The 110,444-nt window shown below is 66.9% G+C and carries 111 protein-coding genes, 5 tRNA genes and 1 rRNA gene (1 of these 117 running past the window's edge); 61 read left to right on the top strand and 56 right to left on the bottom strand.

Annotation, left to right across the window (positions count from 1 at the left end; translation table 11 throughout):
* The 4 genes in view from DVK03_RS09125 to DVK03_RS09110 are tightly spaced (each overlapping or abutting the next) and all read right to left on the bottom strand, a layout consistent with a single transcriptional unit that may run on beyond the window.
* Positions 1–695, bottom strand: partial view of an ABC transporter ATP-binding protein gene (locus tag DVK03_RS09125; RefSeq protein ID WP_006601538.1) — the 5' portion only. The gene continues 67 nt to the left of window position 1, outside the view; the window shows 695 of its 762 coding nt (coding positions 1–695); it begins with the start codon at positions 693–695; its stop codon lies beyond the left edge, outside the window.
* Positions 692–1,555 (bottom strand): ABC transporter ATP-binding protein, encoded by an 864-nt coding sequence (locus DVK03_RS09120; protein WP_004061310.1) that lies wholly within the window; start codon positions 1,553–1,555, stop codon positions 692–694. Before DVK03_RS09120 ends, DVK03_RS09125 begins: the two co-directional genes overlap by 4 nt.
* A complete protein-coding gene (locus DVK03_RS09115; protein WP_004061309.1) occupies positions 1,548–2,915 on the bottom strand; it encodes a branched-chain amino acid ABC transporter permease in 1,368 nt (455 codons plus the stop codon). The genes DVK03_RS09120 and DVK03_RS09115 overlap by 8 nt, the downstream gene beginning before the upstream one ends.
* Positions 2,912–3,850 carry a branched-chain amino acid ABC transporter permease gene (locus DVK03_RS09110; RefSeq protein WP_004061308.1) on the bottom strand — a complete coding sequence of 313 codons (939 nt, stop codon included), beginning with the start codon at positions 3,848–3,850 and terminating at the stop codon, positions 2,912–2,914. Before DVK03_RS09110 ends, DVK03_RS09115 begins: the two co-directional genes overlap by 4 nt.
* 328 nt (positions 3,851–4,178) lie before the next feature.
* Here DVK03_RS09110 and DVK03_RS09105 point away from each other — a divergent pair, with 328 nt between their 5' ends.
* Both DVK03_RS09105 and DVK03_RS09100 read left to right on the top strand, forming a co-directional pair.
* Positions 4,179–4,715, top strand: coding sequence for an N-acetyltransferase (locus tag DVK03_RS09105; RefSeq protein WP_115802781.1), 537 nt, complete (start codon positions 4,179–4,181; stop codon positions 4,713–4,715).
* 11 nt (positions 4,716–4,726) lie between these two features.
* Positions 4,727–4,800, top strand: a tRNA-Thr gene (locus DVK03_RS09100).
* 32 nt (positions 4,801–4,832) lie between these two features.
* Here the strand turns inward: DVK03_RS09100 and DVK03_RS09095 are convergent.
* From DVK03_RS09095 to DVK03_RS09065, 8 genes are all read right to left on the bottom strand, one after another.
* Complete coding sequence (locus DVK03_RS09095) at positions 4,833–5,252, bottom strand: hypothetical protein (RefSeq protein ID WP_004061307.1); 420 nt, start codon at positions 5,250–5,252, stop codon at positions 4,833–4,835.
* 446 nt (positions 5,253–5,698) lie between these two features.
* The gene (locus tag DVK03_RS09090; RefSeq protein WP_004043049.1) at positions 5,699–5,917 is read right to left on the bottom strand and encodes a helix-turn-helix domain-containing protein; all 219 of its coding nucleotides are present in this window, start codon (positions 5,915–5,917) and stop codon (positions 5,699–5,701) included.
* 222 nt (positions 5,918–6,139) lie between these two features.
* Positions 6,140–6,237 (bottom strand) — tRNA-OTHER (locus DVK03_RS19790).
* A 146-nt stretch (positions 6,238–6,383) separates the two neighbouring features.
* Positions 6,384–8,231: an FAD-binding protein gene (locus DVK03_RS09085; RefSeq protein WP_115802780.1), complete on the bottom strand. Its 1,848-nt coding sequence runs from the start codon at positions 8,229–8,231 to the stop codon at positions 6,384–6,386.
* 55 nt (positions 8,232–8,286) lie between these two features.
* A complete protein-coding gene (locus tag DVK03_RS09080; RefSeq protein WP_004061303.1) occupies positions 8,287–9,168 on the bottom strand; it encodes a succinate dehydrogenase/fumarate reductase iron-sulfur subunit in 882 nt (293 codons plus the stop codon).
* Entirely contained in the window at positions 9,168–9,539 is a 372-nt protein-coding gene (locus DVK03_RS09075) for a succinate dehydrogenase hydrophobic membrane anchor subunit (protein ID WP_004043052.1), read from the bottom strand. Before DVK03_RS09075 ends, DVK03_RS09080 begins: the two co-directional genes overlap by 1 nt.
* Positions 9,539–9,934, bottom strand: a complete 396-nt coding sequence (gene sdhC, locus DVK03_RS09070) for a succinate dehydrogenase, cytochrome b556 subunit (RefSeq protein WP_004043053.1) — start codon at positions 9,932–9,934, stop codon at positions 9,539–9,541. The genes DVK03_RS09075 and sdhC overlap by 1 nt, the downstream gene beginning before the upstream one ends.
* Before the next feature lie 109 nt (positions 9,935–10,043).
* On the bottom strand, positions 10,044–11,069 hold the full coding sequence (locus DVK03_RS09065; RefSeq protein WP_004061300.1) for a succinylglutamate desuccinylase/aspartoacylase family protein: 1,026 nt from the start codon (positions 11,067–11,069) through the stop codon (positions 10,044–10,046).
* A 131-nt stretch (positions 11,070–11,200) separates the two neighbouring features.
* Between DVK03_RS09065 and DVK03_RS09060 the strand changes: the two genes are divergently transcribed.
* The 8 genes from DVK03_RS09060 to DVK03_RS09025 all read left to right on the top strand — a co-directional run bounded on the left by DVK03_RS09060 (position 11,201) and on the right by DVK03_RS09025 (position 19,840).
* Positions 11,201–12,562, top strand: a complete 1,362-nt coding sequence (locus DVK03_RS09060) for a RimK/LysX family protein (protein WP_115802779.1) — start codon at positions 11,201–11,203, stop codon at positions 12,560–12,562.
* Between the two features lie 114 nt (positions 12,563–12,676).
* Positions 12,677–13,258, top strand: a complete 582-nt coding sequence (locus DVK03_RS09055) for a DNA-3-methyladenine glycosylase (protein WP_004061298.1) — start codon at positions 12,677–12,679, stop codon at positions 13,256–13,258.
* Between the two features lie 141 nt (positions 13,259–13,399).
* Positions 13,400–15,385: a 3-hydroxyacyl-CoA dehydrogenase/enoyl-CoA hydratase family protein gene (locus tag DVK03_RS09050; RefSeq protein WP_115802778.1), complete on the top strand. Its 1,986-nt coding sequence runs from the start codon at positions 13,400–13,402 to the stop codon at positions 15,383–15,385.
* Between the two features lie 86 nt (positions 15,386–15,471).
* Positions 15,472–15,546: transfer RNA gene (locus tag DVK03_RS09045), tRNA-Glu, on the top strand.
* Positions 15,547–15,968: 422 nt separating this feature from the next.
* Positions 15,969–16,454, top strand: coding sequence for a DUF3592 domain-containing protein (locus DVK03_RS09040; RefSeq protein ID WP_006601545.1), 486 nt, complete (start codon positions 15,969–15,971; stop codon positions 16,452–16,454).
* Positions 16,455–16,652: 198 nt separating this feature from the next.
* Positions 16,653–17,663: a HAMP domain-containing sensor histidine kinase gene (locus DVK03_RS09035; protein ID WP_115803311.1), complete on the top strand. Its 1,011-nt coding sequence runs from the start codon at positions 16,653–16,655 to the stop codon at positions 17,661–17,663.
* 64 nt (positions 17,664–17,727) lie between these two features.
* Positions 17,728–19,278 (top strand): bacterio-opsin activator domain-containing protein, encoded by a 1,551-nt coding sequence (locus tag DVK03_RS09030; RefSeq protein WP_115802777.1) that lies wholly within the window; start codon positions 17,728–17,730, stop codon positions 19,276–19,278.
* A gap of 100 nt (positions 19,279–19,378) precedes the next feature.
* Complete coding sequence (locus tag DVK03_RS09025) at positions 19,379–19,840, top strand: hypothetical protein (RefSeq protein WP_008605297.1); 462 nt, start codon at positions 19,379–19,381, stop codon at positions 19,838–19,840.
* An 81-nt stretch (positions 19,841–19,921) separates the two neighbouring features.
* On the opposite strand, the gene DVK03_RS09020 is transcribed toward DVK03_RS09025, so the two are convergent.
* On the bottom strand, positions 19,922–20,500 hold the full coding sequence (locus tag DVK03_RS09020; RefSeq protein WP_004044656.1) for a response regulator transcription factor: 579 nt from the start codon (positions 20,498–20,500) through the stop codon (positions 19,922–19,924).
* Positions 20,501–20,653: 153 nt separating this feature from the next.
* On the opposite strand from DVK03_RS09020, the gene DVK03_RS09015 reads away from it, so the two are divergent.
* The gene (locus DVK03_RS09015) at positions 20,654–21,007 is read left to right on the top strand and encodes a winged helix-turn-helix domain-containing protein (protein WP_004044657.1); all 354 of its coding nucleotides are present in this window, start codon (positions 20,654–20,656) and stop codon (positions 21,005–21,007) included.
* A gap of 322 nt (positions 21,008–21,329) precedes the next feature.
* Positions 21,330–22,982 (top strand): ATP-binding protein, encoded by a 1,653-nt coding sequence (locus DVK03_RS09010; protein ID WP_115802776.1) that lies wholly within the window; start codon positions 21,330–21,332, stop codon positions 22,980–22,982.
* Between the two features lie 4 nt (positions 22,983–22,986).
* On the opposite strand, the gene DVK03_RS09005 is transcribed toward DVK03_RS09010, so the two are convergent.
* Entirely contained in the window at positions 22,987–23,622 is a 636-nt protein-coding gene (locus tag DVK03_RS09005) for an RDD family protein (RefSeq protein ID WP_199505987.1), read from the bottom strand.
* 187 nt (positions 23,623–23,809) lie between these two features.
* Here DVK03_RS09005 and DVK03_RS09000 point away from each other — a divergent pair, with 187 nt between their 5' ends.
* A complete protein-coding gene (locus DVK03_RS09000) occupies positions 23,810–25,186 on the top strand; it encodes an MgtC/SapB family protein (protein WP_115802774.1) in 1,377 nt (458 codons plus the stop codon).
* 254 nt (positions 25,187–25,440) lie between these two features.
* Positions 25,441–25,872, top strand: a complete 432-nt coding sequence (locus DVK03_RS08995) for a disulfide bond formation protein B (RefSeq protein WP_115802773.1) — start codon at positions 25,441–25,443, stop codon at positions 25,870–25,872.
* Here DVK03_RS08995 and DVK03_RS08990 read toward each other — a convergent pair.
* The 6 genes from DVK03_RS08990 to DVK03_RS08965 form a co-directional block, all read right to left on the bottom strand.
* The gene (locus DVK03_RS08990; RefSeq protein ID WP_115803310.1) at positions 25,869–27,380 is read right to left on the bottom strand and encodes a DASH family cryptochrome; all 1,512 of its coding nucleotides are present in this window, start codon (positions 27,378–27,380) and stop codon (positions 25,869–25,871) included. The two genes, DVK03_RS08995 and DVK03_RS08990, sit on opposite strands and share 4 nt — an antisense overlap.
* Before the next feature lie 104 nt (positions 27,381–27,484).
* On the bottom strand, positions 27,485–28,033 hold the full coding sequence (locus DVK03_RS08985) for a hypothetical protein (RefSeq protein ID WP_008605649.1): 549 nt from the start codon (positions 28,031–28,033) through the stop codon (positions 27,485–27,487).
* Between the two features lie 8 nt (positions 28,034–28,041).
* Positions 28,042–30,051: a SpoVR family protein gene (locus tag DVK03_RS08980; protein WP_115802772.1), complete on the bottom strand. Its 2,010-nt coding sequence runs from the start codon at positions 30,049–30,051 to the stop codon at positions 28,042–28,044.
* The gene (locus DVK03_RS08975; RefSeq protein WP_004044665.1) at positions 30,048–31,367 is read right to left on the bottom strand and encodes a YeaH/YhbH family protein; all 1,320 of its coding nucleotides are present in this window, start codon (positions 31,365–31,367) and stop codon (positions 30,048–30,050) included. Before DVK03_RS08975 ends, DVK03_RS08980 begins: the two co-directional genes overlap by 4 nt.
* Positions 31,358–33,631, bottom strand: a complete 2,274-nt coding sequence (locus DVK03_RS08970) for a PrkA family serine protein kinase (protein WP_049896334.1) — start codon at positions 33,629–33,631, stop codon at positions 31,358–31,360. Before DVK03_RS08970 ends, DVK03_RS08975 begins: the two co-directional genes overlap by 10 nt.
* A 2-nt stretch (positions 33,632–33,633) precedes the next feature.
* Positions 33,634–35,706 carry a PrkA family serine protein kinase gene (locus DVK03_RS08965; protein ID WP_006601555.1) on the bottom strand — a complete coding sequence of 691 codons (2,073 nt, stop codon included), beginning with the start codon at positions 35,704–35,706 and terminating at the stop codon, positions 33,634–33,636.
* Positions 35,707–36,265: 559 nt separating this feature from the next.
* Here DVK03_RS08965 and DVK03_RS08960 point away from each other — a divergent pair.
* A complete protein-coding gene (locus tag DVK03_RS08960; RefSeq protein ID WP_115802771.1) occupies positions 36,266–36,646 on the top strand; it encodes a DUF5820 family protein in 381 nt (126 codons plus the stop codon).
* A gap of 24 nt (positions 36,647–36,670) precedes the next feature.
* On the top strand, positions 36,671–37,120 hold the full coding sequence (locus DVK03_RS08955) for a UPF0179 family protein (protein WP_004061267.1): 450 nt from the start codon (positions 36,671–36,673) through the stop codon (positions 37,118–37,120).
* 87 nt (positions 37,121–37,207) lie between these two features.
* On the opposite strand, the gene DVK03_RS08950 is transcribed toward DVK03_RS08955, so the two are convergent.
* A complete protein-coding gene (locus DVK03_RS08950; RefSeq protein ID WP_115802770.1) occupies positions 37,208–38,074 on the bottom strand; it encodes a succinylglutamate desuccinylase/aspartoacylase family protein in 867 nt (288 codons plus the stop codon).
* A gap of 119 nt (positions 38,075–38,193) precedes the next feature.
* Positions 38,194–38,679, bottom strand: a complete 486-nt coding sequence (locus tag DVK03_RS08945) for a DUF309 domain-containing protein (protein WP_115802769.1) — start codon at positions 38,677–38,679, stop codon at positions 38,194–38,196.
* A gap of 131 nt (positions 38,680–38,810) precedes the next feature.
* On the opposite strand from DVK03_RS08945, the gene DVK03_RS08940 reads away from it, so the two are divergent.
* Positions 38,811–38,894, top strand: a tRNA-Leu gene (locus DVK03_RS08940).
* Positions 38,895–39,738: 844 nt separating this feature from the next.
* On the opposite strand, the gene DVK03_RS08935 is transcribed toward DVK03_RS08940, so the two are convergent.
* Positions 39,739–40,008: a hypothetical protein gene (locus DVK03_RS08935; RefSeq protein ID WP_115802768.1), complete on the bottom strand. Its 270-nt coding sequence runs from the start codon at positions 40,006–40,008 to the stop codon at positions 39,739–39,741.
* 91 nt (positions 40,009–40,099) lie between these two features.
* Between DVK03_RS08935 and DVK03_RS08930 the strand changes: the two genes are divergently transcribed.
* From DVK03_RS08930 to DVK03_RS08920, 3 genes are all read left to right on the top strand, one after another.
* Positions 40,100–40,897, top strand: a complete 798-nt coding sequence (locus DVK03_RS08930; RefSeq protein ID WP_115802767.1) for an inositol monophosphatase — start codon at positions 40,100–40,102, stop codon at positions 40,895–40,897.
* A 115-nt stretch (positions 40,898–41,012) separates the two neighbouring features.
* Positions 41,013–41,483, top strand: a complete 471-nt coding sequence (locus DVK03_RS08925; protein ID WP_004044674.1) for an Lrp/AsnC family transcriptional regulator — start codon at positions 41,013–41,015, stop codon at positions 41,481–41,483.
* Between the two features lie 134 nt (positions 41,484–41,617).
* Complete coding sequence (locus DVK03_RS08920; protein ID WP_199505992.1) at positions 41,618–42,736, top strand: DUF63 family protein; 1,119 nt, start codon at positions 41,618–41,620, stop codon at positions 42,734–42,736.
* Between the two features lie 237 nt (positions 42,737–42,973).
* On the opposite strand, the gene DVK03_RS08915 is transcribed toward DVK03_RS08920, so the two are convergent.
* Positions 42,974–44,662, bottom strand: coding sequence for a YcaO-like family protein (locus tag DVK03_RS08915; RefSeq protein ID WP_115802765.1), 1,689 nt, complete (start codon positions 44,660–44,662; stop codon positions 42,974–42,976).
* 49 nt (positions 44,663–44,711) lie between these two features.
* Positions 44,712–45,539 (bottom strand): transcriptional regulator TbsP, encoded by an 828-nt coding sequence (gene tbsP / locus DVK03_RS08910; protein WP_004061260.1) that lies wholly within the window; start codon positions 45,537–45,539, stop codon positions 44,712–44,714.
* A gap of 366 nt (positions 45,540–45,905) precedes the next feature.
* Here tbsP and glyA point away from each other — a divergent pair, with 366 nt between their 5' ends.
* The 4 genes from glyA to folD all read left to right on the top strand — a co-directional run bounded on the left by glyA (position 45,906) and on the right by folD (position 49,109).
* Positions 45,906–47,150, top strand: a complete 1,245-nt coding sequence (gene glyA, locus DVK03_RS08905; protein WP_115802764.1) for a serine hydroxymethyltransferase — start codon at positions 45,906–45,908, stop codon at positions 47,148–47,150.
* 97 nt (positions 47,151–47,247) lie between these two features.
* Positions 47,248–47,547 carry a DUF211 domain-containing protein gene (locus DVK03_RS08900; protein WP_008605461.1) on the top strand — a complete coding sequence of 100 codons (300 nt, stop codon included), beginning with the start codon at positions 47,248–47,250 and terminating at the stop codon, positions 47,545–47,547.
* Entirely contained in the window at positions 47,547–48,116 is a 570-nt protein-coding gene (locus tag DVK03_RS08895) for a VIT1/CCC1 transporter family protein (protein ID WP_004044680.1), read from the top strand. The genes DVK03_RS08900 and DVK03_RS08895 overlap by 1 nt, the downstream gene beginning before the upstream one ends.
* 99 nt (positions 48,117–48,215) lie before the next feature.
* Positions 48,216–49,109 (top strand): bifunctional methylenetetrahydrofolate dehydrogenase/methenyltetrahydrofolate cyclohydrolase FolD, encoded by an 894-nt coding sequence (folD, locus tag DVK03_RS08890; RefSeq protein WP_115802763.1) that lies wholly within the window; start codon positions 48,216–48,218, stop codon positions 49,107–49,109.
* An 81-nt stretch (positions 49,110–49,190) separates the two neighbouring features.
* Here the strand turns inward: folD and DVK03_RS08885 are convergent, their stop codons facing one another.
* Positions 49,191–49,424 carry a hypothetical protein gene (locus tag DVK03_RS08885; RefSeq protein WP_004044682.1) on the bottom strand — a complete coding sequence of 78 codons (234 nt, stop codon included), beginning with the start codon at positions 49,422–49,424 and terminating at the stop codon, positions 49,191–49,193.
* 58 nt (positions 49,425–49,482) lie between these two features.
* The gene (locus DVK03_RS08880; RefSeq protein WP_115802762.1) at positions 49,483–50,193 is read right to left on the bottom strand and encodes a hypothetical protein; all 711 of its coding nucleotides are present in this window, start codon (positions 50,191–50,193) and stop codon (positions 49,483–49,485) included.
* Positions 50,194–50,336: 143 nt separating this feature from the next.
* On the opposite strand from DVK03_RS08880, the gene DVK03_RS20050 reads away from it, so the two are divergent.
* Positions 50,337–50,483, top strand: coding sequence for a hypothetical protein (locus DVK03_RS20050; RefSeq protein WP_004061251.1), 147 nt, complete (start codon positions 50,337–50,339; stop codon positions 50,481–50,483).
* 609 nt (positions 50,484–51,092) lie between these two features.
* The gene (locus DVK03_RS08875; RefSeq protein ID WP_004044685.1) at positions 51,093–51,380 is read left to right on the top strand and encodes a PadR family transcriptional regulator; all 288 of its coding nucleotides are present in this window, start codon (positions 51,093–51,095) and stop codon (positions 51,378–51,380) included.
* A gap of 14 nt (positions 51,381–51,394) precedes the next feature.
* Here DVK03_RS08875 and DVK03_RS08870 read toward each other — a convergent pair whose 3' ends face one another.
* Positions 51,395–52,663: an AI-2E family transporter gene (locus DVK03_RS08870; RefSeq protein WP_004061249.1), complete on the bottom strand. Its 1,269-nt coding sequence runs from the start codon at positions 52,661–52,663 to the stop codon at positions 51,395–51,397.
* 221 nt (positions 52,664–52,884) lie between these two features.
* Between DVK03_RS08870 and DVK03_RS08865 the strand changes: the two genes are divergently transcribed.
* Positions 52,885–54,237 (top strand): aspartate aminotransferase family protein, encoded by a 1,353-nt coding sequence (locus DVK03_RS08865; RefSeq protein ID WP_115802761.1) that lies wholly within the window; start codon positions 52,885–52,887, stop codon positions 54,235–54,237.
* A 9-nt stretch (positions 54,238–54,246) separates the two neighbouring features.
* On the opposite strand, the gene DVK03_RS08860 is transcribed toward DVK03_RS08865, so the two are convergent.
* From DVK03_RS08860 to DVK03_RS08850, 3 genes are all read right to left on the bottom strand, one after another.
* Complete coding sequence (locus DVK03_RS08860; protein ID WP_115802760.1) at positions 54,247–55,593, bottom strand: transcriptional initiation protein Tat; 1,347 nt, start codon at positions 55,591–55,593, stop codon at positions 54,247–54,249.
* 66 nt (positions 55,594–55,659) lie between these two features.
* Positions 55,660–56,640 (bottom strand): flap endonuclease-1, encoded by a 981-nt coding sequence (gene fen, locus DVK03_RS08855; RefSeq protein ID WP_115802759.1) that lies wholly within the window; start codon positions 56,638–56,640, stop codon positions 55,660–55,662.
* Positions 56,641–56,667: 27 nt separating this feature from the next.
* Positions 56,668–57,288, bottom strand: coding sequence for a GNAT family N-acetyltransferase (locus DVK03_RS08850; protein ID WP_115802758.1), 621 nt, complete (start codon positions 57,286–57,288; stop codon positions 56,668–56,670).
* A gap of 58 nt (positions 57,289–57,346) precedes the next feature.
* Here DVK03_RS08850 and DVK03_RS08845 point away from each other — a divergent pair, with 58 nt between their 5' ends.
* Entirely contained in the window at positions 57,347–57,928 is a 582-nt protein-coding gene (locus tag DVK03_RS08845) for a class I SAM-dependent methyltransferase (protein ID WP_006601566.1), read from the top strand.
* Between the two features lie 21 nt (positions 57,929–57,949).
* Positions 57,950–58,366 (top strand): DUF3054 domain-containing protein, encoded by a 417-nt coding sequence (locus DVK03_RS08840; protein WP_004061238.1) that lies wholly within the window; start codon positions 57,950–57,952, stop codon positions 58,364–58,366.
* Positions 58,367–58,482: 116 nt separating this feature from the next.
* Here the strand turns inward: DVK03_RS08840 and DVK03_RS08835 are convergent, their stop codons facing one another.
* The gene (locus DVK03_RS08835; protein ID WP_115802757.1) at positions 58,483–59,850 is read right to left on the bottom strand and encodes an MFS transporter; all 1,368 of its coding nucleotides are present in this window, start codon (positions 59,848–59,850) and stop codon (positions 58,483–58,485) included.
* 227 nt (positions 59,851–60,077) lie between these two features.
* On the opposite strand from DVK03_RS08835, the gene DVK03_RS08830 reads away from it, so the two are divergent.
* Positions 60,078–60,326, top strand: a complete 249-nt coding sequence (locus tag DVK03_RS08830; RefSeq protein WP_004044694.1) for a hypothetical protein — start codon at positions 60,078–60,080, stop codon at positions 60,324–60,326.
* A 72-nt stretch (positions 60,327–60,398) separates the two neighbouring features.
* Positions 60,399–61,397: an ornithine cyclodeaminase family protein gene (locus DVK03_RS08825; protein ID WP_115802756.1), complete on the top strand. Its 999-nt coding sequence runs from the start codon at positions 60,399–60,401 to the stop codon at positions 61,395–61,397.
* 35 nt (positions 61,398–61,432) lie between these two features.
* Here DVK03_RS08825 and DVK03_RS08820 read toward each other — a convergent pair whose 3' ends face one another.
* The 4 genes from DVK03_RS08820 to rqcH all read right to left on the bottom strand — a co-directional run bounded on the left by DVK03_RS08820 (position 61,433) and on the right by rqcH (position 66,334).
* Positions 61,433–62,503, bottom strand: a complete 1,071-nt coding sequence (locus DVK03_RS08820) for an mRNA surveillance protein pelota (protein WP_115802755.1) — start codon at positions 62,501–62,503, stop codon at positions 61,433–61,435.
* A gap of 71 nt (positions 62,504–62,574) precedes the next feature.
* Positions 62,575–63,270, bottom strand: coding sequence for a DUF4013 domain-containing protein (locus DVK03_RS08815; RefSeq protein ID WP_008605286.1), 696 nt, complete (start codon positions 63,268–63,270; stop codon positions 62,575–62,577).
* Between the two features lie 67 nt (positions 63,271–63,337).
* Positions 63,338–64,045, bottom strand: a complete 708-nt coding sequence (locus tag DVK03_RS08810) for a DUF4013 domain-containing protein (protein ID WP_006601571.1) — start codon at positions 64,043–64,045, stop codon at positions 63,338–63,340.
* Between the two features lie 180 nt (positions 64,046–64,225).
* Complete coding sequence (gene rqcH, locus DVK03_RS08805) at positions 64,226–66,334, bottom strand: ribosome rescue protein RqcH (protein WP_115802754.1); 2,109 nt, start codon at positions 66,332–66,334, stop codon at positions 64,226–64,228.
* Between the two features lie 108 nt (positions 66,335–66,442).
* Between rqcH and DVK03_RS08800 the strand changes: the two genes are divergently transcribed.
* From DVK03_RS08800 to DVK03_RS08790, 3 genes are all read left to right on the top strand, one after another.
* Positions 66,443–67,795, top strand: coding sequence for a hypothetical protein (locus tag DVK03_RS08800; protein ID WP_115802753.1), 1,353 nt, complete (start codon positions 66,443–66,445; stop codon positions 67,793–67,795).
* A gap of 289 nt (positions 67,796–68,084) precedes the next feature.
* Positions 68,085–69,389: a dicarboxylate/amino acid:cation symporter gene (locus DVK03_RS08795; protein WP_013035604.1), complete on the top strand. Its 1,305-nt coding sequence runs from the start codon at positions 68,085–68,087 to the stop codon at positions 69,387–69,389.
* Positions 69,390–69,476: 87 nt separating this feature from the next.
* Positions 69,477–69,920 carry a GNAT family N-acetyltransferase gene (locus DVK03_RS08790; protein WP_004061227.1) on the top strand — a complete coding sequence of 148 codons (444 nt, stop codon included), beginning with the start codon at positions 69,477–69,479 and terminating at the stop codon, positions 69,918–69,920.
* 6 nt (positions 69,921–69,926) lie between these two features.
* Here the strand turns inward: DVK03_RS08790 and DVK03_RS08785 are convergent, their stop codons facing one another.
* From DVK03_RS08785 to DVK03_RS08760, 6 genes are all read right to left on the bottom strand, one after another.
* Positions 69,927–71,150: a mechanosensitive ion channel family protein gene (locus DVK03_RS08785; protein WP_004061225.1), complete on the bottom strand. Its 1,224-nt coding sequence runs from the start codon at positions 71,148–71,150 to the stop codon at positions 69,927–69,929.
* 179 nt (positions 71,151–71,329) lie between these two features.
* Positions 71,330–72,988, bottom strand: a complete 1,659-nt coding sequence (locus DVK03_RS08780; protein ID WP_115802752.1) for a tRNA uridine(34) 5-carboxymethylaminomethyl modification radical SAM/GNAT enzyme Elp3 — start codon at positions 72,986–72,988, stop codon at positions 71,330–71,332.
* 128 nt (positions 72,989–73,116) lie between these two features.
* Positions 73,117–75,348: a DHH family phosphoesterase gene (locus DVK03_RS08775; RefSeq protein ID WP_115802751.1), complete on the bottom strand. Its 2,232-nt coding sequence runs from the start codon at positions 75,346–75,348 to the stop codon at positions 73,117–73,119.
* 125 nt (positions 75,349–75,473) lie between these two features.
* Positions 75,474–76,001: a YIP1 family protein gene (locus tag DVK03_RS08770; RefSeq protein ID WP_004061204.1), complete on the bottom strand. Its 528-nt coding sequence runs from the start codon at positions 75,999–76,001 to the stop codon at positions 75,474–75,476.
* An 83-nt stretch (positions 76,002–76,084) separates the two neighbouring features.
* Positions 76,085–76,672 carry a thymidine kinase gene (locus DVK03_RS08765; protein WP_004061202.1) on the bottom strand — a complete coding sequence of 196 codons (588 nt, stop codon included), beginning with the start codon at positions 76,670–76,672 and terminating at the stop codon, positions 76,085–76,087.
* A 130-nt stretch (positions 76,673–76,802) separates the two neighbouring features.
* Positions 76,803–77,381 carry an NADPH-dependent FMN reductase gene (locus DVK03_RS08760; RefSeq protein WP_004061201.1) on the bottom strand — a complete coding sequence of 193 codons (579 nt, stop codon included), beginning with the start codon at positions 77,379–77,381 and terminating at the stop codon, positions 76,803–76,805.
* A gap of 97 nt (positions 77,382–77,478) precedes the next feature.
* Here DVK03_RS08760 and DVK03_RS08755 point away from each other — a divergent pair, with 97 nt between their 5' ends.
* Positions 77,479–77,820, top strand: a complete 342-nt coding sequence (locus DVK03_RS08755) for a DsrE family protein (RefSeq protein ID WP_004044711.1) — start codon at positions 77,479–77,481, stop codon at positions 77,818–77,820.
* 22 nt (positions 77,821–77,842) lie between these two features.
* Here the strand turns inward: DVK03_RS08755 and DVK03_RS08750 are convergent, their stop codons facing one another.
* A complete protein-coding gene (locus DVK03_RS08750; protein WP_115802750.1) occupies positions 77,843–78,760 on the bottom strand; it encodes an A/G-specific adenine glycosylase in 918 nt (305 codons plus the stop codon).
* A gap of 104 nt (positions 78,761–78,864) precedes the next feature.
* On the opposite strand from DVK03_RS08750, the gene DVK03_RS08745 reads away from it, so the two are divergent.
* Positions 78,865–79,188 carry a hypothetical protein gene (locus DVK03_RS08745; RefSeq protein ID WP_004044715.1) on the top strand — a complete coding sequence of 108 codons (324 nt, stop codon included), beginning with the start codon at positions 78,865–78,867 and terminating at the stop codon, positions 79,186–79,188.
* A gap of 42 nt (positions 79,189–79,230) precedes the next feature.
* Here DVK03_RS08745 and DVK03_RS08740 read toward each other — a convergent pair whose 3' ends face one another.
* Positions 79,231–79,707: a hypothetical protein gene (locus DVK03_RS08740; protein WP_115802749.1), complete on the bottom strand. Its 477-nt coding sequence runs from the start codon at positions 79,705–79,707 to the stop codon at positions 79,231–79,233.
* A 93-nt stretch (positions 79,708–79,800) separates the two neighbouring features.
* Between DVK03_RS08740 and DVK03_RS08735 the strand changes: the two genes are divergently transcribed.
* The 4 genes from DVK03_RS08735 to gatE all read left to right on the top strand — a co-directional run bounded on the left by DVK03_RS08735 (position 79,801) and on the right by gatE (position 83,931).
* Positions 79,801–80,064: a BolA family protein gene (locus DVK03_RS08735; protein ID WP_004044717.1), complete on the top strand. Its 264-nt coding sequence runs from the start codon at positions 79,801–79,803 to the stop codon at positions 80,062–80,064.
* A gap of 135 nt (positions 80,065–80,199) precedes the next feature.
* On the top strand, positions 80,200–81,609 hold the full coding sequence (locus DVK03_RS08730; RefSeq protein ID WP_008611725.1) for a class II fumarate hydratase: 1,410 nt from the start codon (positions 80,200–80,202) through the stop codon (positions 81,607–81,609).
* Between the two features lie 235 nt (positions 81,610–81,844).
* Positions 81,845–82,009: an HVO_2901 family zinc finger protein gene (locus tag DVK03_RS20470; protein WP_013035362.1), complete on the top strand. Its 165-nt coding sequence runs from the start codon at positions 81,845–81,847 to the stop codon at positions 82,007–82,009.
* A gap of 47 nt (positions 82,010–82,056) precedes the next feature.
* Positions 82,057–83,931, top strand: coding sequence for a Glu-tRNA(Gln) amidotransferase subunit GatE (gatE, locus tag DVK03_RS08725; RefSeq protein ID WP_115802748.1), 1,875 nt, complete (start codon positions 82,057–82,059; stop codon positions 83,929–83,931).
* Between the two features lie 45 nt (positions 83,932–83,976).
* On the opposite strand, the gene DVK03_RS08720 is transcribed toward gatE, so the two are convergent.
* Positions 83,977–84,504 carry a hypothetical protein gene (locus DVK03_RS08720; protein ID WP_115802747.1) on the bottom strand — a complete coding sequence of 176 codons (528 nt, stop codon included), beginning with the start codon at positions 84,502–84,504 and terminating at the stop codon, positions 83,977–83,979.
* Between the two features lies 1 nt (position 84,505).
* Complete coding sequence (locus DVK03_RS08715; RefSeq protein WP_115803309.1) at positions 84,506–85,426, bottom strand: M48 family metallopeptidase; 921 nt, start codon at positions 85,424–85,426, stop codon at positions 84,506–84,508.
* 176 nt (positions 85,427–85,602) lie between these two features.
* On the opposite strand from DVK03_RS08715, the gene DVK03_RS08710 reads away from it, so the two are divergent.
* Positions 85,603–86,064 carry a MaoC family dehydratase gene (locus tag DVK03_RS08710; protein ID WP_115802746.1) on the top strand — a complete coding sequence of 154 codons (462 nt, stop codon included), beginning with the start codon at positions 85,603–85,605 and terminating at the stop codon, positions 86,062–86,064.
* Positions 86,065–86,074: 10 nt separating this feature from the next.
* On the opposite strand, the gene DVK03_RS08705 is transcribed toward DVK03_RS08710, so the two are convergent.
* Together DVK03_RS08705 and DVK03_RS08700 are read right to left on the bottom strand one after the other, a co-directional pair.
* Positions 86,075–86,911 (bottom strand): RNA methyltransferase, encoded by an 837-nt coding sequence (locus DVK03_RS08705; protein WP_115802745.1) that lies wholly within the window; start codon positions 86,909–86,911, stop codon positions 86,075–86,077.
* Positions 86,908–87,495, bottom strand: a complete 588-nt coding sequence (locus DVK03_RS08700) for a hypothetical protein (protein WP_115802744.1) — start codon at positions 87,493–87,495, stop codon at positions 86,908–86,910. Before DVK03_RS08700 ends, DVK03_RS08705 begins: the two co-directional genes overlap by 4 nt.
* A 141-nt stretch (positions 87,496–87,636) precedes the next feature.
* On the opposite strand from DVK03_RS08700, the gene folP reads away from it, so the two are divergent.
* Positions 87,637–88,776 carry a dihydropteroate synthase gene (gene folP, locus DVK03_RS08695; protein WP_115802743.1) on the top strand — a complete coding sequence of 380 codons (1,140 nt, stop codon included), beginning with the start codon at positions 87,637–87,639 and terminating at the stop codon, positions 88,774–88,776.
* Positions 88,777–88,964: 188 nt separating this feature from the next.
* Entirely contained in the window at positions 88,965–89,648 is a 684-nt protein-coding gene (locus DVK03_RS08690; protein WP_115802742.1) for a 6-hydroxymethylpterin diphosphokinase MptE-like protein, read from the top strand.
* 67 nt (positions 89,649–89,715) lie between these two features.
* On the opposite strand, the gene DVK03_RS08685 is transcribed toward DVK03_RS08690, so the two are convergent.
* Positions 89,716–90,477: a hypothetical protein gene (locus DVK03_RS08685; RefSeq protein ID WP_115802741.1), complete on the bottom strand. Its 762-nt coding sequence runs from the start codon at positions 90,475–90,477 to the stop codon at positions 89,716–89,718.
* A gap of 387 nt (positions 90,478–90,864) precedes the next feature.
* Between DVK03_RS08685 and DVK03_RS08680 the strand changes: the two genes are divergently transcribed.
* The 3 genes from DVK03_RS08680 (at position 90,865) to sod (ending at position 93,746) form a co-directional block, all read left to right on the top strand.
* Positions 90,865–92,319, top strand: coding sequence for a deoxyribodipyrimidine photo-lyase (locus DVK03_RS08680; RefSeq protein WP_115802740.1), 1,455 nt, complete (start codon positions 90,865–90,867; stop codon positions 92,317–92,319).
* Between the two features lie 84 nt (positions 92,320–92,403).
* Complete coding sequence (locus DVK03_RS08675) at positions 92,404–93,009, top strand: DJ-1/PfpI family protein (RefSeq protein WP_115802739.1); 606 nt, start codon at positions 92,404–92,406, stop codon at positions 93,007–93,009.
* 137 nt (positions 93,010–93,146) lie between these two features.
* Positions 93,147–93,746 carry a superoxide dismutase gene (gene sod, locus DVK03_RS08670; protein ID WP_115861656.1) on the top strand — a complete coding sequence of 200 codons (600 nt, stop codon included), beginning with the start codon at positions 93,147–93,149 and terminating at the stop codon, positions 93,744–93,746.
* A 108-nt stretch (positions 93,747–93,854) separates the two neighbouring features.
* Here sod and DVK03_RS08665 read toward each other — a convergent pair whose 3' ends face one another.
* Complete coding sequence (locus DVK03_RS08665; RefSeq protein ID WP_004061160.1) at positions 93,855–94,277, bottom strand: hypothetical protein; 423 nt, start codon at positions 94,275–94,277, stop codon at positions 93,855–93,857.
* Between the two features lie 164 nt (positions 94,278–94,441).
* Here DVK03_RS08665 and DVK03_RS08660 point away from each other — a divergent pair, with 164 nt between their 5' ends.
* The gene (locus tag DVK03_RS08660) at positions 94,442–94,732 is read left to right on the top strand and encodes a DUF5827 family protein (RefSeq protein WP_004061159.1); all 291 of its coding nucleotides are present in this window, start codon (positions 94,442–94,444) and stop codon (positions 94,730–94,732) included.
* Positions 94,733–94,833: 101 nt separating this feature from the next.
* Positions 94,834–95,592 (top strand): SDR family oxidoreductase, encoded by a 759-nt coding sequence (locus DVK03_RS08655; RefSeq protein WP_115802738.1) that lies wholly within the window; start codon positions 94,834–94,836, stop codon positions 95,590–95,592.
* A 27-nt stretch (positions 95,593–95,619) separates the two neighbouring features.
* Here the strand turns inward: DVK03_RS08655 and DVK03_RS08650 are convergent, their stop codons facing one another.
* A complete protein-coding gene (locus DVK03_RS08650) occupies positions 95,620–96,198 on the bottom strand; it encodes an MBL fold metallo-hydrolase (protein WP_115803308.1) in 579 nt (192 codons plus the stop codon).
* Between the two features lie 116 nt (positions 96,199–96,314).
* On the opposite strand from DVK03_RS08650, the gene thyA reads away from it, so the two are divergent.
* From thyA to DVK03_RS08605, 9 genes are all read left to right on the top strand, one after another.
* Positions 96,315–97,313, top strand: coding sequence for a thymidylate synthase (gene thyA, locus DVK03_RS08645; protein ID WP_004044747.1), 999 nt, complete (start codon positions 96,315–96,317; stop codon positions 97,311–97,313).
* A complete protein-coding gene (locus DVK03_RS08640; protein WP_004044748.1) occupies positions 97,310–97,894 on the top strand; it encodes a dihydrofolate reductase in 585 nt (194 codons plus the stop codon). The genes thyA and DVK03_RS08640 overlap by 4 nt, the downstream gene beginning before the upstream one ends.
* Complete coding sequence (locus DVK03_RS08635) at positions 97,887–98,090, top strand: DUF4177 domain-containing protein (RefSeq protein WP_004061148.1); 204 nt, start codon at positions 97,887–97,889, stop codon at positions 98,088–98,090. Before DVK03_RS08640 ends, DVK03_RS08635 begins: the two co-directional genes overlap by 8 nt.
* Before the next feature lie 116 nt (positions 98,091–98,206).
* Complete coding sequence (locus DVK03_RS08630; protein WP_004061146.1) at positions 98,207–99,127, top strand: hypothetical protein; 921 nt, start codon at positions 98,207–98,209, stop codon at positions 99,125–99,127.
* A gap of 75 nt (positions 99,128–99,202) precedes the next feature.
* Complete coding sequence (locus DVK03_RS08625; protein WP_004061144.1) at positions 99,203–99,385, top strand: HVO_2922 family protein; 183 nt, start codon at positions 99,203–99,205, stop codon at positions 99,383–99,385.
* 159 nt (positions 99,386–99,544) lie between these two features.
* Complete coding sequence (gene psmA2 / locus DVK03_RS08620; protein WP_004061141.1) at positions 99,545–100,294, top strand: proteasome subunit alpha; 750 nt, start codon at positions 99,545–99,547, stop codon at positions 100,292–100,294.
* Positions 100,295–101,185 carry an MOSC domain-containing protein gene (locus DVK03_RS08615; RefSeq protein ID WP_006601585.1) on the top strand — a complete coding sequence of 297 codons (891 nt, stop codon included), beginning with the start codon at positions 100,295–100,297 and terminating at the stop codon, positions 101,183–101,185.
* 98 nt (positions 101,186–101,283) lie between these two features.
* Positions 101,284–102,441: an amidohydrolase family protein gene (locus tag DVK03_RS08610; protein ID WP_115802737.1), complete on the top strand. Its 1,158-nt coding sequence runs from the start codon at positions 101,284–101,286 to the stop codon at positions 102,439–102,441.
* Between the two features lie 84 nt (positions 102,442–102,525).
* A tRNA-Glu gene (locus tag DVK03_RS08605) sits at positions 102,526–102,600 on the top strand.
* A gap of 69 nt (positions 102,601–102,669) precedes the next feature.
* On the opposite strand, the gene DVK03_RS08600 is transcribed toward DVK03_RS08605, so the two are convergent.
* Complete coding sequence (locus tag DVK03_RS08600) at positions 102,670–103,389, bottom strand: helix-turn-helix domain-containing protein (RefSeq protein ID WP_004061135.1); 720 nt, start codon at positions 103,387–103,389, stop codon at positions 102,670–102,672.
* Between the two features lie 371 nt (positions 103,390–103,760).
* Between DVK03_RS08600 and DVK03_RS08595 the strand changes: the two genes are divergently transcribed.
* On the top strand, positions 103,761–105,074 hold the full coding sequence (locus DVK03_RS08595; RefSeq protein ID WP_115802736.1) for a 5'-deoxyadenosine deaminase: 1,314 nt from the start codon (positions 103,761–103,763) through the stop codon (positions 105,072–105,074).
* A gap of 108 nt (positions 105,075–105,182) precedes the next feature.
* Entirely contained in the window at positions 105,183–105,782 is a 600-nt protein-coding gene (locus DVK03_RS08590; RefSeq protein WP_115802735.1) for a GNAT family N-acetyltransferase, read from the top strand.
* Between the two features lie 48 nt (positions 105,783–105,830).
* Here the strand turns inward: DVK03_RS08590 and DVK03_RS08585 are convergent, their stop codons facing one another.
* The gene (locus DVK03_RS08585) at positions 105,831–106,220 is read right to left on the bottom strand and encodes a hypothetical protein (protein WP_115802734.1); all 390 of its coding nucleotides are present in this window, start codon (positions 106,218–106,220) and stop codon (positions 105,831–105,833) included.
* A gap of 54 nt (positions 106,221–106,274) precedes the next feature.
* Positions 106,275–107,465, bottom strand: a complete 1,191-nt coding sequence (locus DVK03_RS08580) for a redox-regulated ATPase YchF (protein WP_004061129.1) — start codon at positions 107,463–107,465, stop codon at positions 106,275–106,277.
* Positions 107,466–107,731: 266 nt separating this feature from the next.
* Between DVK03_RS08580 and DVK03_RS08575 the strand changes: the two genes are divergently transcribed.
* Both DVK03_RS08575 and DVK03_RS08570 read left to right on the top strand, forming a co-directional pair.
* The gene (locus DVK03_RS08575; protein WP_115802733.1) at positions 107,732–108,109 is read left to right on the top strand and encodes a hypothetical protein; all 378 of its coding nucleotides are present in this window, start codon (positions 107,732–107,734) and stop codon (positions 108,107–108,109) included.
* An 18-nt stretch (positions 108,110–108,127) separates the two neighbouring features.
* Positions 108,128–108,538 (top strand): hypothetical protein, encoded by a 411-nt coding sequence (locus DVK03_RS08570; protein ID WP_004061126.1) that lies wholly within the window; start codon positions 108,128–108,130, stop codon positions 108,536–108,538.
* A 135-nt stretch (positions 108,539–108,673) separates the two neighbouring features.
* Here the strand turns inward: DVK03_RS08570 and DVK03_RS08565 are convergent, their stop codons facing one another.
* Positions 108,674–109,969, bottom strand: a complete 1,296-nt coding sequence (locus DVK03_RS08565; protein WP_115802732.1) for a hypothetical protein — start codon at positions 109,967–109,969, stop codon at positions 108,674–108,676.
* Positions 109,970–110,315: 346 nt separating this feature from the next.
* Positions 110,316–110,437 (bottom strand): 5S ribosomal RNA (gene rrf / locus DVK03_RS08560).
* Between the last annotated feature and the right edge of the window lie 7 nt (positions 110,438–110,444).

Below are 110,444 nucleotides of genomic sequence, written 5' to 3'. Positions count from 1 at the left end.
CGGTTCTGTCCGTTGGCGAGGACGTAGCCGCGGTCACAGCGCCGGAGCGCCTCCTTGGCGTTCTGTTCGACCATCAGGATGGCCGTGCCGGCCTCGTTGATTTCGTCGATTTTGTCGAACATCTCCTCGACGAGGTCGGGCGCGAGCCCCGCCGACGGCTCGTCTAAGAGCAGGAGGTCGGGGTCGAGCATGAGCGCGCGACCCATCGCGAGCATCTGCTGTTGGCCGCCGGACATGGTGCCGGCCTTCTGGTCTTTCCGCTCTCTGAGGATGGGGAACCGCTCGTAGACCGCCTCCATGGCGTCCTGCGGCACCTCGTCGAGGATGTACGCGCCCATCTCGAGGTTCTCTTCGACCGTCAGCGTCGGGAAGATGTTGTCGTTCTGCGGGACGTAGCCGATGCCGACGTGGATGATGTCCTCGGGTCGGCGGCCGGTGATGTCCTCGTCTTTGAACCGGACGGTGCCGCCCATGTGGGCGGTCAGGCCGAAGACGGACTTCATCGTCGTCGATTTGCCGGCCCCGTTCGGTCCGACGATGGTGACGTACTCGCCGTCGAACACGTCCATGTCGACGTCGGTGAGAATCTGGAGGTCGCCGTAGCCGGCGTCGAGGTCGCGGACGCGCAAGAGCACGTCGTCGCGGCCCTCGACGCCCGCGCCGCTCGTCGCGTCGGTGTTGGCGTCGACGCTCATACGTTGCCTCCGAGGTAGGCCTCGATGACCTCTTCGTTGCTCCGAATCTCGTCGGGCGTCCCCTCCGTGAGTACCGAGCCCTGGTGGAGGACGATGACGTGTTCACAGTTGTCCATGATGAGGTCCATGTCGTGTTCGACGAGCAGGAACGTGTAGCCCTGCTCGCGGAGTTCGTGTACGTGTTCGAGCAACTTCTTCTCCAGCGTCGGGTTGACCCCGGCGAACGGCTCGTCCAACAGCAGCATGTCGGGGTCGGTCAGGAGCGCCCGCGCCATCTCGAGCAGTTTGCGCTGCCCGCCGGAGAGGTTGCCCGCGTACTCCTCTGCGATGTGGGCGATGTCGAAGAAGTCGAGCACCTCCCAGACGCGTTCGAGCAGTTCCGCTTCCTGTTCGCGGACGTCGTCGCGGACGCCCGGCATGACCGAGCGCCACAGCGCCTCGCCGCGCTGGTGTTTCGGCGCGAGCATCATGTTTTCGAGGACGGTCATCTCGCTCAGTTCGCGGGCGATTTGGAACGTCCGGACCATCCCGCGGTTGGCGATTTGGTGGGGTTCCTCGCCGGTGATGTCCTCGCCGTTGAACGTGACCGTGCCGGCGTCGGGCTTGAGCATGCCCGTGATGAGGTTGAACGTCGTCGACTTGCCGGCCCCGTTCGGCCCGATAAGTCCCGTGAGCGTTCCGGACTCCACCTCGAAGGTCGCGCCGTCGACGGCGGTGATGCCGCCGAAGGACTTCTCCAGTCCCTCGACCTGAAGCGGGTAGTCGACCGACGTGTCGACGCCGGAGGCGAACGCGCCGAGCGCGCCCTCGTCGACCTTGTTCGCCACGTCTTCGACGGGCTGGTCGGCGGCGTCACTCATCGGTCTCACCTCCTTCGGCCGCGGCGTCGACGCCGCCGTCGGTGCGGACCGAGTCGTCGTCGCCGCCGTCCGCGGCCATCGACTGCGGCCGCGACAGCGGGATAACCGACGCCGTCTCCTTGCGGTAGCCGAGCATCCCCTCCGGCCGGTTGTGCATCAGCCAGATGAGCACGAGGCCCATCACGACCAACTGGAGCTGTCGGATGCTGTCGACCGTGTACAGGAGGAACGGCACGGGGTCGAACTGCGAGATGAGCGGCGAGATGGCCTGTCCGAAGCCGGACGGCGAGTCGAAGTTGGGGAACACCGCCGTCACGAGGTTCTGGAAGTACCGCGGCCCCTGGTAGAGCACCGCGGCGAAGACGGCCCCGCCGAGGACGCTCCCCGTGTTCGAGCCGGCCCCGCCGATGATGAGCGCAATCCAGACGAAGAACGTCACGCGCGGCCGGAAGAAGTTCGGCGTCACCGCGCCCTGCGGGACGAGCCAGAGGATGCCGGCGAGCCCCATGAGCGCGCAGCCGAGCATGAACGACTTGATTTTGAACCGGTCGGTGTTCTTGCCGAGGGCGTTGGCCACGTCCTCGTCCTCGCGGATGGCCTTCAGCACGCGACCGAACGGCGACTCGCCGGTGCGCTTGAGCAGCCAGTAGAACGCCGCGACGAACCCGAGCAGCAACAGCCCGTAGACGAGACCGTCGACGACGGGTTTGGGGTTCGTCGGAATCAGCACTTGTGAGGCGTCGACGAAGCCGAGATAGGCGTTCCAGAGGCCGAGGCCGCGAAGCAGCGCCTCCAGCGGCGGGGCGAAGTCGAGGATGAGCCCCGACCCGCCGCCGAAGCCGACGCGGTTGCCGAACAGCTGGAACTGCTGGAGTTCGCCCGAGAGGAAGCTGAACCGGACGATTTCCGACATGGCGATGGTGACGATGGCCAAGTAGTCGGCCCGCAACCGGAGCGCCGGGAGCGCGACCACGAGTCCCAAGAGCGCGGCCGCGAGCATCCCGGCGAGGATACCGACCCAAAGCGGGAGGCCGAGGCCGCCGACCTGCGCCGCGCCGCCGGCGACGTACGTCGGCTTCGTCACGATTGCCGTGACGTAGACGCCGACGGCCATGAAGCCGACGATGCCGATGTTGAACAGCCCGGTGTACCCCCAATGGAGGTTGAGCGCGAGCGACAGCATGGCGAAGACGCCGATGTAGAACGTCAGCGTCGCGATGGAGTTGAGCTGTCCGCGGAGCGTGTACCCGAGGACGAGCCCCGCAAGGACGTACGCGAGGTACGTCCCGAGGAGAATCAACACGATGAGGCCCGCGTCGCCGCCCGGGATGCGGGCGGTGAAGTCGTCGCGGACGCTCATGCGGTCGCCCTCCCGCTGAACAGCCCGGACGGTTTCACGAGGAGAATGACGATCATGACGACGAAGGCGGCGGCCCGCGAGAACGCCGAGGGAATCCACAGCACCGACATCGACGCCGTCAGCCCGATGACGAGGCCGCCGGCGATGGCCCCGTAGATGGAGCCGATGCCGCCGAGGATGACCGCGGCGAAGATGAGAAGCAACAGCAGCCACCCGTCGTTGAACCCGAGGGTCCCTTTCCAGAGGATGAACATGTAGCCCGCGACGCCGGTCAGTCCGCCGCCGATAATCCACGTCGCGCGGACGACGCGCTCGGTCGAGATGCCGGTGATGAGCGCGAGGTCCTTGTTGTCGGCCATCGCGCGCATCGCCTTGCCGAGTTTCGTCCGCTGTAAGAGCACGTGGACGCCGAGCATCAGCGCCGACGCGACCACGAGGAGCGTGATGTCGTGGGCGTTGATGAACACCGTGCCGTCGATGAAGTACAGCGACAGCGAGGGCGGTTGGGCGGTCGTGCCGCGCACGTCGGAGCCGAAGACGAACTGCATCAGGTAGCGAAGCGCGAACGCGACGCCGACGCTCGTGATGAGAAGCGTGATACCGTCCTCGTTTCGAATCGGTTTGAAGATGGTGCGGTCGACCGCGAGCGACAGCGCGATGGCGAAGCCGCCGGAGACGACGATGCCGGCGACGACCGCGAGCGGCGTCGAGAGCATCCCGATGCCGAGCGTCCCGCCGTAGACCGACCCCCCGGCCCCGACGAGCAGGAGCGCGCCGATATCGGCGCGTCCCAACCCGGCGATGAGGTACGTCGTCGCCCACCCCGAGAACGCCCCGGCCGTGATGTAGTCGCCGTGGGAGAAGTTAGCGAAGTTTAGAATGCTGTACGTCATCGACAACCCGATGCCCGCGAGGCCGATTACGAGCCCCCGCATCAGACCATCCCAGACGAGCGTGCCAATGTCGGCAAACTGCGTCTGCCCCGTTGCTAACCCGCGAAGTAAGTCACCGAGTAGTACGACTACGATGACCGCCAAGACGAGCGCGAACGGACGCTCGATGGCGAACCGCCTTCCACGGGAGTAGGTTTCGGCAATACCCATTGATAACTATCCTCATGATATGTGCGGACGATAAACATAGATAAATCTTTCTTCATCGGTCGTCTTTACTGACCCCGCTTGACACCCCGCAGGACCTCGATTACTCGAATTCGGTCCGAATCGTCGACACTTAAAAGCGGGTAGAGTCCCGACAGGGACCATGCGCGTCAGTTCGGCGGCGTTTTCCGAGCTCGACGACCTCGTCGAGCTGTGGGTCGAACTCGCCGCGGACCAGCGGGCGTCCGGCTCGCACCTCCGAGCCGAGGCCAACCGAACACCGATACGGGAGGCGCTGGCTCGACACGTCGCCGCCGACGGCGTCCTCGTCGCCCGCGAGGGCGATGTGAGCAATGGCGGCACGGAGGTCGGAAGCAGCGCAGAGGACGCGGACGCCGACGGCCTCGTCGGGTTCGTCATGTTCGACATCGAGGCGGGAGCGTACGAACAGGACGCGACTCGCGGAATGGTTCGGAATCTGTTCGTCCGCCCGGCGTACCGAGACGCCGGCGTCGGAACGCGGTTGCTGGCGGCGGCGGAGAACGCGCTGGCCGACGCCGGCGTCGACGCCGTCGCGTTGGACGTGCTGGCGGACAACGAGGCCGCCCGTCGGTTCTACCGGCGACACGGCTATCGGCCCCACCGCGTCGAACTGGAGAAATCGATGCGAAGCGATACACACTCAAAGGAGGACGGGTAATCGACAGACGCGCCAGGAGAGCATGGGCGGTTCATGCACTCGACTTGTAATCGAGACTTCGTGGGTTCAAATCCCACTCCTGGCTCTCGCCGTTTACTCACGTTTTCCGGACCGTCGTCAGTTCCGTCGAGTGGGAGACCGAACCCGGATGAGGAGCAACGACCCCGGAACGCCGAGGACGAGCGCGCGGAACGGGTTATGCTTGATGATAACGTCGGGATCGAGCGGCTCCGACTGGAGGTCGGTGATTCGGATACACGAGTAGTAGACCGTGACGTGGGTCAGCACGTACGCGAACGCCGCGGGGACGACGACCGGATACCGAATCCCGCCCATCGCCAGCCCCTCGAACGCGAGGGCCGTGAGCGCCGAGATGAAAAGCAGATTGCCCAGTTGGAGCGTGACGCCGGTCAGCGCCGTTATCGCGGTGTCGAACAGCGACGCGCCGTAGGGCGTGTACGTGAGCGCAGTGACGACTGCCACCGCTCCGAGAAAGAGCCCGGCGAACAACCCAGACAGCGCGTACACGAACTCCATTGGGGGACCGTTAGGGGACCGACGGGTGCGAGGAATTTAGTTCTACCCCCCTCGTTATCGCGGCCGAAAATTAGACAACACCGCCGAGAGCGACGGGCCGCGGCGTCGAGACGGAATTTTATCTTTATCGGGAACGTCATGTTCGGTATGAACGGCTCCGACCAATTCATGCTCGCCGTGTCGCTTCTCATCTTCGCGCTCCTCGTCGCCGGCCTGCTTCTCGCACTCGTATAGGGAGAAAACTTATGTGATATTCATGGAGGATACTAGCTACCATGCCGGAATGTCAGAACTGTGGTTCGTTCGTGACGCCCGCATACGCCCGAGTATTCACTCCCGATGGCATGGAGAACCCGCGCGTTTGCCCGAACTGCGAGGATATGGTCCGCGACGGCGCGCAGGTGCGGGCGGCGCGCTCACCGAGAAATCACTGACTCGCCGGGCCGTCACTGAGCGACGTGGTAGTGTTCGGCGTCCTGTCGGACGAAGCCGCGCTTCGAGAGCGTGCTGAGGATGCTGTAAAGGGCGATTTTCTTCATCTCCAACCCGTTCTGCAAGTCGGAGATGGACGCGCCGTCGTGCGTGGTGAGATAGAGGTACACGAGCTTGGCCGAGGGCGATTCGAGTTCGCCGGGGACTTCGATGGTCGGAACCGTCTGTTGCATGGTCGTTGTCATCCTCTTTGCTTCGACGATAATAAAACTCTCTTACAACAATCGTCGAAGTTCGGTGGTCGGGAGTGAGGCCGCGAACGTCACGAATTCTGGAGAATCGTCGCATCCATCACGAACGTATATCCGATTCGCTGCGGCGTTCGACGGCGCTAACTTCGACTGTCGTCGAAGGACGCTCGTCTCGGGTTCTCGGAGGACGCCGTCCCGAAGCGACGGAAGGGGCGGGAGTCGAACCACGCGAAGCCATTGAAAACCACCGGACCGACCGCGAGGGCCTGTGCCGGTGTGCTCTACCACTGAGCCACCCTTCCGGTCGCGCGTAGGAGTCGAGCGGGCAAATAGGCGTTGGTGGATTCGGCCGAAGCCCTCGGCTGTGGGGCGTTGGGTTCCATGCGATGCACCGATCGAAAGCGGCGACGAAAGAGATTGGTCGCGACTCGGACGGGGCGCAGTCGGGTCAGTAGCTCCGCGTCTTCGGCTCGTACGTCTTGTTCTCGCCTTCGAGGATGACCGGCTTGTACCAGAGTTCCGGGCGGCCGTCGTTCCACGAGAGCATCGTGTGCTTGAGCCACTCCTCGTCGCGGCGCTCTTGGTACTCCTTGCGCCAGTGGGCTCCGCGGAACTCGTTGCGCGCGAGTGCGCCGAGCGTGATGGCTTCCGCGATGTCGAGGATGTTGCGCATCTCCAGCGTCTGGAGGAGGTCCGTGTTGAACGTCCGCGACTTGTCGCCCACGAACACCTGCTGGTAGAGTTCGCGCGCCTCGCGGATGTCGCGGAGCGCGTCCTTGAGGGCCGACTCCTCGCGGAAGACGTTCACGTTTCGCGTCATCGACTTCTGGACGCGCTCGCGAATCTCGGCCTGCTGGATGCCGTCTTCGCGCTCCAGGAGGGTGTCGATGGTCTCGCGCTCGTCTTCGACGGCGCGCTGGACGAGGTCGGCCCCGGAGACGGACGCGCCGGCGTCCGCCGCCGTCCCGCCGTCCGCGACGGCGTCTTCACCGATACCGGCTTCACCGAGTTCGACCGGCGAATCGACTTCACCGAGTTCGTACTCGCCTTCCTTGCCGGTCGTGATTTGGGCCTCCTCCATGTCCTTGCCCGCGGCGTGGTGGCCGGCGCGCTTGCCGAAGACGATGAGTTCGGGGAGCGCGTTGCCGCCGAGGCGGTTGCCGCCGTGGACGGAGGCGCAGGCGCACTCGCCGGCCGCGTAGAGGCCGGAGATGCACGTCTCGCCGTTCTCGTCGGTCTCGATGCCGCCCATCGCGTAGTGCTGGCCGGGCTTGACCGGCATCGGCGCTTCGAGGGGGTTGACGCCCTCGAAGTCCTCCGAGAGGTGGACGATGTTCTCGAGGCGGTCGATGATGCGCTCCTCGCCGAGGTGGCGCATATCGAGGTGGACGTACTCGTCTTCGATGCCGCGGCCCTCGTTGACCTCCGTCAGTTCGGCCCGGGAGACCACGTCGCGGGAGGCGAGTTCGCCGAGGTTGTTCGCGTAGCCGTACTCGAACATGAAGCGCTCGCCGTTTTCGTTGTAGAGGATACCGCCCTCGCCGCGGACGCCCTCGGTGATGAGGACGCCCGTCGAGGGGAGCGTCGTCGGGTGGAACTGGATGAACTCCATGTCCTCCATCGGCGCGCCCGCGCGGTAGGCCATTGCGACGCCGTCGCCGGTGTTGGCGACCGCGTTCGTCGTGTGGTCGTAGACCTGTCCGAGACCGCCGGTGGCGAGGATGACGCCGTTGCGGGCGCGGAAGCCCTCGACCTGTCCGGTCTGGACGTCGTAGGCGACGATGCCGTGACAGGTTCGGTCCTCCGGCTTCTCCTCGTCGGTGACGGCCAGTCGGGTGACGTGCCACTCGTCGTACACCTTGATGCCGCGCTTGACGAGCTGCTCGTACATCGTGTGGAGCAGCTGGTGGCCCGTCTCCGCGCCCGCGTAGGTGGTCCGCGGGAACGAGAGCCCGCCGAACGGTCGCTGGCTGACGCGACCGTCGTCGTCGCGGGAGAACGCCATTCCCCAGTGTTCGAGCTGGATGGTCTCTTTCGGGCTGTCCTTACAGAGGGTCTCGGCCGCCGGCGCGTCGGCCAGATAGTCCGAGCCCTTCATCGTGTCGTACGCGTGGTCCTCCCACGAGTCGCCTTCGCGGAGCGCGGCGTTGATGCCGCCCTCCGCCGCGCCCGTGTGACTTCGGACCGGATGGAGCTTCGACACGATGGCCACGTCGGCCCCTTCCTCGTGTGCCGCAATCGCCGCGCGCAGGCCCGCCCCGCCCGCGCCGACTACGATAACGTCGTGTTCGTACATGGTGTGTTTGGGTGTGTCGTAGGGTTGGTCGAACTTCAGGGTTTCACCGGGAAGTTCACCAGAACTTCAGGTTGTTCTTAATCGCCTCGCGCTTGAGCTCCTGGATGTGCTCCGTGAGGGGGATGTCCTTCGGGCACACCTCGGTACAGGAGAACTGGGTCTGACAGCGCCAGACGCCGTGTTCCTGTTCGAGGATTTCGAGGCGGCGCTGCTTCATGTCCTCGCCTTCGCGTTCGTCCATGGCGAAGCGGTAGGCCTTGTTGATGGCCGCGGGACCGAGATACTCGTTGTCGCCGGCGGCGATGTTACACGAGGACATACACGCGCTACACCAGATGCAGCGGGTGGACATCTTGACCTTCTCGCGGTTCTCGCGCGTCTGGCGCTGCTCGTCGAGTTCGCCGTCCGGAAGCGAGTTCGTCTGGAAGTACGGCTCGACCGACTCCATCTGGTCGTAGAAGTGCTCCATGTCGACGACGAGGTCTTTGACCACGTCGGAGTGCGGGAGCGGTTCGACCCGAATCGGCTCCGAGAGGTCCGACAGTTGGGTCTTACAGCCGAGTCGCTGCGACCCGTTGACGAACAGCGCGTCGGACCCACAGATTGCCTGCCGGCAGGAGTGCCGGAAGGTAAGCGAGGAGTCGTAGTGGTCCCGTGCCCACATGAGCGCGTCGAGAATCGTCATGCCCTGTTTGTACGGGACGTGGAAGTCGTCGAAGCGGGGCTCCTGTTTCTCCGGCACCTCGGGGTCGTAGCGGAAGACCTTGAGGTGGTAGGTGTCGTCCGCGGAGCGCGCTTTCTCGGCCGCCTCGGCCTCGCGCTGCTCTTGGACGCGCTCGGCGCGCTCGCGCTTTTTGGCGTCGCGCTTCTGCTTGCCGGCGGACGCCGTCTCCGTGGCCGATTCCTCCTCGACAGTTTCGGGAACTTGCGTGCTCATTAGATGGGAACACCTCCGGCCCACTCGAGGGCCGTGCGGACGCCCTGCACGATGAGCAGGACGCTCGCGAGACCGAGAATCGCCTTGACCGCCGTCTTCCGGGTTCCAGAGAGACCCTGGTTGACGAGGGCGTTGTAGACGCCGTTGACCCCGTGGAACGTCGCGGTGACGAGGAACAGGATCATCAGCGAGAAGTACGTCAGCTGCTCCATGCGCGCCTGCGAGAGGGCGAACGTCACTTCGTCGGCGTGGTTGACGAAGTGGAGCAGGAAGAAGTGGAACGCCAGCACCACGACGAGGAAGGCGGCGGTCAGCCGCTGCCAGAGCCACCGCCGGCCGCCGGGCTCGAAGGACGTGTATCGTTCTGCCATTAGATGCTCACCCCCGAGAGGAACGTGGGGACGCTCGCAACGACGATGACACCCGTGAGGATGAGCGACGCGTAGAAGCTCTTGTCCTGTGCTTCCAGCCCGACGCCCAGGTCGACGAACAGCAGCCGCAGCCCGTTGAGGATGTGGAACACCGCCACCGCGAGCAGCCCGACTTCGAGAATACGCACGACCAGGAGGCTCTCCAGCGCCTGAATCGTGTTCGTGTACGCCGTCGCGCCCGAGAGGGCCGTCGACAACACGGCGATGTGGGTGAAGAGATAGCCCACAAGCACCCAGCCGGTGAACTTGTGGAATATCCAGGCCCACATGCCGGCCGAGAACTCCCGCCATCTGCTGAAGTCCTCGATGAGGCCCCGATTGTAAGACTGACTCATGCTCTTGTGAGTGTCGGGAAGGGGAGGGTATAGAACTTACGTGTATGGAGTTTCGTGAGGGTCGGCAAAAATCGCCGCCCCCGGGCGTCTCGGGTCGAGCCGAACGGTCTCAGCGCGTCGTTTCGGGGGAGCCGGACTGCTCGCGCTCGACGACGCGCCGCACCTTGTCTTTGAGTTCGACGAGGTGGCAAAGCGGGTTGCCGGGGTAGACGACCGGGTTTTCGAGGACGCCGACGAGCAGGCCCGTGAAGGGGGCGACGACCGTCACGTTGTCGTCCTTGAACGGGTTCGTAATCGTGCAGATGCGGTCGCCCTCGTGGACGAGCGCGCCGCGGTCGTGGTGCATGTCGACGATGCCGCCCGCGTCGGCGCGGAGCCACGTCTTCTCGTTTTCGTCGGAGATGACGGTGCGCCAGCCCGGCCAGTTGACCGTCGAGGTTCCTCGGAGGCCGTACTCGGCGAAGACGCTCTCGACGCCCGCCAGCGCCTCGTCGATGAGTTCGCGCTGGAAGCGGTGGGCCTCGCCCATCTCGACGGTGATAGCCGGCGTCCCGTTCGCGGACGACTCGGTTCGGAGCATCCCGCTGGACCCGGAGCTGTCGATGATGACGTGCGAGCCGAAGGCGTTGGCGAGGCGCGCGACCGCGGGGTCGGACATATCGGCGCGGACGTGGAGCATGTTGGTCCGCCCCCGCGTCGAGGTATGGAAGTCGATGCCGAGGTCGCAGGGCGCGATGAAGTTCTGGTAGATGCGGTGGGCCATCCGCTTGGCCCCCGTCGAGGTCTCGGAGCCCGGAAACGACCGGTTCAGGTCGCGGTCGTAGATGGGGAGATACCGCTGTTGGGCGAGAAAGGCCGGGACGTTCATCACCGGCATGCAGACGAGCGTGCCCGCGAGGTCCGCGAGGTCCCACTCGTAGGCCACCTCGCGGACGACCTCGATACCGTTCAGTTCGTCGCCGTGGGCGGCGGCGGAGAGGAACACGGTCGGCCCCGGCTGCTCCCCGTTGATGATGGTGACGGGGATGCGAACCGGGTCGCCGAGATACGTCTCGGAGATGCCGTACCGGATGTCCTGTGTCTCGCCCGGCTCGACCTTCCCGCCGTTGTAGGTGAAGGCCTCGTTGTCGGCCATGTGATGCGATGGGAGGGCCGGGGTTATAAACGGTCGCGACGGACCGCCCGACGCCGTCCTCGCGGCTGCGAACCGAAGGCCTCCAACTCTCGACCGTCATGTCTTTGAAACCGGGAGGATATCAACTGAGTATGTCCACCACAGACGACGCCGTGCGTGTCGGCGTGCTTTCTCTGCACAACAGTAAGGAGACGAAGGCAATCCTCAACGCGGTCGAAGACCTCGGTCACGAGCCGGTGTGGCTCCGTCGAGAGAACGCGGCGGTCAGCATCGAAGACGGCGAGGTGACAGTCGAGCCTGAGGTGGACATCATCGCGAACCGACTGCTCCTGTCGAACACCGAGGAACCCGCCGAACTGCTCGGGCTGGCGACGACGTTCAACCGCATCCGACCGATGCTCAACGAGCCGGACGCGGTTCTCGCGGCCATCCACAAGTTCGCCACGGCCGCGACGCTCGCCAACTGGAACATCCAGGTACCCGACGCGCTGCTCGCGCTCTCGAACGACCGGCTCAACAAGGGCCGCGAACGCTTCGGCGACGTGGGCGTCTACAAGTCCGCCATCGGCACCCACGGCGGCGGGACGTGGAAGGTCGACCTGACAGAGCCCGTCAACCCGAAGGTCGGCAACCGGCAGGCGTTCCTCCAGAAGCTCATCGACCGCGACGGCGACCGCCACCGCGACCTGCGCGTGTACATCGTCGACGGCGACATCGTCGGCGCGATGTACCGCTACGCCCCGGAGGGCGACTGGCGGACCAACGTCGCCCTCGGCGGCGACGTGCTCGACGCGACCGACGAGATGCCCGAGGAGGCCAAGGAGACGGCGCTCTACGCCGCCGAAGTGATGGAGATGGACTACGTCGGCGTCGACCTCGTCGAGGGCGAGGACGGCTGGTTCGTCCTCGAAGCCAACCCGACGGCCGGCTTCAAGGGCCTCTATCAGGCGACGGGCAAGAGCCCCGCGCCGCACATCGCGAAGCTCGCAATCGAGCGCGCGGGCGGCGAGGTCGACGAGACGCGCGTCGAGGAGTTGTCGGCGACGCTCGACGACTCCGTCCCCTCGTGTGCCCCCAACGAGTCACCCATCATCGACGGCGAAGCGCCCCTCATCGGCTACATCGAGGAGGTCGTCGTCAACGGGACCAGCGGCTCCCAGCAGACCCTCGCGAAGTCCGACACCGGCGCGACCCGAACGAGCATCGACACGAGCCTCGCCGCCGAAATCGGCGCGGGGCCCATCAAGAGCATGACGCGCGTGAAGTCCGGGAGCCTCAAGAGCGGGAAGGCCCGCCCCGTAGTCGACCTCGTCATCGGTATCGGCGGCACCCAGCACACCGTGACCGCCAGCGTCGAGGACCGCTCGCACATGGACTACCCGCTGCTGCTCGGTCGCGACATCCTCGAACACTACCGCGTCGACGTGCGCCGCCGCGCCAACGCCGACCGAAACGACAGCGACGACGAGGAAGAAGAGCTCCTCGAAGAGTAAGTCGGCCCGCCACACCGGGCCACCAGCGCGGTCACCGCCGTCGAACGACGGGCGACCGCATCCGAGCACCCGAGACACGCGCACTTTTCTCCCCGACGACCCAACCACGAGTCGATGAGCGACGACGCCTACCGCGAACTCCGTGCGGACCCGCACCTCGGCGATGTGGTCGACGAACACGGCCCGCTCTCGCTCGACCCCGCCGACGACCCCTTCGAGCGACTGGTCGTCTCGATTGTCAACCAACAGCTCTCGACGACCGCGGCGGCGACGATTCGGGACCGCCTGTTCGACCGCGTCGAGGTCACGCCCGAGGGGATACTGGCCGCCGACGAGGACGTCCTGCGCGACTGCGGCCTCTCGAACCAGAAGGTCGGCTACGTCCGCAACGTCGCCGACGCGTTCCGAGACGGCCTGTCGGCCGAGTCGCTACGAGAGATGGACGACGGCGAGGTCGTCGCGGCGCTCACCGAGATTCGCGGCGTCGGTGACTGGACCGCCAAGATGTTCCTCATCTTCGTGCTCGCCCGCGAGGACGTGTTCCCGGTCGAGGACCTCGGGATTCGTCGCGGGATGGAACACGTCTTCGGGTTCGAACAGGACGCCGTCTCCCGCGGCGAGATGCGCGAGCGCGCCGAGCGATGGGCACCCTATCGAAGCTACGCCAGTCGGTATCTCTGGCGGTGCGTGGACTAACTTCGACAGGGTGGAAACGGAGTCTAGTCCGAGTAATCGATAGACTGCACCCACGTAGACCGCCAATCGAATAAACACAATCTGAGTTTACATTTCACGCGAGGGAAACGTTGAAACCGCGACGCAGTGTAACGTTCTTCCATGAACGTAGATGACGTCGACAGTATCACCGTGCTCGGAGCGGGCAACATGGGCCACGGCATCGCGGAGGTCGCGGCCCTCGCCGGCTACGACGTCGTCCTGCGCGACATCGAAGACGAGTTCGTCCAGCAGGGCTACGACAAAATCGAGTGGTCACTGAACAAACTCGCCGAGAAGGACCGACTGTCGCAGGACGACGCCGACGCCGCGCTCGCCCGCGTCTCGACCGCGGTGGACCTCGGCGAAGCCGTCACCGACGCCGACGTGGTCATCGAGGCCGTCCCCGAGAAGATGGCCATCAAAAAGGAGGTGTACGCCGAGTTGGAGGAGTACGCCCCCGACCACGCGGTGTTCGCCACCAACACCTCCAGTCTCTCCATCACCGAACTCTCCGAGGTCACGGAGCGCCCCGAGCGCTTCTGCGGGATGCACTTTTTCAACCCCCCGGTCCGCATGGACCTCGTCGAGGTCATCTCCGGCGCGCACACCGCCGACGAGACGCTCGACCTCGTCGAAGACCTCGCCGAGTCGATGGGCAAGACGCCCGTCCGCGTCCGCAAGGACAGCCCCGGCTTCATCGTGAACCGCATCCTCGTCCCGCTGATGAACGAGGCGGCGTGGATTGTCCACGCCGGCGACGCGACGATGGCCGAAGTCGACTCCACGACGAAGTACGACATGGGCCTCCCGATGGGGAGTTTCGAACTCGCCGACTACGTCGGCATCGACGTGGGCTACCACGTCCTCGAATACATGCACGAGGTGCTCGGCGACGCCTACGAACCGTGTCCGCTCCTCTCGGAGAAGGTCGAAGAAGGCGACCTCGGCCAGAAGACCGGTGCGGGCTTCTACGACTACGAGGACGGCGCGGGCGCTGAAATTCCCCACGACGAGGGGAGCGAAGCGGTCAAGAACCGACTCCTCGGCGTCATGGCGAACGAGGTCGCCGGTCTCGTCGGCAACGACGTGGCCGACCCGGCCGCCATCGACCGCGCGGTCAAACTCGGCGGGCGCTTCCCCGACGGCCCGGCGAAGATGGCCGACAGCGCCGGCATCGCCGCCCTCGTCGACGCCCTCGACGAACTCCACGACGAGACCGGCGAAGCGCGCTACGAAGCCGTCGAGTACCTCCGCGACCTCGCCCAGTCGGACGAGGGCTTCTACGGCGACGGCGGCGAGGACGAATCCGGCGACGCTCCCGCGTTCGACGCCATCGCCGTCGAGGTGCGCGACGGTGTCGGCCACATCACCCTCAACCGGCCGCACCGACTCAACACCATCAGCGTCGAACTGATGGACGAACTCTCGGAGGCAATCGACCTGTGTGCCGACGACGACGAGGTTCGAACCGTGCTCCTCACGGGAGCCGGCGACCGCGCGTTCTCCGCCGGTGCCGACGTGACCAGCATCGCCGCGGGCGGCGGTGACCCCGTCGAGGGCGTCGAAATCTCGCGGAAGGGCCAACAGACGTTCGGAAAGCTCGAGGAACTCGACAAGCCGGTCGTCGCCGGCATCGACGGCTTCTGTCTCGGCGGCGGGATGGAACTCGCCATGTGCGCCGACCTCCGCATCGCCACGGAGCGCTCCGAACTCGGCCAGCCCGAGCACGACCTCGGCCTCCTTCCCGGCTGGGGCGGCACGGTCCGCCTCCAGCGCATCGTCGGCACCGGCCGCGCGAAGGAGATTATCTTCAGCGCCGACCGCTACGACGCCGACACGATGGCCGACTACGGCTTCGTCAACGAGGTCGTCGAGAACGACGACGACTTCGAAGAACGGGCCTTCGAGTACGCGAAGCGGTTCGCACAGGGTCCGCCGGTCGCCCAGCGCTACACCAAGCGCGCCATGCACAACGGCTGGGAAGACACTGATTCGGGACTGGAAGTCGAAGCGCAGGCGTTCGGTCTGCTGTTCACCACCTCGGACTTGATGGAGGGCGTCGCCGCCTTCACGAGCGACCGCGACCCCGAGTTCACGGGCGAGTAACCGGCCGTCGTGGGTGGGTTCCTCTCACTCACCCACGATGGAACGCAACGCTTAAAATAGTCCAACGACCACTCGTGAATGCAGACGCTCGGTTGGTGTAGTCCGGCCAATCATCTTGGCCTTTCGAGCCGAGGACCAGGGTTCAAATCCCTGACCGAGCACTTCTCTGAGGAACAACGTGACGAAGAGAGAGCGGAGCGTAGGGGATTTGAAACAGAGAGCGAACAGAGCGAGCGACTGAGGTTCAAATCCCTACCGAGCACTTCTTTGCTGAACGATCTTCGAAGCGACCGCTTTGCGTGTCGCTTCGACTGTGGAGCAGGAATGCGACACAGGGAATTAGAACTAGCGAGCACCGTGTTGCGAGTGGAGTTCAACTCCCCTCCAGACATCCCATTCTACCGCAGTCTGCGATAGCTCTTGTGTCCCACCAAGTAGCGTCGCCGGATTCACGCGGAACCGTAGGTGCGGCCGCTGGGGGAGGCGTTCATGAGAGCCCCGCTGAACTCACAGTCGAACGGTGGGCTCGCTCCGGTGTTACAGGACGCGAAACACTGATTACCCATTTACCGTTCAACATCTCATGCCCTCGGACATGGAATTCAAGTTCAATGGCCCATCTGGACCGCTCGGGGTCGCACTCCTCCTTATCTTAGGACTGGGCGTTATGGGGTACGGGGGGTACAGTTACTTGGCCCAATCTTCGGCGTTGGACGCCACGGAGACGGTTGACGCGACTGTCGTTTCGACCGCAATCGAACAGGTCAACCAGCGACGAGGGACGGACGATTACAGACCGCAAGCGACTTTCAGATACACCTACGAAGGCGAACGCTATACGTCAACACATATGTATCCCGGAGGTGTTTCGCGCGAATTCGAGACGAAGGAAGACGCTCAATCGCAGTTAGGGGGTTACGAGCAAGGAGCGACCGTGACCGCCTACGTACCATCGAATTCCCCCGGTGACGCGTTCCTGATACATGAGAGCAGCACTAAGCCGCTCTACATAACCGGGTTTGGTGCTGCTCTCGTGCTTGGCACGCTCGTTTCGGTCCTTCGAAACTGAGGGTCTGGCAGATTATCCGGCTGCGTTTCTGTGTCAGAACGGGCGGGAAACACTATACGTATCCACAGTCCAACGATGACGCATGCACGGGTTCCTGAACGCTCTCCGTCGATGGGTCAACCCAACCCCCATCGGTCGGGAGAAACCGCGTCTGGAACGGTGCAGGAGCGTAGGGAATCGATGACAGACGGAACCTCCATGGCAATCCCGCTCGACGAATTTCGGGTGCCAGTCGTCGCCTACGCCGTGACGAACGGCGAGCCTCGTATCACTGCAACGAACGGGGCTTTCGAGTCGGTGTTCGAGAGTCCCTCGCCCGAAACGCCCGTAACGGCGATATTCGAGCGATTCAGTCTCGTCAACTCGACCGGTGACGAGAACCCGGTCACGCACCTCATTCGTGGCGACAGTGTCGGGATGTACCTCGACGGGGGCGGTTCGGGTGGGCCGTTCTTCGCTCGGATACTCTCTTCTGACGGTGACACCGGCTACGTTGTGTTTCGAGACGCGAACGAGTTCCCCGGTATCGCGGGCACTCCGGCCGTAGACCCCGTGAGCAGTGTGATCAGCCACGACCTCCGTAACCCGCTGGACGTCGCCAAGGCCCACCTCCGAGCAGCACGGGAGACAGGTGACACCGAGCACTTCGACGCAGTAGCCGACGCGCACGAGCGAATGGAACGTATCATCCGCGACGTACTGACTATCTCGCGGGACCGAACCGTGTTGGACCCGACCGGCAACGTCTCGATAGAAGCCGCTGCGAAGGATGCGTGGCAATCCGTCGATACCGAGTACGCCACGCTGGATGTGGCGGACACACTCCCGACTGCGACGGCCGACTCTGGACGCGTCCAGCGACTGTTCGAGAATCTGTTCCGGAACGCCGTGGAACATGGTGCCACGGCCGACCAGACACTGTCCGATGACAGCGCGGGGAGCGACTCCACGAGCAGTCGGGCGGCGAACTCGGCGCGCGCGGTGACCGTCACAGTAGGCGCGTTGGAAAACGGCTTCTACGTCGCAGATGACGGGCCGGGCATTCCCGCGGGTGAGCGAGCGGTCGTCTTCGAACCGGGATACTCGACTCGGGAGGGGGGGACCGGCCTCGGTCTCGCAATTGTCGAGCGAATCGTCGTCGCACACGGATGGGAGCTGACCCTCACGACCGCAGCGAACGGCGGGACGCGCGTTGAGGTATGGTTCTAACACTGATGTCCGAGGCGGGGCTCGGAACCAATAGACCATTGTCGGACGAACGCAGTCACTAACTATGGATGACCGACTCCGGCACGCACCCGTCGGCGTCCTCGCCGTCTCGGCGGATGGGACCGTGAACGATATCAACGAGGTCGCGCGGTCGCGCATCGGTGCCGCGGGAGACGTAGTCGGTGCCCCACTCGCCGAGGTGTTCCCCCGGTCCGTCGAGGATTCGCTGCTGCTCGCATTCGAGGGGAGTTCCATTACGGAAACGTCCTTTGAGGAGTACTATCCCGAGTTGGAACGCTGGCTCGGCGTCTCCGTCGCGTCTACTGACGACGGGGTCGCCATCTACGTCGAAGATGTGACGGAGCGGAGACGCCACGAGCAGTCGGTCGAGAAACTGCGGATCGAGCACAAGCGGACGGCCGTCATCGAAACCGTGCTTTCGGAAATCCTCACAGAACTCGTCGGAGCAACGTCTCGCGCGGAAATCGCCGAGACCATCTGCCGCAGCCTCGGAGAGACGGATATTTACGAGTTCGCCTGGGTCGGTGAGCGCGAAATCGGGAGCGACAGTCTCGTCCTTCACGCCGCCGCTGGCGACACCGGCGAGACCGTTGCAGCCGTCCGCGACGCGCTCGACGACGAGACGACCACGACGCTGGAAGAGCGTGCGGTAGAGACCGGGCGTCTGCAAGCGGCGCAACCGCTCGTCGATGACTCTCAAGTCCCGGACTCGGTCGGAACCGCCGGATTTGCGGACGGCGTCCAATCAGCGCTCGCGGTTCCGCTCGTGTACGGCTCGAACGTACACGGTGTGGTCGGCATCTACGCCAGCGGAACCGAGGCGTTCTCGGACCGAGCGTACACCAGTTTCGAGACGTTAGGTGATGTCGCCGGCTTCGCGGTCACCGCCGCTCGGAACCGGAATCTACTGCTCTCAGATAGCGTCGCGGAGCTCACCTTCGAAGTTGGTGACGGGTCGGTCGTATCTCGATTGAGTAAGGCTCTGGATTCGACGTTGCGACTGGAGGGAGTCGTACCGCACGGAGATGACGCACTACTTTGTTTCGTCTCGGTCGAGGGCTCGACTATGCAGGCGGTCGAGGGGGCTGCCGCTGACATCGCCGGTATCGACGATTTGAGAGCCATTCGCGAGTCTGAGTCGGGGGGGTCCGTGGAACTCACCGTCAAGGGGTCCACTCCGTTGCTCGCCATCTCGTCTCTCGGTGGGACTGTTCGCCGTGCGAACTTCGACAGTGGTACCGGCCGAATCGTCGTAGAGCTGCCACCAGACGGCGACGTGCGGCGTATCGCAGACGCGGTCAGCCGCGACTACAACATGGAGTTCGTCGCCAAAGAGGAACGAGAGCGCTCCGTGACCACCGCTCGTGAATTCAGAGACGCGTTGCACGACGCCTTGACGGAGCGACAACGAACCGCACTTCAGACCGCGTACTTCGCGGACTACTTCGAATCACCCCGTGGAAGCACAGCCGAAGAAGTCGCTGCCTCCCTCGATATCACCGGCTCGACGCTCCTCTACCACCTCCGAGCGGGACAACGGAAGCTCCTCGACGCGTATCTCAACGAGAGTTCGCGGTCCTCCGAGACGCGTTGAACGCCTCTGCTGTCATCCGTCTGAGCCGTGCGATATTGGTCCGTTCGTGCTTCAGCGATGGAAACACAGCCCGGAAAGATACAGTCGCAAGCGCACGTGGATGGGTATGGTCCGAGCAGCACTAAGCGTCGTCGCCGGCTTCACAGTCGTTACTCTCCTGTTTTGGTCCCCGCTTCTGGCCATTACACGGCTCCGTGAACTGTTCCGGTGGCCGACCAACCGGCTCGTCGTGAACTATCCGCTAATCGGGAGCGTGCTACTCGCGGCGCAGTCTCTCTCGTATCTCGTCGTGATGTTACTCACCGCGGGAACGGGGACGGTAACGGGGGGTGATGCCGTCGGCATCGTTGGTGGTGTTCTCGCTGTCAATCTCCTCTTCCCGAGTACCCTCGCGCTCGTTGTTCTCCGGGTCCTGCCAGAACGTTGCCATCGGACGCCCACCGGGGATGGGCAGAGTCCCCGACTGGCCCTCGGAATTGGCGTTGTCTGGTACGGAATCGTTACGTCTGTTGGGTTCGTCCTCATCGGACTCGTGGTTACGTTTGCGAACCTGCCGATGTGACGTCGTCTCTGTGGCGTCTGTTCAGTCTCTGGGGTCAGCACGCGGGTCCGTAGTGAGGGGCTCCGCGGGAACAGACGAGTGTCAGACGCCTTCGCGCTCGATTTCGTCGAACTGGTCGAGAATGCTGTCGTCCGGCAACAGCCGCCGCGTTCGTCGTTCGAGCCGTCGCGCCCGCGCTGCGGTCTCATCGTATCCCTCGTGTTCACGGCGTCGCTCCGGGCTCAGTTCCGCTTCGAGTACCGCACGCTTGGCCTCGACGCGAAAGAATTCTCCGAGCGTCTCGTAGGCGAGAATCCGTTGCTGCTGGTCGATTACGGCGCGCACGTCCTCCCGGTCGACGGGCTTGCACAGGTAGTCGTCGAACGGCATATCCAGGACTTCCACTCCGGGGTCGACCGCGGTCACCATGACGACACGGCCAGAGAAGTCGCGTTCGTCGAGTTCGGTCAACACGTCGTCACCGGACAGTCCCGGCATATGACGATCTAAGAGGACGATGTCGACCGGTGAATCGCGGATAACCGAGAGCGCCTCCTCACCGCCGTATGCGGTTTCGACCTCGCAGTAGCCTCGCAAGCGCAACGCGTACGCGTCCGCTACTTCCCGCTCGTCGTCCACGATGAGCGCGCGAACGTCCGCCGCACCATCTGTTCCGGGCATCTGTCTCGCTATCTACCGTGGGCGTCGTGACTGAGCCCCCATAACTGATGGCCTTCTCTTCGCAGACTCGTCTGGACTCCTAGAGTCGGCCGCGTGGAGCGGTCTGCACTCCTAGCACATCCCTCCAGTAGGTCACGGGCCATCCCCAATCGTATGACCGCCCACCCCGAAGCATCCAGGTCGAAGCAGCCGCTCGAACGCACCGAGACCGACGACCTCACGACGGCGGAGCTCTTCGACCTCTTCGGTGACAAGTACACCCGCCGCGTCTACGAAGCCGTCGCCGAGCAACCCCGGTGTGGCAGGGATGTCGCCGAAGCCGCCGACGTCTCACGGCCGACGGCGTACCGCCGCCTCAACGCCCTTCGCGACGCAGGGCTCGTGCGAACCGAGATGTCCATCTGTGAGGACGGACACCATCGAGAGCGGTTCGAGGCCGTCCCCACCTCGCTTTCGGTCTCCCTCGACGAGAACGGCATCGATGCGATGGTTAGTGTCTCGGGGTAGCTGAGAAGCCGATTTGCACCTGTTTCAGACGGAGAAACGCAGAAAAACCTCTTATCATCAACGGGCGACACGGCCTACCTGCCCGTCATCCCCCGGACGGGTGACTGGATGGCCTCCACCTCTCTCCCTCCCTGCTCGTCCCGCAACGCGTATCGGCCTCGCTTCGAAGACAGACTGCGAGTTCACTTCCGAACCGCATCTTGGAATCCGTCCGATTCGACCGCGCGTGAACCCGCAACGAGACTGCTCACCGGGCAGTTCGAGACGCGTCATCACCGAGTTCATAATACTGTACGATAGATTGACACGAGACTCCCAATCAATGGCGTTCCAATCGACACTAGGTGCGCTCGCTCTCAACGCCGCGGCGGTCGTTCTCCTTGGCCGGACCACATGGACGGCGTTCCAGTCTCGGGAGCAACCCAGTGCGGAACCGTTCATCTCGCTCCTCGCTGCGCTGACGCTGTGGGCCGTATTCGCCTTCGGGTCCGACCTCCCGGGCGCATCGTCCGTCGCTGTGCTTTCGACGCTGTTGTCGTTTGGCCAAATCGGGGCCGCACTGGTCATCCCGGGTATCTGGGTCGTGTACGCGCTCAGCTACACCGGTCGTGGAACCGGTCTGACGTGGAAGCGAGTCGCGCTGCTCGCCGGAATCGCACTCCCGGTTCTCTTGAGCGGGCTTACCATCGTGGTCGGGCCGTCGGAGACGGCCGTCGAATACATGATCGCCTCGCTAATCGGCACGGAAGTCCTGTACCTGTTCGCACTGTACCTGTACGCGACGTACCTCTTGGTTGACCTCGGTGGCAACCACGCCAGGGTGTCGAACACACACGTCGCAATCCTCACCGGCGGCGTTTCAGCGCCCTACCTGCCCAGCCTCGCGGGGAACAGTGCCACGCTCCCCGGCAGTACGACGGTTGGCCTGCTCGTGGCCGGCGTCCTCCTCGCGGTTGCCGTGCGACGGTATCCCGTCATGACCGGCTTCCCGAAAGCCGATTACGTCGCACGGACGCGTGTGGTAGAAACCTTACAGGAGGCGATTTTCGTCCTCGATTGGGACGACCACGTTCTCGACGTGAACGAGACGACCGCGGCGTTGTTCGACAGGTCGGCAGCGACGATAATCGGAGCGCCGATTCGTTCGGTCGTCGACGGGCTCGAACGGGCGGACCTCTCCGTGGGTGCCAGCGGAACGGTCGCACTCCAGACCTCGAAGGGCCGCCGACAGTTCCAATACAGCGTCTCCGCGGTCACCGAATCCGCGACGGATGAGGAGGACAACCCGGTCGCCAGAACGGCCCTCTTCCGAGACGTGACAGACCGGCGAACCCGTGAACAGCGGCTCACAGTCCTCAACCGAATCCTCCGTCACAACGTGCGAAACGACTTGGATGTCGTCCTCGCCTACGCCGACCACGTCGATGACGAAGAGATACGAACCGGTATCCGAGACAGTACGACGGACCTGCTCGAACTGAGTGAGAAAGTCAGAGAGGCCGAGGAACTCATGTCAGCAAGTACCGAACCACCGGAATCGGTCGCTCTTACGGGCGTTGCGAAATCGGTGGCCGACCAGTTCCGAACCGGTGACAATCCGGCCGAAATAACGCTTGACTCCCCCGACGATGTCTCGGTCACCGCTCACCGAACGGTACTTCAGCAGGTGCTCACTGAGCTAGTCGAAAACGCAATCATTCACTCGGACAAGGACTCGCCGGCCGTCGAACTCCGGGTTCGAGAGCGTTCGGACGCATCGGCTGAACTCGTCGTGGCGGACGACGGGCCGGGACTTCCCGAACGGGAACAGGAGATTCTCGCTGCTGGGACCGAGACGCAACTCAAACACGGTCAGGGAATCGGGCTCTGGTTCGTCAACTGGGCCGTCACCCAGATGGGGGGCGAGCTTCGGTTCCAGCCGAACACTCCGGACGGAAGTATCGTTACGATTCGCCTCTACGACGGGGTCACGTAGCGTGTCACGCACTGACGACCGTGGTCCCCGCCAGCCTGTCACCGAGGCGCTGCTGCCGGTCCGACACCGCAATCCCGACGACGCCGACGAGGTACAAACCGGGGAACCAATCGACGAGCCGTAACACGTTCCGTATCGAGGCGGTGCCGAGCGTAAGGCCGGCCCCACCGGTACTCGTCACGCGGATGTTCACGAGCGCCTTCCCGATCGTCTTCCCGAACTGCCACTCCATGACGGTGTGATAGCCGAGCGCCAAAACGAGCCACAGTCCCAGCGCCATCGACGCAGAGCCCCCTTCTAAATCCGTGTTCAGCCCTCGTGCGCTTGTCTCGACCTGTCCGGTGAACACTCCTGCGACCAAAATCGAAACGAATAGCAGCGCAATCCACACGAACGAATCGATTCCAATCGCGACGCCTCGGATTCCGATACCACAGTGCTCCTCAGGGTTTGTATCGGCCATGCCTACACGGTGCTTCGCTTGGAAAGCGTAAACAACCGAGAGCAGTGTTTCTCCGTCGGAAATGCCGCCGGGAGACGACCACGTTCCAGACGCGTTCGACTGATGCCCGGACTGGCTCGCGTCAACGACGGTGCTCTCCGGCGCGGGAGGTGCGCCCACGTCGGTGGAATCGCCCACTGAGCGCTGCTGTCGAACCCGACCACCGAGAGCTGTCCGTGTCCCTCGGCCCCGTGACTGCGTGGGGCAAGCGGAGTTGGGCGAGTGAACGACCGCCATCTCCACATCCAATTAGCTTACACGTTTTTAACGATAGCAATTAAAATACACACGATAGCATGGAACACGGGGATACAGGGGTTCGGTGATGGTCGAAGAGTTAACCTCGCAGGTCGACCCCGTCATCGTCCGCCTGTTCGTCGCGGCGGCGTTAGGGATGTTCCTCGGCTTGGAGCGCGAGCGGTCGAAAAAGAGCGCCGGCGTTCGAACGTTCACCCTGACGAGCCTCCTCGGCGGCATCGCCGTCGCAGTCGGGAGCGACATCCTTCTGGCGGTCGGGGGCCTGTTGGTGGTCGTCCAGGCGGTGTTGCTCGGGAGTCGCGGGCTGTTCGACCGCGGGCCGAACGGGCGGGGCGACGGAGCCGACTCGCAGGACGACGCCGAAACCGAAGGCGGCGACGAGTCCGATGCCCGCCGCGACGACGACAGCACCGCTGACAGCGCCGCTCGATTAGACGACCTCGGCGTGAGCCTCTCGCTCACCACGTCCACGTCGCTTCTGGTCGCCTACGCGGTCGGCGCGGCGGTCGTAAGCGGCTTCGTCATCGAGGGGGTCGTCGTCGCGCTCACCTCGTCGCTCCTGTTGGTCCTGCGGCGAGAACTCCACGGGTTCGCGCGGCGACTGACGACCGACGAGGTCCGAAGCGCCGTCGAGTTCGCCATCATCGCGTTCGTCGTCTACCCGTTGCTCCCTGAAGGGCAGGTCGGTCCGTGGGACGCCGTCAGCCCCCGGACCGTCTGGCTGCTCGTCGTCGCGGTGAGCGCAATCGGCTTCGTCAACTACGTCATCATCCGCCGGTACGGCGAGCGCGGCATCGCTATCACGGGGTTTTTCGGCGGGTTGGTGAACTCCACGGCCGTCATCGGTGAGATAGCCGGGCGGACCAGTCGAAACCCGTCGATTCGGCCGCTCGCGGCCGCCGCGATTCTGATGGCCGACGCGGCGATGGCGCTGCGGAACCTCTCGCTCGTCGCCGTGTTCGTCCCGGAACTCGCGGTCGAGGTGGGGGTTCCACTCGGTCTCGTCGCGCTCGCCGGAGTGGGCTACGCGCTGCACTCCCGCGAGTGGAACGTCGACCTCGACGTGGCGTTCGAGTCGCCGTTCAGCCTCGAAAGCGCCCTCCGATTCGGCGTCTTCTTCCTCCTCGTGTTGCTCGCCTCCGCGGCGGCACAGGAGTACTTCGGCGCGACCGGGTTCGTCGTGACGAGCTTCCTCGGCGGACTCGTGTCGAGCGGCTCGGTCGTTACGACCGCCGTCACGCTCTACGACGGCGGCACTATCGGCGGGACGACCGCGGTCGTCGGCGTCCTCGCCGGCACCGCCGCGAGCATCGCGGTCAAGGTCGCGCTCGCGGCGAGCGTCGACCGGGAGCTTCTCGGGCCGGTGGCCCGGCGAAGCGCGCTCCTCGTGGTCGCCGGCGTCGTCGGCGTCGTCATCGTCACTACCGTCGGCTTTCAGCCGTGAGCGGGACTGGCGGCCCCAACGCGAGCAGCCAGCGACCGCCGCGGGCGTGCGACCGGAGCGACGACGGCTCGCCGGGCGAGCCGATGGCTTGAGGTACGCCGAGGGCTATCGTCGCGCCACGACCAACGAGCGATGATACGCAACTCGACTCGACGAGACCGTGGCGAACCGCCCGAGGAGCGACAGCAGTCGGCTCCGAAGCCGAACGGACCGAGCGGAGCGAGGCGCGCGCCTCGTCGCGGGAGCGCCTGACCGTGTCGGACGCGACGCGCGCCACGCTCGCCGCGGGAACGCTCGTCGCGCTCGCCGCGACGAGCGGGAGCCTCTACTTCAGCCTCGGCCTCGGACTGACGCCCTGCGACCTCTGTTGGTACCAGCGCATCCTGATGTACCCGCTCGTCGTGGTGCTCGGGGTCGCCGCGGTCGAGGACCGACCCGACGTCTGGAAGACGGTGCTCCCCTTCTCGCTCGGCGGCCTCGCGCTTTCGGGCTACCATTCGTACCTGCAAGTCGCGCCCGGAGCGACCTGTACCGTCGGCGGCCCGTGTACGTCCATCCAGTATTCGATGCTCGGCGGCCTCCTGACGATTCCCCGACTCGCGTTCATCGGGTTCGCGCTCGTGACGGTTCTCGCGGTCGCCGTGGCCCGTGTCGGCGGCGAGACCGACGACGCGTGGGGCATCTAATCGGAGAAATCGACCATCGGTTCGGGGTAGTCCACGCCCAACTCGACGCCGTAGGACGCCTGTTCGGCCCCGCTGAGTTGCCACGGTTCGTGAGCGTATTCGGCGGGTAACGCGTCGAGTTGGGGGAGCCACGTCTTCACGTACTCGGCGTCCTCGTCGTAGCGCGTCGCCTGCCAGCGCACGTCGAACGAGCGGTCCCGCGAGTCGTTGCCGACGCCCGCGATGTAGGCCCAGTTGCCGTAGTTCGACGCGGGGTCGTAGTCGACGAGTCGCGTCTCGAAGTAGGCCGCGCCGCGTCGCCAGTCCAGTCGGAGGTCGTTCGCGAGGAACGACGCGGCGTTCTGTCGCCCGCGGTTCGACATGTAGCCCGTCGCGTTCAGTTCTCGCATGTTCGCGTCGACGAAAGGGATACCAGTTTTCCCCGCCGCCCAGCGCTCGAACTGCGCGTCGTCGCGTCGCCAGTCGATGTCGGTCCGCTCGCGGATGCCCGCGCGGCGGAAGCAGTCGCTCCCGTGTTTGGCGAACTGGAACTGGAAGAAGTCGCGCCAACGGAGTTCGAAGACGAGCCAGTACGTCGAGTCGTTTTCGACTCGGCGGGCCTCGTAGCGGTCCACCTCGGCCTTGACGTACCGCGACGAGAGACAGCCCTCGTTCAGCCACGGCGAGAACTTCGAGGAGTAGTCGGCTCCGAGCAGCCCGTTCCGCGTCTCCTTGTACTCGCGGAGGTGGTCGCCCGCCCAGACGTACGACTCAACGCGGTCGAGCGCGGCCGTCTCGCCGCCGTCGAAGGGGAGGACGCCGCGGTCGTCGGGAGCGCGGTCGGCGTTCGCGTCCGCGGTTCCGACGAGGTCCGAGACCGCGGGGAGGTCGCCCGCGTCGGGCGCGTCGTCGGGAAGCGGCGGGACGGTCGGTTCGGGAAGCGGGTCGCGGCCGCCGGGGTCGCCGTCGCTCGCGTGCTCGTCGCCGGCTGCTGCATCGCCCGTCCCGGCGTCTTCGGCGGCCGATTCGACCGCCTTCCGAAACGTCGTGTACGTGTCCGGGAGGTCGGAAAGCGCCATCGGGAGGTCGTCGAGGTGGGTGAGCGTGTGCCCCCAGAAGCGCCGGAGTTCGACGCCGCCGTCTCGAAGTTCCGTTTCGACCGCCGATTCGACGCGCGACTCCTCGGGTGTCGGGCGCGTGTGGACCGTCACGAAGTCGGCGTCGACGGTGGCGGCCACCTCGGGGAGGACGGACTCGGGGCGACCCTCGCGGACGACGAGGTCGCTTCCGCGGTCGCGGAGCGACGCCCGCAGGTCGGCCAGCGATTCGAGGCGGAAGCGGGCGCGGTGCGCGCCGGTCTTCTCGAAGTCGAAGGAGTCGGGGCCGCCGAACGGTCGGTCGCCGTACTCGCGCGGGTCCACGCAGTAGACGGGAACCACGCGGTCGGCGTCGCAGGCGGCCGCGAACGCCGCGTTGTCGTGCAGACGGAGGTCGCGGCGGAACCACGCGAGCGAAGTTGACTCGGACATCATCGGCGGCGCTTAGGATGGGGGTGACTTGAGTCGAACGGCGGATTCGGGGCTGATGGAATCGGGGCGGGTGGAATAGGACGGACCGCGACCGTGTCTCCGAGCTACGTTCGGCTTCGCGTCCGCAATCCGAGCTCCGCGCCGGCGACGACGGCGACGGCGGTGAGCGCGAGGCCGGCGACGAGCCGCGGGTCCACGCGGTCGATGACGGGGACGCCCATCCAGCCGGCGACGAGGAGCGCGAGTCCAGCCAGACAGGTCGCGAGCGACAGGAGCGCGAAGGGAGCTTGCGTCGGCTCCGCGTCGTCCAGGAAGTAGTCGAGTTCCGCCGCGCTCGACCCCAGCGAGACGGTCTTCGCCCGCGAGTCGTACGCGACGATGCGGAGCGAGTCGAGTTTAGGGAGGTGGGTCTGGTGAAGCGAGATGTAGACGCTCTGGCGAACGTTCTTCGGGGGCGGCGACTCGCCGGACTCTATCTCGGCGATGTGCTCCGCGAGGTCACCGACCGACTCCGGCCCGTCACCGTCGCGCAGCCGTTCGAGCGCGAGCCGTCGCCGCTCGTTTCTGAGCACGTCGTGGATGTCGGCCTCGTCGAGCGAGTCGTCCGCCTGCTCTTCGTCTCCGGGCGGAGTCGACGAGTCAGCGTCGTCCATCGCTCCGCTCAGAGCCAGTCATCGGGCTTCGTGTCGTAGTCGACCTCGCCGGCGGCGATGCGGGCTTCCAGTTCGGGGTCGAGGTCGTGTTCCTCGAACGACTCGCCGTCGTACCGAATCCGGATGGCTCGCTCTTCGGGCGTCGGCTCGCGCCCCCGTCGCCGGGCGACTTCGACCTCGTGTTCGTCGAACTCCTTCGTGATGGTCATCAGATTCACCGGCCGGCCCCAGAGGTGGTAGACGCGCTCCAAGACGCCCTTGGCCTGCTTCATGTCGAGGATGACGCCGTTGTACTGGTGGCCCAAGAGGAGTTCCCCGCGGTTGTCGAAGTTCCCGTCGTACACCGCGATGGTCGGCTTCCCGAAGTTGGTGAACTGGAACAGGAGCTTCTTTTTCACGTCGCGGTACTCCGACGACGAGACGCGGAACTGCTGGGACGACTGGGAGTACTCGTAGGCGAAGTAGTGGTTCGCGCGGACGAACTCCTCGGAGAGGAACGCGTCGAGGAACGTCACGTCGTTGTGGCTCTCGCGAATCTCGCGCATCCGGTCCCAGCCGGCGGTCTTGTCCACGTCGGCGAGGGCGTCTTCGACGCTGTCGTACACCTCGTCGTCGAACATATACCGCGAGAGCTGTTCGAGTTCGGAGCGCCGAATCCGGCTGAGGAACCCGCGGTTCTGCGACTTGACGAGCGAGTAGTGTCGCTCCGCGAGCCCCTCGTAGGTGAGGAGCTTCCACGGGTACGCATCGAGGTCGAGCGAGTCGTCGCCCGACAGCGCCCTGTCGAGCGTCTCGTGGTCGACTCTCGGGTCGTCGGGGCCGAGTTCGGACAGTTCGTCGAGCGAGTCGGCGCTGACGCCGTCGATAGCTGGGTCCGCCCGGAGGTGTTCCTGCACCTCGTCGAAGTCGACCGTCTCGTGGAAGTTGCGCCACGTGACGCCCGTCACGCGCAGGAGTTTGTCTGCGACCTCCGCGCGGTTCGTCGAGTTCTCGATGTACTCCCACAGCTCCTTGCCGAGCTTGTAGGGGTTGAGTCCGGGCGAGCCGAGGACGCGCGACTGGTGGTCGGCGTAGGTGATGAACTCGTCCGTGCCCGCGAAGCGCTCGTCGCCCATCATGAGCGACTCCCAGTAGGCCGCCCAGCCCTCGTTCATCACCTTCGTCATCTTCTGGGCGGCGAAGTAGTACGCCTCCTCGCGGAGCATGTCGAGGACGTCCTTCTGCCACGGCTCCATCTCCTCGGCCTTGCCCGTCTCCTCGTCGTACCGCATGCCGTGTTCGCGGACGTACGCGAGCACGTCCTTCCGGGGGTCGGTGAGCTTCGCGGCCTCGCGTTCGGCCTCCTCGACCTGTTCGAGCCACGCGTCGTCGAACACCTCGCGGCGCACGTCGTCGGAGATGTCGAGGCTGTCCAACTGGGCGCGGATGTCCTCGGGGATGCGGCCGTCCTCGTCGGCGGCGGCCTCGCGGATGGTCCGGTGCTGGTCGATGGTGTCTTCCAGACAGAGCACGGCGTCGATGAACTTCTCCACGTCGTCCCGGCTGATGTCGGGGTTCTGGACGTACCGCTCGATGGTCTGGGCGTGGCGTTCGAGCATCGCGGCCGCGGCGAACTGCCCCTCGTCGGAGAACAGCCCGAACCACTGGTTGTTCTTGAAGAAGTCCGAGTGCGCCTCGACGTGGGTGATGACGGCCTTCTGGTCGGCCAGCGAGTTCGACTCCTGGAGGAAGGCGTTCGCGGGGTCGTCGTTGTTGACGATTTCGAACGCCTTGCCCATGCCGAACTGGTCGGTCTTCCGCTGGCGGTCGTAGGTCATCCCCCACCGCCAGTGCGGATACCGCTCTTGGAAGCCGCCGTAGGCGATGAGCTGGTTCATCTCGTCGTAGTTGACCACCCAGTAGTTCACCGGGTAGGGGTCGAGTCCGAGCTTCTTGGCGAGCGCGCCGGCCTCCCGGACGGGCTCGTCGAGTCTGGCGGCCTCGCGCTGTGCGTCTCTGCGGTGTCGTCTGAAACTCATTCTGCTGTCGCCTCCGTGCTGAGGATGGTGTAGATGGCGTCGATGACGTCGTCGGGCTCCGAGACGTACGCGACCACGACGTTACCCTGCTCTCCGAGGCTCCGTTCGACCTCTTCTGCGTGGGTTGCGTTGATTGCGGTCCCGCCGGGCTGGGTCTCCACGTAGGCGTGGAGGTTCGCGTCTATCTCCTGCATGAGCGGGACGACCCGCTCTTTCGTGTCGTTCGAGGAGTTCTCGGAGTCGCCCGCGGCGAAGACGTAGCGGTTCCACTCGCGCCACGGGTAGCGCTCGTCTAAGACCTCCTTGGCCAGCTCGTAGGCCGACGAGATTCGCGTCCCGCCGCCCGAGCGGATGCCGAAGAACTCGTCGCGTTCGACCTCCCACGCCTCGGCGTCGTGGGCGATGTAGACGAACTCGGCGTGGTCGTACTTGCCCGTGAGATACCAGTCCAGCGGCGTGAACGTGCGCTCGACGAGTTCGCGCTTCGTCTCCCGCATCGACCCCGACACGTCGCGGATGTTGACGACCACGACGTTCGACTGCTTCTTCTCGATGACTTCGGGGTGGCGGTAGCGCTCGTCCTCGCGGCGGAACGGAATCTCGCGGAGCCCTTCCCGGCGGATGCGCTGGATGGCCGTCGTCCGCTCGACGTTCTCCTCCATCTCCGCGAAGGAGGCCCACGCCCCGCGTTCGTCGTCCGGGATGCGGCTCCACTCGTCTTCTATCCACGCCATCGAGACGAGGATGTTGTTCTCGCGGCACCATTCGAACACCTCGCGGGCGGTGGTGCCCTCGACCTTCATCGCCTCGCGGACGAACTCCTCGTCGAAGTCCATCGCCAGCTTGCGCTTCAGGCCCTCCTTGAACAGGCGCTCGAAGTCGAGGGTGCTGTGGGGGCCGCTCCGGGTGATGTCGGTGAAGTCGCCTTCGACCTCCTCTACGACCTCCTTGCCCTTCGGTTCGAGTTCGAGGCCGAGTTCCTCGTCTAACGCCTCCGCGAACTGCTCGGGGTCCATCTCGTAGTACTCGTGTTCGGCCCCCTCCTCGCCGGGGTCGCCGTCTTCGCCCTCGCCGTCGCCGGGCTCGGGCTGGCCGAGCGGCTGGCCCACGTCGGGCGTGCCGCCTTTCCCCTGTCCGACGCCGCCCATGTCGAGGCGGTCGTACTTGAACTCCGGCAGGTCAACGACCTTGATGGGTATCTTGATGTCTTTCGACCCGGACGCGCCGAGGTCGCCGTAGGAGATGAACTCCTTGAGGTCTTCGCGGCGCTCTTCGCCCACTTCGCGGAATCGTTCGAGGTCGTCTCTCAGTCCCATGTGTGGCTCACCTCCTTCATCACGGCACGGCTGGTCAGTTCGGCCGACGCGGCGGTGTAGCCGCGGTCGACCAGTTCGTCGATGGTGCGGGCTTTCACCCGCGCCGTCTCGGTGTTCGCCGGCGGGTCGTCCCACTGGCGGGGGTCGAGGTCGGCAAACAGCCGGCGCACGTCCTCCCAGTCGTGGGTTTCGAGCACCGTCCGGATGACCGGAATCTCGGTGAGGTCCACGTCGGAGACGGTAAAGCCCTCGTCGCGGTTCTCCCACGCGTAGCGGTTGAGCGCGGTGATGACCTTCTCGTTTCGGAACTCCTCGACCGACTCGGAGGGCTCGTTGCCCTCGTAGTCGTCCGGCGAGAAGCGCCCGAGGTGCTCGGTCTCGAACAGTTTCATCAGAAGCGGGTCGGGGTCGACCGGCCCGCGTTCGGTCTCTATCTGTCCGTCGGACGCCCACGCGTAGACGTGTTCGACGTACTCCTCGACCGTCTCGCGCTCGACCCCTTTGTCCGCGAGGAGCGCGTCGAGCACGTCGGCCTCCTGCTGGTCGAAGATGTACGATTTGACGGCCGCGATGCGGCCCTCGTACTCCGAGGACTCCGCCCGCGAGAACACGGGCGCGTCCGAGAGTTCTGCGACCATCTCGTCGAGCACGTCGGTCGGCATCACCACCGACGACACGTCGAGGTCGGGGTGTCTGCGGTCGATGCGGTCGTGGAGCAAGTCAGCGATGACATCGCGGGTGAACGTCACGGGAATCCCGTGGGTTCCCTCGGCGTCGCCGACGAACTCGAACGCGGACACCTCGCGGCGCTGGTCACCGACTTGCAGGTAGCCGCGGTCGAACAACAGCGCCTTGTCCACGAGGTCGAATTCGAGGTCCGGGTCGCGCGGCACGTCGTCGTCGTCGAGGCGGGTTACGACGCTGTATAGCGCGGCGGCCTCGACGGTGTGGGGCGCGAGTTCGCGGGTGCGGACCTCGCCCGGTCCCTCGCGGACGTCCAATGCGACGGCCTCGGCGACGCGGTCGGCCATCGCCTCGGGGTCGTCGGTCCAGACGCTCGTCTCGTTGGTCAGTTCGCGGCGGATGAGTTCGGCCTCCAGCGAGAGGTTCGTCAGGTAGCGGAACTCGTGTTTGTTGAGCCGGCGCTTGAGCGCCTTCAGCGGGTCGCGGCCGTTCCTGTCGGCGTACTTGTCGAGTTCGGCGTCGAGGTCCGGGTTCGAGATGATGACGAGCTGGGTGTCGATGTCCATCCCGATACCCTTGTCCAGTTTGACGTGCCCCTCGTCGGGGACGTTCAGGAGCTTCTGGAGCAGGTCGGCGTGCTGGGTGGCGTCCTCGACGATGGTGAGGAGGCCGTTGCCCTGCGAGAGCACGCCGTCGTAGCTGAACGCCTGCGGGTTCTTCCGCCCGCGGGAGTTCAGCTCGCGGAGCATGCTCGGCATCCACGACCCCACCAGTCGCTCCTTGGGCGAGCCGTCGTCCTCCGAGTGGAGGACGCCGACGCCGCGGCCGACGTCGACGACGTAGTTCTTCACCCGGAGGTGTTTCGGGTCGGTGACGGCGCTGAAGAGGTCGGTTTTCCCCGCCCGGCGGAACTCCTCTTCGAGGTAGGTGTACGCCTCCAGACAGAACGGGTCGAGGTCCTCGTCCACGTCGACGGGGATGTGGTCGCCGTTCCTGCTGTTGAGGTCGGACAGCAGTCGCTTGCGCACGTCGGCGGGGAACACCGAAAGCGGGTGCGACTGGACCGGGCTCTCGTACCAGTCCTCGTCGGCGGCGTCGACCTCGCCGCCGTAGGACAGCCCGCGGGTGTCGTCGGCGTTGGCGACGTTCCACTCGACGGTGTAGCGCCGCCCCGCGTCGGTCTTCGAGTACTCCCGGAGGCCGTTGATGAGACAGCGTTTCAACTCGGATTTACCCGTGGCCGTCGGGCCGTCGAACCAGACGATTTTCTCGGCCTTGCCGCGGTCGGCGGCGATGGTCCGCAGGTCGTCGACGAAGGCGTTGAGCACCTCCGTGTTGCCGAGGACCGCGTGCTCGCCGTCGTTTGCGGGGTCGTCGAAAAAGCGGTAGCGCTGTTTCTCCTCGCCCTGTTCGACCACCTGTCTGGTCCCCATCGACTCGATGGCTTCCAGGAGGTACTTCGACGCGTGGGAGGCGATAGACGGCGACTCGAACGCGGCGTCGACGTACTCGCCGAGGCTCATCGGCTCCTCGTAGGTGCCGCGGAGCGCCTCGTCCGCCTCGCGGATGTAGTCTCGCATGGTCACCCTTCGAGTTCGGTCTTCGCCACCTCCGCACCGGCGAACTCGAGCACCTCCCGTGCGCCGTCGCGCGAGTAGCCCTGGTCGACGAGCGCGTCGATCCACGCGTTGCGCTCGTCGTCGTCCAGCTCGTTCGCGCTCACGAGCGCCGAGAAGTTGATGTTGTGTTTCTTGTCCTCCCAGAGCTTGCGTTCGAGGGCGCGGCGGAGGCGGTCGTTGTCCTGCGGATTGAACGACGTGCCCTCGCGGGCGCGCCGGGAGACCCAGTTGGAGACCTCCTGTCGGAAGTCGTCCTTGCGGTCCTCGGGGATGTTGAGCTTCTCTTCGACCGCGCGGAGGAACTTCTCGTCGGGGTCCTGGTCGCGACCCGTCAGTTCGTCTTCGACCGTCGCGTCGTCGATGTAGGCCATGACGTGGTCCATGTACTTCTCGCCCTGCCGGCGAATCTCGTCGATGTCGTAGGCGAGCGCGTGGCGCACGTCCTCGATGGCGCGCTCTTTGTACTCCTCGCGGACCATTTCGAGGTAGCGGTGGTAGCGTTCGAGGTTCTCCTCGGGAATCGACCCGTGGTTCTCGAGATTCTCTTCGAGGTGGGTGAAGGATGACAGCGGCGAGAGGTAGCCCCGGCCGCGGTGGGTCGCGTCCATGATGGCTTCGGCGATTTCGTCGCCGATGAACCGGGCGGAGACGCCGTCCATGCCCTCTGCGATGTCGGCTTTCTTCTCGCCCTCCTCGCGGAGTTTGCGCACGTCCACGTCGTCGCCGTCGTCCAGCTCGCCGTTGTAGGCCTTCGCCTTCTGGACGAGCGAGATGGTGTCGGAGTCGGGTTCGACGATGCGGGTCAGGACGCCGAACAGCCCGGACATCTCCAGCGTGTGCGGCTCGACGTGGATGTCAGGCACGTCGGCGTTGCGGAGCATCTTCCGGTAGATTTCGGCCTCCTGTTCGTACTCGAGGACGTACGGGAAGTCGATGCGCTTGGTCCGGTCGTTGAACGCCTCCATCTTCTCGTCGCCCTTCTTCTCTCGGTACTCCGGCATGTTCGTCCGCCCGACGATGACTTGGTCGATGTCGATTCGGGGGTTGTTCTTCGGCTTGATGGTCTGTTCCTGCGAGGCGTGCAGGAAGTCGTAGAGGAACTCTCGCTGGAGCTTCAGCAGTTCCTCGCCGGAGAAGATGCCGCGGTTCGCGTTACAGAACGCGCCGGCGTAGTCGAACGCCCGCGGGTCGGACTCGCCGTACACCGCGAGCTTCGAGTAGTTGACGTCGCCGGTGAGTTCCGTCTCGTCTTGGTTCTTCTTGTCCTTCGGCTCGAACGTCTCGATGCACTGGCGTTTGTTCTCGGAGGCGACGAGCCGGACGATTTCGATGTGGTTCTCGACGACCTCCTCTAAGTCGTCGTCGTAGTGGGCCAGCAGTCGGTCCATGTAGAACTCCGAGGCGGGGTCTAACGCCTGGTCGTTCCGGATGGTGTAGGGCGCGTCGAGGTTCTCGTTCAACTGCTCTATGACCACGTCGCGCTGTTCCTGCGGGAGCAACACGAGCGGGTCCTGATTCATCGGTGACTTGACCACGTCGTCGGACGGGTCCTGGTCGCGGATGACGTCGCCGAGGTTCGTCCATCGGAAGGTGTACATCCGCCCCTCGTCGGACATGGTGTAGTCCTCGAAGTAGCGGCGGGCAATCCAGTCGAAGTGCGACTTCCCGGAGCCGACGGGGCCCAACAGGAGTTTGATGCGTTTTTCGGGGCCGAGGCCGCGGGCCCCCGATTTCACCTTGTTGACGAACTCGTGTATCGACTCGTGCACTTCGCGGCCGTAGAAGACGTTCTCCCCGTCGTGAAGGGGGTCTTCGGAGGCCATGAGGTACTCCACGACGCCCGCGTCCTCGTCGTAACGGGTGCCGTAGAAGTCGAACATGTCCGCCACGCGCTGGTGGGCGTTGCGAGCGATCTTTGGGTGGGCGTAGACCTCTTCCAAGTACCACTCGAAGCTCTTGGCCTCGCGGAGGTCCGCGGGCACGGAGTCTTTGTAGTGCTTGCTCAGGTCTGCGAGTGTTTCAATTTCGCCGGTCATTGTTCGTGGAGCCTCGTCGGACCAGCCGTCCGGAGACGACCGAGGGCGACGCGCCCGCGTTCGCGGGTCGCAGACGACACACCGCGAGCCACGGACCCGCGGCGACAGACCGCGGGCGGTGAATCGAAGTGCGTCGCCGCCGCTGCGCGCTCACGACGGGTCGGCGACGGGCGACAGAATCGGCGATTTGCAGGCGATGCGCGACGGCTCGCTCGGCCCGGGGACCGAGACTAATAGTGTTTGAGAGACGTTAGCATATAACGCTTTCTCCGAAGTGGTCAACTGATTGTCTCGAATCCAGGGATTTCCAGATGCGTACCGGTCTCTCCCAACCGAATCCGACCCGGAGTGTAGCGATTTAATCAGCGATTCAGTCCGTTGGCGGTCCCGTTAATCGGGTCGGCTGGGATTCATGTCGTCGCCGCCCGGTCACGTTCGAGAGGTGAACCACGGTCGTCGAACCGGCGTCGCGGCGACCGACTCGACCGACTCGTCGAGCCCGAGCGGCGGTGGCGACGGAAGCGGGAAGGCTTAGGACGCGCGGCGGACTAGCACGCTCATGACCGACCTGCCCGACGGGTGGACGCTCTGGAACGACGAACCCGAGGGGCGGCGCATCCTCGCGTTTCGCCCGGACGTGTTCAACGAGAGCGCCTTTCCCGCCGAGTGTATGCCGACCGTGTTCGTGTGGAACGGGTCGCGGGCGAACCGCCCGGGCGCGACGCAGATACGAACCGAGACGTGGCACGCGGTGCTCTATCTCGAACCCGAAATCGAGGCCGTCGTCGAGGAGTTCGACTCCCGCGAGGCGGCCGTCGACGGCGCGACCGACATCGCCGGGCGCTTTGCCGACGGCGAGATAGACTACCGGAGCGCCTACCAGGTCCCCCGCGAGGGCTACTTCGAGAAGCTCGACGAACTGACCGGGCGGGAGCCTTAACCGCCTCGCAGGAGAATCCCCGCTATGACCTCCGTCACTCTCGTCGGTGCCCGCCTGACCGACCCCGGCACCGAGTTCGTCTACCACGGTGAATCGAGCGCCTGCGAGGGCTGTCCGTATCGCCGCCAGTGTCTCAACCTCACCGAGGGCGTCCGCTACCGCGTCCTCGACGTGCGCGAGAACACGCAGGTCCTCGACTGCGCCGTCCACGACGAGGGCGTCCGCGCCGTCGAGGTCGAACCGGCCCCGGTCACGGCGAACGTCCCCTCGAAGGGCGCGTACGCCGGGAGCAAGGCCAGCCTGCAAGGTCCCTGCCCGCACACCGAGTGCCCGAGCCACGAGTACTGCGTCCCCGAGGGGGCGGAGTTCGACCAGGAGTACCGCATCCACGACGTGCTGGGCGACCCCCCGCACGACCACTGCCACCTCGACCGGAACCTGACGCTCGTCGAATTCGAACCCGCCGACGAGTAGGCGTTCGTTGCGGTTCGCGCCACCGACGCGGTCGCTGATTCGCGGGGAGGACGACGAACAGACGGGGAAAACGAGAGAACCGACCGACTACGGGAGCGTACCGACTTTCTCGCCGGCGTAGCCGAAGATGTCCGCGTAGCCGTACGCCGAAAGGAGAATGGGGTAGAAGTCGCGGTCGGCGACGAACTGCTCGGCGTCGGCGCGGGCGAACGCCTCGCCGGCGACGACGGGTTCGAAGTTGGTCGCGTGGACCTCGTACTGGTCGGCCGGCGGCTTGGGGAGTCGTTCGAGCAGGCGGAACACGTCGAGGCTGTGTTCCTCGGGGATGCCGAGTTTCAGCCGGTCGTCTTCGGTCTGCGACTCGGTTTCGTCGGGTGCGCCGCCGTCGCTGCCCCCGTCGCTCGCAATCGCGGGCGCGGGGAGGACGTTGGTCGCGGTGAGGAACGCCCGGATGAGCCAGTAGGCGTTGTCGGCGGCCTCGTCGGACTTCTGGAGGCCGGCTTCGACCTCGATGGTGTGGGCGTGTTCGATGAGGCGACCCTCCGCGAAGTGGTTCGTCTCGACGGCCACGTCGACCGGGAGCCGGGGAAGAATCGACCGGGAGATGGCGTCGACGGCGTCCACGATGGCGAACGGTTCGGCGTACGACTGGGTGGAGTGAATCGAGAAGGCCGTGGTGCCGCGGACCTCGCGGCCGAGGTCGTGGGCGAGGCGTCGTTCGTGGCTCTCGGCGTTGGGGTCGCCGGGGAACGCCCGGTTGAGGTCATCGTCGAGGTAGCGCTCGTCGGCCGCCAGCGCCTCTTCGTTGGCGACGATGAGCTTCACCGGCCGTTCGACGTCGGGGTCCTCCGCGACGAATCGCTCGATGGCGCGAGCACCACAGGGCTCGTCGCCGTGGATGGACCCGACGACGGAGACTTCCGGCGTGCCGTCACCGAGTTCGTAGATTCGCATTGCCGGTTCCTAGAACTGGACGCTAATGGACCTTTAGATTCTCCCGGTTCGCGCCGCTTTCGCGGACGTGTCAGCCGAGACGGTCGCCTCGGAACTTCGGTACCTCCGGTCTGACGCGATTAGTGGTCGAGTTTCTCGGCGTACTCGTAGTCGGCGGGGTAGGCGGTCGCGCGGTGTCCGTCGAGGGCTATCTGCCAGCCGTGGAGCGCCGTCGGGTCGTCCAGCGCCGCCCGGAGGGTCGCGCGCACGTCGTCCACGTCGACGCCGTAGAAGTCGCTCGGGACGCCGCTGAGATACTCCAGCGCCGTCTCGAACAGCGACCGCATCCCGACGTCGTTCTCGAAGTCGAAGTGTTTGTACGCGCCGGCGGCGACCTGCACCATCCCGTGGAGGAAGGCGCTTTCGGCGGTCCCCGCGCCGTAGTTGTACCACTCGTCTTCGAAGCAGTCGTGGCTCTCGTGGAAGTCGCCGGCGTTGAACAGGCGGACGCCGTGTTCGACCGCCCGCCGGAGCGTCGCGTGCTCCCACATCCGCAGGTCGTCGTCCCACCCCGTCGGGTTACCGAGCGGCGGGGCGACGCTCGGGTCGCGGGTGTGTTCGTCCATGTGAGTCAGGGCGAACGGAAGGCCGGTAACTCCATCGGTGGCGACACCACGGACTCGTCGTCGAGCAGTTCGGCGGCCTCGTCTGACGTTTCGCAACGTTTTAGCGGTCCCCCTGTCGTACTTGAGTACGCGCGAGGGTAGCTAAGTCAGGAAAAAGCGGCGGACTCAAGATCCGCTCCCGTAGGGGTCCGTGGGTTCAAATCCCTCCCCTCGCACTTCTGTCGAAACACGACGCGATGAGCGGTGGGTGCGTCCTGCGGGATTCGAATCCGGGCGTGTAAGCGGCCGCCGTGAAGTCGCGGTCCACCTTCCGCGGGCGAGCACACGGACGCCGAGGTGGGTCGCCGTTCCATATAAACCCGGTCGGGCGACCGCCGACGCCGTCTTTGCTACTCCGGTGAGTTGTTCGGCCACGCCGCCGCGGCAGGGACGCCACGCGTCTCTAGAGACATCCCGAACAATTCATCATGAACAGACCACGTTTCCGGTGAAAATGGCCGGGAGAGAGCCGACCGATGACGACATTCGACGGCGGCTTCAACTGACCTATCGGACGGTCTGACTATCGTCGTTCCCCGACTATTCAGAAAATATCAGAAACATTCATTATGTTATCGGACTTACGATAGTGTTGCCGGAAGCGCAAGGGCGTACCGGACGACCAAACCGAATCCGTCGGGCGACGTGAAAGGCGTCGACGATGGTACGCATCGCAAGGTGCGGAGGAATGGAATCGACGCGAACACCGAGTCTTTCGTAACAGGAAGACGAGGTCAAAGTGCCGAAGAGGAACCGAAACAGCCCCGTAACCGCTCTGCGAGCGAGCGGCGGGAAGACCAAGTACCGGACCACGAGGAATCGGAGTTCGGGAAGTCGGCGCAAGCCGAATACGGTCGTGAGGGCTGTGGAAAACGTCTTCCGTCCGGGTTCTAATTGCGGATTCTGGCTTTTCCGTTGTTCGCCCTCTGAGCGGGCGAGCCGTCCCGCGCGGCGGCGCAGTTTACGACACGACGACGCGACGCATCGGGTCGGCGTTACGGGAGCGACGTTCCGCCCGGATTACGGCTGCACCAACTGACTCATCAGCCGGAGATACTCCGAGGCGACGAGCGGTTCGTCGGCCGCGGTCCGCTCGACGGCCGCCACGCCGTGTTTCAGTTTCTCCTTGAGCGGGCTCGGCGGCACCTTGTGGCTGAGCACCCGAGACGCTTCCTCGACGTGTTCCAGCGCGGTTTCGGCGTCACCGGCTCTGACCGCCGCTCTGGCGTCGTCGAACGAGTCCGCGAGCGACTCGCGGACCCGCGCCGGGAGGTCGATAGCGTCTGACACGCCACGAGCTAAACCGCCCATCGACATAAGCCACCGGGCCGCGTCGCCTCCGGGTCGGTGGATATAGGCACCTGCCGGTTCTGTCACGCCCATGAACGAACTCGACGCCCGGGCGGACCGGGCACAGCGCGCGGCCCGCGACGGCGGCGCAGTCGCGCGGCGCGCCTTCAGAACCGGCATCGCCGTCGAGACGAAAGGCGGGAAGACGGACGTGGTCACGCAGGCCGACAAGGACGCCCAGCGCCGCGTCGTCGAGCGAATCCGCGGCGCGTTCCCCGACGAACCCATCGTCGGCGAGGAAGAAGACGAACGCAAATCGGTTCCCGAGTCGGGGCCGGCGTGGGTCGTCGACCCCATCGACGGCACGAACAACTTCGTCCGCAACGTGCCGGTCTGGGCGACCGCGGTCGCCGCCGTCCGCGACGGCGACCCGGTCGCGGCGGCCAACTACCTGCCCGCGCTGGACGACTGCTACGCGGCCGACGACGAGACGGCCTCCCGAAACGGCGAGGAAATCTCGGTGAGCCAGCGCGACGACCCCGAGACGTGTACGGTCTGTCCGACGTTCTGGTGGGACTACGACGCCCGCGACGAGTACGCCGCCGCGGCCCGCGCCATCGTCACTCGCTTTGGCGACCTGCGGCGCTACGGGAGCATGCAGGTCGTGCTCTCGTACGTCGCCGACGGTTCGCTCGACGGGGTCATCACGAACAAGCGAGCGAACCCGTGGGACTCGGTCGCCGGCGCGCACCTCGTCCGGATGGCCGGAGGCACGGTCACCGACCTCGACGGCAACGCGTGGCGACACGACTCCGAGGGCCTCGTCGCCTCGAACGGCCACGTCCACGACGCGGTGCTGGAGGCGGCCCGCGAAATCGACGGGCGGTAGCACCGGCGCGAAGCGGGCGGCCGATTCCGGCGAGCCGAGGCCGCCGAACGCCGCCGCCGACGCGGGCGGATTCCCATCCGCAAGTGCGAAGTTACCCCCCATCAGAAAGGATAGCATGGACCTCGACGCGACGGACCGGGCGATTCTCCGGATTCTGATGGAGGACGCGCGGACCCCGTTCAGCGAAATCGCCCGCAGAATCGATATGTCGAGCGCGACGGTTCACGACCGGGTCGGCCGGATGGAAGACGCCGGCGTCATCGAGGGCTACCACGCCCACGTCGACCCGCGGCAGGTCGGGCTGGGAACCTCCGCGCTGGTCGGCTTCCGGGTGAAACAGGGCCGCGAGAAGGAGGCGCTCCAGCAGCTCCGCGACATCGACGGCGTCCAAGAGATTAACCTCACCACCGGTGAGTGGGACGTGATGCTCCGGGTGTACGCCGAGGACACCGACGCCCTGCGCGAGCTCATGTTCGACCACATCGCCGAACTCGACGGCTTCTCGCGGTCCCAGACGATGGTCATCCTCGGGACCGAGTACGACGACCCGGTGTTGCCGATTCGCGAGCCGGACGACGAGGACTGAACCCCACCGCGGGGGCGACTCGCAGCGACGGGAACTGACTCACCCCGCCGAGGCGTGCGCCGGGAGTGCGAGAGACCGGAACCCTCAACAGGCCCGCCGTCGGGGTATCGGCTATGGCAACGGTAGCAGAGCGAATGGGTCTCGACTCCGAGCGCCTCTGGGGGCTCGGCGTCGCGGCCATCCTCGTCGCCCTCGTCGGCGGGTCGCTCGCGTTCCCTCGCGTCGTCTACGACGGCTTCATCTGGCACTACTTCTGGGGACCCGTCCAAGCCGACGCGAACTCGGCCGTCTGCGCGGTTCGCGCGGGCGGCGTCACCCAGTACCTCGACACGGCGTCGGCGTGCACCGCCGCGGCCGAACCCGTCGCGTACCCCGGCTACACGCTCGTCTCCGAGGTCGGCTACATGGTCACGCTCGTCATCGCCCTCTCGGGCGTCGTGTTCCTCCTCCGCCGCCTCGACATCGGTGAGCGCCCGCGGTTCTTCTACGCCCTCTTCCCGTTCATGCTGTTCGGCGGCGCGTTCCGCGTGGTCGAGGACGCCAACGACGCCCCCGGCGTCGCCGACGCCCTCATCACCTACCCGCTGAACACGCTCGTCATCAGCCCGGTCATCTACGTGACCGTCTTCGCAATCACCCTCGTCGCCGTCGTCGGGAGCGTCCTCGCCGAGCGACGGGGGCTGGTCGACGACTACGTGAAACCCCTGTTCGGGGCGGGTCTCGCTGTGCTCGCGGTCACGCTCGGCTACCTCCTGTGGGCCGGTCTCACCGGCGCGCAGGGCGCGACGTTCTACCCGCAGGTGCTCGTCGTCATCCTCGTCGGCGCGACGCTCACCGCCGCGGCGACGTGGTGGCTCGTCGAGCGCTTCGCCCCCGAAGTCAACGAGGGGACGGGATACATCGGCCTCGTCGTCATCTGGGGCCACGCCATCGACGGCGTGGCGAACGTCATCGGCCTCGACTGGATGACCGACCTCGGCGCGGGGCACAACCTCGTCCCGAAGCACCCGGTGAATCAGGCGGTCGTCGATTTCACCTCCTCCACGCTCCCCGAGTCGGTGCTGGCCGTCACGGGCGACGCGTGGCCGTTCCTGCTCGTCAAACTCGTGGCCGCGACGGCCGTCGTCTGGGTGTTCGACGAGCAGATATTCGAGGACAGTCCGCGCTACGCAATCTTGCTTCTCATCGCCGTCCTCGCGGTCGGGCTCGGGCCGGGGAGCCGCGACATGCTCCGCGCGACGTTCGGCGTCTAATCGACCCGCCGTCCCCTCTGTTCCGGCCGCTCGTTTCCGCGCTCCGACCCCTCGTTCTCTCTCCCGCGAAGCTTCAAGTACCGAGCCGCGGCCACCGCCGCTATTCTGTGACGCACGCCGCGCGGCGGCCTGCGGGTGTCCGGCACACCGCCGCGCGGACTCGATTCGGCCCGCCTGCCGCGCGGCCGCCCGTGCCGGCTGTCAGCTACGATGCCCACGAACCCCGAGACCCGCCAGCTACGGGAACGGGTGGAACTCGCGGTCCAGTCGCGGCTCGAAGCCGAGGTCTCGCGGCACCGACTCGGCGCGGTCAGCGAAGTACGGCTCGCCGATAAACAGCGGTTGGGCCGCCGGCACGAGCACGCGAACCGCCTCGAAGCCGAGGCGCGCCACGTCTCGCGGGGTGGTCCGCGCCGCGTAGGCGTCGAGACCGGCGTCTGTGACCGCCGAGACGACCGCGTCGAGTTCGGCCGCGCCTTCGGGGGTTTCGTCGGGACCGACCGAGTCCGCGGGGATGGTCGCGTCCGGCGAGACGAACGTCCGTGCCGGCTTCGGGAAGTCGGCGTAGGTCGCAATCGCGCCGCCCTGCGTCGCTGCCTGCTCTGGCCCCATGCCGCGCAGTTCGGTCCAGTTCTGAAGCGCCTCGGCCAGCGCCGACCGAGCGGCGCGGTTCGCGTCGAGGTCCGCGCCGGAGCCCATGGCGAACTTCGGCCACTCGCCGTCGCGGTGGACCGCCACCGCCACGACCGGCACGTCCACGTCCTGCGTCACGAGGAGCGCAGTCACCTCGAGGGACTCAGAGCGGGCGCGGGCCGCCAGCGTCTCGAACGTCTCGTCCGTCACGTCCAGCCCGAGCGGGTCGAACGTCGAGTACCACGCGAGCATCGTCGCGTCGCGCTCGACGACCTCGTAGAGCCCCGAGAGAATCGCCTCGGTCCCGGAGTTACCGAGGCCGAGACCGGTCGTAATCGACGGCTTGTGTCGCTCCGACGGCGGCGGATAGTGGACGAACTCCGCCGGGAGCGAGACGGTCGCCCCGGTCGCGAGGTCCTCGCCTTCGACCCACTGAATCGGTTCGTCGGGGTCGGGGTCGCGGAAGGAGTCGGGTCTGACGAAGCGACTCGGCGGCACCGCGGCCGGCCGGGACGCCGCGGGCGCGACGGCGAACTCGCTGGTTCGGTAGACGCCCGCCGAGTAGCGTTCGAGCGCCTCGCCGAGTGCCTTCATGTAGGCCTCGTCCCAGCCGGCGGCCGCGCCGCCGGCGAGTTCGGCCGCCCGAGCGTCGGCGTACACCGTCGTGTCCGCCGTCTGCGCGACGTAGTACGGCAGCGGGAACGACTCGCGCTCCCCGACCTGCCTGACGATGCCGACGCGGTCGTCAACGGCCGATTCGGCCCGCGCGAGCGCGTCGTCTAGCTCGACGGCGCGGAAGTCGCGGTCGAGAGTTCGGTCCCGCTCCGTCGGCGACGGAGTCGGGAGAAACGACCGCTCGGGGCCGGGGACTTCGACGACGGTCCCGGCCACGTCGTCGCCCGAGAGGAGCGCGATGCCGCGCTGCCCGGCCACCGCGCCGGCGAGTCGAACGGCCGCACGGTCGCCGCCGGGGCGACCCTCAGACTCCGTGGTAGACGCGACCCGCGCCCGGAGGGCCGCGAAGTCGGCGCTTTCGGGGTCGAACGCCGAGACGGCCGCGTCGAGGTCGGGGACGGCGTGTCCGCCGACGCCGCCGATTTCGACCGCGAGCCAGCGCGAAGCGGCTTCGTCGGCCGTGTCGAAGGCGTCGCTTCCGGCCGCGGCGACGACGAATCCGAGGTCGAACGAACCGAGCGAGTCGGGGGTCGTCTCCGCGACCGTCGCATCGATGTCGGCGCACGCCGCGCGAATCGACTCGGCGGCGGGGCCGCTCCCGACGAGTCCGATGTCCATGCGCGCGACGAGGGGAGACGGAGGGAAAAAGCGAGGGGGTCGCGGTCGGCTACGCGTCGAGCAGTTTCTGGGCCTCGTCGGCCAGTTCGTCCGCGCCGGCGGCGACGAGTTCGTCCGCGCCGAGCTTCAGGCGGAGTCGCGGGCGGCCGACGTCGATAGGAACTTTCTCGGTGTCGATGAGGCCGAGCTCTTCGAGCTTCGTCTTCGTCCGGGAGAACGTCGCCTTGCTGGCGATGCCCACGTCCTCGCCCCACTTCGAGATATCGTAGAGGAGGACCTCGTTGCGGGCGGCGACGAGCAGCGAGATGGTCACCTCGTCGAGGCCGTCGCCGTCGCCGCGGGCCGACGACAGCGAGCCGAGCACGGCGTCGAAGTCGGCGAGCGTCTCTTCGCTGATGTCCTCGCCGAGCGTCTCGCGAACGCGCGCGAGCGGCGGCGTCCGGAGCTTGAACTCGGGAGCGTCCTCCCAGTGGGCCTGATGAGCTTCGAACGCCGTCTCGACGAACGCCTCGTCGTCGGTGACGAGGCCGGCGACCTTGTCCCCGGCGGCGACGAGCGCGACGACCGAGTTCGGCGTGACGAACAGCGTGTTCTCGACTTCGTCGGCGGCGGTTCGCATCGAGAGCGCGCCGTCGGCGACGAGGTTCGCGGCGTTCGAGGCGACGATGAAGTCGTCGAGCACGTCCTTCAGGACGCCCTCGTCGGCGACGAGCCGAATTTCCGGGAGGTCGCCGTCGATGTCTGTCGCCACGGCGACGAGCCCCTCGATGACCTCGGCGGTCGGGTTCGCGACCAACACCTCGTCTTCCGACGAGGAGAGGACGGACTGGATGATGTCTTCTACCCCCTCAGCGAGTAGATTAGAACGAATAGCCATAGCTTGAATATCGCCGGTAATATATTTAATATTAACGCAAGACGACCGGCAGAACGTATTCGAAATCGAGTTGTACCAACGCTGTATCGAGCGAATTGAGCTGCTAGTTTCAGAAATTTTACGTCTATCGTGGGGTGGGAAAATCGGTTCCGAACCGAGGGACTCGGTCGGAGCGTCGTCGTCACCCGCGGGGTCTGACCCGAGTCGTCTGTTCGGCCCGGAGACACGACGACAGAGGCGGGTCTCGCGCGTTCGTGTATCTGTTCGCGGTAGCACGCCACAGAATATACATGGGTGTGCAACACAACACCGGCAGGCGTAGCCAAATGGGACACATTTATGCCGTGATTGGACCGGATACTACGTATGGACTACAGCCACGTCCGCGACGTCGACCCCGCCGTGGCAGACGCCCTCGACGGCGAGGTCGAACGCCAGCGCGACACGCTCGCGATGATCGCCTCGGAGAACCACGTCAGCGAAGCGGTCCTCGAAGCCCAAGGGAGCGCGCTGACGAACAAGTACGCCGAGGGCTACCCCGGCAAGCGCTACTACGCTGGCTGTGAGTATGCCGACGACGTGGAGACCCTCGCCGTCGAGCGCGCGAAGGAACTCTGGGGCGCGGAGCACGTCAACGTGCAGCCCCACTCCGGCACGCAGGCCAACATGGGCGTCTACCTCGCCATGCTCGACCCCGGCGACAAGATTCTCTCCTTGGACCTGACCCACGGCGGCCACCTGAGCCACGGTCACCCCGCGAACTTCACGGGCAAGCTCTACGACGTCGAACAGTACGAAGTCGACGCCGAAACCGGCTACATCGACTACGACCAGCTCGCGGAGAAGGCCGCGGCGTTCGAGCCGGACATCATCGTCTCCGGCTACTCCGCGTATCCGCGGGCCGTCGAGTGGGAGACGATTCAGGAGGTCGCAGACGACGTTGACGCGCTCCACCTCGCCGACATCGCCCACATCACGGGCCTCGTCGCGGCCGGCGTCCACCCCTCGCCGGTCGGCGTCGCGGACTTCGTCACCGGTTCGACCCACAAGACCATCCGCGCCGGTCGCGGCGGCATCATCATGTGCGACGAGGAGTACGCCTCCGACATCGACAGCGCCGTCTTCCCCGGCGCGCAGGGCGGCCCCCTCATGCACAACATCGCCGGCAAGGCCGTCGGCTTCAAAGAGGCGCTCGAACCCGAGTTCGAGGAGTACGCCCAGCAGGTCGTCGACAACGCGAAGGCTCTCGCCGAGACGTTCGAAGACCACGGTCTCAGCGTCGTCTCCGGCGGCACCGACACGCACCTCGTGCTCGTCGACCTCCGCGACTCGCACCCCGACCTCACCGGCGGCACCGCCGAGGAGGCGCTCGAATCGACGGGCATCGTCCTCAACGCGAACACCGTCCCCGGCGAGACGCGCTCGGCGTTCAACCCCAGCGGTATCCGCGCCGGCACGCCCGGGCTCACCACCCGCGGCTTCGGTGAAGACGAGATTCGCGAAGTCGGCGAACTCATCGTGAAGGTCGTCGACGCCCCCGAGGACGACGTGCTCGCGGAAGTCTCCGAGCGCGTGCAGGAACTCTGCGACGCCAACCCGCTGTACGAGTAAGTGACGCTCGCAGGCGGCCACTGCGGCCCGACGTTCGGCTTTTCAAACCCCTCACCCGAGTAACACTATTAGCCGCGCCGCCGTATCACCGTCCGATATGGCTCCGATTCGTCGGCTCGTTCTCGACGTGTTGAAACCGCACAGCCCCTCGACGGTGGAGGTCGCCCGCGAGGTCGCGGACGCGGCCGGCGTGGCCGGCGTGAACGCGACGCTCCTCGAAACCGACCGCGAGGTGCAGAACCTCAGGCTCGTCGTGGAGGGCGAGGCCATCGACGCCGACGAGGTCGAACGCCGCGTCCGCGACCTCGGCGGGACGGTCCACTCGGTGGACGAAGTCGTCGCCGGCGAGACGCTGGTGGAGTACCGAAACCAGCCGCAGGACCCGTCACCGCCGTGATGTTCGGTCGACTCGGCGCGCTCCTGCGCGACGACCGCGTCCGCGCCATCTCCCGGCGGTACTTCGTCTCGAACGGCTTCGACGGCGCGCTGACCTGCATCGGTCTCGTCATCGGCGCGTACCTCACCGGCGTCACGGACGGGGTGACGGTCGTCGAAATCGGCGTCGGCGCGGCGGTGGGGCTGACGACCTCCGGCGTCTGGAGCGTCTGGGAGATAGAGCGCGCTGAAAAGCGGGCCGAACTCGGGCGCATCGAAGACGCCATGCTGGCCGACCTCGGCGGGACCGCGGTCGAACGCGACCAGGTCGCGGCGCGGGGAATCAACGCGGCCGCAAGCGGACTCGGCCCGCTCGTCGGCATCGTCGTCCCGCTCCTCCCGTTTCTCGCGGTCGGCACGCTGCTGACGATGACGTGGGCGACGCTCGCCTCGGTCGGCCTCGGAACGGCCATCCTCTTTGCGTTCGGCGCGTACATGGGGTCGATATCGGAACAGCGGTGGTACGTCGCCGGCCTGCGGATGGCGCTGGCGGGCGTCGCGGTGGCCGCCGTGAATCTGCTGTTCGGGTGACCGCAGATGGCCACAGACGTGTATATTTTGCTTCTCTCGTCTCCAAGAATACGCACGAATTCGAATCTTTGAAATGCCCGGAGCGCGCTGTCTGAGACAATGACGACCATCATCGACGGCAACGCCGTCGCCGAGGAGATTCGCGACGGGCTGGCCGACGCCATCGACGCGCTCGACGAGGCCGGCGTGAAGCCGGGGCTCGCCACCGTGCTGATGAGCGACGACCCCGCCAGCGAGACGTACGTCTCGATGAAACAGCGCGACTGCGAGGAGGTCGGCATCGAGGCGTTCGACTACGAACTCGACCCCGAGACGCCCGCCGACGAACTGTACTCGCTCGTCGACGACCTCAACAACGACGACGAGGTCCACGGCATCCTCGTCCAGATGCCCGTCCCCGACCACGTCGACGACCGGACGGTCCTCCGCCGCATCGACCCCGCCAAGGACGTCGACGGCTTCCACCCCGAGAACGTGGGCCGCCTCGTCGCCGGCGACGCCCGCTTCAAGCCCTGTACGCCCCACGGCGTCCAGAAGCTCCTCGCCGCCGCCGACGTGGAGACCGAGGGCGCGGACGTGGTCGTCGTCGGCCGCTCGGACATCGTCGGCAAGCCGATGGCGAACCTGCTCATCCAGAAGGCCGAGGGCGGCAACGCCACGGTCACGGTCTGCCACTCCCGCACCGACGACCTCGCCGCGAAGACCCGCGAGGCCGACATCGTCGTCGCGGCCGCGGGCGTCCCCGAACTCGTCACCGGCGACATGCTCTCGGAGGGCGTCGTCGTCATCGACGTGGGCGTCAACCGCGTCGACGCGGACAACGAGAAGGGCTACGAGCTCGTCGGCGACGTGGAGTTCGACTCCGCGAAGGAGAAGGCCAGCGCCATCACGCCGGTCCCCGGCGGCGTCGGCCCGATGACCCGCGCGATGCTCCTCTGGAACACCGTGAAGGCGGCCGCCGAGGCCGAGGGCGTCGACGTCGACCTCCCCTGAGTTCGGAGCGGAACGCGAGCCCGCGTCCACAGGCCGATTCGGCTCCCGGTCGGGCGCTGACGCCCGCCCAACCGATTTTTCTCACTCGTGAGTCGCCACGAGCAGTCGGTCGCCGTCCCGCCGGACGCAGAATCGGGTGTCGGCGTCCACGTCGAAGCTGTGCGCGGTTCGGTCGGAGATGAGCAGTTGCGAGAAGTCGTCGCCGCAGGCCGGACAGGCCACGCCGTCGCGGTTCTCGACGAGCATCGTGTCGCCGTCGTCGCGGAGTAGTTTCACCCGGTGGCGAACCTCGTGGATGTCGAATCCGGCAGTCATCGTCTGCGAAGGGTCGCCGCGGGGCAAAAACGTTCGGTGAACGCGGCGGTCGGCGGCCTCAGAACAGCGATGCGAGCGTGTCGCGGGCCGACGCGAGCGCGTCGAGGTCGTCGTCGACGAGCGCGGTGTGAATCTCGCGGGCGGCCTCGACGAGCGCCTCGGACTCCGACAGCGAGACGGCCCCGTCGAGCGCCTCGACGCGTTTGCGGTGGTTCGAGAGGGTTTCGAGCGTCGTCCTGACCTCGGGGTTCGGGTTGTCGTCGAGCCACGTCGAGAGGTCGCGACAGTAGGCGTCGATGGCCTCGGCGTAGGCGAGACCGCGGGCATCGGTCATCGAGTCGGGCACGGCGTCCGGCGCGAGGCGTTCGCCCTCGTCGGCGCGGCGGAGCAGGCTGATGACGTAAAGCTGTTCGTCGTCGGTGGGTCGGTTCGACCGGGCGACCACGTCGACCGCGTGGAGGAGTTCGTGGGCCGCGAGCGGGGTGTCTCCGAGGGGGAGCAGTTCGCCCCCGCGGATGTAACCCGTCTGCCGGACGTAGTCGCGGAGGTCGGATTTCAACGCCGGCGCGGCGTCTCGAATCGACCCGTCGCCGACGGCGGAGCGGTGCGCCGAGAGGTCGAGGTCGGTCTGCGTGGCGGTGTGGCGCTCCCTGCCGCCGACGCCGACGCTCCGGAGGCTCCCGCACTGCGGGCACGATACGCTTCCCGTCTCGTAGTACGACCATCGGTGGTCGCACTCCTTGCACTCGCGCTCGCCGCGTATCTCCATGCGAATGGGTTCGCCCCGACGGCGCAAAAGCACGGCGACCCGATGCGGGGGCGTCTGGCGCGAGGTGAGTCGACGCGGCCGCGAGCGGTCGCCAGTCGAGACGACCGCCGGGCTACATACGTCCGGCCGCCCACCGTCGGCGTATGCGAAGCGAATCCGAAGTTCGAGAGCAGTACGAGTTCCTGAAGGACGAACTCGACTCCGAGGAGATGCGACACGAAGGTGTCAGAAAGCTCATGACGCACTACAAGCGGGCGCTCGGCTGGGTGTTGGAAGAAGAGCATATGTGACTAACCAAACATAACTCTTCGAACAGAACGAAATCGACGAACGCCGGAATTCGGCGCGTACGTACCACTCAGATGGACAGTTAGCATCGTTGTCAACGATTGGCACGCGTCGTTATCTTTAAGTGAAACCGAACAGTAGCCGTAAGTGACGCTTCGCTTTGGAGGGCCGAAGCGTCAGCGGGGACCAATTCAGGGCGGCATGCCGTGCCGGAGATTTCCGGCACGGCTTGCTTTCCTTCTGCGCGAAACTACGACCTGAGACCGGCAGGTCCGTCTCACTCGCCGTCCGAAAACGAACTCCTGATTCCGAGTCGGCCGACCGTCTCCCCGGAACTGTCGAGGAGTTCCCTCGACCGGCGGGATTTTCGTTCCGAACAGCCATGCCTTGTTCATTGATAACAATTAACAATATTGTCGCGCAAACCACGAGAGCCGTCCAGTTGTGGACATATCCAGTCCTCGAAACGGACACTCCGGAATACTAGTAAGATTAATAACATAATCGCGTCCAGAAGATTTCGGAGACTGGCGCGGTTTCGAGGGTGAATCGTCGGTCGAGGCCGATATGCTTATCTGAATTAGACAGTAACATACGAGTCGAATTTACCGATGTACGACCTGACAGGATTCCAGCGAGACCTGCTGTACGTCATCGCTGGTCTCGAAGAGCCGCACGGACTCGCCATCAAAGAAGAACTCGAAGCCTACTACGAAAAGGAGATTCACCACGGGCGGCTCTATCCCAACCTCGACACGCTCGTCGAGAAGGGGCTGGTCGACAAGGGCCAGCGCGACCGCCGAACCAACTACTACACGCTCACCCGCCGCGGTCGCCGCGAAATCAAGGCCCGCGACGAGTGGGAAGCGGAGTACGTCCCCGAAGACTTCGAGGCGTGAGCGAACGACCCGAGCTACCCGTCGACGCCGGCGTCGGACGGAGACCGCGAGTCTCGGCCTGACCTCGTCTCGTCCCGGTCGGTAAACGTCTCCGGAACGTCCGACTCGCCCTCCGACGACCGTTCGGTTTCGGCTGGCTCTCGCTGCGTGTCGTCCGCCTCGTCAGCGGTTAGCTCCTCGACCGGCGGGCCGTCGACCAAGTGCCCCGGGTCAACCATGTACGGCCGAATCGGTTTTCCAGCCAAGAGCTCCGGCAGGACGAGTCGGGCGAAGTTCACGAACAACACGAGTATCATCGGCATGAGGAAGATGCCGTACCAGCCGAAAAGCAGCGGGCCGAACGTGTACGCGAGCATCACGGCTCCGACGTGGAGGCTCCGACCGGAGACGTACGGCCGGAGCACGAGGTCCGGAATCGTGTCCACGATGACGAACGAGACGGCGGCGAAAAGCAGGACGAACCAGAGTCCGGGCGGGTTCGCAATCGCCGCTTCGAGTCCCATGTAGCCCGCGATGGGGACGTAGACGAGCTTCATGCCGACGACGGGGATGAGGCTCGCCACGCCCGCGAGCAGTCCGATGAGCGCCGGCGCGGGGATGCGGACGCCCGTCGGCGCGAGGACGTTCAAAAGCGAGTACGCGATGACGCCGATGGTGCCCGTGAGGATGGCGTTGAGGATGTTGCCGAAGAAGATGTTGTTGAAGTCGCGGTCCACGCCGCGCATGTAGGCTTCGAGGATGCCGTGGTCGTCGGCGAACATCGACTGGCCCCACCGTCGCAGGCGGTGGCCGTCGCGGAGGAGGTAGAACGCGAACGCAATCATGACGAACAGGTGAATCGCACCGACGCCGAGGAAAGCGAACGTGTTGGCGGCGACGCTCAGCGAGTCGAACACCGAGCCGAGCGCCTCGGGCGTCAGCACCGACCGGAAGTCGTACTCCAACAGCGCCTGCGGGCTGGCGATTCCCTCCAACAGCGTCGGGTCGATGCCGTAGGCTTCGAGGTCGATGGGCACCTCGTCCGTCGAGAGCCGGTCGGCGTACCGCAGGAACTCGCGGAGGGCGATGGTCGCGGCGTAGACGACGAGGCCGAGCACGGGAAGTGCGAGGGCGAAAAGCGCCACGGCGGCCGCGAGGCTCGGAGGCCTCACCCGGCGACGAATCCGCCGGTAGATGGGCCGCGTGGCGTAGTAGATGAAGAGCCCGAAGACGAACGTCCCGATAAAAGAGTAGACGACGTAGGTGAGCGCGCCCGCGAGGACCAACGCGAGCGACCACCACATCGCGCGGGAGCGCTGGATGTCAGGGAGAGCCATACCCAACCACGGACGCGGAGGCATCAAAAGCCTATCGCGGGAGCGACAGGTCACGACGGAACGCCGTCACGACCGGCCGCCGAAGCCGTCGGTTCGCGCGGCGAAACCGACCGACTCGACCGAGGGGCGGCCGATATTGCATCAATAATAACGAACATCTTAACTTATGTGTCGCCGTACCGAGGCGCATGGACCGAGAGACGGCGGTGCCACGCGTCGATTCGATGCCCGGCGAGAAAGCGCGCGAGTGGGTCGCGTACCACCACGAACACGCCGCGCCGAGCACGTACGTCTACGACTTCGTCTGGGACATCACCGCGGAGTCGGAAGGCCCCTTCTGCACCGACGTCGACGGCAACGTCCTCCTCGATTTCACGAGTCACGTCGCGGCCGCGCCGCTCGGCTACAACAACCCGAAACTCACGGACCGCATGGCCGAGTTCGACCTCGTGGACCCGACGAAAATCGCCGGCCAGGACTTCTACGTCAGCGACGGCTCCGCGCCCGGCGAGGAGCGACTCCCCGGTCCCGCCGCGCTCATGGACAGACTGACCGACCTCACGAGCCACTACGGGATGGACACGGTGTTCCTGTCGAACTCCGGGGCCGAAGCCGTCGAGAACGCCATCAAAATCGCCTACGACCACGCCGACGGCGCGAAGTACGGCGTCACCTTCGAGGGCGCGTTCCACGGCCGCACCCTCGGCGCGCTCTCGCTCAACCGATCGAAGTCAGTCTACCGCCGCAAGTTCCCCGAGGTTTCGGGCGTCCTCGACGTGCCGTTCTGCGACGACCGGACCTGCTCGCCCGAGACGTGTTCCTGCGGCTTCTTCCCCGACGCCGACTCCGCCGTCTCCAAACTCCGACAGAAGCTCCACCCGAAGACGGGCCACATCGACGCCGACGAGGTCGCCTACGTCATCGTCGAACCGATACAGGGAGAGGGCGGCTACCGCTTCCCCTCCGACGCCTTCGTCGAGGAACTCGCCGCCGTCGTCGACGACTACGACCTGACGCTCATCGCCGACGAGATTCAGACCGGCGTCGGCCGCACCGGCGAGCTGTGGGGGTCGGACCACTACCCCATCGAACCCGACATCATCACCGGCGCGAAGGGCCTCCGCGTCGGCGCGACAATCTCGAACGACGAGATATTCCCCGACGAGACCTCGCGGCTCTCCTCGACGTGGGGCGCTGGCGACATCGTCTCCTCGATGCAGGGCGTGTTCACGCTCGACGCCATCGAGGAGTACGACCTGCTCGACAACGCCGTCGCCCGCGGCCGGCAGTTCATCGAGCGACTGCGCGACGACGCGCCCGACACCGTCGTCGACGTGCGCGGCAAGGGCCTGCTGCTCGCCGTCGAGTTCGACACCAACGAACGCCGCGACGCCGTGCAGGAAGCGGCCCTCAAGCGCGGCCTCCTCACCCTCTCGTGCGGCTACAAGGTGCTTCGAATCCTCCCGCCGCTCGACGTGACCGCCCGCGAAATCGACCTCGGCGCGACGATGCTGGTAGACGCCATCGAGGACGTGTCGTAACGCGGCCGGTCAGGTCGCGTCGCGGTTGACGACGGGTTCGACCACGTTCCCGAGTTCGCGCATCATCCCGGCACCGACGAGGTAGTACACCGCCGATTCGACGCGCTCTTTCCACGCGGGACCGTCGCCCATTTCGAGACTCACGTCGCCGGCGCGGATTCGACTCGCCGCCTCGCTGGCGACGATGCCCGCGATGGGTGAGTCGTATTCGTCGCGCGTCGCCCGAAAGTTGCGCATCGCACGGCGTTTCGCCCGGAACGACCGACCGGAGTCGTAGTCGGTGTCGCCGGGGTCCACGTCGAGGGCGTCGAGCGCGAAGTCGTGGGCACGCCGCGCGAGGAGGGCACGGGCGGTGTCGACGAACTGCTTCGCGGTCAGTCCGCGCTCGTACTCTCCGACGTATCTGGCGTCGTTGTCGAAACAGAGCGTGAACAACTCCCACCGGGCGGCCCCGTAGGGCGTCGATTGGTCAAGGTCGCGCTCTTCTTCGATCGTGGTCCGCACCTCGCTTCGGCGCGGGTACTCGTCGATTCGAGTCCAGAACGCGTCGATGGCGTCAGCGAGTCGGTCCCGGTATGGAATCGTGTCGGCACCGAGGTTCGATCGGTACTGCTCGCGGTGGTAGCGGGCGGTCCGGAGGCGCTGTTGTGCCTGCAACTGCGAGCCCCACTCGCCGGCGAAGTCGTGTGCCGAGTAGTTCATCGACTCGCCGCCGTCCGAGTCGCCCCAGCCGACGGTCAATCGCGTGACTGAGAGGAGTCGCTCGATTGAGTAGAGAAACGCGAGGTCGCGGCCGGGGTCGGAAACGCGGTACTCGGAGACTGACGCGGCGAGGTCGTCAATCTCCTGTTCCAGTTCGCGGCCGCGCTCGACGAGGAACTCGGGGTCGTCGTCTCCGAGCGCGATGGTCGCGTAGCCGACCGTCTCACCGGCGTACTGAAGTCCGGTGGTCGCAGACCTGAGTCGGTGGCGAGCGTTCCGTTCCTCTTTCGCGGATTCGAGGTGGCCGCCGGCGGGCGACCCGCGGAGGTGAAACCGCATATCCTCGTCTACCGAGTCGAGGTCGACCTGCGAGCGCAACTCCTCGGCACGTTCGACCACAGATTCGAGGTTCGCCACCGCCGCGTCGGCGTGTTCGTCGCTCACCGGCGGCTGCCAGACGTAGTTACTCGACGGGTCTGGATACACCGTCGTCAGCCAGTCGGTAATCGGGTCCGGAAGCCACGTCGGCCTGAACCAGCCGATACCGCCGACCGCGCCCGCGCCGCCGACGAGGCCGAGCAGTTGGCGACGCGAGAGCGAGGAGCGTTCATCGGAGGGAGAGTCGTCCGCGGGAGGGGCGTCGTCGGGGGACACACGCCGGAGTTCCGAACCGCCCCGTGTAAACGTGTCGGCTGGCTGTCTGCTCGGGTCGAACGCGGCCTACGTCCAGCGGTCGAGACCGGTCTGCGTGACCGATTCCTCGATGCGCTCGAAGCCGCGGCGGACCTCCTCGGGGTCGACCTCCCACGTCTCGGTGACGAACTCGCGGGCGGCGGCCACGTCGGGGTCGATGTCGGTGTCGTAGTCGTAGTCGTCGGTGACCGGCGGGTCCAAGAAGAACTCGCGCACCCGGTCGGCGTTGGGGATGGTGTCGCCGCGGGCTTCGAGGACCGACCAGAGGTCGCCGTGTTCCGTGACGAGTTTCACGGCCGTCTTCGGGCCGATTCCCGTGATGCCCTCGTTGAAGTCGGTCCCGCAGAGCATGGCGATGTCGACGAGTTGCCCGTGGGTGATGTCGTGTTTGTCGAGCGTCGCGTCGAGGTCCATCAGCTCGGGGTCGCCCTTGCTCGTGAGCTGTCGGAGCGTGTAGGGTGCGCCGAACAAGAGGGTGTCGTAGTCCTCGCTGCCCACGTAGTCGGCATCGCCCGTGCGGGCCATGTAGGACGCCTGCGCCTCGCCCTCGGCGGGCGCTTCGACCACCGGCACGTCGAAAAGCGAGAGGAGTTCGCGGCTGGTGTCCTGAATCGTCTCGGTGAGCCGCTGGGTCCGGGCTTCCATCCGGGCGGCCTCGACCGAGTCACCCGCTTCGCGGGCCGCTTCGAGGCGTTCTTCGGCCTTCTCGCGCTGCTCGCGGCGCTTGGCCACCTCGTCGTCTTTCATCTCGGTGACGCCGCCGTCGAAGACGAAGACGGGCGTCAGGTCGTGTTCGAAGAACTTGGGGAGTCCCTGGACGATGCCGACGAGGTTGGCGACCTCCTCGCCCTCGCTCGTCGTGTACGTCTCCGAACTCGTCCACTTGACCGTCGTCGTGAGATAGCGGTACAGCCAGTTGTGGGCGTCGACGGCGACGACGCTCCCGGACACCTCGTCGAACGACACCTCGGAGAGCGCGGCGAGCGTCCGCAGGTCTGCGTTTCCCATTTGCTCGGCTTTCGGGGGCCGAGGGTTTCAATCGTCCGAGTGACCGGCGTCGATTTCGGGGGGTTCAACTCCTTCGCGCGCCGCGAGAAACGCCCGCTCCGGGTCGTCGAGGTCGCGGGCGCGATAGCGGTCGAGACCGGACTGGTACGCCTCGCGGGAGACCGCCGCGGGCGCGCCGGCGGGGCGCTCCAGCACCAACTCGGCGACGCCCGTTTCGCGGCCCGTGAAGCCGAACCCGGCCTTGTGGCACGCCTCGTAGGCGAAGGGGTTGTTCGCGGCGATGCGGACCGTCTCGTAGCCGCGGTCGGCGGCGGCGTCGCAGGTCCGGCGGAGGAGGTCGGGACCGAGTCCGTCGCCCCGGCGGTCCCGCCAAACCGTGACGTACCGGAACCAGAGCGTCGTCGGGTCCGTCCGGTCCTCGTTGAACGCGACCGCGGCGACCACGTCCTCGACCAGCGGCGGCAGGGAGTCGGGGCCGCCGGTCGGCGCGGGTCGGTCGTCGTCGAGGGGCGGCAGGGACTCGTCGGGGTCGCGGAGCACCGTCTTGCCCGTCGCCGCGGTGACGAACTTCCCCGCGTAGGCGAACCGCCGGTAGTCGAGGCGGAGTCGCGGCCCGTCTTCGGGCCAGCCGAGCAGGTCAAACTCCATGGCCGAACTGGGGCCGCCGCGCGCAAGAACCTTCCCCGGCGGGGCCGTGGCGTCTGCCATGCACGGCGCTGGCGACGTTCGGTTCTTCGACCGCTTCGCACCCGTCTACGACCTCGTGATGCCGCCAGCCGACCCCGGCGCGCTCGAAACGGCGCTCGACCGCGCCGACCGGGATGTCGAGCGCGTCGTCGACATCGGCGGCGGCTCCGGGCGGGCGACCCTCGCGCTCGACGTTCCCGAGCGAATCGTCCTCGACCGCTCGGTCGGGATGCTCCGCCGGGCGCGCGGGCGGGGCCTCGACTGCGTCCGCGGCGACGCACGGGGACTCCCCTTCGCTGACGACGCCCTCGACGCCGTGACCGTCGTGGACGCCTTCCACCACATGCCGAACCAACGGGGCGTCGCCGAGGAGGTCTTCCGAGTGCTCGCGCCCGGCGGGGTGTTCGCCGTCAACGAGTTCGACCCCGAGACGCTCCTCGGCCGGGGGCTGGTCGCCGCCGAGCGGGTCGTCGGCTTCGGGTCGGCGTTCGCCGCGCCCGACGAACTCGTGCGCTTTCTCGAACGCGTCGGGTTCGAGGCCGCCGTGGTCGAACGCGGCTTCGAGTACACGGTGGTCGGAAAAAAGCGGGAGAGCCATTAGGGGGGCGACGAATCCACGCCTATGGCAACCTCGACGTCGTTCTTAGAGGAGCGACTCGATGCCGGGGCGTTACCCATCGCCGTGGGCGACGTGCTCGCCATCTTCCTCCTCGTCACCGTCGGCGTGATTCAGCACAACGGAGTGTCGTACCTCTCGGCCGACCCGGTCGGCTGGGTGCTCACCGCGGTCCCGTTCCTCATCGGATGGCTCGTCACCGCTCCGCTGTTGGGCGCGTACTCGCCCGGCGCGGCGGAATCAGCGAAATCGGCCGTCCCGCTCGGCGTCCGCTCGTGGCTCGCGGCGACCGTCGTCGGCATGGCGATTCGCTGGACGCCGCTTTTCGAAGGCGGCGTCGAACTCACGTTCGTCGCGGTCATGCTGGTGCTCGGCTCCGTCGCCCTCGGCGTCTGGCGGACGCTGTACTTCAAGCTCGTCTGAGCGTCGAACGCCGAGCGCCGAGTTCGGACCCCTCGAACCGCACCGGAGAACCGACCGAAACCGTATTTTCTGCCGGCCGTCCCCCCGAACCGGAGGGCCTCCCGCTCGACCCGGTGTCAGGCGGGCGTCGGCCGCCGTCGCAACAGCGTCACGCCCAGGAGCGTCGCGGCCGCCGCGAACCCCGCGAGGACCGCGAACAACGCCGTCGAATCAGCGACCGTGAGGATGTAACCGGCGATAGCGCCGCCGAGCGCGCCGACGCCGAACACGCCGAGGTAGGTAAAGCCGTAGGAGAGCCCTCGAAGCCCGGCGGGCGTGTACTCCGCGACGGTCGCTTGGTAGAACGGCTGGACCATAAACAGGAAGAAGCCGAGCAGTGCACAGATGGCGAGAAGCGGGCCGACGCCGAGACTCGCCACGGGGAGGAAGGCGATGGCGATGACGGCGAGCGCGCCGAAGCCGGCGACGATGCCGCGCTCGGTCCTGATGCGGTCGGTGAGCTTGCCGCCGACGTACTGCCCGAAGACGCCGACCGTCAGGAGGCCGGCGTAGACGAACAGTTCCACGTCGAGCGTCGGCGCGCGGCCGACCGACCCGGAGACGAGGCCGGCGGGCAGGAGCGCCGACACCGGAATCGGCTCGATGCCGATGACCGAGCCGAGGAGGTCCGGCAGGAACGTCGTGACGCCGCGGTAGTAGAGCCCCGAGAACATCACGAGCGCGAAGACGAGCGCGAAGCCGCCGGCGAAAAGGTGCTTCGACTGCGAGACCAGTTCCGCGAACGACTCGACGCCCGCGCCGGCTTTGCCGTCGCCGCCGGTGTCGCTATCGCCGGCGTCACCCCCCTCACCGCCGTCGGCCGCGGCGACCGCGGCCTGTTCTTCGAAGTTGGCGCGGGTGGCGAGCGCGGCGGCCGCGAGCGCCGGGAGCGCGAGCACGCCGGCGACGAGATGCCAGTCGAAGAACAGCAAGAGGAGCGCGGTGAGGAACGGACCGAAGCCGATGCCGATGTTGCCGGCGATGCCGTGGTAGGCGAAGCCGGTCCCGCGTTCCTCGACGCCGGTGCTGATGAGGCGGAGTCCGGCGGGGTGGTAGACGCTGGCCGCCGCGCCCCAGACGAGGAGCGCGAGCGCGACGACGACGAGGTTCGGTGACAGCGCGAGCAGGACGAACGACCCGGCCATCCCGAGGAGGCAGGCGACGATGAGGCGCTTGGAGCCGACGCGGTCGACGAGGATGCCGCCGGGGAGCGCCCCGAGCCCGAACAGCGCGAAGCCGAGGCCCGTCATCACGCCCAGCGAGGCGGTCGTGACTGGCACCGTCGCGAGACCGAGGTCGATACTCGCGAACTCCCCGAGCCAGATGGCCACGAAGATGGGGATGGACAGTTCGTACGTGTGGACCATCCCGTGGGCGAGCATCACCAACGCGACGATGGAGCGGTCGTTACGGTTCACGTCTCCGGCCACGGTACCGACTCCCATAACCGTGTGGAGTTCCGGCAGGCGACGCGCGCACCGAGCCGGCTGTTCGACCGGGAAGCACAACCCACAGTATCGGATTTGTGATATTCTCCGAAGGAACCAATCCGACGCAGTCATGCGATTATCTATTCATAAGTTATAAGAACGTTATTGAGAAGCCACAAGGAGAATATCAGTCATCTATGGGAAAGAATTATACCACTTACGTCCGTAGTATGGTATATATTATGACCGGATATTACGACTACATTCTTGGGCTCATCCCGCTCGCACTCCTCGGCATCACCGGCACGCTTACCGTCGCCGGGTTGCAGTTGACCACGGCAGTGCCGATGGCTGCGGGCGTGGCCGCGCTCCTCACCGGCCACGCGCTCTTCGTGAACGGGCCCTCGTCGCCGTCTCCGTCCCGCCTCAACGAACACGCCGGTCCCAACGCCGCTGACGCGCCTTCTCCGTCGGTCCTCGACGCCGACTAACCCCCATCGCACGCCCGCCCGGCCGGTTCGCCGGCCCGCAGGGTTTTGACCGCAGGTCTCGTTTTTCCGACCATGACAGCGACGTTGTTCCTCACGAGCGACGAGATTAGCGGACTGGCGACGCCGGCCGAGTACGTCGAGGCCGTCCGCGAGGGCTACCGACAGCGCGGCGAGGGCGCGCCGGCCGAGCCGCGGACCAAGCTGTTCAACCGCGAGCCGCCGGGCATGCTCACCTCCTACGCGGCCGTGTTGCCCGAGACGGGCGCGATGGGCGGTTACATGTACTCCGCCGGCTTCGGCGCGGAGGACGCGTGGTTCATGACGCCGCTTTTCGACGCCGAGAGCGGCGAGCCGCTGGCGCTCCTCGACGGCGCGAGCATGAACCCCTTCAAGACCGGCGCGGCCGGCGGCGTCGCCGTCGACGCGCTCGCCCGCGACGACGCCTCGACGCTCGCGCTCATCGGGAGCGGCGCGCAGGCCCGCGGTCAGCTTCGGGCCGCCGCGGCCGTCCGCGACCTCGACAGCGTCTGGGTCTACTCGCCCACCAAGGAGAGCCGCGAGTCGTTCGCGGGCGAGATGGACCGCACGCTCGACGCCAGCGTCGCGGCCGTCGCCTCCAGCGCCGCGGCCGTCGAGGGCGCGGACATCGTCGTCACGGCCACGACCGCCACGGACCCGGTGTTCGACGGCGACCTGCTCGAACCCGGCACGCACGTCACCGCGATGGGCCAGTACCACCCCGAAAAGCGCGAACTCGACGAGACGACCATCGAGCGCGCGACGTACGTCCCCGACCTCCGCGAGCGCGCGACGATGGACGCCGGGTCGTTCCTCGCCGCCGTCGAGGCCGGCGTCGTCGACGAAGACTACATTCACGCCGAACTCGGTGAGGTCGTCGCGGGCGTCGCCGCCGGGCGCGAGGACAGAGAAGAGATAACCGTCTTCGACAGCGGCGGCACGGGCATCGAGACGGTCGCCGCGGCCCACATGCTCTACGAGAAGGCGCGCGAGGAGGGACTCGGGACGACCATCGACTTCTCGCCGGCGAGCGAGTCGCTCACCGGGCAGTAAGCGTCCGCGGGCCGGTCACATTCTCCGGCGTGCGGCTACTGCAATCGGTACCGGAGGACCGCCGCGATGCCCCCGAGGTTCTTCAACTGCTCGCCGGGCTGGAACTCCGCGGAGAACACGGTGACCTCGCCGCCCTTCTGTTCGACCGAGTCGATGATGTCGTTGACGTCAACGTCCCAGTCGCCGTCGCCCTGTCGCTCCGCGCGGAGCCGCGAGTCCAGAAGCAGCAGGTGTTCGACCGCGCCGAACTCCGCGGCCTCCGCGACCTGTTCGACGCCGTAGGCCGCCTTCGCGCCCGTCGAGATGTTCTCCATCAGTTCGTCGATGAGGTTGGCCTCCTCGGCGATGCGGGTCTGTTTCTGCACGTCGTCGACCGCGCCGCGCTTGAGCACCTCGTGGACGCCGCGGTCGCCGACGCCGGCGGTGTCGACGGTCGTGACGATGGTCTCCGCGACCGCGGGGAAGTTGTTCTCGAAGTAGTCCATCGCGTCGTTCTTCGTGAAGCCCGGCCCGGCGAGGATGATGGCGTCCACCTCGAGGTGCGACAGCGCGGACCCGAGTTCGTCGAACAGTTCGGACCGCGGGCGGGCGTACTCGCCTTTCCCCGTCGGCTTCGTGAGCGAGGCGTACTCCTCGGTGCCGTACTGGGCGACGGTGTGGATGTAGGCCGCGCCCTCCTCGACGGTGGCGATGGCCACGTCGGGGTTTTCCGCGGCCTGTTCGGCCGTCTCGATGCGGTCTATCTGGTCGGCCTTGAACTGTTTCTCGATGGTTATCTCGGCACGCTCCTCGACGTTGAGGGTGTGGTGGTGGCCGAGTTGGTCCTCGCGGGAACAGGAGACGATGACGCCGCCGACGCGCAGGCGGTTGGCGAAGCGGGCGAACTCCACGTCGTCGACCTCGATGGTGACGTTGAGGTGCTCGCGCTCGCCGCCGGTGTCCCGCATCTGCTCGTCGTCGCGCTGGATGCGGCGGGTGGTGTCGCCGGAGACGAGGTCACCCGGTTCGAGGACGTACGAGAGGTGCCAGAGGTCGTCGACGTTCTCGGGGACGAGCGTGATTCGCTCGCGCCCCTCCTCGCCGCGACCGCGGCTCGAAATGCGCATACACGTCCGGTCGTCGGGGAACGGAAAAGAGTCCTGCTATCGCGGGCCCCCGCAATCGCAACCGAGCTACCCTACCATCCGGTCGACTGCCGGCCCTTACCGGTGGCGTCGGCGAAGCCGCGCGCCCACAGGTAGTACGTCATCACCTGCACGTAGAACAGGACGAAGAAGCCGACGACGATGGCCGAGAGGAGACCACCGATGAAGCCGAGCACGACCGTGACGACGAGCGCGAGCAACCACGCGACGGCGTACTCGCCGGTGAACGCGCCGGAGAGGATAGTGCGCACGTCGAAGCCGGCCCCGAGGTTGCCTTCGATGGCGAAGTTCGCTCCGGCGGCCGGCCCGATGTAGGCCGCGAGGAGTCCGAGCACGAACACGAGGAGGCCGAGGACGAGCGAGGCGATACCGAGCCCGACGCCGCCAGCGGAGGACGCCGCCGCACTCCCCGTCGCCGCCTCGGAGACGGTGAACGTGCCGATGCCGATGATGACCGAGAGGAGTATCGCCGGGACGATGGCCACTAACGCCCAGACGAACGTCACCACGAACAGCTTCAGGCCGTCGACGAACAGTTCGCCCCAGTCCGTGAACGAGGGCGCGGCCCGCTCGCCGTTCGCGGCCGCCCGCATCGCCCTGACGAAGTAGCCTTGGAGGATAATCCCTGGGAATATCAACACAGAGAGCAGCCAGAGAACCCCGCCGATAATGGTCGTCGCAACCCAATCGTCGCTTCGTTTGAGAAACCACAGCGCGTCGGAGAGCATACCGTTGGGGTGTCGCGGCGCTATCGGCTTAGATATTCCGTCGAAAATTCGAATTCTCGCTGATAGTTCAGACGGCGGGCTGCTCGCCCGGCGTCTGGCCTTCGTCCATCATCTCGACCTCGTGGAGTTCGCCCCACGTCTTGCCGATGATGTAGTAGGCGGCGACGGCCGCGTAGAACGTCACGAACGCCCCGACGACGAAGCCGAGAAGCGGGATGACGTTCAGGACGCCGACCACGATAGACGACGCGAACAGCACCGCGAAGGACATGAGCCACGCGGTGGCGTACTTGCCCGAGGTCAGGATGGGCCGGAGCGTGCCGATGTCGAACGCCGCGCCCATGCGGTCGGTCTCGGCGTAGTTCGACAGCGCCGCCGGGATGAGGTACGCGGCGAGCAGGCCGAGGACGAACGCGAGCAGGAGGCCCACGAGCGCCACGATGCCGCCGACCGCGCCCGCGGCGTCGGAGCCGCCGGCCGCCGCGCCGACGATGCCGGCGAAGCCGAACACGCCCGCGATGATGGCCGGGACGAGCGCGTAGACGAACGCGATTGCGAAGCCTTTCACGCCGTCTATCGCCATCTCACCCCAGTCGTCGAACACCGGGGGCTCCTCGTCGCCCTTCATGGTCGCGCGAACGACCCGAAGGAGATAGCCGATGACGAGGAACGTCGGGACGATGAGGACGCTCAACAGGCCGAGGACGCCGCCGATGAGGACCGTCTTTACCCAGTCCTCACCGTTTCGAAGGTAATTGAGTGATTCTGAAATCATGATGTTTCACCGAGCGCCACCACCCACTCACCGGCCGTTCGGCCGCGTGAGAACCGCGGGTTGACACGCGCGCTCGATGCAACATTACGACGAGAAAGTATATAATCTTGTACCCGAGGTATCCGAATAATTGACTATTAAGCCGTCTAACGCCCGATTACCCGAAGGCGGCGGCGACGTTCACTCGTCGACGATATCGCTCCCGCCCGGCGGGAGGAACTCCTGAATCTGGTCGGGTGACGCGATTTTTCTGACGAACGACTTGTCTGCGAAGCGCTCGCGGAGCCGACGATAACACAGTTTCGCGGCGTCGTTCTGGGCGTACTGCCCCGGGGTGAGCGTCAGCGTCGTCTCCGCGCGCGTCTCGATTGCCGACGGCGGGCCGCCGATGACGCGCGTCTCGTCTTCGCACTGGATGCCGACCGCGACCTTCGCGGGCACGTCCTCGAAGTACTCGCGGTCGCCGCGGACGACGAAGCTCCCCTTTTCGATGTACTCGCCGGATTCGGGCGTCTTCGACACCTGCGACGGCTCGACCATGTAGGCGTCGTCGGCGAAGCGGCCCTCCTTCCAGATGGAGGAGTACGAGACGGCGAACTGCGCGGCCTCGCGGAGCGTCTCCTCGGAGAAGTCGACCGCTTGGGCGGGCTCGCTCGGCCCCGTCGCCTTCAGGAGCGTGACCGGCCCCCCGTGGGCCTGCGTGTGGAAGAAGCGGTCGTGCTTGCTCATGTACTTCTTCACTAACTCCTCGTTTTGGTCGGCGTTGCGGCCGCCGACGACGAGGTAGCCCGTGGAGGTGTGGAACCAACGGAACCGCTCGAACCAGTGTTCCGTGGACTTGACGGGCACCGAGTCGAGCGCGAGCCAGTCGGTCTCCTCGGGTTCTTCGTCCTCGTCGTCTTCGTCGTCGTCGCCGTCGTCGGCCTCCCACTCGTCGCGGCGCTTCTTTACGGCCGCTAACTCCTCGCGGGTGTCCTCGATGGCCGCCAGCGCGCCCTCCTTTTTCTCCTCGATGCGTTTTGCCTCGGTGTAGAGGCGGTCTGCGTTCTTCTCGACGCCCATCGACACGTCGAGGGTGACGGTCGCGTCGTCGAGGTCGACGGTGACCGTGCCGTTCGCGCCGTCGACGTTCGTGACGGCCTCGGCCTCGGGGATGCCCTGTTCGGCACCCTCTTCCAGCGTCGCGGCGATGTCGTCCCACGGGACGCCCTCCTCGCGCGCGCCGCGGACGGTCGACAGCACGTCGTCGACGAGGTCGTAGTTGGCGTACAGCAGTTCGGCGCGCTCGCGCTCGTCTTGGGCCTGCTGTTCGAAGCCCTCGATTGCGCCCTCCTGCTGGTCGATGATGCGCTGCTGTTTGGCGATTTGCTCCTCGAAGTCCGGGCGGTCGGAGGTCGCCTCCTGCTCGTCGGCGGTCAAATCGAGCCGGAAGAAGTACTCGTCGAGCGCGTCGTTGAACGTGTCGTAGGCCTCCTCGTCGAGCCCGGCGTTCTGGTGTTCGCGCAGCGGGAAGGGCGTCACGTCCACGACTTCGCCGTCGTCGTCGAGGTAGAGCCGCGGGTCGAACTCCCCGGCGCGCACCTGCTCGCGGAGGTCGACGATGGCGTCGTAGATGTCGTCGTAGTCGTCGTCGGTGGCGTCGGCGATGTCGAGGGTCTTCTCCACGCCGGCGCGGGTACACAGCTCCTCGGCGTAGAGGCCGCCGAGGTTCAACTGGGTGGCGAGCGTCCGCACCACGTCGGTGTCGGACTGCTCCATGTTCCGGCCGAGGGCGTCGCGGCTGACGGTGAGGGGGTCGAGCCGCGAAGCGGGGTACTCGTACTGCGACCCCGGCGCGACCGTCCGCGACTTGAGTCGCACCGTCTCCAGACTGCGGACGACTTCGCCCGTCTCGTCGAGCACCGCGATGTTGCCCTGTCCGAACAGCTCGACGACGAGTTTCGTGTTCTCGTCGCCCCGCTCGAACGTGAACGTGAGGATGCGGTCGAACTCGTACTGCTCGACGCCCGCGAAGTCGGCCCCGCTGAGCCGGTTTCTGAGCATCATCGCGAAGTTCGGCGGCCGACCGGGGGCGTCCGGTACGTGCTCCTGTGCGGCGAGGTGCGCGCGCTTTATCTCGCCCACTTCGAGGAGGAGTTCGAGCCGTCCGCGGTCGAAGTCCCGCATCTTGAGGCGAAGCAGGTCGTCGCCGTAGAGGTACGCCTTGTCGACCTTCGCGCCCTCGTACCGGTTCAACTCGGTGACGAGGGCCGCGAGGTCGACGCTCGTGAGTTCCCGCTTCGGATCCATGGACTCGCTTTTTGGCGGCGAACGAAAAGGGGTGTCGTTTCCGCGAATGCGACGCCTCCCCGACTCGGGGAGAAGATACTTATCAATAACCCTGAATATTGTCGGTGAATGCGCTCTCGCACCCTCGCGCTCGTCACCCTCGCCCTCCTCGTCGCGCTGGCCGGACTCCCCGTCGGAAACGCCCCGGCCGAAGCGCGACCCCCGCCAGAGGCCGTCTGCGGCGTCTGCGGCGAGGCGTTCGAAGAAGCGGGCGACGCCGCCGGCGTCCCGCTCACGGTCGAATCGAGCACGCTCCGAGTCCGCGTCAACGACGACCGGAGCGGGACGTGGACCGCCCGCGTCGAACTCGACGACGACTCGGCCGCGACGTTCCGCGAGAACCCCGAACAACTCGACCGCGTCGTCCGCGGGACGTTCGACGACTACCGCGTGTTCACCGACGACCGCAGACGCCTCGAAACCCGGATGGACGGCGACACCGCGGTCGTGACCTTCGAGGTGCCCGAGATGGCGTCCCGCGGCTACGGCGACGTGCTGGTCGTGGACTACTTCCACGACGACGGGGTCAGGGGCACCGTCTACGTCGACGCCGACCGGTTCACTGTGACCGGTCCCGAGGGGTCGTCGCTCCTCACCGCGCCCGCCGAGACGCGGACCAACGGGACGGCCGCCGTCTGGAGCGCCGCCGACGAGGGCGCGTCGAGCATCGGGAGCCAGACGTACCTCACGTTCGGCCCCGACGCGGGGCTTGCCACCACGGCCGCGGCCTACGCCAGCCTCGCCGCCGACTCCGGCCCCGGCGTCCTCACGAACCTCGCGTGGGTCGCGGTCGTCCCGACGCTCGTGCTCATCGTCGGCGTGCTCCTCGTCCGGCAGTTCGACCGCCGGTTCGACGACGAGCGCGGCGCGCGGCGCTTCGGACCCCCCGTCGCGGCACTCGGTGTCATGTGGGGGCTCTGTCTCCTCGTCGTCCAAGCCTTCTCCGGGAGCGCCGCCGCGGTGGCGTGGCTCCTCGCCCTCCAACTGGTCGCGCTCGGCGTCGTCTCGGCGGCCCGCCCCGAGGCGCTCGGGTTCCGCCGCCTCGTCGCCGCCGCCGTCGGCCCGCAGGTCGCGCTCGCGGTCGCCACCGCGATTTCGATGCCGGGGGCGAACCCGTGGGTCTCGTTCAGCGCGTTCGCGTTGGCAACCGCCATCGTGTTGTTTCTGCCCCTCGGCTACGCGGCCCGGCGCGGCGGGAGCACGCGTTTGCTGTCGCTCGCCATCGTCGCCGCACCCACGGCGTTCGCGCTTCCGATGGTCCCCGTCGGCGGCTACGGCGTCCTGTTCGTCGGCGTGCTGCTCGTCGTCTGGGTGCTGGTGACGCTCGCAACCGGGTCGCTCGTCTACCGACTCGGCTGGGCGCTCGGCGGACGGACCGGCGACCGTCGGCCGTCCGGTGGGACCACCGACGCGGCGACGTGACTGGCGGTGGTGTCACGGTCCGACGGGGTCGCGTACTGGGTGCTCCCCCCAGCGAATCGCCGGGCGAAGCAGCAAATTTTGTGCATAGCTACGAAGCGTAGTCGTATCCGATACCGACGGTGGAGGTTTCGATGCGAACCGGGCCGACGCGGAACCACCCGTCTATCGGCGGTCTCGCCCCTGAAACGTCAGTGTACGGGCAGTAACGCGACGGTCGGTGACCGTTGTAGATAGGCGCAGGAGCGATGGGGAGAACTGCGTTTTTGAAAAGGGAAGCCGTTGCTGGGGTATGTTCGGGACAGTACGAACCGTGTGGGACGAGTATCGCTCGGTCCCACTCATCTATCGTATCTTCGTTGCGTTCGTCGCCGGGTCGGCGGCGGGTATCCTCTTCGGGGAACGGATGGCCGTGGTCAGCCCGTTGGGCGAGCTGTTCATCCGGTTGCTCAACATGCTCATCATCCCCATCATCGTCTTCACACTTCTCTCGGGGATTCGCCAACTTTCGCCCGCTCAGCTGGGGAAAATCGGCGGCTCGACGGTCGGGCTCTACGCGGTGACGACGACCATCGCCGGTCTCATCGGCCTCGCCGTCGCGAACATCCTGCAACCGGGGCGAGGAGTCGAGTTTCTCGATGCGGAAGCCAGATCGCAAGCGCCACCGTCGCTGACAGACGTTCTCCTGGGAATCGTCCCCAGTAACCCCGTGACTGCGCTGGCCGAGGGGAACCTGTTGGCGACAGTCTTCTTCGTCATCACCTTCGGCATCGCGCTCACGTACGTCCGAGCACGGCAGGATGACCTCGCCGAGACTGTCGATTCGATTTTCGCTGCCTTCGAAGTCGGCACGGAAGCGCTGTTCGTCATCGTCCGCGGTGTCCTCGAATACGGTGTCGTCGGTATCTTCGCGCTGATGGCGTCCGGTATCGGCACCGAGGGCATCGGCGTGTTCTCCTCGCTCGGTGAGTTGGTGCTGGCCGTCGCTGTCGCCGTCGTCGCGCACATCGTCATCACGTATCTGTTCTTGCTGATGGGACTGGTGATGAACGTCTCGCCGGTCGCGTTCCTCGCCGGCGCGAAAGACGCGATGGTGACGGCGTTCGCCACCCGTTCGTCGAGCGGGACGCTCCCCGTCACGATGCAGAACGCAGAGGAGGACCTTCGAATCGACGAGCGTGTCTACTCGTTTGCGCTCCCGGTCGGAGCAACCGCAAATATGGACGGGGCTGCGATACGACAGGCGATAACCGTCGTGTTCGCCGCAAACGTCGTCGGACAACCGCTCGTGCTCTCCGAGCAGGTGCTCGTCCTTCTGGTGGCGGTGTTGATTAGCATCGGGACCGCGGGCGTCCCCGGTGCGGGGCTCGTGATGTTGACTGTCGTCCTCACGCAGGTGGGGCTGCCGCTGGAGGTCGTCGGGTTCGTCGCCGGTGTCGACCCGATTCTCGGTCGAATCGCGACGATGAACAACGTCACCGGCGATTTGGCCGTCTCGAGCGTCGTCGCGAAGTGGAACGACGCAGTCGACTTCGACGACGGGGTGTGGGCACGGTCGGCAGACGGGCTCCGGGATATCGTGTCGTCGGCAGACTGACCGTCCCAGTGTGACGCACCCCGGTCGGGCGTCAGTTCGCGCGGCCGCTCCGAAATCGTCAGGTAGCGCCCCACGAAACGTCCGACGATGACCAACAGTGACGTTCGCGTCGCCACCGGCGACGCAGAACGCGACGACGCCTTCGGCGTCCGCAAGGCCGTCTTCGTGGACGAACAGGGCGTCGACGAGGAACTGGAGTGGGACGAACACGACGACCCCGACGCCGAGGCGGTCCACTTCGTCGCCTCCCGCGACGGCGACGCGGTCGGCGCGGCCCGACTGCGCGAGTACGAACCCGGCGTCGGCAAAGTCGAGCGCGTCGCCGTCCTCGAATCGGCCCGCGGCGAGGGCTGGGGGCGGCGACTCATGGAGGCGCTCGAAGCCGAGGCGCGCGAGCGCGGCTTCGACTCGCTTCTCCTCCACGGGCAGACGACCGCCGAGGGGTTCTACCGCGGCCTCGGCTACGAGACGACGAGCGACGAGTTCGACGAGGCCGGCATCCCGCACGTCGAGATGCGGAAGTCGCTGTAACGACGCCTAATCCTCCGAAACCGACGTCTCGACCGGCTGACTGCGGCGGTCCTCCCGTAACTGGAAGCCGTCGGCCTCCTCGCGGGCGAGCAGCTCGCGCTGCGGGTAGGGTATCTTGATTCCCTCGCGGTCGAAGGCGAGTTTCACGCTCCGAAGCACCTCGGCTTTCGCCTGCGCACGGCGCGGGGCCGAGGGGCTCGTAATCCAAAAACGCAGTTGGAGGCCGATGGCGGAGTCACCGAACGTCGTCGGCATCACCTGCGGCTTCGGTACCCCCTCGACGAACTTGAGGTCGGAAAGCGCCTCCTCGGCCACCGACTCGGCGCGTTCGATGTCGGCCTCGTAGTCGATGCCCACGTCGAGGCGGAGCCGGAGGCGGTTGCGCTTCGTCCGGTTCGTTATCTTCGCGTTGGTCACGCGGTCGTTTGGGAAGACGACCGTCTCGCCGTCGGCGTTGCTCAGGCGGGTGTTGATGATGGTGATGTCGGTGACGATGCCCTCGGCGTCGTCGATTTCGACCCAGTCACCCAGTTCGAACGGTCGGGAGAACATCAGCACGAAGCCCGCGATGAGCGACCCGAGGGTCTGTCGCGCGGCCATCCCGACCACGATACCGAGGAAGCCCGCGCCGACGAGCAGGCCGCCGATTCTGACCTGCCAGACCGTGAGCGCCGCCATCCCGACCGCGAGGAGGACGACCAGTTGGAGGACGCGGAAGACGATGCCCTGCTGGTGGGCGTTGATGTTGTCCGATGCGGTCGCGTACGAGTCCAGTTTCTCTTCGAGGACGTTCGTCCCGACGAGCGCCCCGGCGAACAGCGCGACCGTGGCCCCGAGTTTGGCGGCGTTCGGCACCGCGACGGCGAGCAGTTCGGTGAGGTCCGCGGCGAGGCCGGTGTAGCCCCAGAGGAGCAACAGCGAGAGCGCAGCGCCGACGAACACCGCGAGTTGGAGCGTCCGGACGACGACCGTCGCGGGAAACAGCCACGCCGCGTCGGTGACGGCGTCCGGGACCCGCGGATGGGCCAACACCCGCGTCCGGAGTTCGGCGGTCGCCCGCGAGACGAGCCGCGGCGCGAGAAAGACCGCGATACCGAGCGCGAGCGCGACGAGCGCCGCCGAGATACCGAGTCGCTCTTCTGTCGAAACGAACTGTGCGAGCGTCGAGCGGAGGTCCTGAAGCCACGTCGCCGCCTGCCCCGAACCCGCCGCACCCCCCTGTGGTGCCATCCTACCGTGTGCGATGGGTCAGACAGTAAAAGCGTGACGGAGCGACACTCAGGAATGAGAATCGGCAGGAGAGCGCTCGTCGGCTACAACCGCTTCGACACGTACGGCCCAGTCCCACCTTTTTCCGAGACTCGCTTCGCTCGTCTCGCAAAAATCTGGACCAAAAATCCAACTATTCCCTACAGCCGCTTCGACACGTACGGCCCGTCCTGATGGTAGCCGAGCTTCTGCTTGTAGTACTGCCGGACGCCGATACCCGAGATGACCGAAATCTTGTCGTAGCCGGCGTCGCGGGACAGTTCCTCGGCGTGGGCGAGGAGCTTCTTCCCGTAGCCCTTGTGCTGCCAGTCGCCGTCGGCACCGATACCCGCCTCGGAGCCGTAGACGTGGAGTTCGCGGACGAGCGCCGCGTCCTGAAGCTCGCGGCGGACCGGATTGCCGGGGAATCGGAGCCGACAGAAGCCGACCAGCAGGTCCTCGACGGGGTCTTCGAACGAGATGAAGTGCTCGGTCCCGCCGGCGACCTCGTAGGTCATCACGTCGAGTTCGATGCGTTCCGGGTCCGGGTCGGCCTCGTTCATGCCGACCTCGCGGGCGCGGATGTCCCGCTGGACGATGCCGCGCTCCTCGGCGCGCTGGGCGGCCAGTTGCCGGAGGTTGGACTTCCAGACGCCGGCGTCGATGAAGTCCGCGGGGATGTCCCGCTGGACGCGCTGGAGGCGTGTGTACTTCGGAATCATGCCCATGACCTCCGCGACGATGTCGGCGGCCTCCTCGTTGTTCAGCGGCTCGTACTCGTCGCGCCGCCACATGTCGTAGGTGACGGTGTCGCGGACGATGAGCGTCGGGTAGATTTTGAGGTAGTCGGGCCGCCAGTCGCTGTTTTCGAACAGCTGACGGAAGTCCTCCAGACACATCTCCTTGGTCATGCCCGGCTGACCGGGCATCATGTGGAAGCCGACCTTGAACGCCGAGTCGCGGAGGCGGCGGTTGGCGTCGATGGAGGCCTGCACGCCGTGACCGCGGTGCATCTCGCGGTTGATGCGCTCGTAGGTCGTCTGGACGCCGACTTCGACCTTCGTCGCGCCCAAATCGAGCATCCGGTCTATCTGCTCGGGGTCGCACCAATCCGGCTTCGTCTCGAAGGTCGTCCCGATGTTGCGGATGTCGTTCGTCTCGTTTTCCGCGATGACGTCCTCGATGTACTTGAACTCGACATCCTCGGGGTCGGGCTTGAACGACCGGTCTTCGGCCGGTTCGGGCTCCTTGTCGAGGTCGTAGTCGTTCATGGCTTCGAGCGCCCGCTTGACGAACCACTCCTGGTAGTCGTGGCTCCGGGCGGTCATCGTCCCGCCCATCAAGATGAGTTCGACCTTGTCCACGGGATGGCCGATGTGCCGAAGCTGTTCGAGGCGGAGCGTGACCTGCCCGTAGGGGTCGTAGTCGTTCTGGACGCCGCGGGCGGCCGCGGGCTCGTGACCCGTGTACGACTGCGACGAGGAGAACTCGCTGGCTGGCCCGCCGGGACAGTAGAGGCACTTCCCGTGGGGGCACATGTGCGGCGAGGTCATGATGGCGACCGGCGAGACGCCGGAAGCGGTGCGGACGGGCTTGCGCTGAACGACCTCTTTGACCTCCTCGCGGCGGTCCTCCGGGGCGTACTGCAGAATCTCGGCGTTCTTCGGGACTTTCGGCGAGGAGTGTTCCGAACAGGCGTCGAGCTTTGCCGATTCGAGGTCGTCGCGGTCGACGTCGCCCGCGAGGATGCGCTCGACGAGCGCCTCGCAGGTCCGCTCGAACGCCTCGGACTCCGTCTCGGTCTCGGCGCTCACGGCCACACCTCCCGTTCAGCGACGTGGTGGCGGTTCATGGGCGCGAATCGGGTCGTTTCGTGGATAAGCGTGTCGCTCGGGAGGCTAGAATAGGGCCCTCCGTCGAACCGCGCGAGGAGGAGTCTGGATTCGGCTTAGAACTGCTCGGCGGCGGCGTCGAGGACGGCTTCGAGCGCCTCGTCGCGCGCGCCGGTCAGGAACTCGATGCGACCTTCGCGGATGCCCGCGGCGGCGAGGCCGGCGGCGGGCGCTTTCTCGGCGGCCGACTCGACGACTGCGCGGAGGTCGAGGTCGCCCGTGGCGCGGAGGTAGAGTTCGTCCATGCCGAGCGCGACGGTCACGAAGGCGTCGCCCTCACGGGTGCGGCGGTGGAGTTCGTCCACGAGCAGGCCCGTCGGCGGGAAGTCGAAGCGGTGACTGTAAGCGTCGGAGTCGAGGACGGCCGCGGAGATGGCACCGACCTCGCGGCGTTCGAGGTTCGCCTGCGCCGTCTCGATTTCGTCTTCGAGCTTGATGCGGAACTGCTCGGAGACGTGGCCGGCGAGGCCCTCGTCGGCGTCGAACAGCAGGTCTGCGATGAGTTCGCGCTTGTCCTGATACGACTGGTAGTAGGCTTCCAGCGCGACGGCCTCGCGGAGTTCGCGGACGCGGTCGGCGTCGAAGCCGTGCGATTCCGCGAGGTCGAGGTACTGCTGTGGGCAGTTCTCCCAGTAGCTGACCGCGGGGAGGTGCGACACGTCGTCGCGCACGTCGTCGTTGACGGCGACGGAAAGCGTGGAGGCGAGCGCACCAACCGAGAGGTCGCGGGCGTCGGCCCCCTCGCGGGCGGGGTTGACGAGCACGTCGACTTCCGCGGCGACCTCGTCGTCGGCGGGCGCGGCGTCGACGACGACGCGCTCGGAGCCGTAGACGCCGAGCAGGCCGAGACCGTCGAGGGACTCGGCGGTCGAACCGGCACCGAGGAGAAGCACGAGCGGGAGCTTCTCGTCGTGGCGGTCGCGGTCTTCGAGCATCCGCGTCACGTCGTTCGTGGCGGCGTCCATGCCGTAGACGGCTTCTTCGAGCGGGCGACGGGTGAAGTAGTGGTACTCGGCGTCGTCGCGGGGGTGCTCCTCACGGATGAGCGGGAGCACGGCGCGCTCGACGGCCGCGCCGGCGACGTAGCCGTCGGCGGTGGCCGTGTGGCGGACGACGATGGGGCGCGATTCGAGGACGGCGCGGCGGATGGCCTCCGCGGCGTCGAGCAGCGACTTGCCGACGGCGGCGACCGGCTCGTGGGCCGCGAGGGGCGCGACGGCGTCCGGGCGGGCCTCGTCCGAGAGGGCGTCCGCGAGGCGCTGGGCCACGGTGTCGGCCTCGTCGCCGTCGAGAATCGTCAGCTCCTCGGTCTCGATTTGGAGTTCGCCGCGGCGGCGCTCGACCTCGCCGTCGATGCGGACGTAGTCGCCCACTTCGACTTCGGGGTACGCGCGGACGCCGGCCTCGACGAACGCCGCGCAGTCTGCGATGGCCGTCTCGTCGCGGAGTTCGAACACCGTCGGGCCGCCGGTCTGGCGGACGCTGGCGATTTCGCCCTCGACGCGAATCACGTCGCCGACGCGGTCGTCGATGCTGGCGAGCGTCACGCGCTCCGCCTCGTCGGCGTCGTCAGCGTCGGTCTCGACTTCCTGCTCGGCGTCGACTTCGGCGTCCTCTTCGGACTCCGAGTCGCTCTCGGGCTCACTCTCCGGCTCCGCGTCGGCTTCCTGCTCGGACTCGCCGTTTGCGGCGATGTCGTCGACGACGTCGCCGGCGGTCGGCGCGCGGTCCTCGTCTCCGGCGTCGGACTCGGACTCAGGCTCGGACGCGGCGTCCTGCTCGGGTTCGGCTTCGGGTTCGGCTTCCTGCTCGGACTGCGAGTCTGCGTCGGACTCGGAGTCGGCGGTCTCGGACGACGTGCTCACGCCGGCGGGCTTCGTCGTCTTGCCCGTCTTCGGGCGCGTCTTGACGGTCGTCGGACCGCCGCTCTCGGCTTCCTGCTCGACGGGCTGGCCGTCGGCGTCGCCGTCGGGGTCGTGGATGCGAGCGCCGCGGAACTCGGAGTCGGACTGGCGAATCGACCAGCCGAGGTCGATATTGCCGTTGTCGCGGACGTTCTTCACCTGAACGAACACCTCGTCGCCCGGCTCCCAGTCGAGGGATTCGAGGCGGCGGTCGAGTTCGCTGCGGTGCAGTAAGCCAGTCACGTTCGAAGCGAGGTCGACGAAGACACCGAAGTCGGCGTAGCCGTCGACGGTGCCTTTGTAAAATCGGCCGGGGACGAGCTGGTGGGGGCTATTGCCCCGGAATTCGAACCAGACGTCCTCCTCGTGCGTAATCCAATCCATTGCGTTGAGCAAACAACCCCTAACTAAAACGATTGTCGAAAAACGCTCAGAGAAGATTCGCGCGTTCGCGGGCGAGAAATCGCCGCTCGGTCGGTCGAAGCGGGCGAAATACGGGCCGGTTCGGCTCAGACGAGCGCGAGCGCGGCGGCGAGTTCACCGAGGGCGCGGAAGCCCCCGAAGGCGTAGCCGAACACCACGCCGGCGGGGACGGCCGCCGCGACCGCGGCTTTCGGCACCGTCGTCTGGTGGACCTCGCTGATGCCGACGACGAGGAGTACCGCCCCGTAGACCGCACAGAGGGCGCGAACGCCGGGAATCGGGAGGCTGGCGAAGGCACAGGGCGCGGCGGCGTAGGCGATGACCTGCACCGTCTCGCTCACCCCCGCGCGGCGGGACAGAAGCGGGATGAGAAGCGCCGTCTGCATGGCCGCCGTCAGGTGGAGCAACGCCGGCGCGACGAACAGCGCGACGACGAGCAGGGCGACGAGCGCCGAGACGAGCGGGCCGCCCTCGATGGCCGGAATCGTCGCCGGCGCGAGGGCGTACCCGAGGCCCTGATAGACGAGCGCCACCGCGATGGCGAACACCAGCCCGGGCGCTTGGTCGCCGGGAGCGACGCCGTCCCGGAAGAACTGGCGGGGGCGAGCGACCACGGCGACCCACGCGCGGAGGAGGCCGGCCAGCCCGCGGTCGCGGCCCTCCCGTGGGGTTTCGACCCAAGTAGTCACGCTAGCCTCTAGTCCCGCCGGAGGGTATGACAGTTCCGGCACCGCGCCTCGTAGGACTCCTCCGCGCCGACGAGGATGGTCGGGTCGTCGACGTGAGCCGGCTCGCCGTCGATGAGCCGCTGGTTCCGGGTCGCCGGCTCACCGCAGACGGTGCAGATGGCCTGAAGCTTGTCGACGTACTCGGCGAGCGCCATCAGTTGCGGAAGCGGGTCGAACGGCTCGGCGCGGAACGTCTGGTCGGTCCCCGAGACGACGACGCGCTTACCGTCGGCGGCCAGCGCCTCGCACACGTCGACCAGTTCGGCCGAGAAGAAGTTGGCCTCGTCGATGGCGACCACGTCCTCGCCGTTGAGTTCCTCCGCGATTTGCCAGACGCCCTCGCCCTCGGAGGGGACGACGCTCGCCTCCCACGACCGGCCGGCGTGCGAGCCGACCGTCGTCTCGCCGTAGCGGTCGTCGAGTTGGGGCTTGAACACCGAAATCTCCTGCCCGGCGATTTCGGCCCGGCGGAGGCGTCGGAGGAGTTCCTCCGTCTTCCCCGAGAACATAGAGCCGGAGATGACCTCTATCCATCCGCTCTGCGTGATGGCGTGCATATCCTGACAGGGGGACGAGGAGGGTCAAAACGATTGTTCATCTGCCGCGACGGTCAGCCGTCGAGACGGGTCGGCTCCGCGGTTCGACGCCGCTGACAGGCGGGGTGGACGGATGGCCCGTGACGGCGAGTCAGTCGTCAGCGCCGACGTTTTCGCCGCTTTCGAACGTCGGCGGCTCCGGCTCGATGTTGGCGTAGACGACCGCGTCGCGGCCGAGTCGTTCGACCCGCTCGCGCAGGTCCTCGTCGGTGATGTCGTCGCCGTCGAACGACGAGGAGACGCGGGGAATCGCGACCTGATGGGGAAGCACCCACGAGTTCAGCGACCGGCAGACCGACCGGAGATGTTCGAGGGCGATCACGGGGAAGGAACCACCGGCGACGGCGAGTAGGCCGACGGTCTTCTCTCCGAACTCGTCGAAGCCGCAGTAGTCGAGGGCGTTCTTGAGGATTCCGGAGTACGAGCCGTGGTAGACCGGCGTCCCGAGGATGACCGCGTCCGCGCCGTCGACGACGCGGACGAGTTCGGCCGAGCCGCCCTGCTCGTCGAAGTCGGCGTCGAGCGGCGGGAGGTCGTACTCGCGGAGGTCCACGAGTTCCGTCGTTCCGCCGGCGGCGGACGCGCCTGCGAGGACGTGTTCGAGCGCCAGTCGGGTGTAGCTGTGGTCGCGGAGACTGCCGCAGATGGCGACCACGTGTGGCTGCGTCATATCCTGTGTCTCCGTGACTGCGTGAAAACCCCGTCGGCCGCCTCCGGGCGTGTCGGACGGGCGCAACACACAGGGAGCCGGGGGGCGAAAACCAACCGTGAACGTCGTCTTCCACGTCTCCAGCGCCGACCTCGGTGACTGGCGACACGCCATCCGCAACGTCCGAAACCTGCTCGACGACGAGACGGTCGAGACGGACACTGTCACCCTTCTTGCCAACGGCGACGCGGCGCTCCTGTTTCTCGATGACTCGCCCGTCCGCGACCGCCTCGACTCGCTGTTCGAGGCCGGCGTCCGCTGTTGCGCCTGTCGGAACTCCCTCGACGGCCGCGGGTTCGACGCCGACCGCCTGGCCGACGGCGTCGAGGTGGTCCCCTCGGGCGTCGGTGAACTCGTGACGCGACAGGCGGCCGGCGACGCCTATCTGAAAGTGCCGTAATGGAAATCGCCCGGAGGTGGCGCTACTTCGCCAGCGAGACGCGGACGCCGTCGTCGCCCTCCGCGACATCGACGAGGCCGTCGGATTCGAGGTCGTCCACGAGGCCGCGGAGCCACTCCGCACCCGTGTCGCCGCCGTAGTCGACGCGGACTCGGGGTCCTAACTCCGAGAGGCCGAGGTCGTCGTACTCGCCGAGAACTCTGACGACCCGCCCGCGGAACTGCCGCCTGCTCCCCTCGAAACTCGGCTGGGTCGGCACGTCGGGCGCGGTGAAGTCGCCGGTCTCGTAGGCGTGGCAGAACCGCCGCCACGGACAGCCGGACTCGTCGCAGGTGGGCGTCTTCCCGCAGGCCACGCCCCCCAATTCCATGATGGCGTTGTTCCAGACGCGGGACTCGCCGTCGGGCATGAGTTCCGAGGCGGCGGCTTCGAACGCCGCGTCGTCGTCGGGGACCGCGAAGGCGCGGTGCAGCACCCGCTTGACGTTGGTGTCGACCACCGCGTCGCCGTTGTTGAACGCGAAGGAGGCGACCGCGTTGGCGGTGTAGGGGCCGACGCCCATCAGCTCGGAGAGGCCGTCGGGCGTCCGGGGGAACTTGCCGCCGTGGTCCTCTTCGACCTGCCGAGCGGCCTCGTGGAGGTACTTCGCGCGGTTGTTGTAGCCCAGTCGGTGGTCCGTCCAGAAGCCGACCACGTCGGCGCGGTCGGCCGCCGCGAGGTCGGCCGTCGTCGGCCACTCGTCGAGGAACGCCTCCCACGCCTCGACCACGCGGCCGAGTTGGGTCTGCTGGCTCATCACCTCGGAGACGAGAATCTCGTAGGGGTCGTCGGTGCGCCGCCACGGGAAGTCCCGGTGGTCGGCCTCGTACCACTCGGTGAGCGCGGACTGGACTGCTTCGCGGTCGAGGTCGGCGGGGAGTTCGGACGACGCGTCGCTCATCGCCCCGGCTTGGGACGGCCGGCGTTTAGCCGTGGCGATGCCGGAGCGCGGTCCTTCCCGCGCGGTCGAAACGCGTATCCCCGTGACGGCCCCATCGCCGGGCGATGACGCTCGACGAACTCACAGACGACGTTGACGCGGCTTACGGAGACCTCGGAGACAGCCTCGACGTGTCGCTCGACCGCGAGACGCGACACGAACTCGCCATGCTCGTCGCCCTGTTCGACCCCGACGACGCGGACGAACTCGTCCGCCGGGCGGTCCACGCGCTGTTCCAGTCGGAACTCGACCGCGGCCAGCTCGACTTCCACCTCCGGCAGGGCTACGACGTGACCTACGACGAGTACCTCGCGGGGATGACCTACGACGAGATGACCGGGCAGTCGCAGGCCCCGCCGCGGGACGACGTGCGCCGCTATCAGATGTAAACGCGGCCGAGAGCGACCCGCCCCGCTCCGACCAGACCCGACTCAGACGATTTCGGCTTCGATTTCGACGCCGTCGATGCGGCGGTAGCGGTGGGGTTCGCTGTCGCCGCCGTCGCCGCCGTCGCCGTCACTGTCGCCGTCGCCATCGCCGCCACGGTCGACCTCGAACGCCCGGAGGAGCACCACCAGTCGGCCGTCACCGAGGTTGGCGCGGAGGACGACGCCCTCGCCGGTGACGACCACGTAGGGCGGGGCCGCGACGGGCGGCGCGGCCATCGGTCGACCGGTAGCCGTCACCGCGTCAGCGAGCGCCCGCGGCAGGCGAGACAGCGCGCCGGAGCCGTCGAGCGCGCGCCTGAACGGGGGCACGACGCGCTCGCGGTCCGTCACGGAATCGCCGTCCCACTCCGCGGTGACGGCGGTGGCGCACTGGCCGACGACGGTCAGCAGTCGCTCGTGGTCGTCGCGGAGCACGCGGACGGCCTCCTCGGGCCCGGCGGTGGGTGTCGCGTCAGTCACGACCCGAGGTGCGTCGTCCCCGAATAAAAACCTCCGCGAGCGCGGTCGCCACCTCCCGGACGCTTTTTCCCGGCGCGGGCCGCCAGTACGCACATGGAACTCGCCGCCATCGAGGACCTCATCGAATCGCACATCGAGGACGCCGACGCGACGGTCTCGCGGCCGCGAACGGTCGACCAGGACCACGAGGACGACCACTACGCCGCCGTCGTCGTCTCGCCCGCCTTCGAGGGGAAGTCGCTCGTCCAACAGCACCAACTCGTCTACGACGCCCTCGGCGACCACATGACGACGGACATCCACGCGATGGAGCTGAAGACGTACACGCCCGAGGAGTACGCGGCGCGCGAGGAGTGACCGAACCGCCGCGGTCGCCGCGGCCGTCGCGGTTGGCATGTCAGCTGACGCGCCGCGCGACCGCCGACAGTCGCGGCTGTCAGTGAGGCGCACGGACCAATGGATTTTACCTCCTGCCAAAACGACCCCCGAATCATGGGCGACGATGATTATCGAATCGAGCGGGACAGTCTCGGCGAGATGGAAGTGCCTGTCGACGCCTACTGGGGCGCACAGACCCAGCGGGCGGTCGAGAACTTCCCAATCTCCGGCATCACCTTCGGGCGGCGGTTCGTCCGCGCGCTCGGCGTGGTGAAGAAGGCCGCCGCGCAGGCCAACCGCGACCTCGGCATGATAGACGAGGACGTCGCGGCCGCCATCGTCGAGGCCGCCGACGAGGTCATCGCCGGCGAACTCGACGACCAGTTCCCCGTCGACGTGTTCCAGACCGGTTCGGGCACGTCCTCGAACATGAACGCCAACGAGGTCATCGCCAACCGCGCCGCGGAGATTATGGGCGAGGGCATCGGTGACCGCGTCGTCCACCCGAACGACCACGTCAACTTCGGCCAGTCCTCCAACGACGTGATTCCGACGGCCATGCACGTCGCCTCCCTCGAAGCCGTCGAGAAGGACCTGCTTCCCGCGCTGGAGACGCTCGCCGAGGCGCTCGGCGACAAGGAAGCCGAGTTCGACGGCGTCGTCAAGACCGGCCGAACCCACTTGCAGGACGCCACGCCCGTCCGCCTCGGACAGGAGTTCGGCGGCTACCGCACGCAGGTCGAAAAGGGCATCCGCCGCGTCGAGAACGTGCGCGAGCACCTCGGCGAACTCGCGCTCGGCGGCACCGCGGTCGGCACGGGACTCAACACGCACCCCGAGTTCCCGGCGAAGGCAGCCGAGTACATGACCGAGGAGACCGGCGTCGAGTTCCGCGAGGCCGACAACCACTTCGAGGCGCAGGCGGCCCACGACGCGATGAGCGAGGCCCACGGCGCGCTCCGCACCGTCGCCGGCTCCCTGAACAAAATCGCAAACGACCTCCGCCTGCTCGCGTCCGGCCCGCGCAACGGGCTCGGCGAACTCGAACAGCCGGAGAACCAGCCCGGCTCCTCCATCATGCCCGGAAAAATCAACCCGGTCGTCGCGGAGGCGGTCAATCAGGTCCACAAGCAGGTCGTCGGCAACGACGCCGCCGTCTCCGCCGGTGCCGCGGAGGGCCAAATCGACCTCAACCTCTACAAGCCCGTGCTCGCGCACAACTTCCTCGAATCAGCGAAGCTGCTGGCGAACTCCTCGGAGGTCTTCGCCGAGCGGTTCGTCGCCAAACTCGAAGCTAACGAGGAACACTGCGAGACGCGGGTCGAACAGTCGATGGCGCTGGCGACGGCGCTCAACCCCGCAATCGGCTACGACAAGGCCTCGAAGGTGGCGAAGAAGGCGCTCGCTGAGGACAAAAGCGTCCGACAGGTCGCCGTCGACGAGGGCTACCTCACCGAGGCGGAAGCCGACGAGGTGCTCGACCCCGAGAAGATGACCCATCGCGGCATCCTCGGCGACGACTGAGCCCCGGCGAAAAACAGTCCACTTTTTGATACGTTGAGTCGAGCGGGCGACCCGCTCGGTTCGGGTCGCGTTCGCGTCGATTTCGGTCAGTTCAGCCGCGAAGACGGTTATATTTACTCGGCTCGCGGTAGCAATCGCACTCCGGCGCTGCCGTGACAGTCACCCCCGAGTGAAGAACTGTCACGAAATCTCGAAAATCGGTATTTTGAAGCTTGATTTTGACGATTATACCAGTATGGCCGGACTGCAACAGCAGCGGGCCCGCGGGCGAGACATGTTGGAGTGTCGAGGTTGTGGGGCCGTATTCCCGGAGGGACGAGCGACGAACGACGGGTGGACGTACGTCTGTCCCGAGTGTGAACAGGTCGAAGGTATCGGCGAGGGGCTTCGTCGCCTCTGACGGCAGACTGAATCCTTTTTTACTCCCCCCGAACGCAGGGAGTACCAATGACCGAGTACGACTACGACTACGAGGACCTCGGCCTCGTGGCTGGGCTGGAGATTCACCAGCAACTCGACACCGAGACGAAGCTGTTCTGCGGGTGTCCGACCGACCTCCGCGAGCCCGACGAGGCGACGCGCACGTTCACGCGCTTCCTCCATCCGACCAAGAGCGAACTGGGCGAACTCGACGACGCCGCGCTCGAAGAGAGCCGCGTCGAACGCGAGTTCGAGTATCTCGCCTACGACTCGACCTGTCTGGTCGAGGAGGACGACGAGCCGCCGCACGAACTCGACCACGAGGCGCGGACGGTCGCCATGCAGATTGCCGAACTGCTCGACATGAACGTCGTCGACGAGGCGCACGTCATGCGCAAGCTCGTCATCGACGGCTCGAACACCTCGGGGTTCCAGCGCTCGTCGCTCATCGCGCAGGAAGGCGAGATTCAGACCGAAGACGGCCCCGTCTCCGTCGTGGACCTCATGCTCGAAGAGGAGTCCGCCCAGCGCGTCGAAGAGCGAGACGACGGCGTCCTATACAGCCTCGACCGCCTCGGCATCCCGCTCGTCGAAATCGGCACCGGCCCGGACATCTCCTCGCCCGAACAGGCGCGCGAGGCGGCCCAGACCATCGGGATGCTCCTGCGCTCGACCGGGAAGGTCAAACGCGGCCTCGGTACCATCCGGCAGGACGTGAACGTCTCCATCGCCGACGGCGCGCGCGTCGAAATCAAGGGCGTGCAGGCGCTCGACCAAATCGACGAAATCGTCCACTTCGAGGTCGGCCGACAGGCGGAACTCGTCGAGATTCGTGACGAACTCCAGTCGCGCGACGCCTCCGTCGGCGGCGTGGCCGACGTGACCGACGTGTTCGAGGACTCGGACTCCGGCGTCATCCGCGGCGCGCTCGACGCCGGCGGGAAGGTCACGGCCGTCCCGCTGTACGGCTTCGACGGCCTCGTCGGCCGCGAACTCCAGCCCGACCGCCGCCTCGGCACGGAACTGTCCGACCACGCCAAGCGCCACGGCGCGGGCGGCATCTTCCACACCGACGAACTCCCGGCCTACGGCGTCACCGAGGCCGAGGTCGAATCGCTCCGCGAGGCGGTCGACGCCGGCCCCGAGGACGCGGTCGCCATCGTCGCCGACGACCCCGAGACGGCCGACCTCGCCATCGACGCGGTCGCAGAACGCGCCGAAGTCGCCATCGAGGAGGTCCCCGAGGAGACCCGCGGGGCCAACGACGACGGCACGACGCGCTACCTCCGCCCGCTCCCCGGCGCGGCCCGGATGTACCCCGAGACGGACGTACCCCCCGTCGACCTCGACCCGAGCGACGTGGAGACGCCCGAACTCCTGACCGAGAAGGTCGACCGCTACCAAGCCGAGTTCGGCCTCGACGCCGGCCTCGCGGAGCAGGTCGCCTACGGCCGGACGATGCCGCTGTTCGAGGAGGCCGTGGACGCCGGCATCGACGCGACGTTCGCGGCGGGGCTGCTCGAATCGACGCTGACCGAACTCCGCCGCGACGACGTGGCCGTCTCCGAACTCACCGACGACCACCTGCTCGCGGTCATGCAGCTCGTCGAGGACGGCGACCTCGCCAAGGAGGGCGTCAACGACGTGCTCGCCACCATCGCCGAGGACCCGAGCCTCACGGCCGAGGAAGCCGTCGAGGAGGCCGGCCTCTCCGGCGTCTCCGAAGAGGAGGTCCGCGAGGCCATCGCGGAGGTCGTCGAGCGCAACGCCGACCAAGTCGAACAGCAGGGCATGGGCGCGTTCTCCGCCCTCATGGGCGAGGCGATGGGCGCGCTCCGCGGCAAGGCCGACGGCGGCGTCGTCAGCGACGTGCTCCGCGAGGAGATTCAAAAGCGGGCCTGACCGCCGAGGCCTCGGACCGCATCCCGTTTTCTCCGTTCTCCGTTCTCACGACGCCGATCGCCCGCTCTGGCGGACGAACCGCCGCCAGCCCCACCGCCCCGCGAACTCGACGCCGGCCGCGACGACGAGAAGCACCAACAGCACCGGCCCGAAGATGAGGAACATCCCCAGCGCATCGGTCTCGCCGCGGACGTGGAGGAACGCCCACCAGACGAGTTCCGTGACGCCGAACAGGCCGACGAGCGGCGCGACCAGCCCGCGGCGAGCGAACAGCAGGGCCGAAACGGCGACGAACCCGGCGAGCAGGAGGAACGAAACGCCGAGGAAGCCCGCCGCGGTCAGCGGGTCTTCGACCAGCCCCGAGGGGAACGCGTCGGTGACGAGTCGGGCCGCGGTCCAGACGGCGAGCGTGGCGAGGGCGTAGCCGCCGCCGACGAGCGCGGGCGTCAGGAAGCTTCGGGCGCTCCGGGCGCGGGTCACGTAGACGACGGCGACGGTGCCGAGCGCGGCGGCGACGGCGACGATGTGGGTGAGAAGCCAGTTACCGAGCACCGGGTCGGGCGAGCCGGGCATCTCAGCGCACCTCGATTCGCGTCATCGACTCGTCGGCCATCGCTGCCAGTCGCTCCACGCGCTCGTCGGTCGAGGGGTGGGTCGAAAGCAGGTCCGACACCGAGTCTTCGACCTCGACCTCGCCGTACACCCACAGCGGCGACAGGCCGTGTTGCGGCCGGGCGGCCCGCTCTAACTTCCGCAGGGCCGACGCGAGCGCCATCGGCTTGTCCGTCACCTCGGCGGCCCGCGCGTCGGCCGCGAACTCCCGTTTTCTCGACTGCGACCGGACGAACACGGTGAGGCCGAAGCCGAACAGCCCGACGAACTCGTCCAGTCGGAGGCGAATCCGCCCGGCGAGCGTCTCGGTCCACGACCCCGGCCGGCCGCGCATCCACGCCGAGCCGAGGGCGACGCCCGTCGTCAGGAACGTCACCGGCGAGACGAACAGGTAGCCGACGCCGACGACCGTCTGGAGGACGCTCGCCACGAGCGACTGGACCAGCCCGTCTTTCCGTTCGAGGTGCGCGAGTTCGTGCGCGAGCAGCGCCTCGAACTCGTCGGCGTCGAGGAGGCGGAACAGCGAGGCGTCGAGGACGACCACGTCGCGGCCCATCGGGTCGAGCGCCATCGCGTTCGGCGCGGCGAAACGCGCGAGCTTCAGCGTCGGCGGGTCGAGGTCCATCCGCTCGGCGAGGCGGTCGCGGAGGCGGTGGACCGACGGCGACTCCGCGGGCGACATATCCCGCGCGTCGAGTTGGCTGAGCAGGCGCACCGTGCCGAAGCGGAAGCTCAGATAGCCGAGGACGACGGCGACTGCGACGCCGACGACGGCGGCGGTCAGGGGGTCGGGGCGAAGCCGCCAGAGCGTCACCACCGCGAACGCGCTGAGCGCGCTGAGCGAGAGGTAGAACGCGAGGACGACGACGCCGACGACGACCATCGGGAGGCGAGAGCGGCGCGGGGACGTTGCCATCTCGCGTGGGGATACGGGGTCGGACCGCAAAAGCTGTCTGGCGCTCAGGGGCGGGGGAATGAAAACGGGGTGCGCTCGGCCGCGTGCGCCGCCCGGACCGCCGACACCGCTACTTTCTCCACGGGGCCGGCCGAAGGGGAGTCATGCAGTTCTTCGAGGATTTCGCGGCCGGCGACACCCACGAGTTCGGCGCGTACGACGTGACCGAAGCGGAGGTGCTGGAGTTCGCCGAACAGTACGACCCGCAGTGGTTCCACACCGACCCGGAGCGCGCCGAGTCCGAGTCGATGTACGGCGGCGTCATCGCCAGCGGTTGGCACACCACGGCGATGACGATGCGCCTGCTCGTTGACGGCTTCCTCGGTGACTCGGCCGCCCTCGGCGCGAAAGGCGTCGACGAGCTTCGCTGGTGGAAACCGGTGTATCCGGGGGACACGCTCGTCGTGGAAAACGAGGTGCTGGAGACGACCGCCGAGACCGACAGCCGCGGCCTCGTGGAGATTCGGACGACCACCCGCGCGGAGCGCGAGTCCGGCGAGGTCGAGAAAGTCTGTTCGTTCGTGAGCTACGTGATGTTCGCCCGCCGGGACGACGACGCGGAGTAGCGCGGACGCGTCAGCTCTCGTCGTCGCGGAAGCGGTCCGGGTCGCGGACGGCCTCGGCGGCCCGGCGGAACACGCCCGTCAGCGTCGCGGCCTCGCGCTCGGTCGGGTGGGCGCGGCCGAGCAGTCGGCGCATCATCCGCGAGGTCTTGGTTCGCTTGTGTTCGCGGTAGTCCACGGCGTCGAGCAACTCGTCGAAAAAGCGGTAGACGACCTCGATTTCCGCCTCTGAGGCGCGCTCGCGCTCCACATCCGGTAGCTGCGTCTCCTCGACCGTAAACCGGCGAAGTTCGTACATGAGAAGCGTCGCCGCCTGCCCGAGGTTGAGCACGGGATAGCGGTCGTCGGCGGGGATACAACAGACCTCGTCGAGCATCGCCAACTCCTCGTTGTCGAGGCCGGTTCCCTCGCGGCCGAAGACGAGCGCGGTCTTCGTCTCCACCGACTCCAGCGAGTCGGCGATTTCGACCGGCGTCTTGAACGGGTAGCGGACGTGCCGGGTGGAGTCCTCGTGGGAGACCGCGGTCGTCCCGACGGTGTGGAACTCCTCGACGACCTCCTCTAGGGTCGTCTCGGTGGCGTTCGGAAGCACGTCCTCGCGGGCGTGGCCGGCGAAGCCGTAGGCCTCGCCGTCGGGGTCGAGCGGCGGCGGGTCGACGAGGCGGAGGTCGTAGATGCCGAAGTTCTTCATCGCCCGCGCGATGGTCCCGACGTTGCCGGGCGTCTCGGGTTCGACGACGACGACGACGAACTCGCGGTCCCCGGCGTCACCGGTGGCGGCGTTGGCGGTATCGGCGGTATCGGCGGCGTCGACAACATCGACGGCGTCGGCGTCTGGGTCGTCGCTCATTTCGTCGGGTAGTCCGTGTCGAGGTCGACGCCGTCGAGGTCGTCTTCGGTCAGGGGCGTCCCGTCCTCGTCGTCCGCGCCGGGGCCGTAGTCGCGGAGGTTGATACGCTCGCCCTCGACGAAGTTCTCCTCCAGCCGGCGCTGTATCTCGTTGGCGTCCGGCGGCGACGGGAGTTCGTCGGGTTCGGTGTCGACGTACTCCAGCCCGCCGTAGCCGTCGGGCGCGCGGCCGCCGGCGGCGAACCACTCGTGGAAGGCGTCGGCGAACACCGCGTCGCCGACGAGGTCGCGGCCGTCCTCCTCGCGGAACCAGTAGAGGAAGTCCGGCTCGTGGTGCTCGCAGAGAAGCACCTCCCCGCGGGGCTCGCCGTAGACGATGGCGGCCTGTCGGCACTGCTGTATCTCCTCGTCGCCGTGGATTAGATAGCAGGCGTCGCACGGCTCCTCGACGAGCGAGACGAGGCGCATGAGACGCTCCCGTGGGTCCTCGGGAATCTCGTCGAGCGGTTTGAACTCCCCCTCGTCGGTGAATATCTCGGACTCTTCGAAGCGCCATCCGCGGAGTCCGACGCTGACCTTCGCCATGGTCCGAGGTAGCCGAGCGGCGGATAAAAGTGGCGTGATGCCGGTCAGTCGTCCGCGAGCGACGGCGAACGAGCGCCGCAGGGCTGGCTGCCCGCCTTCCGCGACCGGTCGGCATATAGTCGTGTGGTCCAACCGACGGGTATGCGCACCGTCGATGCGGCAGGACTCGAAATTGGCGACGACCACCCGCCCCGAATCATGGGCGTGCTGAACGTCTCCAAGGAGTCCCCGTACAAGCCGAGCGTGTTCAACGACCCGAGCGAGGCCGCCGAGTACGTCGACCGCGAACTCATCGACGAGGGGGCCGACATCGTCGATATCGGCCTCGAATCCGCGAACAAGCGCCTCGACGTGCTGTCGGCCGAAGACGAACTCGACCGCCTCGACACGGCGCTTTCGGTCCTCGACAGCGTCTCCGGCGACGCCGTCTTCTCCATCGAGACGCGCTACCACGAGGTCGCGGAGGCGGCGCTCGACGGTGGGTTCGACATGGTCAACGATATCTGCGGCTTCGCCGACCCGGAGATGCCCCGCGTCTGCGAGGAGTTCGACGCCGCCGTCGCCAAGATGGCGAGCCCCCCGGACCTCACCCGCCCCGGTGCAATCGAGGAGGTCGACGACATCTACGACGCCCTCGAACTGAACGGCTTCACCGACAAGACCATCCTCGACCCCGCTTTCGGCGGCTGGTCGGAGGCGAAGACGCTCGAACACGACCGCGAGACGTTCGACCGCCTGCGGGAGTTCCGCGGCTACGGCTACCCCATCCTGGTCTCCATCAACCGCAAGAACTTCCTCCGCGACGTGGCCGGCCGCTCGACCGAGGAGGCTCTGCCCGTCAGCCTCGCCGCCACGTCGATGGCGGTCGAGCGCGGTGCCCACGTCGTCCGGACCCACGACGTGAAAGAGACCCGCGACGCGGCCCTCATCGGTCACGAGTTCGCGCGCCGCCGCGTCCGCGACCCCGGCGACGTGTCGGTCGAGGAACTCGACGTGACGACGACCGGCGACGCCGCCAGACACCTCGACCGGGTCGGCGCGAACCGCGACCTCGCGGCCGAGAGCGTCACGCGCGTCTTCGAACTGGAAGGACTCGGAGTCGACGACCGCGAGGCCCTCGAAGCCGCCGCCGGCGACGCGGGAGCCGTCTTGGCCGCCGGCGACACCGGGGCGCTGCTGGTCGGGACGCCCGCCGCGCTCGCCCGGCTTTCGACGCTCGTCACGGACGCCTCCGACGCCCTCGAAGCCGCCCTCGAAACGGTCGAGCGGGCGACGCGATAACTGGTGCGTGAACCCCTCACAGACCCGTCTCGCCGTCTGACGTTCGGCAGACGTTGACCGTTCTACTAAGAGAAAACTTATACCATCCGACTCTAAAACGGTCCTGTGGACGCCGGAAGGGCACGCGGGTAGGGGTACACGAGTGCCGTTCCGGCCCATACAGTCACATTCTGAGCGACAGCTATACCATGGATTTCACCACGTGGGAACCCGTCTACGGGCGGATTCTCGACGACTTCGGCTTCGACCGAACCGGCGACGAGCGCGCCAGAGACGCGCTCGCGGACCTCGTGAAACCGTTCGACCGCGACCGACTGGACTGGGCGGGCGCGACCGTCGCCGTCTGCGGGGCGGCCCCGACGCTCGACGCCGAACTCGACCGACTCGACGACCCCGACGTGGACGTGGTCGTCGCCGCCTCCACCGCAGCCGACGCGGTGCGAGACGCCGGGTTCGACCTCGATTTGATGGTGACGGACCTCGACAAGAACCCCGAGACGGCGGTCGAACTAACCGAATCGGGCGTGCCCGTCGCGGCCCACGCCCACGGCGACAACCTTCCCGCGGTCCGCGAGTGGGTTCCACAGTTCGACGCCGACCACGTCCTCGGGACGACGCAGGCGGCTCCCGTCGGCCCCGTCGTCAACTGGGGCGGCTTCACCGACGGCGACCGGGCGGTCTTCATCGCCGACGAACTCGGGGCGAAGCGGCTCGTCTTCGCCGGCTGGGACTTCGACGACCCGGCCGTGGACGCGATGAAAGCGCAGAAACTCCGGTGGGCGGAGCGCCTGCTCCGGTGGCTCGAACGACGCCGCGACGAGCGCTTTTCGGTGCTCGACGGGCGGCGCGACGGCATCGACTCGCTCCCCTGAGAGGCCCGCGCTCGCGCCGACCCGTCGGCGCTCGCCGGGCGCGGCGTGCCTCGCGCTCTCGCCTCGCTTACCGCGTGTTCTGCGGGTGCACGCCGGTACCCTCGTCGGACCCGGACTGTTCGGCCGCCGACTGCTCGACCACGCCGTCGAACAGCGTCGCGTCACAGCCCCGGCAGACGGCCGAGACGTGCCGTTTCGTCCCGTCGGAGGTCCGCACCCGTTCGGTTTCGACCGCGACCGCGCCGTCACAGGTCGGGCACGTCCGGAGACACAACCGAAGCGCCCCGAGGACGCGGTTCCGGTCGGCCGTCGAGAGCCGCCACCACTCGGGGTAGTACCGGCGGAACGTCGCGACCGCCGTGCGGTCGGCGACGAACGCGGCGCGGGAGGACCACCGACCGACGGTTCCGTGGTCGAGTCGCGCGAACAGCCCCCGCTCGTTCCACCCCATCTCGATTCTGTCCGAGTCGACGCCGAGAAGCGCCGCGAGCGCCTCGCGGTCGCCGTCTCGCCCGTCGGCTTCGAGCATTCGGGCGCGCCAGTCGTCGGCGAACTGTGGCGACAGCGAGAGGTTGTCGTCCGCGTCGGTCGCGAAGACGCCCGCGCCGTGCAACGCGGCGGCGAGGTCGACCCGGCCGTCGAGCGAGAGCGGCGGCGACGGCCGCGCCGACGGGAGTTGCGGGGGCGACGGCGAGGCCGACGAGAGTTCGAGGAACGCGAAGCCGAAGACGACGACGGGCGGGAGCACGCCGAGGAACGCGCCGTAGGGGACCCAGACGAGCCACCCGAGCGTCCCGCAGACGAACGTCAAGAGGAGGAGCGGAAACACGAGCGGAGACCGGAGACGCGGCTGTCGGACCCCGGAGTCAGGAAGGCAGCGATGCCCGGACATACCAGAACCGTGGGTACGACGCCGTATAGGTATGAACCGGGTACACCAGATAGCAAGAACGTAAACGTGCTCCCGTGCCGGACTTCGGTCGATAACATCACATTACCCGCGACAGTCGCGCCGCCGCGAGCGTCGACTATCGTACCACATCCATGCCAACGGGTGTCCGAACACGAGCGACTGCCGCCGCGAGACGCGGTAGGACACCGTTTCCAGCGACAGCGAGCGATTAAGTTCAGTCGAACGAGCCGGTCGGCCGATTTTTCGGCCCGTCGGCGTCCGACTGCCGCTACATTCACATAGCCGCCGTCCTGAGGCGCGCACATGCAACTGCACTGGCACCGCCGGGACCTGCGCGTCGCGGACAACCGCGGCCTCGCGACGGCCGCGGAGGCGGGCCCCGTCGCCCCGCTTTTCGTCTTCGACCGGGACGTGCTCGACCACGCCGGCGCGCCCCGCGTCAGGTACCTGCTCGACGCGCTTTCCGAGCTCCGCGACGCCTACCGAGAGCGCGGGAGCGACCTGCTCGTCGCCCGCGGCGACCCCCGGACGGTCGTGCCGGCGGTGGCGGCGGCGCTCGACGCCGAGCGGGCCGTGTGGGGTATCGACTACTCCGGGCTCGCCCGCGAGCGCGACGCGGACGTGCGGCTCGCCCTCGACGAGGCCGGCGTCGCCCGCGAGCCGGTCCACGACGCCATCTTCCACCCGCCGGGGAGCATCACGACAAACGCTGGCGACACCTACTCCGTCTACACCTACTTCTGGAAGAAGTGGCGCGACCGCGACAAGCCCGACCCGTACCCGGAGCCGGACGCCGACGACCTCGTCGACGCCGCCACGCTCGAATCCGCGGCCGAAGACCTCACCAACGGCGACGCAGAGTTCGACATCGCCGTCGGCGGCCTCCCGACCATCTCGGACCTCGGCTTCGAGGAGCCGTCGGCATCGGTCCAGTCGGCGGGGACCGAGGCGGCCCGCGAGCGCCTCTCGGCGTTCTGCGCGGACGCCATCTACCGCTACGCCGACGACCGCGACTACCCGACGCGGGACGCCACGTCGCGGCTCTCGACGGACCTCAAGTTCGGGACCATCGGCATCCGCGAGGTGTACGCGGCGACCGCCGCGGCCCGCGAGGACGTCGGCGGCGAGAGAGACGAGTCCGTCGAGGAGTTCCAGTCGCAGTTGGCGTGGCGGGAGTTCTACGCCCACGTCCTCCGAGAGCACCCGAACGTCGTCACGGAGAACTACAAGGAGTACGAGGAGGACATCGCGTGGCGCGACGACGACGAGGAACTCGCGGCGTGGAAGGCGGGCGAAACCGGCTACCCCATCGTCGACGCCGGGATGCGACAGCTCCGCGAGGAGGCGTACATGCACAACCGCGTCCGGATGATCGTCGCGTCGTTCCTCACGAAGGACCTGCTGTGCGACTGGCGACACGGCTACGCGCACTTCCGCGAGCACCTCGCGGACCACGACACCGCAAACGACAACGGCGGCTGGCAGTGGGCCGCCTCGACGGGGACCGACGCCCAGCCGTACTTCCGCATCTTCAACCCGATGACGCAGGGCGAGCGCTACGACCCCGACGGCGAGTACATCAAGCGGTACGTCCCCGAGCTCTCGGACGTGACGGCCAACACCATCCACGAGTGGCACGAACTGACCGACCTCGAACGCGAGCGGCTCGCGCCCGACTACCCGGAGCCCATCGTGGACCACGCCGACCGCCGCGAGCGCGCGATTTCGATGTTCGAGGCCGCCCGCGGCGACGACTGAGCGACGACTGACCCCGCCTGCTGTTTTTTGCCCTCGGTCGCCGCGGCACGAACGGCTTTCTGCTCGGGACCCGACTCAGAGTTCATGCACGTCGCTATCATCCTCTACGACGGCTTCGACGAACTCGACGCCGTCGCGCCGTTCGAGGTGTTCCAGAACGCCGGCGCGGCCGGGGCCGACTGCGAGGCCGAACTCGTCGCGCTCGACGACCGCGAGTTCGTGACCGCGAGCCACGGGATGCGCGTCGGCGTCGACGGCGCCCTCGACCCGGAAACCGACCGCCCGGACCTGCTCGTCGTCCCCGGTGGCGGCTGGAACTCCCGCGCCGACCAGAGCGCGTGGGCCGAAGCCGAGAAGGGCGAGATTCCCGACGCCATCGCCGCGCTCCACGAGGCCGGAACGACCGTCGCCGGCGTCTGTACCGGCGGGATGCTCCTCGCCCGCGCCGGCATCCTCGACGGACGCCCCGCGGTCACCCACGGCGGCGCGCTCTCCGACCTCCGACAGACGGCCGCGGAAGTCGTCGAAGCGCGCGTCGTCGACGACGGCGACGTGCTCACCGCGGGCGGCGTCACCTCCGGTCTCGACCTCTCGTTACATCTCGTCGAACGCGAGTTCGGAGCCGAAATCGCCGACGCCGTCTCGACGGAAATCGAGTACGAGCGCCGGACGAAGCCGTTCGACGGCTGACACGCTCGCGCGAACCGGAGCTTCTCGAAGCGGAGAAATCGACCGATAGCGACCCGCATACTGTGGTTTGTGCTAGCATACCCCTCCTCAAGTTTTAACAGGATTCCGCCCGACGCATGATACGGAGGTTACACATTATGAGCTACGAACTCGACCCGCTTCCGTACGAGTACGACGCCCTCGAACCGCACATCTCCGAGCAGGTGCTGACGTGGCATCACGACACCCACCACCAGGGCTACGTCAACGGCTGGAACGCGGCCGAAGAAACCCTCGCCGAGAACCGCGAAGCAGGCGAGTTCGGCTCGTCTGCCGGCGCGCTCCGCAACGTCACCCACAACGGCTCGGGACACATTCTGCACGACCTGTTCTGGCAGAACATGTCGCCGGAAGGCGGCGACGAGCCCGAGGGTGCGCTCGCAGACCGCATCGCGGAGGACTTCGGTTCCTACGAGGCGTGGAAGGGTGAATTCGAAGCGGCGGCCGGCGCGGCCGGCGGCTGGGCACTTCTGGTGTACGACTCGTTCTCGAACCAGCTTCGGAACGTCGTCGTCGACAAGCACGACCAGGGCGCGCTCTGGGGTAGCCATCCCATCCTCGCGCTGGACGTCTGGGAGCACTCGTACTACCACGACTACGGCCCGGCCCGCGGCGACTTCGTCTCCGCGTTCTTCGAGGTCGTCGACTGGGACGAACCCGCCGCTCGCTACGAGCAGGCCGTCGAACTCTTCGAGTAAACCCGGTACATCCCGACTTTTCTTTCGGACGCAACGCCGTCAGCGGCGGCGCTGTCTGCGTCGAACCGAATCGAATCAAATCAGTCCGCGGATGCGCTCCGCTCGACCTCAGGGCAGTCGGTCGCGGGCGGTCGGGTCGCTGAACAGGTCCGCCCCGTCGAACTCGTCGTTCAGCGCGCAGACGCGGTCGTGCAGGGCGGCGAAGTCGCGGCCAGCCCCGCGGTCGAAGCCGGCGAGGATTCCGGTGGGGCGGTCGCCGACGAAGGTCCGAAACTGCTCGAACGAGTCGAACCCGCGGACGGTGTAGCCGTAGTCCGCGTAGTACAGCGTCTCGTAGGTATCTCTCGTGACGTATCCGAACCGCTCGTTGTCGATAAACTGCGAGATGTCGAGACATTCGAGCGCATCGGACACGTCCTCCCTGACGTAGAGGTGTTCGTACCCGTGGTGGTCGAAGACCCAGAGGTCGCGGAGGTCGTCCCCGCCGAAGCTACGGAAGGCCTCGACGAGTCGTGCGGCGGCGTCGCTCATCGTTTCGGGTCTGGCGTCACGGCTGATAAGCCTACTTATGGGGTCATCGAAGGCTGTAAGGGAGCGATGGGCACGCTCGTCAGTCGCACTGCCGTCGCCGCCGATGCTCGTCACCCGCCGCCCGCGGTCGTCGGGGTTTTGCCCGTCGGCCGAGAAGCGCACGCATGCCCAAGCCGAAAGACGACTTCGACACCCTCTACGGGTATCTCCTGTACGAACCCGCCGACATCCTCGACCCAGACTACATGTACACCGTGGGCGAAATCGCCCGCCTGATGCAGGGGCTGTCGCCGCAGGACGACCTCGCCGAGGAGACCGAAGACCGCATCATCCAGTGGACGATTCCGTGGATCGTCGCCAACCAAGAGGACTTCGTCATCAACGACCCGCGGAGCGACGAACCGGGTTACTTCGGCCTTCATCCCGACGCCGTCCCCGAAGCAGACGAGGAATAACGACCACACCCGCACCGCGCGGCTCGGTGTCCCCGATATTCTTCCGGCGTGAGAGTCGCACAAACGGTTATCTGTCAGGTCGGTGTGTTCTCTCTCGTACGATGACTCAGTTCGACACCGAAGTCGCGGTCGTGACCGGCGCTAGCTCTGGAATCGGTCGCGCGACCGCGGAGGCGTTCGCCGCGGAGGGCGCGCGCGTCGTCGTCTCCGACGTGAACGTCGAGGGCGGCGAGGAGACCGTCGCACGCATCGAAAAAGCCGGCGGGACGGCGATATTCGTCGAGACGGACGTGACGGACGACGACGCCGTCGCCGCGCTGGTCGACACGGCTGTCTCCGAGTACGGCCGACTCGACTTCGCCTGCAACAACGCGGGTATCGGCGGCCCGCAGAAACCGACCGCCGACCTCTCGGCCGACGAGTGGCACCGGGTCGTCGACGTGAACCTCAACGGCGTCTGGCGGTCGATGCGACACGAGATTCCCGCGATGCTCGACGTCGACGGCGGCGTCATCGTCAACATGGCGTCGATTCTCGGGAAAGTCGGCTTCGCGAACGCGGCCCCGTACGTCGCCGCGAAGCACGGCGTCCTCGGACTGACGAAGACCGCGGCCATCGAGTACGCCGAACAGGGCGTCCGCGTCAACGCGGTGTGCCCGGGTTTCGTCGACACGCCCCTGCTCGGGGAAGGCGGCCTCGACGACCCCGAAGCGCGCCAGGGAATCGAGTCGCTCCACCCGATGAACCGCCTCGGCGACGTGGACGAAATCGCCTCCGCGGTCGTCTGGCTCTGTTCGGACGGCGCGTCGTTCACGACCGGCGAGGCGCTCACCGTCGACGGCGGCTACACGAGTCGCTAGCGCGAGGTGACGCGGCGAGGCGACGGTTTACCTCGTCCGCGCCGCGCGGGCCGCGAGTTCGAGGTCCTCGCTCGGGTGAGTCGCGACGCTCGGGCCGTGGCCGGTGTGGAGTTCGGTCAGGTCGCCGCCGACCACCTCGCGCAGGCGGTCGATGCTCTCGACGAGCGCGCCGCGGTCGCCCTCGGGGAGGTCGGTCCGACCGAACCCGCCGTTGGCGAAGACGAGGTCGCCCGCGAAGCAGACGCCCGACCCGCGGGAGAAAAAGCAGAGGTGGTCGTCCTTGTGGCCCGGCGTGTGGACCGCCTCGAACACGTCGTCACCGATTTGGACGCGCTCGCCGTCGTCGATGCGCCTGTCTACGGCGAGGTTGCCGGTGTCGTAGCCCCACGTCTGCACGTCGAACGCCTCGCGGACGGCGTCGACGTTGCCGATGTGGTCGGGGTGCGTGTGGGTGAGGTACACCGCGTCGAGCGAGTCGGTGACCTCGCGGACCGTCGGCACCACGTCGAAGTTCGCCCCGGTGTCCACGAGCGCGGTGGTCTCGCCGTCGACGAGAAAGACGTTGCTCGTGAAGGCGCGGATGTCTCCTGCGAGATTGCGAATCACGGTCACGGGTACGAAAAGCGGGGTATTCGGTGTTGTGGGCGCTGCGGAAATCCGGGCCGAGGACGGTAGGATTTAGAGGGACCGACGACGACCAACACCCAACTAGGGCACCTCTCATGCGCCAATATCTCGACCTCGTCACGGACGTTCTCGGAACCGGGCGGCACAAACCGAATCGAACGGGCGTCGATACCATCTCGGGCTTCTCGAAGCACTACACCGTCGACCTCCAAGAGGGCTTTCCGCTGCTCACGACGAAGGACCTCTCGGGCTTCCGCTGGAACTCCCTCATCCACGAACTGCTGTGGTATCTCTCCGGCGAGGAACACATCCGCACCCTCCGCGAGGAGACGGGCATCTGGGACGCGTGGGCCGACGAGGAGGGCCACCTCGACACGGCCTACGGCCGGTTCTGGCGGCGCTACCCGGTCCCCGAGGAGGGGCTTGCGGGCGAGGCGTGGCCCGACGACGGCCACCGCTGGATGAACGACGAGGGGACGTTCGACCAGCTCGCGTACGTCCTCGACACGCTCGACGAGAACCCGAACTCGCGCCGGCTGGTCATCAACGCGTGGCACCCCGCCAACGCGGCCGTCTCGACGCTCCCGCCGTGTCACTACACGTTCGTCTTCAACGTGCAGGGCGACGAACTCAACCTCCATCTGACCCAGCGCTCCGGCGATATCGCGCTCGGCGTCCCGTTCAACCTCGCGGCGTACGCCATCCTCGCGCAGGTCGTCGCCCAGCGCGCCGGCTTCGAACTCGGGTCGTTCGCCCACACCATCGTCGACGCCCACGTCTACTGCGGGGCCGGCGAGCGCGGCGCGTGGTACGGCGACCACCTCGACGAACTCCAGTCCCGCCTCGCCGACGTGCAGTCGCCCGACGAATACCTCGACGTGCGCGAATGGCTCCTCGACGCGGCCCCCGAGGAGGCCGACGGCGAGGAGGACTACGACCACGTCCCCGGACTGCTCTTGCAGGCCTCGCGCGAGCCGCGCGAGCGCCCCGCGCTCGACGTGGCCGACGTGCCGCTCGAAGACCTCTCGTTCGAGGACATCGTCCTCCGCGACTACGACCCGGCCGACGGGATTCGCTTCGCGGTGGCCGAATGAGCGGCGAGGAGCTTTCTGGGTCCGAAACCGAGGGCGACGCCGCGGTCCGGTTCGTCCTCGTCGCCGCCGTCGCCGACAACCGCGTCATCGGCCGCGACGGCGACATGCCGTGGCACCTCCCCGAGGACCTGAAACAGTTCAAGCGGACGACGACCGGCCACCCGGTCGTGATGGGTCGCAAGACCTACGAGAGCATCGCCCGCCAGCTCGGCGGCCCGCTTCCGGAGCGTCACAGCGTCGTGCTGACGACCCGCGACCTCGACCTCCCCGAGGGCGCTGAAGCGGTCGAGTCGGTCGAATCTGCGGTCGCCGCCGCCGAGGACGCGGCCGACGAGATGGGCGTCGAGACCGTCTACGTCGTCGGCGGCGCGACCGTCTACGAGCAGTTCCTCGGCCGCGCCGCGGGGCTGGTGCTCACCGAACTCGACGCGGCACACGAAGGCGACACGCGGTTCCCCGAGTGGGACCGCGGGAAGTGGGTCGAGACCGACCGCGACGACCGCGACGGCTTTTCGTTCGTCACGTACGAGCGCAAACAGCCCGCCGCGGCTGACCGCGGCGCGGAGGAATCCGATGAGTAACTCGGGCGAGTGGGAGTACAAAATCGTCCGCACGGCCGACGGCGGCCTGTTCAGCGGCGACACCTCCCCGATGGAAGACGCGCTCAACTCCCTCGGCGGCGACGGCTGGGAGCTCGTGGACACGATTTCGGACTCGCGCGGCGCTGGCGCGAACAGCGGGCAGACGGCGCTCGTGTTCAAGCGGCCGAAGCGCTGAGACGCCGGGCGTCACCTCACGGGCGCTCGTGAACGACCTGCGTTTCTCGTGACGCATCACGAGTAGCTTTATTGACGCGAACGACCTCGTAAGAGGGAACGAAGCTTCCCCTCGCTATGACCGCCTCGACACTCGCAGACCGACTCCGACAACCCGAGTACACCGGCGAGAACCGGTGTACGCCCTGTACCGTCGTGAACGTCGTCATCGCCGCCGCGTTGAGTCTGGTGCTCGGCGTCGCGTGGCCGCCGCTCGGACTCGTCTCGTTCGCCCTCTTCGCGGGGGCCATCTACTTCCGCGGCTACCTGATTCCCGGCACGCCGACGCTCACGAAGACGTACTTCCCCGACCGGGTCCTCCGCTGGTTCGACAAGGAGCCGACGCAGACTCGCGTCGGGGCCACCGCATCCGCGCCTGGGTCGGCCGCCGATGACGACGTTGACGCCGAATCGTCGGGCGAGGAGGTCGAATCGGGGCAGTTAGACGGCGATGGCGCGTCAGTCGCGGCGTTCGACGTGGAGGCGACCTTGATGGACGCCGGCGCGTTGGAGTTGGACGAGAGCGGCGACGAACTCCGCCTCGCACCGGCGTTCGAATCGGCGTGGGACGACGAAATCGCGCGCACCGACGAGACGGTCGCTCGACGGTGGCTCGCCCGCTTGACCGGGGTCGACGAGGCCGATGTCACGCTGGAGTCTCGCGCTCGGAGCCGGTGGCTCGTGGCGATGGCCGACGGCACCACCCTCGGCACCTGGGAGTCGAACGGCGCGCTCGTCGCGGACGTGGCCGCCGACGCCGCCCTCGACGGTCGCCTCGACGACCGGGACCAGCTGACGGCCGAACAGCGGAGCGCGCTGGCGCGGGGGCTCCGCATCTACCTCAACAGCTGTCCGACCTGCGGCGGCGGCGTCCGGTTCGGCTCGGAGACCGCCGAATCGTGCTGCCGGTCGTGGGAGGTGTTCGTCGTCCGCTGTGAGGACTGCGAGACGCGACTGCTGGAAGTCGACGCCGAGGCGCTCGAACCCGAAGCCGCCTGAGCCGCCGGACTGGCGCGTCGGCCGCGACGCTCCGCCGGCGAATACATTTTTGTCGGCTGACAACAGTTTCTCCGTATGAGCAAGGCGCACTTCGAGGTGTTCGTCGACGCGGCCGACAAGTACCGCTGGCGACTCGTCCACGACAACGGGAACATCCTCGCCGACTCGGGCGAGGGCTACGCGTCGAAACAGAAGGCGAAACAGGGCATCGAGAGCGTCAAGCGGAACGCGCCCGACGCGGACGTTATCGAAGCGTAGTTCCGCGGTTCGAGCCCTCGATTCGCCTGAAACCGTCGGATAGCCCGCCGATTCGAGTACGAACCCCACACCGATGCCGGGTGTGGAGGCTTTTTCCGCCTCCGGGACTGACCGGAGAGTAATGACGAACGTCGCCGACGCGAGCGAGGAGGTCGCACGATGAACCGAAACGACAAGCAGGCCTACGACCGCGGAACGTCGCTTTTCTCCCCCGACGGACGCATCTATCAGGTCGAGTACGCCCGCGAGGCCGTCAAGCGCGGCGCGCCGGTTCTCGGCGTCCGCACCGCCGACGGCGTCGTGCTGGCGGCGCTCCGGTCGACCCCGTCGGAACTCATGGAAGCCGAAAGCATCGAGAAACTGCACAAACTCGACGACGCGCTCGGCGCGGCCACGGCCGGCCACGTCGCCGACGCGCGGAAGCTCGTGGACTTCGCGCGGACGACCGCCCAGCGCGAGCACCTGCGCTACGGCGAGCCAATCGGCGTCGAGACGCTCACGAAAACCATCACCGACAACATCCAAGAGAGCACGCAGTCCGGCGGCACCCGCCCGTACGGCGCGTCGCTCCTCATCGGCGGCGTCGAAAACGGCTCGGGTCGCCTGTTTGCGACCGACCCCTCGGGGACGCCCCAGGAGTGGAAGGCGGTCGCCATCGGCGGCCACCGCGAGGACGTCCAGGCCACCCTCGAAGACGGCTACGCCGAGGACCTGTCGCTCGAAGACGGCCTCGCGCTCGCCGTCGAGGCGCTCGTCGCGGCCGACGAGGAAATCGAGAGCGACGAACTGAATCTCGTCACCGTCTCCGAGGCGGGCTACGAAATCGTCGACGAGGAGACCATCGCCGAGCTGTTCGCCGACGCGACCGCGGACGACGAGTCCGACGAGACGGACGAAAGCGAGGAGTAGATGACAGACGGGAGCCCGACCGACGGTAACACCTCGGCGGCCGAGGCGGAGACGACAGCGGCCGCGGCCGCGGCCACGGATGCGGAAGCGGGCGCGACCGCCGGCGCGGCGGCCGTGACGCTCGACCGCATCGCGGTCTACCCCGTGAAGTCGCTCGACGCCGAGTTCGTCGACGCCGCCGACATCGTCGAGAACGGCGGGCTCCGCGGCGACCGCGAGTACGCCATCTTCGACGAGGACGGCGAGTACGTCAACGGCAAGCGCGAGCGGGCGGTCCACCGAATCCGGAGTTCCGTCTCGCTCGCCGACGGAACGGTCGAACTGTCGGCCCCCGAGATGGACGATTACGACGGCCCGATAGCCGAGGCCGACGGCTGGCTCTCGGCGTACTTCGGCTACCCGGTCGAACTCCGGCGCGACCCCGCCGGCGGGTTCCCCGACGACACCGAAGCCAGCGGCCCGACCGTCATCTCGACGGGGACGCTCGACGCGGTCGCCTCGTGGTTCGACGGCGTCGACGCCGACGAGATGCGCCGTCGCCTCCGGCCGAACCTCGTCTTCGACGCGAGCGAGCCGTTCTGGGAGGACCACCTGTTCGACCGGCGCGGGACGGTCGTCGAGTTCAGCGTCGGCGGGGTCGCCTTCGAGGGCGTCAACCCCTGCCAGCGCTGTGTCGTCCCGAGCCGCGACCCGGACACGGGCGCGGAGACGGCCGACTTCCGGACGACGTTCATGACGAAGCGCCGCGAGACGCTCCCCGAGTGGTCCGGCGGCGACTGGTTCGACCACGACTTCCGGCTCATGGTCAACACCGCGGTGCCGGAATCGTCGTGGGGCGAGACGCTGTCGGTCGGTGACGCGGTCACCGTCGGTGACATCGTCCCCGAGTGAGGGGGTCGGGTTTCGTCGCGTTCGAATGCCTCGCAGTCGGTCGGTTGTTCTTCGCTGACACCCGCGGCTTTAGGTCACCTGCCCGGGTTGACACACGTATGTTCACGCTAACCGGCGTGCGGGTCGTCGACGCCGACGGGACCCGCGAGGCGAACGTGGTGATAGACGAGTCGACCGGGCGCATCGCGTCCGTCGGCGACGAGACCGAAGGCGAGACGCGACACTGCTCGGGTGCGGTGGTCGCGCCGGGACTCGTCGACGCCCACGTTCACCTCATGATGGACGGTCGCCCCGACGTGGCCGCCTATCGGTCCGAGCCGGTCGAACGCGCCTGCTATCGGGCCGCGGCCAACCTCCGGAAGACGCTGGAAGCGGGCGTCACGACCGTCCGCGACCTCGGTTCGCCCGGCAACACTGCGACGAGTGCGAAGGCCGCAGTCGCCGCCGGCGAGCTCGACGGGCCGCGCGTCCTCGCCGCGGGGGAACCCATCACCATGACCGGCGGCCACGCCCACTGGTTGGGTCGGGAGGCCGACGGTCCGGACGAGGTTCGCAAGGCCGCCCGAGAGCAACTGAAGCGCGGCGCCGACGTGGTGAAATGCATCGCGACCGGCGGCGTCCTCACGACCGGCGCGGTCACGGGCGCACCCGAGCTCACGGAAGCGGAAATTCGCGCCCTCGCGGAGGCCGCGAGCGCGAAGGGCGTCCCGACCGCGGCCCACGCCCACGGCGAGGACGGTATCAAAAACGCCGCCCGCGCGGGGGTTTCGAGCGTCGAACACGGGATGTTCATGGACGAGGAAGCCGCCGACCTCATGGTCGATAACGGCACGTACTGGGTGCCGACGGCCTCGGCAGTCCGCGAAATCGTCGAGGCGGGCGTCGAGGCCGGCATCCCGCCGGAGGCGGTCGAAAAGGCTGCGGACGCCGCCGAGCGCTTCGAAACCGCATGGGAACACGCGCTCGACGCCGGCGTGAACATCGCCATGGGTACCGACGCGGGCACGCCGTTCAACGACCACGGCGAGAACGCGCTCCGCGAGATGGAACTGCTCGTCGAGTACGGCCTGTCGCCCGCCGAAGCGCTCGAAGCCGCGACCGTCGGCGGCGCGGACCTCCTCGGGTTGGACGAGGTGGGGAAGGTCGCCGAGGGCTACGTCGCGGACCTCGTCGTCCTCGACGCCGACCCGAGCGAGGACGCCGGCGCGTGGCGGACGGTCCGGCAGGTGTATCGAGAGGGCAAACGGGTCGTCTAATCGCAACACGGCAGTCGGTATCACACCCGATTTGAAGCGACAACCTTTTACAATCGCGAGCAATATCTGGTGATGTACCAACGTGCTCTGTTGGTGTAGTCCGGCCAATCATATCACCCTCTCACGGTGATGACCAGGGTTCGAATCCCTGACGGAGCACTTCTCTCAATCTTGAACCGCGAGCGGCAGCGAGCGTGTGCTTTTACGTGACACGATTTCGCGCTGCACCTACAAGTCGGGGTCACCGAGTTGCGACATCACGAGGTCCTCGGCGGTTCGCAGTCGGTACTGAACCGTCGAACGTGGCACGTCGAGCACGTCGCTGAGGTCTTCGACGGTCACCTTTCGCGGGCGCTCGTAGTAGCCGTGTTCGACGGCGGTTTCGAGCGCCTCCCAGTGAGCCGACGAGAGGTCGGCCGCGATGCGCGACTCGGCGTCCCAGTTACCGGCGCTCGTGAGGTGTTCGACGTCCAGTTGCAGTCCCTCTCTGAGCTGCGCCTCGATGGTCTCGTACAGTTCGCCGAGCGGGTGGTCGCCGGGATAGAGAATGCGCCAGCGGTACGCGCCCGCGCGGCGGGACGACTCGAAGATGACCCCCGGCCCGACGTGTTCGAGGACGTAGCGCGGAATCGAGTGGCAGTTGCTCACCTCCTCGCGGTAGGTGTAGACGGTCATCGAGTTGTCCGAGCGGTCGAGGACGTGGTAGTTGCGATGGGTGTGGCAGTCGGGCGCGTCGAGACACTCGTTACACCGCGTCTCGTCGAGGAACACCTCCTCGAACGCCGACAGCGCCTCCGGCGTGCCGACGACGTGGTCGACCCGCCACATCACGTCCGTGGTGGACGAACAGACCGACGACCGGGACCGCAGGCTCGGGTACTCGTAAAACAGGTCCATTAGCTCGTCGGTTCCCTCCGAGAAGCGAACGACGAATTCGAACTCGCGCATTCGGTTTTCGCTCTGTCGCGGAGCGACTTAGCAGGTACTAATCAGACACCGACCGCGTTCTACCTTCGCTCCGATTCGGACTCGGCTTCGGGGCACACCACTTGCTGAAGTTAGCAGATACCAACAGAACTGGGAGGGTACTTGAGCACGGAGTAGCGACCACGACGAACGGACACCGAACGCCGCGCGTCAGGCGTGGTCTCCACCCGCTCTTTCGGACACGCGCTCGCGTCCCGCCGGTTCGTTCGTCCGCGGGGACCGGTTCCGACCGTCCCCACCCCCACCACCGACTGCACTCGAACGCTCCACCCAACCTCGGACGACGGCCGGGTCACCACCTATTTTACGCCCGGTCGTCTACCCGCACGAGGATGTTACTCGCGGGAACGGTGGTCGTCGACGCGTCCACCATCATCGAAGAGGGTGCCGTCGTCGTCGACGGCGACCGAATCGTCGCGGTCGGAGCGCACGCGGACCTCACAGACCGGTATCCTAACCACGAGCGACGCGAGTTCGGCATCGTCGCGCCGGGACTGGTCGGCGGGCACGTCCACTCGGTGCAGTCGCTCGGAAGGGGCATCGCCGACGACACCGAACTCTTGGATTGGCTCTTCGACCACGTACTCCCGATGGAGGCCGGTCTCGACGCCGAGGGGATGCGCGTCGCCGCCGAACTCGGCTACCTCGAATGCATCGAGTCCGGCACGACGACGGTCGTCGACCACCTCTCGGTCAATCACGCCGAGCAGGCGTTCGAAGCCGCGGGCGAGATGGGTATCCGCGGACGCATCGGGAAGGTCCTCATGGACACGAACGCTCCCGAGGGACTCCAAGAAGACACCGACGCGGGCCTCGCCGAGTCCGAGCGCCTCATCGAGCGCTATCACGACAGTTTCGACGGGCGCATCCAGTACGCCGTCACGCCGCGGTTCGCCGTCACCTGCTCCGAAGCGTGTCTGCGGGGCGTCCGCGACCTCGCGGACCACTACGACGGCGTCCGCATCCACACCCACGCGAGCGAGAACCGAAGCGAAATCGAGACGGTCGAAGACGAGACGGGAATGCGCAACATCCACTGGCTCGACGAAGTCGGTCTCACCGGCGACGACGTCGTCCTCGCACACTGCGTCCACACCGACGACTCCGAGCGCGACGTGCTCGCAGAGACCGGCACGCACGTCACCTACTGCCCGTCGTCGAACATGAAGCTCGCGTCGGGTATCGCGCCGATTCTCGACTACCTCGACCGCGGCATCAACGTCGCACTCGGCAACGACGGCCCGCCGTGTAACAACACGCTCGACCCTTTCACCGAGATGCGACAGGCCAGTCTCCTCCAGAAAGTCGATGCGCTCGACCCGACGAGCACGCCCGCCGCGACCGTTTTCGAGATGGCGACCCGCAACGGCGCGAAGGCCGCCGGCTTCGACCGCGTCGGCGAACTCCGCGAGGGATGGAAGGCCGACATCGTCGGTATCGACGCCGACCGCACGCGAGCGACGCCGCTCCACGACGTGCTGTCTCATCTCGTCTTCGCCGCCCACGGCGACGACGTGGTGTTCACCATGGTCGACGGCGACGTGCTCTACGACGAGGGCGAACACGTCCGCGCGGACGCCGACGGCATCCGAAAACGGGCGCGGGCGGTCGCCGACGGTCTCGACTCGGCACCGACGAGCGACTGAACAGCGTCTCCGCCTGCGAGACCACCTCGCACGCGAGACCGGCCGGCCGCACCCGCGAGGCCCGCCGCCATCGTCGCCTCTTTCTCTCCGCGCGACGCCACCTGAGTCATGACCGTCCGACTCCGCGCGGCGACGCCGTCCGACCTCCCCGCGATTCGGGAGATTTACGCGCCGTTCGTCGAGAACACCGCGATTTCGTTCGCCTACGACCCGCCGAGCGTCGCGGACCTCGAAACGAAACTGGAGCAGAAGACCGACTACCCGTGGCTCGTCTGCGAACTCGACGGCGAGGTGGCCGGCTACGCCTACGCCGGCGCGATTCGAGAGCGCATCGCCTACCGGTGGGCCGTCGAGACATCGATTTACGTCCGCCCTGAGTTCCAGCGCCGCGGCGTCGCCCGCGGTCTCTACACGGCGCTTTTGGACCTGCTCGAACGGCAGGGCTACGTCTCGGCCGTCGCCGTCATCACGACGCCGAACCCCGCGAGCATCGCCTTCCACGAGTCGTTCGGCTTCGAGCGCGTCGGCCGCTTCGAGCGCGTCGGCTACAAAGGCGACGCGTGGCACGACGTGGAGTGGTGGAGCCTCGACCTCGGCGACCGACCCGACGACCCCGACGCGCCGCTGTCCGTCGCCGACGCTCGCGACCGTGACTGGTGGGACGACGCGCTCACCCGCGGTGCGGCGCTCGTCGAAAACAGCGTATAACGGTTCCACCCGAACTGAGTCAACTCCCGTCGTCTGACTCGGTCGCGTTCAGACGCCGGCTTCGAGGGAGTCCTCAGTCTCGGCGTCCGCCGAGTCGCCTTCCTCGGCCGCCTCGACTTCGTCTGCCGCGTCGGCTGCTTCGCCCGTCGCTCCCTGTTCGAGTACGTAGCGCTCGACGCCGGCGGAAAGCATCGCCTGCCAGTCGTCGAACTCGGTGTTCGCGTCGACGTACCGGTCCAACTCGTGGGTCGGTATCGACTCGAAAGAATCCTGATCCGCGACCGCGAATCCGCTTTCTTCGAGGAATTCACTAATCGATGCCGCCTCACAATGTGACTCGACCCACGGCGACGGGAACAAGTCGGCCAGCGTTACCTCGCCGCCGAGACCCCCAATCTCGACGTCGAGCGTCGCGGCCGTCGTTTCGGCCTCACCCATACCCGGGTCCTACGTCCACGGATATAACGGTGTTGCGGTTGGCGTCCGAGAGAGTCAGTTGGTCGAGACGATTTCGACCACGTCGCGGTGCGAAAGCTCGTGGTCAGACCCGATTTGGCGCTTCGAGTGACAGTCGATGCCGTGGAGGAGGCCGTCGCCGATGTCCGAATGCAGATGGTACGCGAAGTCCTCGGTCGTCGAACCCTCGGGCAGGATAAAGCAGTCGCGGAAGACGCCCTGCGAGTCGCTCTTGCCGTTGGCGCTGCCGGGGAAGATGGCAATCGCTCCCATCACGTCGAACAGCGCGTTTTCGAGCGACTGCTGGACGCCCGTGCCGCCGAACTCGGTGACGAACTCGCGAATCTGTTCGAGGCCCGCCTCCTGTTCGTCGCTCACGTCGCCGACGATGTCGAAGTCGGCGTCGCCGGGGCGGTAATCGACGACGCCGCCCTCGTCGGCCTTCTTCAGCGCCTTCTCCGCGTGCGCCGAGGTCGGGACGAACGTCAGGTGTTCGTAGTCCGAATCGGCCGTGATCTCCTCGTAGTTCTCCTGGGAGACCGGTTTGTCCATCTTGTTCGCCGCGATGATGATCGGCTTCGTGCGCTTTCGAATCTCGCGGGCGAGCGACTCCTTGTCCGCGTCGTCCCACTCGTCGGGGTCGAGTTCCAAGCCGAGAGAAAGGATTATCTGCTTGATTTCGTCCTTGTTCGTCTTGAACGCGGACATCTGCTCCGCGAGGTCGACTTCGATATCTTTGTCCTCGCCGTGATAGCCCGAGCGGTAGCGGTCGATACCCTTCTCTAAGACACCGAGGTACCACATGTCCAGTTCGTTTTCGAGGAAGTCGATGTCCTCGCGGGGGTCGTGGCCCTCCGTCGCCTCGCCTTCGATGTCCGTCTCACCGGAGAAGTCGACGACGTGGACGAGCACGTCCGCCTCGTTGAGGTCGGTGAGGAACTGGTTTCCGAGGCCCTTTCCCTCGTGCGCGCCGGGGATGAGCCCCGCCACGTCCACGAGTTTGACGGGAACGAACCGCATTCCGTGGTCGCAGTAGCCGACCGAGGGCGTACACGACTCGTCGAACTCCGGGGCCGCACACTCGACGCGGACGTACGCCTCGCCGATGGAGGGGTCGATGGTCGTAAACGGATACGCACCCTCGGGTACGTCGTTCATCGTCGCCGCGTTGAAGAAACTCGACTTCCCGACGGACGGTTTTCCGACGAGACCGATCTTGTAACTCATTCGTTGGTCGGACTGGTGTCTCGAACGCTAATAACCGTTCGACGTTCGCCTCGCCGTGCGTGAAATTCACACGCCACCGGGGCCGAGGAGGGTAATTCTCCGCGCTCGACTCCCGGGTTCGAGCGCCGGAGAGGTGACGCCGTCGTCGGGTTCGGAGCGGACAGCAGCCGGGTCCGGTTCGGTGTCGGAGGTCTCCTCGTCACCGATGAGTCGACGCTACGACGCCGTCCGGTGCATCTTTGTCTTCACGTCCCCGACTGCCGGGCATGACCGACCCCGACGAGACGGCGAGCGAACCCGCATCCGCGTCGACTGCGGACTCCGGCGCGGCGACCACCGACTCCTCGACGGACGACGCGACCGACGCGGACACGTTCCGCGTCGGTATCCACGTCACGGAGACCGAACTCCGATTCGTGGTCAACGTCCCGTCCGACATCGATTCGGGGTGGACCGACCCCGACGCGTTCCAGCGCCTCGTCGAACGCGTCACCTGGGAGCAACTCGACCAGCGGGCGACGCTCCAGACCGTCGCGACCAACGCCGCCGAGGGCGAGACGGTGTTTCTCGGCACGGTGACGCTCCGACCGGACGAGTCCGTCGTCGACCACACCCTCCGCGTGCCGCCGCTCGACGGCGCGTGACCCGACTCGGCGTCACCGATGACCGACCCCACGACTGAGACCGCGATTCGCGAGATGCAAGACGCCGCGCTCAGTCGCGCGCTCACCGACGACGACCACGCGAGACAGTCGCTCGCCGTCGCGGGCGCGCTCGAAACGGCCAGAACGGAAGCGACCGACGCAGCGTTCGACGGTGGCGGCGTCACGCTCGCGGCGTCGCTCGCGTTCGTCTCGACGCTGTTCGCGCACCGTCGCCTCCGCGAGTCGCTCCGGGCGAGCGTCCGCGCATCCGACGATTCGGCGTGGTATCCCAGCGGCGCTCCCGCCCGCGTCGACGACGACCTCGTGGTCGCGGGCGCGCGGCTCGCGGTTCGACGGTTCGACGCCGACCCGGCGCTCGTCGCCGCGCTCGGTGACGTTTCGATAGAAAGAGTCGCGTCGGGCGAGTGAGTAGCCCGACCGTCAGCCTCTGACAACGACGGTCGGGGGCGTAGCGGGATGGGGTGCCTCCGATCCACAGTACCCGCCCGGACGCGGAAGGGTGAAGCCCGAACCCCACGCTCGCTGCGTGGGAACGTATATTAGTTAGTTGTTGGCGTGGTCCGGCGGGCCACCGCCGTTGCCGTTGCCGTTCGAGTCGTCATCGCCCGAGTCGTCGTCATCCGACTCGTCCGAGGAGTCATCGTCCGACTCGTCGTCAGCGTCGTCCGCAGTCTCAGACTCCTCGTCGTCGGCCTGCTCGGTTTCGTCGGTCTCTTCGTCTTCCTCGTCGCTCGCCTTATCGTTGTTCGCGTGCTCCGGCGGGCCGCCGTTACCGTTCTTGGCGTTGCCGGAGTTACCGGGCGCGTCCTCGTCGCCGTCAGCGTCGTCGCCGTTCTGCGGACCGGCGTGGTCCGGACGCTTGTCGTCCGCGTTACCCGGGTTGTTCTCGGTCACGAAGTCGGAGACGGCCTGCCCGAGCGGGCCGTCGCTACCCGTGTCCTTGAGACGCTCGACGAAGCTGCTAACGAGCTGTCCGAACGGGTCCTCGGCGGCGACCTCACCCTGCAGGGTGACGGTCGTCTCGGCGGTGAGGCCGTCGTGCTCGGCCGCCACGTCGACCGTGACGGTCTGCAACGGCGAGATGAGGTCAACCGTCCCGTCCGCGTCCGTCTCGTACTCGCCCGCGTCCGTGTAGTTCCCGTCGACCGCGACCGAGGCGTTCTCGACGGGGTCGCCGTCTTCGGTTACGGTGATGGTGACCGACTCGTTTTCGTCCTGCGAGACGGCGATGTTGAGGTCGTCAGCCTCGACTTCGACCGTCGTCTCCGCGGTGAGACCGTCGGCGGTCGCGACGAACGTCAGGTTCGTCGTGGTCGTCGGCTCTGCAACCGCGACGGTTCCGTTCGCGTCCGTCTCGTACGTACCGTTGCCCGCGTAGTCGGTCCCGTTGACCTGAACCGAGGCGTTCTCGACGGCGTCACCGTACTGGGTGACGGTGGCGACGACCGTGTCGTTAGCGTCGTCAACCTCGACGGAGACATCGAGAGACTCGTCGAGCGGGACGAGGACGACAGAGGAGGCGGTCGTGTTGTTCCCCTCAGTAACGGTGACCGTCGCGTTCACGCGTTCCTGCGGATTGGGGAGGTCGACGGTGCCGTTCGTCCCCGTCGCGTACGTTCCGTTTCCGGCGTAGTTACCGCTCGATTCGACGACGACCGTCGCGTTCTCGACGGCCGTCTCGTTCCGCGTCACGGTCACTGTCGCGTCGCCCGTGTCGGCGTCCTGCGTGACGCCGACCTGGAGGGCATCGGAGCTCGCTGCTCCGACGGCCCCGGGAACCATCGCGACGGCGAGCATCGCAACGACCATGACTACGGTGAAGTGTTTGCTGCCGCGCATGCAACCCTTCCTTCTAACCCTGATACGGTAAAAGGGGAGAATCGTAACCCCGGTTTTCGCTGAATTTCACCCCAATCAACGCGTTCGAAATCGGGGCGTCGTCTGTCGATTTTATCGACTTCCGTGCCGAACGGGCGATCAAGTCGTATCGAAACAGCCCCGCAGTCGAACGCGAGCGGCTGTCGGCCGAACCGGTGTGCTCGACGCGAGCGTTGCCACTCTCGGACGATGGAAGATGCGACTCGACGGGGTCGGTGCGAGTCGCTGAACGACCGTGCGTGCCGCTCTGCATAAAATGAACAAAGCCCACTGGACACCGCGTCCAGTGGGCTTTGTGAAGTATGAGTAGGGGCGGCGAACTGGATTTCCCAGAGGATCGCTCACTCCAGTACTGACCAGAACGCAGGTGAGCTTAACTTCCGTGTTCGGGATGGGTACGGGTGGAACCTCACCGCTCTGGCCGCCTTAATGCCGA

The organism is Haloferax sp. Atlit-109R (assembly GCF_003665865.1).
Lineage (GTDB): Archaea > Halobacteriota > Halobacteria > Halobacteriales > Haloferacaceae > Haloferax > Haloferax volcanii.
The sequence above is the reverse complement of the archived record's forward strand: the minus strand, read 5'-3'. Positions and strand labels throughout refer to the sequence as shown.

Coding starts and splice junctions, on each gene's coding strand:
- DVK03_RS09120 (WP_004061310.1), bottom strand. CDS start 1,555: ATGAGTGACGCCGCCGACCAGCCCGTCGAAGACGTGGCGAACAAGGTC.
- DVK03_RS09115 (WP_004061309.1), bottom strand. CDS start 2,915: ATGAGCGTCCGCGACGACTTCACCGCCCGCATCCCGGGCGGCGACGCG.
- DVK03_RS09110 (WP_004061308.1), bottom strand. CDS start 3,850: ATGCGGGGGCTCGTAATCGGCCTCGCGGGCATCGGGTTGTCGATGACG.
- DVK03_RS09105 (WP_115802781.1), top strand. CDS start 4,179: ATGCGCGTCAGTTCGGCGGCGTTTTCCGAGCTCGACGACCTCGTCGAG.
- DVK03_RS09095 (WP_004061307.1), bottom strand. CDS start 5,252: ATGGAGTTCGTGTACGCGCTGTCTGGGTTGTTCGCCGGGCTCTTTCTC.
- DVK03_RS09090 (WP_004043049.1), bottom strand. CDS start 5,917: ATGCAACAGACGGTTCCGACCATCGAAGTCCCCGGCGAACTCGAATCG.
- DVK03_RS09085 (WP_115802780.1), bottom strand. CDS start 8,231: ATGTACGAACACGACGTTATCGTAGTCGGCGCGGGCGGGGCGGGCCTG.
- DVK03_RS09080 (WP_004061303.1), bottom strand. CDS start 9,168: ATGAGCACGCAAGTTCCCGAAACTGTCGAGGAGGAATCGGCCACGGAG.
- DVK03_RS09075 (WP_004043052.1), bottom strand. CDS start 9,539: ATGGCAGAACGATACACGTCCTTCGAGCCCGGCGGCCGGCGGTGGCTC.
- sdhC (WP_004043053.1), bottom strand. CDS start 9,934: ATGAGTCAGTCTTACAATCGGGGCCTCATCGAGGACTTCAGCAGATGG.
- DVK03_RS09065 (WP_004061300.1), bottom strand. CDS start 11,069: ATGGCCGACAACGAGGCCTTCACCTACAACGGCGGGAAGGTCGAGCCG.
- DVK03_RS09060 (WP_115802779.1), top strand. CDS start 11,201: ATGTCCACCACAGACGACGCCGTGCGTGTCGGCGTGCTTTCTCTGCAC.
- DVK03_RS09055 (WP_004061298.1), top strand. CDS start 12,677: ATGAGCGACGACGCCTACCGCGAACTCCGTGCGGACCCGCACCTCGGC.
- DVK03_RS09050 (WP_115802778.1), top strand. CDS start 13,400: ATGAACGTAGATGACGTCGACAGTATCACCGTGCTCGGAGCGGGCAAC.
- DVK03_RS09040 (WP_006601545.1), top strand. CDS start 15,969: ATGCCCTCGGACATGGAATTCAAGTTCAATGGCCCATCTGGACCGCTC.
- DVK03_RS09035 (WP_115803311.1), top strand. CDS start 16,653: ATGGCAATCCCGCTCGACGAATTTCGGGTGCCAGTCGTCGCCTACGCC.
- DVK03_RS09030 (WP_115802777.1), top strand. CDS start 17,728: ATGGATGACCGACTCCGGCACGCACCCGTCGGCGTCCTCGCCGTCTCG.
- DVK03_RS09025 (WP_008605297.1), top strand. CDS start 19,379: ATGGGTATGGTCCGAGCAGCACTAAGCGTCGTCGCCGGCTTCACAGTC.
- DVK03_RS09020 (WP_004044656.1), bottom strand. CDS start 20,500: ATGCCCGGAACAGATGGTGCGGCGGACGTTCGCGCGCTCATCGTGGAC.
- DVK03_RS09015 (WP_004044657.1), top strand. CDS start 20,654: ATGACCGCCCACCCCGAAGCATCCAGGTCGAAGCAGCCGCTCGAACGC.
- DVK03_RS09010 (WP_115802776.1), top strand. CDS start 21,330: ATGGCGTTCCAATCGACACTAGGTGCGCTCGCTCTCAACGCCGCGGCG.
- DVK03_RS09000 (WP_115802774.1), top strand. CDS start 23,810: ATGGTCGAAGAGTTAACCTCGCAGGTCGACCCCGTCATCGTCCGCCTG.
- DVK03_RS08990 (WP_115803310.1), bottom strand. CDS start 27,380: ATGTCCGAGTCAACTTCGCTCGCGTGGTTCCGCCGCGACCTCCGTCTG.
- DVK03_RS08985 (WP_008605649.1), bottom strand. CDS start 28,033: ATGGACGACGCTGACTCGTCGACTCCGCCCGGAGACGAAGAGCAGGCG.
- DVK03_RS08980 (WP_115802772.1), bottom strand. CDS start 30,051: ATGAGTTTCAGACGACACCGCAGAGACGCACAGCGCGAGGCCGCCAGA.
- DVK03_RS08975 (WP_004044665.1), bottom strand. CDS start 31,367: ATGGGACTGAGAGACGACCTCGAACGATTCCGCGAAGTGGGCGAAGAG.
- DVK03_RS08970 (WP_049896334.1), bottom strand. CDS start 33,631: ATGCGAGACTACATCCGCGAGGCGGACGAGGCGCTCCGCGGCACCTAC.
- DVK03_RS08965 (WP_006601555.1), bottom strand. CDS start 35,706: ATGACCGGCGAAATTGAAACACTCGCAGACCTGAGCAAGCACTACAAA.
- DVK03_RS08960 (WP_115802771.1), top strand. CDS start 36,266: ATGACCGACCTGCCCGACGGGTGGACGCTCTGGAACGACGAACCCGAG.
- DVK03_RS08955 (WP_004061267.1), top strand. CDS start 36,671: ATGACCTCCGTCACTCTCGTCGGTGCCCGCCTGACCGACCCCGGCACC.
- DVK03_RS08950 (WP_115802770.1), bottom strand. CDS start 38,074: ATGCGAATCTACGAACTCGGTGACGGCACGCCGGAAGTCTCCGTCGTC.
- DVK03_RS08945 (WP_115802769.1), bottom strand. CDS start 38,679: ATGGACGAACACACCCGCGACCCGAGCGTCGCCCCGCCGCTCGGTAAC.
- DVK03_RS08930 (WP_115802767.1), top strand. CDS start 40,100: ATGAACGAACTCGACGCCCGGGCGGACCGGGCACAGCGCGCGGCCCGC.
- DVK03_RS08925 (WP_004044674.1), top strand. CDS start 41,013: ATGGACCTCGACGCGACGGACCGGGCGATTCTCCGGATTCTGATGGAG.
- DVK03_RS08920 (WP_199505992.1), top strand. CDS start 41,618: ATGGGTCTCGACTCCGAGCGCCTCTGGGGGCTCGGCGTCGCGGCCATC.
- DVK03_RS08915 (WP_115802765.1), bottom strand. CDS start 44,662: ATGGACATCGGACTCGTCGGGAGCGGCCCCGCCGCCGAGTCGATTCGC.
- tbsP (WP_004061260.1), bottom strand. CDS start 45,539: ATGGCTATTCGTTCTAATCTACTCGCTGAGGGGGTAGAAGACATCATC.
- glyA (WP_115802764.1), top strand. CDS start 45,906: ATGGACTACAGCCACGTCCGCGACGTCGACCCCGCCGTGGCAGACGCC.
- DVK03_RS08900 (WP_008605461.1), top strand. CDS start 47,248: ATGGCTCCGATTCGTCGGCTCGTTCTCGACGTGTTGAAACCGCACAGC.
- DVK03_RS08895 (WP_004044680.1), top strand. CDS start 47,547: ATGTTCGGTCGACTCGGCGCGCTCCTGCGCGACGACCGCGTCCGCGCC.
- folD (WP_115802763.1), top strand. CDS start 48,216: ATGACGACCATCATCGACGGCAACGCCGTCGCCGAGGAGATTCGCGAC.
- DVK03_RS08885 (WP_004044682.1), bottom strand. CDS start 49,424: ATGACTGCCGGATTCGACATCCACGAGGTTCGCCACCGGGTGAAACTA.
- DVK03_RS08880 (WP_115802762.1), bottom strand. CDS start 50,193: ATGGAGATACGCGGCGAGCGCGAGTGCAAGGAGTGCGACCACCGATGG.
- DVK03_RS20050 (WP_004061251.1), top strand. CDS start 50,337: ATGCGAAGCGAATCCGAAGTTCGAGAGCAGTACGAGTTCCTGAAGGAC.
- DVK03_RS08875 (WP_004044685.1), top strand. CDS start 51,093: ATGTACGACCTGACAGGATTCCAGCGAGACCTGCTGTACGTCATCGCT.
- DVK03_RS08870 (WP_004061249.1), bottom strand. CDS start 52,663: ATGTGGTGGTCGCTCGCGTTGGTCCTCGCGGGCGCGCTCACCTACGTC.
- DVK03_RS08865 (WP_115802761.1), top strand. CDS start 52,885: ATGGACCGAGAGACGGCGGTGCCACGCGTCGATTCGATGCCCGGCGAG.
- fen (WP_115802759.1), bottom strand. CDS start 56,640: ATGGGAAACGCAGACCTGCGGACGCTCGCCGCGCTCTCCGAGGTGTCG.
- DVK03_RS08850 (WP_115802758.1), bottom strand. CDS start 57,288: ATGGAGTTTGACCTGCTCGGCTGGCCCGAAGACGGGCCGCGACTCCGC.
- DVK03_RS08845 (WP_006601566.1), top strand. CDS start 57,347: ATGCACGGCGCTGGCGACGTTCGGTTCTTCGACCGCTTCGCACCCGTC.
- DVK03_RS08840 (WP_004061238.1), top strand. CDS start 57,950: ATGGCAACCTCGACGTCGTTCTTAGAGGAGCGACTCGATGCCGGGGCG.
- DVK03_RS08835 (WP_115802757.1), bottom strand. CDS start 59,850: ATGGGAGTCGGTACCGTGGCCGGAGACGTGAACCGTAACGACCGCTCC.
- DVK03_RS08830 (WP_004044694.1), top strand. CDS start 60,078: ATGACCGGATATTACGACTACATTCTTGGGCTCATCCCGCTCGCACTC.
- DVK03_RS08825 (WP_115802756.1), top strand. CDS start 60,399: ATGACAGCGACGTTGTTCCTCACGAGCGACGAGATTAGCGGACTGGCG.
- DVK03_RS08820 (WP_115802755.1), bottom strand. CDS start 62,503: ATGCGCATTTCGAGCCGCGGTCGCGGCGAGGAGGGGCGCGAGCGAATC.
- DVK03_RS08815 (WP_008605286.1), bottom strand. CDS start 63,270: ATGCTCTCCGACGCGCTGTGGTTTCTCAAACGAAGCGACGATTGGGTT.
- DVK03_RS08810 (WP_006601571.1), bottom strand. CDS start 64,045: ATGATTTCAGAATCACTCAATTACCTTCGAAACGGTGAGGACTGGGTA.
- rqcH (WP_115802754.1), bottom strand. CDS start 66,334: ATGGATCCGAAGCGGGAACTCACGAGCGTCGACCTCGCGGCCCTCGTC.
- DVK03_RS08800 (WP_115802753.1), top strand. CDS start 66,443: ATGCGCTCTCGCACCCTCGCGCTCGTCACCCTCGCCCTCCTCGTCGCG.
- DVK03_RS08795 (WP_013035604.1), top strand. CDS start 68,085: ATGTTCGGGACAGTACGAACCGTGTGGGACGAGTATCGCTCGGTCCCA.
- DVK03_RS08790 (WP_004061227.1), top strand. CDS start 69,477: ATGACCAACAGTGACGTTCGCGTCGCCACCGGCGACGCAGAACGCGAC.
- DVK03_RS08785 (WP_004061225.1), bottom strand. CDS start 71,150: ATGGCACCACAGGGGGGTGCGGCGGGTTCGGGGCAGGCGGCGACGTGG.
- DVK03_RS08775 (WP_115802751.1), bottom strand. CDS start 75,348: ATGGATTGGATTACGCACGAGGAGGACGTCTGGTTCGAATTCCGGGGC.
- DVK03_RS08765 (WP_004061202.1), bottom strand. CDS start 76,672: ATGCACGCCATCACGCAGAGCGGATGGATAGAGGTCATCTCCGGCTCT.
- DVK03_RS08760 (WP_004061201.1), bottom strand. CDS start 77,381: ATGACGCAGCCACACGTGGTCGCCATCTGCGGCAGTCTCCGCGACCAC.
- DVK03_RS08750 (WP_115802750.1), bottom strand. CDS start 78,760: ATGAGCGACGCGTCGTCCGAACTCCCCGCCGACCTCGACCGCGAAGCA.
- DVK03_RS08745 (WP_004044715.1), top strand. CDS start 78,865: ATGACGCTCGACGAACTCACAGACGACGTTGACGCGGCTTACGGAGAC.
- DVK03_RS08735 (WP_004044717.1), top strand. CDS start 79,801: ATGGAACTCGCCGCCATCGAGGACCTCATCGAATCGCACATCGAGGAC.
- DVK03_RS08730 (WP_008611725.1), top strand. CDS start 80,200: ATGGGCGACGATGATTATCGAATCGAGCGGGACAGTCTCGGCGAGATG.
- DVK03_RS20470 (WP_013035362.1), top strand. CDS start 81,845: ATGGCCGGACTGCAACAGCAGCGGGCCCGCGGGCGAGACATGTTGGAG.
- gatE (WP_115802748.1), top strand. CDS start 82,057: ATGACCGAGTACGACTACGACTACGAGGACCTCGGCCTCGTGGCTGGG.
- DVK03_RS08720 (WP_115802747.1), bottom strand. CDS start 84,504: ATGCCCGGCTCGCCCGACCCGGTGCTCGGTAACTGGCTTCTCACCCAC.
- DVK03_RS08715 (WP_115803309.1), bottom strand. CDS start 85,426: ATGGTCGTCGTCGGCGTCGTCGTCCTCGCGTTCTACCTCTCGCTCAGC.
- DVK03_RS08710 (WP_115802746.1), top strand. CDS start 85,603: ATGCAGTTCTTCGAGGATTTCGCGGCCGGCGACACCCACGAGTTCGGC.
- DVK03_RS08705 (WP_115802745.1), bottom strand. CDS start 86,911: ATGAGCGACGACCCAGACGCCGACGCCGTCGATGTTGTCGACGCCGCC.
- DVK03_RS08700 (WP_115802744.1), bottom strand. CDS start 87,495: ATGGCGAAGGTCAGCGTCGGACTCCGCGGATGGCGCTTCGAAGAGTCC.
- folP (WP_115802743.1), top strand. CDS start 87,637: ATGCGCACCGTCGATGCGGCAGGACTCGAAATTGGCGACGACCACCCG.
- DVK03_RS08690 (WP_115802742.1), top strand. CDS start 88,965: ATGGATTTCACCACGTGGGAACCCGTCTACGGGCGGATTCTCGACGAC.
- DVK03_RS08680 (WP_115802740.1), top strand. CDS start 90,865: ATGCAACTGCACTGGCACCGCCGGGACCTGCGCGTCGCGGACAACCGC.
- DVK03_RS08675 (WP_115802739.1), top strand. CDS start 92,404: ATGCACGTCGCTATCATCCTCTACGACGGCTTCGACGAACTCGACGCC.
- sod (WP_115861656.1), top strand. CDS start 93,147: ATGAGCTACGAACTCGACCCGCTTCCGTACGAGTACGACGCCCTCGAA.
- DVK03_RS08665 (WP_004061160.1), bottom strand. CDS start 94,277: ATGAGCGACGCCGCCGCACGACTCGTCGAGGCCTTCCGTAGCTTCGGC.
- DVK03_RS08660 (WP_004061159.1), top strand. CDS start 94,442: ATGCCCAAGCCGAAAGACGACTTCGACACCCTCTACGGGTATCTCCTG.
- DVK03_RS08655 (WP_115802738.1), top strand. CDS start 94,834: ATGACTCAGTTCGACACCGAAGTCGCGGTCGTGACCGGCGCTAGCTCT.
- thyA (WP_004044747.1), top strand. CDS start 96,315: ATGCGCCAATATCTCGACCTCGTCACGGACGTTCTCGGAACCGGGCGG.
- DVK03_RS08640 (WP_004044748.1), top strand. CDS start 97,310: ATGAGCGGCGAGGAGCTTTCTGGGTCCGAAACCGAGGGCGACGCCGCG.
- DVK03_RS08635 (WP_004061148.1), top strand. CDS start 97,887: ATGAGTAACTCGGGCGAGTGGGAGTACAAAATCGTCCGCACGGCCGAC.
- DVK03_RS08630 (WP_004061146.1), top strand. CDS start 98,207: ATGACCGCCTCGACACTCGCAGACCGACTCCGACAACCCGAGTACACC.
- DVK03_RS08625 (WP_004061144.1), top strand. CDS start 99,203: ATGAGCAAGGCGCACTTCGAGGTGTTCGTCGACGCGGCCGACAAGTAC.
- psmA2 (WP_004061141.1), top strand. CDS start 99,545: ATGAACCGAAACGACAAGCAGGCCTACGACCGCGGAACGTCGCTTTTC.
- DVK03_RS08615 (WP_006601585.1), top strand. CDS start 100,295: ATGACAGACGGGAGCCCGACCGACGGTAACACCTCGGCGGCCGAGGCG.
- DVK03_RS08610 (WP_115802737.1), top strand. CDS start 101,284: ATGTTCACGCTAACCGGCGTGCGGGTCGTCGACGCCGACGGGACCCGC.
- DVK03_RS08600 (WP_004061135.1), bottom strand. CDS start 103,389: ATGCGCGAGTTCGAATTCGTCGTTCGCTTCTCGGAGGGAACCGACGAG.
- DVK03_RS08595 (WP_115802736.1), top strand. CDS start 103,761: ATGTTACTCGCGGGAACGGTGGTCGTCGACGCGTCCACCATCATCGAA.
- DVK03_RS08590 (WP_115802735.1), top strand. CDS start 105,183: ATGACCGTCCGACTCCGCGCGGCGACGCCGTCCGACCTCCCCGCGATT.
- DVK03_RS08585 (WP_115802734.1), bottom strand. CDS start 106,220: ATGGGTGAGGCCGAAACGACGGCCGCGACGCTCGACGTCGAGATTGGG.
- DVK03_RS08580 (WP_004061129.1), bottom strand. CDS start 107,465: ATGAGTTACAAGATCGGTCTCGTCGGAAAACCGTCCGTCGGGAAGTCG.
- DVK03_RS08575 (WP_115802733.1), top strand. CDS start 107,732: ATGACCGACCCCGACGAGACGGCGAGCGAACCCGCATCCGCGTCGACT.
- DVK03_RS08570 (WP_004061126.1), top strand. CDS start 108,128: ATGACCGACCCCACGACTGAGACCGCGATTCGCGAGATGCAAGACGCC.
- DVK03_RS08565 (WP_115802732.1), bottom strand. CDS start 109,969: ATGCGCGGCAGCAAACACTTCACCGTAGTCATGGTCGTTGCGATGCTC.